This is a genomic window from Streptomyces sp. JLBJ103 (assembly GCF_058215575.1).
The window spans coordinates 4,922,544-5,033,245 of the sequence record NZ_CM177089.1 but is presented as its reverse complement, the minus strand read 5'-3'; the positions used below and the strand labels follow the sequence as shown (position 1 = coordinate 5,033,245).

Here is a 110,702-nt window from a genome sequence, read left to right as displayed (position 1 = left end):
AGGGCGGCCCGATACGCAATGCCCCAAGTGGCCCCCCTGAGGCCCCGTGGTCCCCTCCCGTACACCGTGCGGCCGCTCCGCAGTGACCTGGGGGCGGGGGCGGCGTTGTAGTAGCCGCGACCGGACGCCACCGGGCCCCGACGGCCCGGCCGGACGCCCGGGTCCGACCCCGTCGGTGCCCGTCAACGGCCTGAGAGGAGCCCCCGCCCGTGTCCGTGCCCCGCGTCCACGACGCCTTCGGCAGCAGCCCGGGCGCGACCCCCGCGACCACCTCCCGCGCCGCCGCGCGCGGCCGGTCCCGGGGCCGCGCCCGGACCGCCGCGCGGGCCTCCGCCGCACGCCCCGTTCCGGCCCCCGCGGCGGTCCCCTCGCCCGTCCCCACCCCGGTCCTGGCGGGCGATGCGGTGAACGAGGTGATCCGCTGGGCGTCCTTCAGTTGTGTGGTGGTTCCCCTCGTCCTCCTGATGTGCGGACTGCCGTTCGGCGCGGCCCTGGCCGCCGCCGCGGGTCTGGCGGTGGTGACCGCCGCCAGCCGCGCCCTGCTGCGCCATTCCGAGCGGGTCGCGGCCCGGCTCGACACGGACGCGGTGAGCCCCCACCGGGGCCGTCACGGGCGCACCGGGATCGGCGCCCACCGGGGCGGCCGGCACGGCGGAGGGAGCGCTGTGTAGCGCTCCGCACACCCTGCGGTGACGGCGTACGAGGGGGTCGTACGCCGGGCGCATGGCGCTTTTCCACATCTACACCCGGCTGTTTTCGGCCAACTTCGCGTCACAGTTCTTCCCTTGGCAAACACGGTGCTCAACCGCGTTCAGGCAAGCGTAGAAAGGGGCGTGAGGCGATCTGACCCCCTACGCGAAGTGGATGTCCGCACTAGGCGCACTTCACAGCGAGGGCTACGAGTGCAACGCTTCGTGATCGAATGCTTCGCGCCAAGTTGTCATGTCGACATAGTGGCGGGTGGTGAACTGGTCACGGCGACCACACGCGACACAGTAGATTCGATCTTGGCCATGACCGGCGGGGGAACCGTTCAGGACCGAGGGGAAACGTGCAGGACCGAGAGGACGCGACCACCGAGGGGGGCTTAGAGCCATGAGCCAGGACTCCACGACCGTACCGGAGACCTCGCGCAAGCTCTCCGGACGCCGGCGACGAGAAATCGTCGCGGTGCTGCTGTTCAGCGGCGGCCCCATTTTCGAAAGCTCCATCCCGCTCTCCGTCTTCGGTATCGACCGGCAGGACGCCGGGGTCCCTCGCTACCGACTTCTGGTGTGCGCGGGCGAAGATGTGCCACTGCGAACGACTGGCGGACTGGAACTGACCGCACCATACGGCCTGGAGGCGCTGTCCCGGGCCGGAACCGTCGTCGTACCGGCCTGGCGGTCGATCACCCAGCCGCCACCGGCCGCCGCGCTCGACGCGCTCCGCCGTGCACACGAGGAGGGCGCACGGATCGTGGGCCTGTGCACCGGGGCCTTCGTACTGGCGGCCGCCGGGCTGCTCGACGGCCGCCCGGCGACCACACACTGGATGTACGCGCCGACACTCGCCAAGCGCTATCCGTCCGTCCATGTGGATCCGCGCGAGCTGTTCGTGGACGACGGCGACGTACTGACCTCGGCGGGCACCGCCGCCGGGATCGACCTGTGCCTGCACATCGTGCGCACCGACCACGGCGCCGACGCCGCGGGGGCCCTGGCCCGCCGCCTCGTCGTACCGCCGCGCCGCGGTGGAGGACAGGAGCGCTATCTCGACAGGTCCTTACCAGAGGAGATCGGCGCGGATCCGCTCGCCGAGGTGGTGGCGTGGGCGCTGGAGCATCTGCATGAGCAGTTCGATGTCGAGGCCCTGGCCGCGCGCGCCTATATGAGCCGTCGCACCTTCGACCGGCGTTTCCGGTCCCTCACTGGGAGCGCTCCACTTCAGTGGCTGATCACCCAGCGGGTGCTTCAGGCGCAGCGGCTCCTGGAGACCTCCGACTACTCGGTCGACGAGGTCGCCGGGCGCTGCGGCTTCCGTTCACCGGTGGCTCTGCGCGGCCACTTCCGGCGTCAGCTGGGGTCCTCCCCGGCTGCCTACCGGGCCGCGTACCGCGCCCGCAGACCGCAGGGCGGGACCGCGGAGCGGCCGGACCGACTGGAGCGGTTGGAGCGGCTGGAGCGCGGCGAGCGGGTGGACCGGCCGGAACGGGCCGAGGTGATCGAGCAGCGTCCGGGCGAGCACGCCCTGCCGCTGCGGCGCCCCGGCACACCTCTCGGTCACTCCGCGGCCCATCACCATCACCCTCCGCATCCGCACGGTGGCACGGACCCGGGCAAACCGGAGTCGGACGCGTACGCCCCACGCCTTCCCGAGCAGGCGGCGGGACGGGCTCCGGGCCGTCCGACCCTGCCCGGCCAGCGGGAACGCCCCGTAGGGTGAGACGTATGAACGATCGCATGGTGTGGATCGACTGCGAGATGACCGGGCTCTCGCTGTCGGACGACGCGCTCATCGAGGTGGCCGCGCTGGTCACGGACTCCGAGCTGAACATCCTGGGCGACGGAGTGGACATCGTTGTCCGGCCGCCGGCCGAGTCGCTGACCACCATGCCCGAGGTGGTGCGTGAGATGCACACGGCCTCCGGTCTGCTCGCCGAGCTCGATGGCGGCACCACGCTGGAGGACGCCCAGGAGCAGGTCCTGGCGTACATCCGCGAGCATGTCCCGGAGCCGGGCAAGGCCCCGCTGTGCGGAAACTCGGTCAGTACCGACCGCGGCTTCCTGCTCCGTGACATGCCCGTCCTCGAGAGCTATCTGCACTATCGGATCGTCGACGTCTCCTCGATCAAGGAGCTGGCCCGCCGCTGGTACCCGCGGGCCTACTTCAACAGCCCCAAAAAGAACGGCAACCACCGCGCGCTCGCCGACATCCATGAGTCGATCGCGGAGTTGCGCTACTACCGGGAGGCGGTCTTCGTGCCCCAGCCCGGCCCGGACACGGACACCGCGAAGTCGATCGCGGCCAGGCACGTCCTGCCCGCCCGGCACGCATGATCCACCGCTCGCGCCCGGCTCCCCGAAAGCCGGGCGCGAGCACCCCCGCCGACCCTGTACACTTTTTCTCGGCCGGTGCGAGAAGCGCCGGTCATGGTGGGTATAGCTCAGCTGGTAGAGCACCTGGTTGTGGTCCAGGATGTCGCGGGTTCGAGTCCCGTTACTCACCCTGAACGAGGAAGGCCCCCGGCCGCGGAAGCGGACGGGGGCCTCTCTCATTCCTGGCCGTGGGCAGCGGCGATCTCGGCGACGGCGCGGGCGATGTGCTCCGAGGCGGCGGCCTTGTCGGCGCCGAGGGCGGCGAGCGGGCCCGAGCCGTCCTCGAACTCCAGGAGGGCGAGCAGGATGTGCTCGGTGCCGATGTAGTTGTGCCCCAGCCGCAGCGCCTCCCGGTACGTCAACTCCAGCACCTTGCGCGCGTCCTGGTCGTACATGATGAGGTCGGGGATCCGCTCGGCGGCCGGCGGCAGGGAGGCGGTGACCGCCTCGCGGACCGCGTCCGCCGACAGATCCTGGGCGGTGAGCGCCTTCACGGCGAGGGAGTCGGGATCGACGAACAGTCCCAGGATCAGGTGGGCGGGGCGGATCTCGTCGTTGGACGCGGCGCGGGCCTCGTTCTGGGCCGCTATCACCACGTTCCGGGCGGGCTCGGTGAACCGGCTGAAGCCCTGGGCGGGGTCGAGGGCCGACTGATCGCCGGCGCCCTTGGGGACGAAGCGCTTCTGGGCCGCCTGCCGGGTGACCCCCATGCTCTTGCCGATATCCGTCCAGGAGGCGCCCGAGCGCCGCGCCTGGTCCACGAAGTGGCCGATCAGGTGGTCGGCCACCTCGTCGAGGTGTTCGGCGGCGATCACCGCGTCGGTGAGCTGGTCGAGGGCGTCGGTGTGGACCTTCTTGATGGCCCCGATGAGGTCATCGAGGCGCACGGGATGCGTCATGCGGATGGGTTCCGTCATATGTCAACCTTAGGTTGACACCCCGAGGAGTGTCAACGCCTGGTTGACAGTCGTGAGACGTCAGTCGTGCGTCTCGTCGGGTTCGCGTTCCTCGGGGCCCTCGGGGCGCTCCTGCCGTCCGCGTCTGCCCTGTCGCCTCCCGCGTCGCTCACCCTCCTCGTACGGCGGCGGGTGATAGGGCCACCACGATGTCCAGGTGAACTTGTCGCCGCCCACCCAGCGGACGACATCGGGGTCGTCGAGATCGATGTCGTCGAGCCCCACCGAGCGGGCGATCTCGATCACGTCCAGGACCGAGTGCGCCTTGCCGACCAGCTCACCGGCCACCTCCACCAGCCGGTAGGGGGGTTCCCCCGGCTGGACACCGAGCACCACGATCGGCGGCCGGGTGATACGCGGGAGCTCACTCTCGGTCATGCGTCCAACGTGCGGCTGACGGCCCGCCACCGCACCCCGGGCGCCCCAGACGGGCGATCCGCACGCGATCGGACCCCCTCCGCTCGCCCGGCCCCGGGCACCCGCCCAGGATGGCCGCAGGAGCACGGCTGCCGGGACGGATGCGATGGACGACGAGGCGATACGCGGCGACGGACGCAATCTGGGGCGCAGGAGCTTCCTGGGCGCGGTGGGGGCCGCCGGGGTAGCGGTGGCCGGGTGCGAGTCGTCGGGCGGCGGGGAGCGCGGCAGGGCGGCCCGCCCCTCCAAGACCCCGCAGCGGGCCATGGACACGGAGCGGACCAAGCCGGGCAGCGCCGACTGGCGGCTCCGCTCGATGGGGCCTCAGAACGCCGTGGAGGGCTATTCGGACAAGGTGAGCGTGGTGCCCGGCGAGGGGTTCGGGCTGTACGTGTCGACCACCGCGCCCGGCTTCCGCGTGTCGGCGTACCGGATGGGCTGGTACGGCGGGGCGCAGGCGCGGCTGATCTGGCGCTCGGGCCGGCTGCCCGGCCACCGGCAGAACCCGCCCGTGCTGATCGACGCCACGCGGACGGTCCAGGCGGACTGGAAGCGCACCGTCCGCGTCCACACCGAGGGCTGGCCGGAGGGCGCGTATCTGCTCCGGCTGGACGCGGACGACGGCCACCAGCGCTATGTGCCCCTGATCGTCCGCTCCGAGAAGGCCGCGGGCCGCACCCTGCTGATGCACGCGGTGGCCACCTGGCAGGCGTACAACACCTGGGGCGGCTTCAGCCTCTACCAGGGCCAGGACGGGGCGTACGGGACGCGCTCGCTGGCCGTCGGCTTCGACCGGCCGTACGACGGCGACGGCGCGGTGAAGTTCCTGGTCTACGAGCGGGCGCTGGTGGCGCTCGCGGAACGGCTCGGCATACCGCTGGCCTACACCACGGGCGTGGACGTGCACCGCGATCCCAGCGTGCTGCACGACGCCGCGGCGGTGATATCGCTGGGCCACGACGAGTACTGGACCCCGCAGCAGCGCCAGTACGTCACCCGCGCCCGCGACAGCGGGACCAATGTGGCGTTCCTCGGCGCCAACACCTGCTTCCGCCGGATCAGACTGGAGCGCGGTCCTGGCGGCGCGGACCGCACGGTGGTCTGCTACAAGACCTCGTACCGCGACGATCCGTATCTCGCGAGCCGCCGCGACCTGGTCACCACCGACTTCCGCCAGCCGCCCGCCGCCACCCCCGAGTCCTTCCTGACCGGTGTCTTCTACGAGGGCTACCCGACCGACGCCCCGTACGTCGTGCACACCCCCGACCACTGGGTCTTCGCCGGCACCGGGGTCCGGCGGGGCGACTCCTTCGCCCATCTCGTCGGGGTGGAGTACGACCGGGTGACCCCGGGCGAACCCACCCCGGAGCCGCTGGAGATCGTCGCCCACTCCCCCCTGGTCTGCAACGGCCGGCACAGTCACGCCGATTCCGCGTACTACACCGTCCCGAGCGGGGCGGGCGTGTTCGCCACCGGGACGATGCGGTGGGTCGAGGGTCTGATGGCGGGGACCCGCGAGAATGGGCGCGACCACCTCCTGGACGCGCGGACCGGCGCCTTCGTCCGGCGCACCACCGAGAACCTGCTGCGCGCCTTCGCGGCGGGCCCGTGTGCGGAACACCGGCCGAAGCCGACGGACAACGTGGCCGCCGTGTATCCCGGGGTGTCGCGCGTGCGCGTATGAGGCGTGTTCATACTCCTCCCATCTCCCCGAAAGCCCTCGGCCTCGTTCCCCAACACCCCTATGGTGCCCGGGACTTGGCAACGGGAGACTCCCACGCGGACAACCCCGGCGGCCGCCGACGGGACAGCCGTCGATGCGAGGGCGGGCTCCTCGTGGAGGCCGCTCGGCGCGCCGTTGAGGTGGCGGGCGCGAAACGCGAACATACTGCGCGGATGTCAAAGAACCACGGCATTCCGCGCCTTATTCATCAGACCTGGAAGGACGAGGACGTACCGCCCCGATGGCAAGCCTGGGCCGCTTCCTGGCGGCGCCACCATCCCGAGTGGGAGTACCGGCTGTGGACGGACGCGGACAACCGCGCCTTCCTGGAGCAGCACTACCCCTGGTTCCTGCCGGTCTACGACGGCTATCCCGAACCGATCATGCGCGCCGACGCGATCCGGTACTTCCTGCTCGACCACTACGGCGGGGTCTACGCCGATCTGGACTTCGAGTGCCTGCGCCCGGTGACCGACCTCCTCGCCGACCGTGAGCTGGTGCTCGGCCTCGAACCCGAGGAGCACACCCAGCTGTTGTGGGCGCGTCGGCGCGGACTGCGGCGCGTGGTCGGCAACGCGTTCCTCGCCTCGCGCCCCGGCCACCCCTTCTGGGCGCATGCGCACCGGGAGTTGGTCGGCGCCCACACCGCATCAGGCCCCCTGGACGCGACCGGCCCGTACTTCCTCACCCGCGCGGTCGACAGCGCCCCGCCCGGCTGCTCGATCAGCCTCCTCGGGCCGCAGACCCTCTACCCCGTGCCCAGCCCGCATGCCACGGAGGCATACGGGCGGCACGAGGTGGATCTGAGCCAGGCGTACGCCGTGCACCACTGGTCGGGCAGCTGGGCGACCGACGCCTCGTTCCGGCCGCGGACCTCGGCCGGGCGGAAGATCCCGTTCTGGACCAGTGAGGGGCTGCGGCCGTGCGCCACGGGGGAGTTCGACCTGGACGCACAGCGCGCCCGGTGGGCCTCGGGCGCTCCCGCGCCAATGGTGTCCTGCCTGATGGTGACCAAGGACCGGCCGACGGCGGCCGCGCGCGCGATCCGGTGCTTCCTCGCCCAGACCTACGCCCCTGCCGAACTCGTCGTCGTGGACGACAGCGCCGATGACGCCCTGGAACGGCACATCGGCACGCTCGACGAACCCCGGATCCGGCTGCACCGGCTGCCGCCGGAGGGGCGCACGCTGGGTGAACTCCGCAATGTGGCGGTGGACTTGGCCGCCGGGCCGTATGTGTGCCAGTGGGACGACGACGATCTGTACGACCCGGAGCGGCTGGAGGTGCAGATGGCGGCGATCGCCGGGCTCGGCGCGCACTCTTGCTTCCTCGCCCGGGAACGGCTGTGGTGGCCCGCCCGCCGCACCCTGGGGATCTCGGGGCCGCGGGTGTGGGAGGGCTCCATGGTCTGCGCGAAGGAGGGGCTGCCCCGCTATCCGGCGCTGCGGCGCGGCGAGGACTCCCCGGTCGCGGCGCAGGTGGTCGGCGCGGGCCGGGTGGTGTCCGTGGACGTGCCCGCGCTGTACACCTACGTCTGCCATGGGGCCAACACCTTCGACGAGTCCCACTTCGCGAGCATCTTCGAGGCGGCGACCCAGGTGTGGACCGGGGGAGGTTACGGCGATCTGGTGCGGGAGATGGCGGTCCGGCTGCCGCTGGACCCCGCGGACGTCCTCCAGGCGCAGCCGGAGACCCCGACACCGACCCCGGCGGAATGCGGAACGGAGGCGGAAGCGGAGGCCGGTGCGGAACGCGGGCCCGCGGCCGGGAACAGCGCGCCGTCGCCCTCGCCCTCCGTCCGTGTCCCCGCCGCCCGGCGCCCCGCCCCGCTCCCCGCCGCGTCCGCCGAGCGGCCGCCCGTCCTGGTGCTCACCCCGGTCAAGGACGCGGCCGCCTTCCTCCCCCGCCATCTGGAGAATCTGCGAGCCCTGGACTACCCCCGGGAGGCGCTCTCGGTCGGTCTGCTGGAAGGCGACAGCCAGGACGGCACCTGGGAGCTGCTGCGGGACGCCCTGCCCGCGCTCAGGGCCGAGTTCCGCCGGGTCACCCTCGTACGGCGGCACTTCGGCCTCCGGCTGTCCGGACCCCGCTGGGAGCCCGCCGTCCAGCGGCGGCGGCGGTCGGTGCTGGCCAGGGCCCGCAACCAGCTGCTCGCCCGGGCGCTCGCCGATGAGCCGTGGGTGCTGTGGCTGGACGCGGATGTGACCGGCTGCCCGCCCGACCTCGTCCAACGGCTGCTCGGCGCGGGCGAGGACATCGTGGTCCCGCACTGCGTCACCGAGCCCGGCGGCCCCACCTTCGACCTCAACACCTTCGTACTGCGGCCCGGCGCCGACGCGCTGGACTGGAACGGCTGGCTGCGCGACGGGATCCTGCAACCGCCCAGGGGATACGGCCGGATGTACCTCGACGAGCTGCGCGGGCGGGAGCGGGTCCGCGTCGACTCGGTGGGCGGCGCGGGGCTCCTGGTACGCGCCGATCTGCACCGCGACGGCCTGGTGTTCCCGGCCGTTCCGTACCGGCATCTGATCGAGACCGAGGGACTCGCCGCGATGGCCCGCGACATGGGCATGGACTGCTGGGGGCTGCCCGCGCTGGAGGTGGTCCATCCGCCCCACCGCGGACCGGAATCCGGACCGGAATCCACGGCGGAACCCGAGCATGCTGCGCCGGACAGGTGAAGCGGTCCGCATGATCGATCCCGGCCCGCCCGCTCGTCGTTGGACACAAGTCCGCGGGGACCCACGCGGAGCGTGCACAAGGAGGTTTTATGAACATCGGCAAAACGGCCGCCCTGGTGACGGCGACGGCGGGTGCGGTGATGTTCGGCGGCGGCCAGGCCCTCGCCGACCCCGTCAAGCACAGCAACGGGTGTGAGACCGCTACCCGTTCTGTGGGCACCGGCGGACCGGAAGTCGGGGCCGACTGCCTGAACTTCGCGCATATCTTCGGCGACCCGAAGAGTGTGACCCAGCAGAACCGCTGTGACTCCTCCGGCCCGTCCAACAACGCCAATGTGGTCATCGTGCCGTTCGGGGAGCAACAGTGCTCCAACATCGCCATCAGCCACCACTCCTCGACCGCCAAAGCCCGGTACGGCAGCTCGTCCACCACAGCCACCGGAGCCCGATGAGCGCGGCACCCGCCGCGGCCGAGCGCGGCCCCCTGGAGACACACCTCCCGGGGGCCGCGTCCGGCTCGTGCGCCGACCCCGCCCCGCGTCCGGCCGTCTCCGTGGTGATCCCCTGCTACGGCTACGACCGCTATCTGCCGCAGGCGGTGGCCAGTGTGCTGGCCCAGACCTATCGGGACTGGGAGCTGATCGTTGTCGACGACGGCAGCCCCGACGACACCGCGGCGGTGGCCGAGTCCCTGATCGCCCGCCACCCCGGCCGCCGGATCCGGCTGCTGCGCCAGGCCAACGCGGGGGTGTCCGCCGCCCGCAACGCCGGGATCGCCGCCGCCACGGGCCGCTATGTGCTGCCGCTGGACGCGGACGACGTGATCGCCCCGACCATGCTGGAGAAGACCGTCGCGGTGCTGGAGGGCGACCCGGACATCGCCATCGCCTCCACCGATGTCTCCGCCTTCACCGACGATCAGGACCTCCCCGCCCAGGTGCTGGCGCTCCCCGCGTACAACCCGCGGCTGCTGCTGCGTCGTCTGATCATGTTCTACTGCTCGCTCTACCGTCGTGAGGTGTGGGAGGCGGTGGGCGGCTACAACGAGGAGATGCGCGCCGGAGAGGACTGGGACTTCTGGATCTCCTGCGCCGAGCGCGGCTTCACCGCCCGCCATCTCCACGAACCGCTCTTCGGGGCGCGCAACAAGGACGACGGGCTGCATGTGGAGGCCGCCGAGAACGATCTCGCGGTACGGGCCCGGATCGTGGCCAACCACCCGCGGATGTTCAAGCCGGTCACCCGGGCGTGGGCGCACGCGGTGCTCGGCCAGGACTCGCCGGACTGTCCGGACGACGCGCGGGTGCCGGACGACATCCTCACCCGGGCCGCCGATATGGACCAGTTCCTGCGGGCGGTGCTGTCGCTCCAGCGCACCGCCCGGCTCCAGCACCGCCATATCCAGCGGCTGGAAGCGGCGCTGGCACAAGCCGGCGGCGGGGCGGCGGAAGACGGGCCGGCGGAGGCGGGGACGGTGGAAGCAGGGCCGGTGGAGGCGGGGACGAGCCCCGGGCCGCCGGTCTGAACCGGCGTCAGGACGACGCGCGCGTCACCAGCCGCGTCGGCAGCACCAGCTGCGGCCGAGCGGCCGTACGCTCCGCCGCGCCCTCGATCTCGTCCAGCAGCACCCGCACCATCGCCCGCCCCATCTCCTCGGTGGCCTGCCGGACGCTGGTGAGCGGAGGATCCATATGGCGGGCGACGGCGGAGTCCTCGAATCCGACGAGCGCGACATCGTCCGGCACCCCGCGGCCCGCCTCGCGCAGCACCTGCCGGGCGCCCGCGGCCATCACGTCCGAGGCGGCGAAGACCGCGTCCAGGCCGGGTCTGCGGTTCAGCAGTTCGCGCATCGCCCGGCGGCCGCCCTCCTCGGTGAAGTCCGCGGCCACGGCCAGGGCCGGATCCGCCTCCCGGCCCGCCGCCCTGAGCCCGGCGCGATAGCCGTCCAGTCGGCACCGGGCGGCGTACATGTCCAGCGGGCCGGTGATGGTGGCGACCGTGGACCGGCCGCGCTCCACGAGGTGCTCCACGGCGGCCCGCGCACCGCCGGTGTTGTCCGAGTCCACGTACGGGACCGACTCGTGCGCCGAACGGCGGCCGCTGAGCACCGCGGGAATCTCTATCCGCTCCAGCAGATCCGGAAGCGGATCGTCCGCGTGCACGGAGACCAGCAGCACACCGTCGACCCGGTGCGCGGAGAGATAGTCCGCGAAGCGCTGGCGCTCCTTGGGGGTGCGGATGAGGGTCAGCAGCAACTGGAGGTCGGTGTCGGCCAGTTCGGCTCCGACGCCGCGGATGATGTCGGAGAAGTAGGGCTCGGCGAAGAGCCGGGTTTCGGGCTCGGGTATCACCAGGGCCACCGCGTCGGCCCGGTTGGCGGCCAGGGCGCGGGCCACCCGGTTGGGGACGTAGCCCAGTTCGGCGACGGCCCGCTGCACGGCGACCCGGGTACGGTCGCTGACCCGCGGCGAGCCGTTGATCACCCGCGAGACGGTACCCCGGCCGACTCCGGCACGGGCCGCGACCTCTTCCAGCGTGGGCCGTCCGCGCCCCGCCCCGCGCCGCCGCGTTCCTGCCATCTCGCGCCTCCAGCCGTACGTGCCCGGCAGCCCCTCCTCCCTCGGCGGCTGCGAAGGGACATTCAACAGCAGTGTGGTTTCGGGGCGTTGTTTCGCGCGCTCCCTTGACACCCCCGCGGGCAGCCGGAACCCTTCAACACATAAACTTGGGAGCGCTCCCACACTACCTGAGCCATACACAAGCCGCACGTTCCCCGCCCGAGCCGATGGTGCCCAAAGCGCCCTGTACGCCCATCTCTTGGCCGGAAGCGGTACGTCGGGGTGCGAGGAGGACGGAATGCGCACAAGTTCAGGAAGACGAGGAAGACCAGGCAAACCAGGCAGACCAGGAAGACGGGGACGGCGGATGGTGGCCCTCACGGCCGCCGCCGCCCTCGGCGCCGGGCTGCTGACCGGCTGTGCCGACGACGGCGAGGACCCGGCCGGAGCCTCCCCCGGAGGCGGTGACGCAAGTGGCAGAACCACCCTGACCATGGGCGTCTTCGGTGTCTTCGGTTACCGGCAGGCCGGGCTCTACGACGCGTACATGCGGCTGCACCCGGACATCCGGATCAAGGAAACCTCGATCGAGCGGAACGAGAACTACTACCCCCAGCTGCTCACCCATCTCGGCTCGGGCAGCGGGCTCGCCGACATCCAGGCCGTCGAGGTGTCCAATGTCAACGAGGTCACCACCACCCAGGCGGACAAGTTCATTGATCTTTCGAAGGCAAAGGGGGTGGAGAAGGACACCTTCTTGCCCTGGAAATGGGCGCAATCCACCACCAAGGACGGCCGGACGATCGGACTCGGAACCGACATCGGCCCGATGGCGATCTGCTACCGCAAGGACCTCTTCCGCCGGGCCGGACTGCCCACCGACCGGAAGAAGGTCGCCCGGCTGTGGGCGGGCGACTGGCGCGCGTACCTCGCCACCGGGAAGCGCTATATGAGGAACGCCCCGCGCGGCACCGCCTTCGTCGACTCGGCGGCCGGGGTGTACAACGCGGCGGTCGCCGGGAACGCCCGGCGCTACTACAACCCCGGCGGCGAGCCCGTCTACCAGGACAGCCCGGCGGTCAAGGAAGCATGGCGCATCGCCACAGCCGCGGCGAAGGGCAAGCTGACCGCCCGGCTCCAGCAGTTCCAGAAGACCTGGGACCAGGCGTACGCCAACGGCCGGTTCGCCACCGTGTCCTGTCCGCCGTGGATGCTCGGCTACATCAAGGAGAAGTCCGGGCCCAAGACCGAGGACCAGTGGGACGTGGCCGCCGCGCCCCGCCCCGGCAACTGGGGCGGCTCCTTCCTCACCGTGCCCAAAGCGGGGCGGCACACCGACGAGGCGGTGAAGCTCGCCGCCTGGCTGACCGCGCCCGAGCAGCAGGCCGCACTCTTCCGGAAGCAGGGCAGTTTCCCCAGCTCCCGGGCCGCGTACAAGCTGCCGCAGGTGGCCAAGGCCAGGCATCCGTACTTCGGCGACGCACCGATCGGCGCCCTCTTCAGCGCGGCGGCCGAGCGCATCCCCACCCAGGTGCTCGGCCCGAAGGACTCCCTCATCCACCAGAACATCACCGATGTCGGGCTGCTCCAGGTCGACCAGCAGGGCAAAACCGCGGACGAGGGCTGGAAGGCCGCCGTCCGGTCCATCGACAACGCCCTGGACCGGTGACCGCGCTCACCGCGCCGCGCGCTACCGCCGAGGAGCGGAGCCGCGCCCGGCGCAGCCGCCGCTACCGCCGGGACCTGCGCTGGAGTCCGTACGCCTGCGTCGCCCCGTTCTTCCTCCTCTTCACCGCCTTCGGGCTGTTCCCGCTGCTGTACACGGGCTGGGCCTCACTGCACCGGGTGGAGCTGACCGACCCGACCCATATGGAGTGGGCGGGACTGCACAACTACTCCCGGCTGTGGGAGGACGATTTCTTCTGGAACGCGCTGCGGAACACCTTCACCATCGGGGTGATCTCCACCGTGCCGCAGCTGCTGATGGCTCTCGGCCTCGCCCATCTGCTCAACTACCGGCTGCGCGGCTCGATGTTCTTCCGAGTCGCGCTCCTCACCCCGTACGCCACCTCGGTCGCGGCGGCGACGCTGGTGTTCGTGCTGCTCTTCGGGCGGGACTACGGGATGGTCAACTGGGCGCTGGGTCTTGTCGGACTGGACGGGATCGACTGGCAGAACGGCACCTGGACCTCGCAGTTGGCGGTCTCCACGATCGTGATCTGGCGCTGGACCGGCTACAACACGCTGATCTATCTGGCCGCGATGCAGGCGGTGCCCCGCGATCTGTACGAGTCGGCGGCCCTGGACGGAGCCTCGCGATGGCAGCAGTTCCGCCATATCACCATCCCCTCGCTGCGGCCGACGATCCTGTTCACGGTGGTCGTCTCGACGATCGGGGCCACTCAGCTCTTCGGTGAGCCGCTGCTGTTCAACGGGGCCGCGGGGGCCACCGGTGGCGCCGACCACCAGTACCAGACGCTCGGGCTCTATCTGTACGAGCAGGGCTGGGTGAATCTGCACCTCGGCCGGGCCTCCGCCATCGCCTGGGCGATGTTCCTGATCCTGCTGCTGATCGCCGCCGCGCACTGGTTGATCGGGCGACGGCTACCGAAGAGCCGGTGAGGGCCGTGGGCCGGATACGCCTGCTGACGAAGGCGAAGAGGAAGGCGAGGGAGAGCCATGACCGCCACCGTGCCGTCCCGTCCGACGGCTGATACCGCGGCGGCGTCCGCACCGCCTCCCGCGCCCCCGGCCGCACGGGGCCGCCAACGGGCCGGACGCCCGCTGCGCGGCGGGCCGTTGACCTACGCCGTACTCATCCTCTTCACCGTGGGCTCGCTGTTCCCGCTGGTGTGGACCGCCGTCGCCGCGTCCCGTACCAATACCCGGCTGGCCGGGACCCCGCCGCCGTTCTGGTTCGGCAGAAACCTCGCCGGAAACCTGACGATCGCATGGCGCGACGCCAACATGGGCACGGCGTTGCTCAATACGACCGTGGTGGCGGGGACGGTCGCGGCGGGGACCGTGCTGTTCTCGACGATCGCCGGATTCGCCTTCGCCAAGCTGCGGTTCCGATTCAAGAACGCACTGCTGCTGCTCACCATCGGGACGATGATGGTGCCACCGCAGCTGAGCGTGGTGCCGTTGTACATGACCATCGCCGAGCTGAAGTGGACCGATCAGCTTCAGGCGGTCATCCTGCCGACCCTGGTCAGCGCCTTCGGGGTCTTCTTCATGCGGCAGTACCTGCTCCAGGCGCTGCCGTCCGAACTGGTCGAGGCGGCGCGGATGGACGGGGCGAGCAGTCCGCGGATCATCTGGCATGTGGTGTTCCCGGCGGCGCGGCCGGCCATGGCCGTCCTGGGCATGCTCACCTTCGTCCAGGCGTGGAACGACTTCTTCTGGCCGGTGATCGCGCTCACCCAGAGCGGCAACCCGACCGTGCAGGTGGCCCTGACCGGCCTCGGCCGCGGCTATATCCCCGATCAATCGGTGATCATGGCGGGCGCGCTGCTCGGCACCCTTCCGCTGCTGTTCGTCTTTGTGCTCTTCGGCAAGCAGATGGTGGGCGGCATCATGCAGGGCGCCGTCAAGGGCTAGGCCCCGTCTTCAAAGGCCCTGTCTTCAAAGGGGCCGCTCCGACCCGTTCCTTCGACCCGTCCGGACCACCACCTTCGTACGCATGGGAGCGCTTCCATGACACTCGCCTTTCCGCCCGGATTCCTGTGGGGCGCGGCCACGGCCGCCTACCAGGTCGAGGGGGCCGCGCAGGAGGACGGCCGTACCCCGTCCATCTGGGACACCTTCAGCCGCACCCCCGGAAAGGTGCTCGGCGGTGACACCGGTGATATCGCCGCCGACCACTACCACCGCTACCGCGAGGACGTCCGGCTGATGAGCGGGCTGCGGCTGGGCGCGTACCGCTTCTCGGTCTCCTGGCCTCGGGTCCAGCCCACCGGCCGCGGCCCGGCCGTCCAGCGCGGTCTCGACTTCTACCGCGCGCTGGTGGACGAGCTGCTGACGGCGGGCATCCAGCCGGTGCTGACGCTCTACCACTGGGATCTGCCGCAGGAGCTGGAGTCCCCGTTCCGCGGTGGCTCGGCCGCGGGTGGCGGCTGGCCGGAGCGGGAGACCGCCGAGCGGTTCGCGGAGTACGCCGGGATCGTGGCCGGGGCGCTCGGCGACCGCGTGGACTTCTGGACCACCCTCAACGAGCCCTGGTGCAGCGCCTTCCTGGGCTACGCCTCGGGGGTGCACGCCCCGGGGCGCACCGAGCGGCCGGCCGCGCTGCGCGCCGCCCATCACCTCAATCTCGCCCATGGTCTGGGCGCCCAGGCGCTGCGCGCCGCACTGCCCGCCCGCGCCCGCATCGCCATCAGCCTCAACCCGGCGGTCGTCAGACCGCTGACCGGGAGCCCCGAGGACCTGGACGCACAGCGACGGATCGACGCGCTCGCCAACCGCGTCTTCACCGGGCCGCTGCTGCACGGCGCGTATCCGGGGGACCTGATCGAGGACACCCGGTCCATCACCGACTGGGACTTCGTCCACGACGGCGACCTCGCCGCCATCAAGCAGCCCCTGGACGCGCTGGGCATCAACTACTACACCCCGTCCCTGGTGTCCGCCCCGGCCGGTGACGCGCCCGCGGTGCGCCAGGACAGCCATGGCACGGTCGCCCACTCCCCCTTCCCCGGCGCCGAGCGGGTGGCGTTCCACCAGCCCCCCGGCGAGCGCACCGAGATGGGCTGGACGGTGGACCCGACCGGGCTGCACGACCTGCTGATGCGCTACACCCGGGAGGCACCGGGGGTGCCGCTGTACATCACGGAGAACGGCGCCGCGTACGACGACAAGCCGGACGCGGACGGCCGGGTCCATGACCCGGAGCGGATCGACTACCTCCGGAGCCATCTGGCGGCGGCGCACCGGGCGCTCGCGGACGGCGCCGATCTGCGGGGGTATTTCCTGTGGTCCCTGATGGACAATTTCGAATGGGCATACGGCTACAGCAAGCGTTTCGGCGCGGTCTATGTGGACTATCCGTCCCAGGCCCGTATCCCGAAGTCAAGCGCCCGCTGGTACGCACGGGTGGCGGAGACCGGTGAGCTGCCGGAGGCGTAGGGCTCGTCGCCACAGCCATACCGGCGGCCTGCCGGGGCGCTCTCCGGGGCACCCTCCGGGGCGAGCAGATGTTCGACCAGCCCCGGATTTTCCCGCCCATGCGTATGCCGCGTTTTCTTCCCACGTTTCCTCCAACATTTCCGCCAAAGGGGCTAGCCGCGCACGGCCGACGCGGGCGGGGTGGTGGAGGGACTGGTAAATCCGAAACATGAGAGCATTCCCGGGGCGCCGGCAGAGGGTCCACGACGACGAATCCGCCCGGACCGCACCGGTCGGCAAGGGCGAGGCCCTGGCCGACTGGGCGGACGGGCGAGTGGGCCTCTTCAAGATGGCCAAGGCCAATCTGCGGAAGGTCTTCCCGGACCACTGGTCCTTTCTGATCGGTGAGATCGCGCTCTACACCTTCATCATCATCATTCTCACCGGGGTCTATCTGACCCTGTTCTTCGAGCCCTCGATGAGCGAGGTCGTCTACCACGGCCGTTACGTCCCGCTCCAGGGCATCCGAATGTCCGAGGCGTACGAGTCCACCTTGGACATCAGCTTCGACCTCCGCGGCGGACTGCTGCTGCGGCAGATCCACCACTGGGCGGCGATCCTCTTCATCGCGAGCATGCTCGTCCATATGATGCGCACGTTCTTCAACGGCGTGTTCCGCAAACCGCGTGAGATCAACTGGATGTCCGGCGCCGGACTGCTGATCCTCGGTATGTTCGACGGCTTCCTGGGTTATTCACTGCCCGACGATCTGCTCTCGGGCACCGGTCTGCGCTTCATGGAGGGCGCGATCCTGTCGGTGCCGATCGTGGGGACCTACCTGTCGTTCTTCCTCTTCGGCGGGCAATTCCCCGGCGACATCATCATTCCGCGACTGTTCACCGTGCACATCCTGCTGATCCCGGGCATCATGCTGGGGCTGCTGGCGCTCCATATGATGCTGCTCGTCTACCACAAGCACACCCATCACCCGGGGCCCGGCCGGAAGAACATGAACATCGTCGGGCCGCCCCTGTGGCCGGTCTATGTGGCCAAGTCCGGCGGTTTCTTCTTCCTGGTCTTCGCCATCACCGCCCTGATGTCGGGCATCGCCACCGTCAACCCGATCTGGGCCTACGGCCCGTACCGGCCCGACATGGTGTCCACCGACGCCCAGCCCGACTGGTACATGGGCTTCTCCGAGGGGCTGATCCGGCTGATGCCCGGCTGGGAGATCAACCTCTGGGGCCATACGCTCGTCCTCGGCATCTTCATCCCGCTGATGATCTTCCCGATGGTGCTGCTCGTCATCTGGCTCTATCCGTTCCTCGAGGCGTGGATCACCGGGGACAGACGCGAGCACCACCTCAATGAACGCCCGCGCAACGCCCCGACCCGTACCGCCTTCGGCGCCGCCTGGATCGCCCTGTACATCGTGCTGCTGATCGGCGGCGGCAACGACCTCGTCGCCACCCACTTCCATCTGTCGATCAACGCCATCACCTGGGCCGGCCGGATCGCCTTCTTCGTGGCGCCGGTCGTGGTGTTCGCCATCACCAAGCGGATCTGCCTGGGACTCCAGCGACGCGACCGGGACAAGGTGCTGCACGGCCGGGAGACCGGGGTCATCCAGCGGTTGCCGCACGGCGAGTACATGGAGGTGCACGAGCCGCTGACGCAGGGCGAGCGGTTCACCCTGACCTCCTACGACCAGTACCAGCCGCTGGAGCTGCCGCCCGCGGTCGACGAAGCCGGGGTCGAACGCAAGCTGACGTTCACGGAGCGGCTGCGGGTCCGGCTCTCCCGCGCCTACTTCGGTGAGAACGGACAGATCGCCAAGCCCACGCGCGAGGAGTTCGAGCGGCAGCACCATCCGTAGCGGCCCGCATCACACGACCGGCCCCCGGGAACGTTCCCGGGGGCCGGTCGTGTGGTCGGGTGCCTTCCGGCGTCAGCCCTTGTACGCGCCGAACTCCTTGGAGAACGCGAACTCCTTCTGCTCGACCGAACTGCACGTGGGCGACGCGGAGTTCTGGGCACCGCCTGGGCACTGCTTGTCACGGGTCGCGGACCACATGGAGAGCCCGCCGAGCTTCTTGGAGTTGGCGAAGTCCACCAGCTGCTTGGCGTCGTCCACGGTGAAGATCTCGGTGGCCACGTCATTGACGCCGATCATCGGGGTGACCGCGACGGTCCGCCAGGCGTCCTTGTCGCTCAGCCCGAGGGCGTCCTTGATCTGGCCCTGGGTCGCGGTGGCCGCGTCGATCGCGTACTGGCCCATGTCACCGTCGAACGAGGCGCCGTAGTCCATCGCCATGATGTTGACGGCGGAGACCTTCACCCCGTTCTCCTTGGCGTCGGCGACCAGCTTGACGCCGTCCTGGGTGAGCCCGGTCGGCATCACCGGCAGGGTGAAGGAGACGTCCAGGCCGGGGTGGCTCTTCTGGAGGGCGGCGATGGCCTTCGCGCGGCGGGTGTTGGCGGCCGTGTCCGGCAGCGCGGCGCCCTCGATGTCGAAGTCGACCTTGGTGAGCTTGAAGGTGTCCACGGCCTTGGCGTACGCCGCGGTGAGCTGGTCGACCGAGGTGCAGGCCAGGCCCAGTTCGGAGCCGGAAGCACCGCCGAAGGAGACCCGGACATCGCCCCCTGCCGCGCGCAGCTCGTCCATCTGCTGGGCCACGGCGTCGCTGCCGAGGTCGGTGACCCCGCCCCACTTGGGCGTACAGCCGCCGCCGGAGGTGATGAAGGCGAGGTTGAACTCCTTGACGCCGGTCTTCTTGGCCGCGCCCACCAGGTCGAAGGCGGGCGAGAGCGAGGTGTCGACGTACGGGGCGAAGCCCGCGGCCGCCCGGGGCGCCTTCGTGGTCTTCGCCATGGTGCGCTTGGTGGCCGAGTGCTTCTTCTGAGCGACGGTTCCGGCGTTCGCCGCACCGCTGAGCGCGAACGCCGCGCCGCCGGCCACCGCGGCGGCGGCCACCGCGCCGATCACCATGTTGGTCCGGCTCACCGTGCGACGGTGCGTGGTGCTCATCAGATGCCTGCCTCTGTGAACGTGTGCGTGGGGGGTGGTGGTGCGGACAGCACGCTAGCGAGGCCGAAACAGGCAAAAACCCCTTCCCGGGCCCGGAGCACGCTTCTTATGGCTCCCTTAAGGAGCCCATCGGAAGCGATTAAGCCGGACCCCGCCCACCGTCCGGGCCCCCGGGCAATCGTGAGGTCAGCCGTGAGGTCAGCCGCTCGGTGAGGCAGCGCGCCTTCAGTCGGCCCCTGCGGCGACTGCCGCGCCGCCCGCGCTCCGCCGCCCCGTCGCCGTGCAGCGACAGCCAGACCCGCACCTCGGTGCCGCCCAGCACCGAGCGCCCGATACGCACATCACCACCCGTGGACTCGGCGACCCGGCGCACGATGTCCAGCCCGAGCCCGGTCGAGCCGGGGCCGCCGTCGCCGTGGCCGCGGCGCAGCGCCGCCTCCGGATCCTCGATACCGGGGCCCGCGTCGGAGACCAGCACGATCACGCTGTCCTCGCCGTTGTGGACATCGACGGCGAACGCGGTGCCCTCGGGGGTGTGCCGGAAGACATTGCCGAGCAGCGCGTCGAGGGCGGCGGCGAGTTCGGGGCGGGCGACCGGGACTCGTACGGTGAGGTCGACCCCGGCCAGCCGTACGGTGCGGTCCTCGTCCTCGGCCAGCGCGGACCAGAAGTCCATCCGCTCCCGGATCACCTCGGAGACATCGCAGCCGGAGCGGGCGTGGGTCTTCTGCTGCCGCGCGGTGCGGATGATCTGGTCGACCTCGCGCTCCAACTGGGCGACGGCGGCCCGGGTCTGGTCGGCCGCCGGTCCGTCGCCGAGCGAGGCGGCGTTGAGGCGCAGCACGGTGAGCGGGGTGCGCAGCCGGTGGGAGAGGTCGGCGGCCAGCTCACGCTCCCCGGCCAGCAGCTGGACCACCTGGTCGGCCATGGAGTTGAACGCCACGGCGGCGGACCGGAGTTCGGCCGGGCCCTCCTCGGGAACGCGCACCCCCAGCTCGCCCTGGCCCAGGTCGTGGGCGGCCCCGGCGAGCCGTTTCGCCGGGCGTACCAGCCGGGTGCCGAGCCGGTCCGCGGTCGCCACGGCGCCCACGATCAGGGCGAGGCCGACCCCGGCCAGCACCAGCCAGGAGGTGGCCACCCCGCTGGTGACCGTGGCACGCGGTACATACACCTCCACCACCGCGACCTGAGCGGTGCTCAGCGCGGTGGGCTGGAGCAGGGTGTAGCCGCCGGGGGCCTCGGAGACCGAGGACCGGCCCAGCTTGCGGGCAGTGGCCACCGCACCGCGGTGCGCCCGGCTCTTGCCGAGGTCGTAGCCGCTGCCCTCGCGGCCCGGCGCATCGGGGACATGGACGGCCATCCGGCCGTCCCCGCCCGCCTGGGTGCTGGCCACGGCGCGCTGGAGCCGGGCACGTTCGGTGGTGATGGCGAGCGCCGGGCCGATCTGGGCGGCCTGCCGCTCGGCGTCCGCGAACGCCCGGTCACGGGCCAGCTCCTTGACGACAAGTCCGAGCGGTACGGCGAAGGCGACCACGACCATGGCGGTGACGGCCAGGCAGACCTTGACCAGGGCCCATCTCACCGGCGCTCCCGGACGCCCGCGCCCTCGCCGTCCTGCATGGGGGGCTCGAGTTTCACCCCGACCCCGCGCAGGGTGTGCAGATAGCGGGGGCGTGCGGCGGTTTCGCCCAGTTTGCGGCGCAACCAGGACAGATGGACGTCAATGGTCTGGTCGTCACCGTAGGACTGCTGCCAGACCTCGGCCAGCAGTTCCTTGCGGGGCACCACCACGCCGGGACGTCCGGCGAGGAAGGCCAGCAGGTCGAACTCGCGCCGGGTCAGGTCGAGTCCGACCCCGTCCAGGGCGGCCTGGCGGCGCAGCGGATCGACGGTGAGGCCGCCGACCCGCAGCACCCCCGAGGGCGGGGTCTCACCGGCGGCGGGGGTGCGGGAGCGGCGCAGCACGGCGGCCATCCGGGCCGAAAGGTGCGCCACCGAGAAGGGTTTGACGAGGTAGTCGTCGGCGCCGTCGTTGAGCAGCCGGACGATCTCCGCCTCGTCGTCCCGCGCGGTCGCCACGATGACCGGGACATCGGTGATCCCGCGCAGCATCTTCAGCGCCTCGGCCCCGTCCAGATCGGGCAGCCCGAGATCGAGGATGACTACGTCGAATCCGATCTGCGCCACCTCGCGGAGCGCCTCCAGAGCGGTGCCCACACTGCGGACGGTGTGGGACGCCTCGGTCAGCTGCCGTATGAGGGCCGAACGAACGAACTGGTCGTCCTCGACGACGAGCACACTTGCCATGGGCGGCACCGTACGCCATCCGGGTGAGGCAGCATGGGGGGCATGCAACGAGCTCTGGTCCAATGCCTGGCGTGGGTACTGGCCACGGCAGCCGCGGTCGCGCTGTCCTGGTACGGCGTGCGTACGGTGCTGACCGGCACGGCGTACGACCCGCCGCGCGCGCTGACGATCGCGGGCGAGGGCCGGTCGACGACGCAGGAACGCTCCTCCTCGACCCACCAGCCCGATCCGCCCTCGCGGCCCTCGGACGCGCGGTCCGCGTCCCCGTCTCCCGCCCGCTCCTCGGCCCCGCCGTCGCGCGGTACGAAGCCGGATCCCGCACCGCGTCCGACAAAGGAGTCGAAGCCGGAGGAGAGCGGAAACATCCGCAGTTATCCGGTGCGGGGCGGCCGCGTCGTCTTCGACATCCGCGACTCCGGGGCGGATCTGGTCTCGGCCACCCCGGACAGCGGCTGGCAGATGCAGGTGTGGAAGCAGACCCAGTGGATCCGGGTGGACTTCACCTCGGGATCGGAGACCACCTCGGTCTACTGCACCTGGCACGACGGTCCGCCGACGGTCCAGGTGGACCATCCCTGACACAACCGGCCCTGGTGCACGTTCAGTCGAAGACGTCCGGCGGCGGGGCCGGGGAGGGCGCGGCGGCGGCGTCGGTCACGGGGGCCGCGCCACCGGTGAAGTCCTTGAGGGCTCGGCCGTGTTCGACCCGAGCGGGCTGCGGATCGCTCGCGGCGCGGCGGGTCAGCTCGGCCAGCGGCAGTTCCCGGTCGGAGGCCAGCAGCACCGCGTTTCCGAAGCGGCGGCCGCGCAGCACGGCGGGGTCGGCGGTCAGACACACTTCGGTGAACACCGCGCGGGCGGTGGCGATCTGGGCTCGCAGATGGGCCAGCGGCGGGCCGTCGGCGACATTGGCGGCGTAGGCCCCGCCGGGGCGCAGCGCCCGCCGCACCTCGCCGAGAAACTCCACGCTGGTGAGATGGGCGGGGGTACGGCCGCCGCCGAAGACATCCGCGATGATCAGGTCGGCCCAGCCGTCGGGGACCTTGGCGAGCCCGGCGCGGGCATCGGTGGAACGCACCCGTATCCGGTCGCCGGGGTCGAGCGGCAGCTCACGCCGGACGAACTGGACGAGCGGGGCGTCGATCTCGACGACCTGCTGGGTGGAGCGGGGGCGGGTGGCCGCGATGTAGCGGGCGAGGGTGAAGGCGCCACCGCCGAGGTGGACGGCGTGGAGCGGACGTCCGGGCGGGGCGGCGAGATCGGCGATATGACCGAATCGGCGCTGGTACTCGAAGTCGAGGCGGGCCGGGTCGTCCAGATCCACATGGGACTGCGGCTTGCCGTCCAGCAGCAGGGTGAAGGCGCGCTGATGGTCGCGGTCCGGCACCAGCTCGGCGAGCCCCCCGTCCACGGGTGCCACGGCCGGCTCGGGGGTGCGCCCCCGGCCCCTGCCGCGCCCGTGCGCCGCTCGCTTGTGTGTGCCTTTCGTCATGAGCCCCAGTATGCGTCCGGCCACCGACAACGGCCGTCACGGAGATCACCGGGGTTCAACGGAGATCACCGGGGGTCAGGACATCAGCAGTGGATCACCGGGCGATCACTGGCAGCGGTCGACGGCCTCGATGGTGCGGGCCGCCTCGCCGAGCGCCGCCCGCAGTTCCGCGGGGTCGGTGGCCACGCTGTACGCGTCGCCCGGCGGCACCAGCCAGCCGGTGCCGGTCCCCGGGGGCTCGCCCGGGGCGCGGGGCGCGGGCACGGGGTCGGGGTCGGTGCCGGGTACGGGGTCGGCGCCGGGACTGATCCGCATACCGCGCCCGGAGGTCCGGGTGCAGTCACTGCCCGGCAGATCCCAGCCGTCCGCGGTGCCGGGCGGCACCAGGAAGCCGAGGGTGTCGCAGGCGGTGTCGTGCACGACGGGCCCGAGGCCGTCGCACGCACGGCGCAGGATGTCCACCGCCTCCAGCCCCTGACGGGCGGGCACGGTGACCAGATCACAGTCCTGGCGCGGGGGATGGTGAGCCGTGCGCGGGGGATGCTGGGCAGTCGTCCGTGAGCGGCTGATATCCACTCCGGCCTCCCTCTTCATCAGGTTGCGAGGGGTTCAACGCCCGGACGGCGTCAACGGCTACGGCCGAATGCCGCCGTAAAGGATGGCAGTTCATGGCAGATCGTGGGCGACATATCCCAATTGCTGGAATTCTCCGAGTGTCGGGTATCTCACAGCCGGTACGGTTCTCCCCCGCCCACCTGGCAGTACCCAAGGGAGAGGCTGCATATGACGCCGCTTCCAGATCCTCCGGCCCCCCGGCCGAACACCGCGTTCCGGCGACTGCGAGGACCGCACTCCCCCGCCGAGTTCGCGGCCTCCGTACGCCGCGCCGCCCGTGAGATCGGCGAACAGGTCTCCTGCGACGCCCGCTACATCGGCCGTGTCGAGTCCGGGGCGATCCGCTGCCCCAACTACGCCTACGAACGCGTCTTCCGCCATATGTTCCCCGGCCGCTCCCTGGCCGATCTGGGCTTCGCCCCCCGGGAGTCGGTCCGCGGCCACCGCGCCCGCCACGGCGCGGGCACCGTCCCCGCGCCCGCGCCCGGGGCGGGGGCGGGGGCGGGGGCGTCCGTCGATGTCTTCGAGGAGAGCGAACTGCTACGCCGTGCCTTCATGACCAGTGGGGCGGCGGCCGCCGCCGTGGCCGCGACCCCCCTCGTCCCCCCGCCCCGGCGGTCCGGGCGCCGGGTGGGCGAGGCGGAGGCCGCCGCCGTGGAGGAGGCTGTGCGCCGGATCCGGGTGCTGGACGACCGGCACGGCGCGGACACCCTCTACAGCCACACCGCCAAACCGCTGAGCGCCGCCTACGCCCTGCTGGACGCGGGCGGCTACAGCCGCTCGGTCGCCGCCCGGCTCTACGCGGGCGCCGGTGAACTGGCCATCTCGGTGGGCTGGTTGGCCCATGACTCCGGCCGACTCTCCGACGCCCGTTCGCACTACGCCGAGGCGCTGGCCACCGCGCGGGTCAGCGGTGACCCCGCCCTGGAGGCCCACGCCTTCTGCAACACCGCCTTCCTGGCACGCGACGCGGGGCGCCCCCGCGAGGCGGTCCGGGCCGCCCAGGCGGCCCAGCGGGTCGCCGAACGGCTCTCCTCCCCGCGGCTGTTGTCCCTGCTGGCACTGCGCGAGGCGGGCGGCTGGGCCTGGCTCGGCGACCGCGGCGGCTGCGAGACCGCCCTGCTGCGCGCCCAGACCCTGTTCGGCCGCGGCCCCTCGGACGCCGATCCCGAGTGGATGAGCTTCTACGGCGAAGCGGAGCTGGAGGGTCTGGAGGCCCAGTGCTGGTCGGCGCTGGGCGACTGGGCGCGCGCCGTCGACCACGCGCGCCGCGCGGTCGCACTCCAGGACCCCCACTTCACCCGCAACATCGCGCTGTTCACCACCGAGTTGGCGGGCGACCTCGCACAGCACGGCGCACCGGACGAGGCCGCCGCGGCGGCGGCGCGCGCCCTGCGGCTGATGGACCAGGTCACCTCGTCCCGGATCCGCCGCATGCTCGACGACACCGCCCGGCGGCTGCGTCCGCACGACGACGAGGCCCCGGTCGCGGACTTCCTGGACCGCTACGAGACGGCCACGCGCCGCCGCGTCTGACCCGCCGTCGCCCGACGGCCCGCGGAACCCCCGCGCCACGCACGGCCGGAGGGCACGCCAGGCAACGCCTCGCGCCAGGGCCGGGCCGGACCGCCGGGGCCGGGACCGGCGGCCGGAGGCCGTCAGCCCAGATGGCCCGTGTCGTTCCAGCGCTCGATGGCCGGTTCGCCGTACGCCCAGCCCAGGATCGACAGCGACGTCGGGTCCAGCCGGATCCGGGACGCGAAGGAGATGTCGTAGCCGAGCCAGCGCGCGCCCAGGGTCCGCAGGATGTGGCCGTGCGCGAAGACCAGCACATCGCGGTCGGCCGAGCGCGCCCACTCCACCACCGCGTCCGCGCGGGCGGCGACCGCCTCCCGCGCCTCGCCCTCCGGAACGCCGTCGCGCCAGATCAGCCAGCCCGGCCGGGACGCCTTGATCTCGCCCGGGGTCAGCCCCTCGTAGGCGCCGTAGTCCCACTCCAGCAGGGCGTCCCACTCCCGCGCCCGGTCTCCGAAGCCCGCCAGCTCACAGCTCTCCTTCGCGCGGGACAGCGGGCTGGTGCGTACCTCGGCCTCCGGCAGCCCGGCCCAGGGCGCGCGGTGCAGCCGCTCACCGAGCAGCTTGGCGCCCCGCCGTCCTTCGTCGAGCAGCGGGATGTCGGTGCGGCCGGTGTGCTTCCCGCACAGCGACCACTCCGTCTGTCCGTGCCGGGCCAGGAGGATGCGGGGTGCCATGGGTGTGCCTTTCAGCGGATGGACCACCACGGCGCGCCGCCGTGCCCCGTCGCACACCGCCGCCCGCGGCCTGATGCGAACGCGGGGTGCGGACCTCAACCGGTCCGCCGTCCCCATCATCGCTCACCCGTTCCCGAGGCAACCCGCGGGGCGATCCTTGCGTCTATTCCTTCGCGCACCACGTCGACCGGGGGACAAAAACGGGGCACTCCTACCGCGACCGGGGCATTCCGGGGGCGGTTCACGCGTTGCCTCGCCTACACCGTACGGTTGACCGCGCGCCTTGTTGTGGATGCCTGACATTTGGGAGAACGTCCGGATGCCCCGTACCGCTGCCGCGCCCCGAACCGGGGCATCACAGGGCAGTCGGCCCCGTTGGTGGACCGAACTGCCCCTGATAGCCGTGGTGTACGCCGCCTACTCGGCCGGACGGCTGCTGGCTCGGGGTGATGTGTCCACGGCTGTGGACCACGGGCTGGCCATCCTCCACTTCGAACAACGTCTGAACATCGACTTCGAGTCGCCGCTGAACGACATCTTCACGGCGCATGCCGCGATAGGCATACCCGCCGACTTCGCCTATGCCTCGCTGCACTATGTGGTCACCCCGGCGATCCTGGTGTGGATGTGGAAGCGCCACAGGGCGTCCGACTACCGCTTTCTGCGCACCTGGCTGCTGATCTCCACGCTCATCGGCCTGATCGGCTTCACCCTGCTGCCCACCTGCCCGCCGCGGCTGCTGGACGGGGGCCACGGTTTCGTCGACACCATGGCCCAGTACCGCTCGTACGGCTGGTGGGGCGGCGACGCGAGCGCCCCGCGCGGGCTCGGCGGGCTGACCAACCAGTACGCGGCGATGCCCAGTCTCCATGTGGGCTGGGCGCTGTGGTGCGGGGTGGCACTGTGGCGGTACGGCCGCTCCGGGTGGGCCAAGGCGATCGCGGTCCTCTATCCGCTGTCCATCACGATCGTGGTGATGGGCACCGCCAACCACTACTTCCTCGACGCGGCCGCCGGCGCCACCGTGATGGGGATCGGGGCGCTGCTCGCGAAGCCCGCGCTGCGCCTCACCGACCGGCTGCGCGCCCGCTTCCGCCCGGCCGGCGAGACCGTTGGCGAGACCGTCCCGGAAACCGCTTCGCGGCCCCCCGTGGCCACCGGAAACACCGGTGCGGCCACGGATGTCGGTGACAAGTGCGAGACTGCGCCACGTGAACGGGAACGGATCCCCCGACAGCAGAGCAGGGGCGCGGACAGGGAACGCAACCACGGTGCCGCCGGTGACCGGCCCGGCGCGGCAGGAGCCGGTGCCGCGGCCGAGACCGGTGACAGCGCTGCGGCAGCGGCTCGCTGAGCTGCGCGGACCGGAGACCGTTCCGCATCCGATGGATGCCCGCGCCCTGGCGGCGCTGGCCGCCAACCCCGGCTGCCGCCGCCGTGCCCTGCTGGACGGGGCGGGGGTCGACAAGGGCGCGCTGGCACGGGCGTTGGGCGCCTCGGCCAACTTCGGGCAGTCCCAGTTCGCGCATCAGCGCGGCAATTCCTTCGAGGCGCGGGTCAAGGCCGACCGCGGTGAGGCGCTCACCCGGCTGCTGCACGAGCGGCTGCGGGACGGCTCGCCCGCGCCCGAGCCGGGCGGTGTCGACACCCCAGACCTGACCGCCGCGGGCCCGCAGGGCCGCACCGCCCGTACGGCGCTGGCGCTGCGCGAGGCCACCGCGGCGGGGCGGTGGGCGCTGCTGGACCATCCGATGGTGAGCCTGGATGTGGCGGGTTCCCCCGCCTTCCTCGAACCGGACGCGGTCGTGGTGCACCCCGACGGCTCCTGGTCGGTCATCGAGATCAAGTCCTTTCCGATGGTGGACGGCTCGGCCGACCCGGCCAAGGTGGGCGCGGCCGCCCGCCAGGCCGCGGTGTACGCGCTGGCGCTGGAGCGGGTGGCGGCGCGGGTCGGCGAGCTGAAGCCGGACAGCGTGGGCGAGGCGAGGGCGGTGCGGGTGCGCCATCAAGTGCTGCTGGTGTGCCCCAGGGACTTCTCCAACCTGCCGACGGCCGAACTGGTCGATGTGCGCAAGCAGTTGTCCGTGACCCGGCGGCAGCTCGCCCGGCTCACCCGGATCGAGGACATCGCCGCCGCCCTCCCCGAGGGCACCACCTTCGATCTGCGGCTGGCGGACGACGGCCGCACCGCGACCCGCCCGGTCGAAGAGCTGACGGCCGCCGTGGACGCGGTGGACGCCGCCTACGCGCCGGAGTGCCTGGCCGCCTGTGAGCTGGCGCTCCACTGCCGGGCGCGGTCCCGGGCGACGGGCGCCGTGGAGTCGCTGGGCCGCGGGGTGCGGGGCGAGCTGGGCGGGCTGACCACGGTCGAGGCCGTGCTGGCCGCCGCCCTCGAGAGGACCGACGGCGAGCCCACCGGCGATCCGGCGGTGGACGCACTGCGCCGTGCGGCGGCGCTGCGCGCCGAAGCGCTCGCCGCGGCCGGGGCGGTGGCATGTCGCTGATCACCACCCTGGCCCGGATGGAAGCCGTCCGGGACGGGCGGGCGCGGCCGGTCGCGACCGTGCTCCACCGCCATCTGTCCGACCGTCCGCTGGCGTTCGTACCCCTGACCACCGCCGGTGAGGCGGGAGCGCCACTGGGGGCGCTGGTGGGCACCGACCGGGACGCGCCGCGGCTGCTGGTCGTCCCACAGCCGCGCAACCGCGATCTGCGGTTTGCCTTCCTCGCCGATCTGGCCGAGGAGATGCTGCCCTACCTGGACTCCTACGCGGACGACGTGGAGCTGGAGGAGCGCAAGGAGACCGATCCGGAGACCGGGAAGAAGGTGCCGGTCCAGGTCGAGCTGTGCGCGGACGCCCCGCAGCTGCTGGTGCCGAGCGCCGCGGGCGTGGCGTTCGTCCGGCTGCTGGGCCGCTCGATGCGGTTCCGGCGGACGGCCGACCAGGACCCGGACACCCCCTTCCCCGCGCCCGCGCGGGTACCGCTGCTGGGCCGCTGGCTGACGCACTACGGCGAGCGGTCCCGGGTGCCGGGGTCGAGTCTGCTGCTGTCGCTGACCGAGCTGCTGGGCCGTCACTGGGCGACCGGTCAGAGCAATCTGGAGGACCAGCACCTGAGTTCGCTGCTGGCCTGGATCGACCCGCCGGAGGGGATCCCCGGCGCCGAGGCCGCGCTGCGGGCGGAGTCCGCGCGGGACGCCGACGGCCAGTTGGTGTGCCCGCCCGCGGGCCCGGCCACCGACCCGGCCTTCGACAACAAGCTGCTGGCCCCGGCCATCGCCCGCTACGACGCGGCGCGGGCCGAGGTCCTCGGCGGGGTGGCCGGGGGCGAGGCGCGGCTGCGGCTCGCCGAGAACGAGCTGCGCGAGCTGATCGCGTCCCAGCTGCGGCCCACCTGGGACGCGCTGTGGCGCGGTGTGGACCTGCTGCGCGGGCTGCCGCGGGGCGAGCGGGTGGCGGAGCGCTGGAAGCGGGACCGCTGGTCCTTCACCGGCCACCGGGACCGGGTCCGGGCGGGCGAGCCGCCGCAGCCCAAGCGGGACGACGCGGTGACGGCGGCGCAGAAGCTCTCCGCGCGGGAGACGGCGCAGGCGCAGCTGGAGGCCCAGGAGGCGCTGGACGACCCGCTGGTGATGGCGGGGCGGCGGCTGGCCGGGGAGGCGTTCGCGGGCGAGGTCACCGAGGTGGAGATGGCCTGGTCGGAGGCGAGGGTGCCACGGCCGCGGCCGCTGGTCACGGTGCGCACCGAGGACCGTCCGCATCTGGAGGGGCAGGTCAAGCTGTACCGGGTGATGGCCGACGGCAGGACGCAGACCGGGGAGTTCGCGGGCGCGCAGGCGGGCGCCCTGGTGGTGCGGCTGACCGGCGGTATGGGGCGCGGGAAGACCCCGGAGCCGGGCTCGGTGCCGGAGCCGGGCGACCGGATGTGCTGGACGCTGTTCGAGCACGCGCCGCGCGGCGGCCCGGAGCTGCCCGACGCGGAGAGCACGCCGTGGACCCACGGCGGCCCGCCCGACGCCGTGGCGCTCGGCCCCGATCCCGACCCGGTGACCGAGGAGGACTATCTGTGATCGGCATGGACCGTGTCGACGACGGGTCCCGTGCCGGGCACGGGGCCGAGCCGTTCGACCCGTCGGCCGCGGCGGCCCGCGCGACGGAGGCGATCCTGCGCGACACCCTGCACGGCGCCCACCGGGGTGTGGTGGTCGACTCCCCGCCCGGCGCGGGCAAGTCGACGCTGGTGGTGCGGGCGGCGCGGGAGCTGGCCGCCGCCGGGCGGCCGTTGATGGTGGTCGCGCAGACCAACGCCCAGGTGGACGATCTGGTGGACCGGCTGGCCACCGCGGATCCGGACCTTCCGGTGGGGCGGCTGCACAGCAGTGATCCGCATCCCTACGACCCGGTGCTCGACGAGCATCCGTCGGTGCGCACCTCGGCGAAGGTCGCGGATCTCACCGGTCTCGGCATCGTGGTGTCCACCGCGGCGAAGTGGGCGCACATCAAGAACGTGGAGCCGTGGCGGCACGCGATCGTCGACGAGGCGTACCAGATGCGCTCGGACGCGCTGCTGGCCGTAGCCGGGCTGTTCGAGCGGGCGCTGTTCGTCGGCGACCCGGGGCAGCTGGACCCGTTCAGCGTGGTCGGCGCGGACCAGTGGGCGGGGCTGTCGTACGACCCGTCGGCGAGCGCGGTGACCACGCTGCTCGCGCACAATCCGCAGCTTCCGCAGCACCGGCTGCCGGTGTCCTGGCGACTGCCCGCCTCGGCCGCGCCGCTGGTCTCGGACGCCTTCTATCCGTACACCCCGTTCCGCAGCGGCACCGGCCACGGTGAGCGGCGGCTGAGCTTCGGGGTGGCCTCCGACGGCTCGGGGCCGGACCGGGTGCTGGACGAGGCGGCCGTCTCCGGCTGGGGGCTGCTGGAGCTGCCCGCCCGCCGCACCCCGCGCACCGACCCGGAGGCGGTGGCGGCCGTCGCCCAGGTGGTGCGGCGGCTGCTGGACCGGGGCGGGGCCGCGGTCAGCGAGCGCTCCGAGGAGCCGGTGCCGCTCACGGCGGACCGGATCGCGGTGGGCACGGCGCACCGGGACCAGGCGGCGGCGGTGCGGGTGGCGCTCACCGGGCTCGGGGTGTCCGGCGTCACCGTGGACACCGCCAACCGCCTCCAAGGGCGTGAGTTCGATGTGACGGTGGTGCTGCACCCGCTGTCGGGGCGGCCGGACGCCACGGCCTTCCATCTGGAGACCGGGCGGCTGTGTGTGCTCGCCTCCCGGCACCGGCACGCCTGCGTGGTGGTCTGCCGCGCGGGAGTGGCCGAGCTGCTGGACGAGCATCCGTCCACCGAGCCGGTCCAGCTGGGCGTCACGGTGAAGTTCCCGGACGGCGGGAGGCCAACCACGCGGTGCTGGCCCATCTGTCCGAGCACCGGGTGGCCTGGCGGCCGTAAGGTGCTGTCCGGATCCTGACCCCGGGCCGCCCGGCCCCTTGACCCGCCTCGCGCGGGCGGGCGGTGCCCGCCGGATCGCGGCCCGGGGCGTGCCGATCCACGGGTTCTGCCCGCCGCAGGGTTCGCGGGGCGGCGGGGTGGGGAGAGAAACCCTGGTCGGCGCCGTGCGGCGGGGGTGCTCTTGCCCCGCGCGCGACAATGGAGGGCAGGAAGCACCGCGAACCGACCTAGTTTCACAACCCAGGAGGAGCGATCACATGCCAGAGCCGGATCCGGCTCAAGGCCCGCACAGCGCGGCGCCCCGGCGGCTGAAACCCGCACCGCTGCTCTTCGAGCCGGTGGCGGCCGTCAAGGATGAGGCGCACTTCTTCGACCTGGAGTCGATCGAGGACCCGCGGGAGCTGCTCGCTCGCTCCACAGAGCTGGTGCTGGCGTTCCGCGCGGCGACCGACCGCGCCATGGAGTTCCAGGCGATGGCCGCCGCCCAGCTCGCCGATCCGCGGCGGTTCGACCGGCTGACCCCGGCTGTGATCGCCGAGCGTGCGGAGTGGACAGAGGACTACGCCAAGAAGATGGTCGAGTTCGGCAGGGAGCTGATGCGGGGCGGCGACCCGTCGGACTGACGGTCGCGGCATCCGCGGTGAAGGAGGGGTGGCTGATGTGCGGGTTGTGCCCCGCGGTGCGGGTGGGGGATCGCTCCCGGTGCCGCGATCATGAGCCGGGGGCATATGCAGGCGGAAGGTACCCCATCCCGCGCCGCCGTGTCCCGGTTTTGCCTCATCCCCCTACGCCGTCCGTACCGACGGTAAAGGTAGAAACATGAGCAGATGGCCTCGGGAAATCCAGCACACCGCCGCGTTCGTCACCCCGGCGGGCGCGGACTGGCTCGCTTCGGCCAGCCACTCCCCCCGCGATGTGCACGCGCTGTGGGCCCAGCATCCGTCCGCGTCCGTGGCCCTGCCCTGCGGTACGGCGTTCGACGTGATCAGCATGGACGCGCTCTTCGGCCGCCGAGTGGTGAGCCGGTTATGGACGGACGGTCCGGGCACCGGGCCGGTGGCCGCCCAGGGCGGCCGGGTCATGCTCTTCACCACCCCGGGCGCGGCCCAGCGGCTGCCCGCCCTGCTCGGCTGGGAGGAGTGGGGCGCCGCCGCTCCCCCGCTGCTCTGCTACGGCTGGGGCGACGCGGTGACCGTGCCGCCGCTGTTCCCCCCGGATCCGCCCGCCGGGGAGCCCTCCGGGGACACCGCCGCGGCACCGGCCCCGCGCTGGCTGGTGGCCCCCGATGTGCGCAACCCCTGGCTGCCCGGTCCCGAGGTGCTGCTGTGGGCGTGCGTCCGAGCCGCCCGCACGGTCGGTTCCGATCTCGGCGCCACCCCTGTGACCAGCGCTCCCGCCGTTTTTCCGGGCTGAGGGATATCGATTTTCACGCAGCCCGATCCGGGTGCTAAGGTCTTCTACGTCAGCAGGCGCCGCTAGCTCAGTTGGTTAGAGCAGCTGACTCTTAATCAGCGGGTCCGGGGTTCGAGTCCCTGGCGGCGCACAGACATGTGTAAGGCCCCTCACTCCGGTGGGGGGCCTTTCGCATGCGCATGTTCATGCTCGTCCCCATGTCCATGTCCATGCCCATGCCGATGCCCATGCTGGGGGCATATACCGCGGCTAGCGGCCTCGCTGAGGTCCGGTGCGGTTCGGAGCGCTCAGTCGGTACGGCGGCGGCCGTCCCGTCCCCCCTCGGGACGGTCCACGGCGGGACGCGGGGGCGCCGGGGCCGTCAGCCGGGTCACCACCCCGACCGCGTCGTCCGGGCCGGGCATCGCCAGCGCCTCCTGCCGCAGGGTGCGCGCCGCCGCGGTGTACGAGGGCTGCTCCAGCAGCCCGAACAGATTCCGGGCCAGCCGGGCGCCCGCCGCCATCGCCGTTTGCGGCGCGTCGTCCAGGGCGTCGGCGGGCACCAGCACCCCGGCGCCCACCCGGGCCAACCGCGCCCCGTTGAGCTGCTGTTCGAGCCGGGGCGCGATCACCAGCTGTGGCACCCCGGCGAGCGCCGCGGCCAGCAGCGTCGTACCGCCCCCGGGGTGGAGCACCGCACCGCAGCCGGGCAGCACCCGGTGCAGCGGCCCCACGGGCGTCCGCCCCTTGGCGGCGCTGCCCACCCGCACCACCTCCACGCCCCGTGACTCGGCCACCCGCAGCGCGGCCCGCACCGCCTCGGGCGGGCCCGCCGCGTCGTCCCAGGCGGCGCAGACCCGCACCGGACCGGGCCGGACCGGGCGGTACGTACGGCGGCCGTACGGCGCGGGGGCCGCCGCCCGGGGCGACGGCGGGGCGGGCGACGGCGGGGGCAGTGCGCCGTATGGCGGCTCGGCCGGGACGTCGAGGGGGACGAAGCGCACTGGCAGCCGCCGGGACCGCGAGGGCAGCGCCAGGCTCGGCGGGCAGGGGTCCAGCCACAGATCGGGCTCCCGCTCCGGATCCGCCCCGTAACGGCGCATCAGACGGGCGTACCCGGGCAGCGGCGGGCCCTCCAGCCGGTGCCGCTCCAGCCGCACCACGGCGGCGCTGCCCCAGAGTTGGCCGACCGCGGGCACCCCCAGCGCCGCCGCGGCCACCGTGCCCGCGTACGCGCTCGCGTCATGCACCACCAGATCGGGCTGCCAGCAGCGGGCGAAAGCCACCAGGCCCTGGGCCATCCCCTCGGCGATCCGCACCTGCCGGTCGCCGAACGCCCGCAGTACACCGTGCTGTTCGGGGCTGAGCACGGCGGGCCGCACCGGCCAGTCCGCGGGCCAGGGGCCCGCCGGGCGGCGGGCGGCGGGCGGCACCCTGGTCGCGGCCGGAGGCAGCGAGCCGACCGGGACCGGGACAAGACCGGTACGGGCGACGGCCGCCGCACAGCCGGACGGCACCGCGAACCGCACCTGGTGGCCGGCCGCCAGCAGCGAGCGGGCGAGCGGCACCAGGGGGACGAGATGGGCGCCGGAGGCCCAGGTCGTGAAGAGGACGCGCACAGTCTCCTCCGGAATGTCGAGCGAGGCCGGACCGGTCGGTCCGGCCGCCGGGCAGCCGCCCGCAGGGTGGGTCCCCGGCCGGATCCGTCAGCGGGCGCCCGCGACCGTGAGCGTTTCGCCGGTGACGGCGGCATTGGCCGCCGAGCAGAGGAACAGCAGCACCCGGGCGATGTCCTCCGGGGCGCTCGCCTCCCCGGCCGGCGCCGGGGGAGCCGCGCAGACCGCGTTGACCAGCACCCCGTCGGCAGCCGCACCCTCAGTCAGACCGCGCGCCAGACCGTGCAGCCCGGCCTTCGCCACCGCGTGGAACTCCCGGCCGTGCGCGGCGACGAGCGCGGGGTGCGGGGACACCAGCGCGATCCGGCCCCAGCCCCGCTTGCGCATCCCCGCGACCGCGCACTGGACGGTACGGATCGCGGGGGTCAGGTTGTCCGCGACGACCGGCAGCCAGTCCTGCTCGCTCACCTCCTCGAAGCGGGCGCCCGTGCCCTGCCGCTCCCCCCACCGCCAGGCGTTCGCCACCAGCACGTCCAGCCCGCCCCAGCGCTCCTCGACGGCGGCCACCACCCAGCGGGGCGAGGCGGAGTCCTCCAGCGCGTACGGCACGGCGAAGGCACGGCCGCCGCCCGGTCCGGCCAGTTCGGCGGCCAGCTCCTCGGCGGCCTCGCGCCGGTGGCGGTAGGCGAGCGCCACCCGGGCCCCCTGCTCCGCGAAGCCACGGGCGGCGGCGCGGCCGACGGCACCCGTGGCCCCGGTGACCAGGACGGTGCGCCCCTCCAGACCGAGGTCCATCACGAGCCCTCCACCGCCACCCGTCCCGGGCCCCCGGCCCGCCCGGCGGGATCGGCCCACCCCGGGGCGGCTCGCCGGTCGGTGGTGTCCCGTCGTTCGCGGACGCTCTTGCGTTCACGGGCGCTCTTGCGTTCGGGAGCGCTCTTGCGGTCGGGAGCGGCCGTGCGGTCGGGAGCGGCCCCGCGTTCGTGGGCGGCCGCCCACGGAGGGCTGACCGCGCGGGCGAAGGCCCCGGCCCGCTCGGGCACGCCCGCCGCGGCGAGCTGGTCGCGCAGCGAGCGGGCGGTGCGCTGCCGGGGCCGCCAGCCCAGCAGCAGCCGGGCCCGGGAGAGGTCCACCCGCTGCCAGTCGGGGCCCGGTCCGAAGCCGGTGCCCGCGCCGGGGTCCTCCACCAGCGGCACCGGATGCCCGCTGAGCACGATCATCCGCTCGACCAGTCGGCGCACGCCCAGCGCCTGTCCACCGCCGATATTGACGACCTGTCCGACCGCCCGCGGTTCCGTGGCCGCCGCCAGGGCCGCGGCGGCCACATCACGGATGTCCACGAAGTCCCACCGCCCGTCCAGCGGGCCCAGCCGCAGCGCGGCCGGGCGGCGGACCGCCAGATGGTGGGCGACGGTGCCCAGCAGACTGCCGCGGGGCGCGCCGGGGCCGAAGACATGGGCGATCCGCAGCACCGTGCCGTCCACCGCCCCGGCCCGGGTGGCGCGCAGCACCGACTGCGCGCCGAGCAGCTTGGTCCGGCCGTACGGGCTGATCGGTGCGGGCGGCAGATCCTCGGTGATCCCCACACCCCGGCAGACCGGCCCGTACTCGTGGACGGTGCCCAGCTGGACCAGCCGCGGGCGGCGCTCCAGCGAGGCCACGGCCTCCACTAGGGCGTCCACCAGCCGGGAGTTGGCCGCGGCGAACTGCTCCTCGGTGCCGTCCCCGGCCAGCCCCGCGGCGTTGACCACCACATCGGCGGCGGCTCCGGTGAGCACCCCGGCCAGGGCTTCGCCAGGATCGCGGGCCGGGTCCAGCCGGATGTGGTCCGGGGACTCCACGGGGTCGGCCGGTCCGCCGCGGGAGACCGACAGCACCCGGGCGCCCGCGTCCTGGAAGGCCCGGCACACCTGGCGGCCCAGGGAGCCGGTGCCGCCGAGCACCACGACCGACAGTCCGGCTGCGTGTGACACCATCGGCGCTCCTCACGGTTGTTCTCGCTGGGAACGTCCATGGTCGCCGCCGTGACTCGAGCCCGCCTCGACCCGTACCCGGGGGCCCCTGCCGTCGGCCGGGACGAACACGGACCGTCAGCCGGGGGCGCGCTGGAAGGCGGCCCGGTAGCTGTGCGGGCTGGTGCCGACCACCCGCTTGAAGCGGTCGCGGAACGCGGTCGGCGAACCGAAGCCGACCTGCCCGGCGATCCGCTCCACCGGGTGGCTGGTGGACTCCAGCAGATACTGCGCCTGCCGGATCCGGGCCCGGTGCAGCCACTGGAGCGGGGTGGTACCGGTGTGCTGGCGGAAGCGGCGGTTGAGGGTGCGGGTGCTCATGCCCACATGCGTGGCGATGTCGGCGAGGGTGAGGTCCCGTCCGGCGTTCTCCTCCATCCACCGCAGCAGTGGCTCCAGTTGGGAGCCCTGTGGCACCGGTGGATGGTCATGGACGATGAACTGCGCCTGCCCGCCCTCGCGTTCCAGTGGCATCACGGCCTGCCGCGCGGCATCGGCGGCCACCGCCGAGCCGTGGTCCCGACGGATGATGTGCAGACACAGGTCGAGCCCGGCCGCCGCACCGGCGGAGGTGAGGAACTGGCCGTTGTCGACGTAGAGCACATCGGGGTCCACCTCCACCTCGGGATAGAGCTCGGCCAGCAGCGCCCCGCCCTGCCAGTGGGTGGTGGCGCGGTGGCCGTCCAGCAGCCCGGTGGCGGCGAAGACGAACGCCCCGACGCAGATGGAGGCGATCCGGGTGCCGTCGGCGGCCGCGCGCCGCAGCGCGTCGATCACCTCGTCCGGGACGGGGGCGCGGGGGTCGGTCACACCGGGCAGCACGATGGTGTCCGCGTCGGCCAGGGCCTCCAGGCCGTACGGCACCTGGAGGGCGAACAGCCCGGCGTCGACCGAGGGGGTGGGGCCGCAGACCCGGACGCGGTAGGGGGCGCGGCCGTCGGGCAGCCGGGTGCGGGCGAACGTCTCGATCGGGGTGGCCAGATCGAAGGGGATCACCTGGTCCAGCGCCAGAATGACAACGGTGTGCATGCCTCAACCCTAGGCTTTTCTCGGAATGTCTTGGCTGGAATCGGATGAGCAGCCTGATTCCAGCCGCCAGGGTCATTATTCAAGGGGGTCAGACCCATCCGCAGGCTCGGTCGTCGGTGATCCGGATCGTTGGATTGCCGTAGGCGATGCGCTGGAGCGCCCGGCGGTAGAGCGGCGTATGGCGCAGCGCCCGCGCAAGCCGGGGGCGTACGCGGGTGGCGTACGCGCCATGGGCGTGCATCACTCGGCTGTGGAGACTCTGGCGGCGCATGACCGCCGCGATATCGGGGCCCCGGCGCCGCTCGAAGGCGGCGAGCCGGGCGGCGCCGGTGTCATCGTCGGCCAGCGCGCCGGTCAGCACCGGATGCAGCACCACCGCGTCCTGCACCGCCAGATTGACGCCTTGGGCACCGATCAGGCTGTGGGTGTGGGCGGCGTCGCCGATGAGCACCAGCCCGTCGTCGACCCAGCGCTCGGCACGTGCGGAGAAGACGTCCACCACGGTGAGGTCGCCCGGTGCGCGGATCCGGTCGCGGATCAGTCCGCCGTACTCGGGTACGGCCCGCACCAGACGCTCGGTGATGTGCTCCAGTCCGGAAGCGGTCAGCTCATGGCCCTGGCGGTGCGGCAGCGTACAGCCGAGCTGGATCCGGTCGGGCCAGCAGCCGTGGACGAGCACCGGGCCGTCCGGGGTGCGCACCACCCGGACCTCGCGCGGCGGCGGCACCCCGGCCGCTCCCGTCCACAGCGAGCACCACAGCACGTCCTCGCCGCAGGGCTCGGTGCGGCCCGCTCCGATGCCCGCGAGCCGCCGGATCCGCGAGAAGCGGCCGTCCGCGCCGACGACAACCCGGGCGCGCACCGCGCAGCGGCCCGAGGGGCCGTCGGCGACCACCCCGGCGATCCGCCCCTCGCGCCGCAGCAGTCCACCGGCCCGCCGTCCGGGCAGATAGCGGAAGCGCGGCGATCGTCGGCAGTGGGTGAGAAGCTCATCGAGCAGATGCGGACGGGGAATGGTCAACAGGTGGTCATACGGAGGCGGAAGCAGTCGATAGTCGGCCTCCAGCAATACCCGGTCGCCGTCCAGGAAACGAAAGCGGTCCACCTCACAGGCACCGCGCGCCCGCGCACCGGTGAGCACCCCGAGCGCGTCCAGCAGCGCCAGTGCGCCGGGCTGGAGGATTTCGCTCCGGAACTCCCGCTGATGGGCACGGGCCCGCTCCAGTACGACCACGCCCAGGCCCGAGCGCAGCATCAGCAGGGCCAGCACCAGGCCGGCCGGACCGCCGCCGACCACACACACATCGGTGTCGATCTCGCGCACCTCAACGCCTCCTCCGCGTAGGCCAGAAGCCCCTGGCCAGGGCCCGTGGACAGGGCTCGGCGGCCCGGACCCGCCGGACCGGGCCCGTGGACCGGGCCCGTGGATCAGGACCTAGTCGTCGAGCAGCGCCACCGCGCGGGTCCGCTGCGCCCCCGGCCCGGCGGTCCGCTCGGGGAGGCAGGCGACCCGGAACCCGGTGGGCGGCAGGATGTCCAGCCGGGCCAGCCGCTCGATCCGGCGGCAGGCGTGGCGGCGGCCCGCGAACAGCGCGGGCCAGAGCACCGAGCGGTCGCCGGTGGCGTGATATCGACGGATCATGGCGCGGAAGGGGGCGTCCAGGCTGAACGCGTCGGTGCCGATGACCCGCACCCCGAGGCCGAGCAGATAGTCGGTGGCCGGTCCGTCCAGCCCGGTGAAGTCGGTGAAGTAGCGCGGTGTACCGGCCAGTCCGGAGGCACCGGTGCGCAACAGGACCACGTCCCGGGGGGCGGGGCAGCAGCCGAGGCGGGCCAGCGCCCGATCGATGTCCGTGACCCCGGCGGTGCGGGTCACCGGGGCCACGGTGCTGAGGTCCAGGACATGGGCCGGGCGGGGAGCCCACCGCGTGGCCGCCCCGGGGTCCGGCTCCGGTCTGCGGCCGTCCTCGGGTGTGGTCAGGTCGATGATGCGCAAGGCGCCCCCTCGGCTGGTGCGTTGGACGGCGGGAATGCACTACGGCTCCGCTTGCCCGCGCGGGGGGATCGGGCAGCGGAGCCGTAGCGGGCCCGGCTGAAGGGCGGCGCCGGGCGTTTCGGGGGGAGGGCTCTCCGGATTGGGGACGGATGGCGCGCGGGGAGATGGCTGACGGCGTACTGCGCAGTGGGTGACGCGGGGTATGCGGTGGTGCGGACTACGCAGTGGGCCAGGCGAGTTACGCGGTGCGGCGGGTGATGCAGGTGATGCGGGTTACGCGGCGAACAGATCGAGCACCGGACGCCGCCACTGGGCGTCCGCGTCCAGATCGAGGGCGGGGTCGGAGGCGAGCACCGCCTGCTGGAGCTTCTGCAACCGGGGTGACGGCTCCAGACCGAGGTCCTCCACCAGCCTGGCCCGCAGCCCCTGGTAGACCTCCAGCGCCTGCCAGGGACGGCCGGCCCGGTAGAGGGCAGCCATGCACTGGGCGTGCAGACCCTCGTGCAGGGGATGGCGGGCGGTCAATTCGGTGAGCTCGGTGAGCAGTTCGGCATGGCGGCCGAGCCGCAGATCGGCCTCGATCCGGCGCTCCAGGACGCCGAGACGGCTCTCCTCCAGCCGGGCCAGCTCGATCTCCAGGACCGGTCCAACCCGCACATCCACCAGCGCCGGACCGCGCCAGACGGCGAGGGCCTCGCGCAGCAGCAGGGACGCCTTCACATCGTCCCCCGCGTCCAGCGTGTCACGCCCTGCGGCCACCAGGCGGTCGTACTCGTGGATGTCCACCGCGCCCGGCTGGGCCTCCAGCACATAGCCGCCGTAACGGGTGGCCAGGATGTTCTTCGAGGCATCGGGGGCCTGCGGGCCGTAGGCGGCGGCCAGTCTCCGGCGGAGCTGGAGGATATAGGTCTGCAAGGTGGTCAGTGCGCTGCGCGGCATCTGAGCGCCCCAGATTTCCTCCATAAGAGTGGGCACCGGCAGCATCTGGTTGGCGTAGACGGAAAGCAGTGCGAGGATCTGCCGCGGTTTGCCCGCGCTGGGCACGATCGACTGACCGCACGCTTCGACGCTCAGTGGCCCCAACACCTTGATGTCCATGGTCCTGTACCTCCGTCAACGGTCCGTCAAGTGCCTCTTGGCCGCGCGGCCCTGCCACCGAGGCACCTAAGAGACTCGCGTGCGGAGGATGTCTCCGGCCAGTGTCGGAATACCGAACCGCATATGAGTTGCAGGGTGCAAAACCATGATAAATTCATACCTTGGCGACAAGATAGGTAGTGACCTGCATGTGGCCGCTCCGCGGCCTTCGCCAGGGAACCACCCCTCTCATCCGAGGAGAGCGCGATGATCGACGCGCCCGCTTTCACATCCCCCTCCAGCACCGCCGAGTTGGCACCCGTCGCGCCGGGCACCGCGGTCGCCGCACCGCTTCCGGCCCTCCAGGACGACCTGGTCATCGAGGAACTCACCGACGCCTCCCGGGGAGTTGTCGCACCGCGCTCCTGCATCTGCATCTGCACCGCCGGCGACTGACGGCCGGATGTCAGGGGAATTGGGCTTCACCCCGCATCTGCGGGTCGAGCCGGTTCCGGGCGAGGCCGTCTACCTCGTCTCCGAGCACGGCGTCACGGCGCTCCACGGGCGGACCATCGCCACCCTCGCCCCGCTGCTCGACGGTTCCCGGGATCTCGCGCGCATCCTCGCCGAGGCGGCCGCCGCGGCGGAGCGGGCGAGCGCCGTCCCCGCGGAACAGGCCGAGTTGGTCATCGCCCGGCTCCGGGAAGCGGGGCTGGTGTCCGAGCGCGGGCGCGCCGGTCTGCCGGGCCCGGAGGAGGCGTACTGGGAGCTGGCCGGACTGAGCACGGAGGGCAGCAGGGCCGCGTGCCCGGTGGCCCCCGCGACGGCCGTCGTGGCGCCGCTGAGCCTCGGCTCCACCGATCCGGAGGAGGTCCTGAGGGCGCTGTGGGCGGCCGGTCTGCGGACCCCGGACGGAACGGCGGCGGACGCCCCCCGGACCGGCGAGGGCCCCGAACTCCCCGGCACCACAGGCCCGATGGGTCCGCGTCAACATCACGATGCCGATCTCACCCTTGTGGTGTGCGACGACTATCTCGACCCCCGGCTCGCCGCCGTCGACCGTGAGCACCGCTTTTCCGGCCGTCGCTGGCTGCCCGTCAAACCCGTGGGCACCCAGGCGTGGCTGGGCCCGTTCCTCGGCTCCCCCGACGACCCCTGCTGGTCGTGTCTGGCCGACCGGCTGTGGCGCGGACGCCAGGCCGAGGCATACCTCCAGCGCCGGCTGGGCCGCTCCGGGCCGGTGCCCAGGCCCCCCGCCTCACTGCCCGCGAGCCGTGCCGCCGCGCTTCAGTTCGCCGCCCTGGAGGCGGCGAAGTGGCTGGCCGGGCAGCGGCATCCGGGCCAGCGCACGCTGTCGGTGCTGGACAGCCTCACCGCCACCGTGGACCGCCATCCGCTCGTCCGCCGTCCGCAGTGCCCCGGCTGCGGCGAACCGGGGCTGGTCGCATCGCGGGTGCGGGCCCCGCTGGACCTGGCGGCGCGGCGCGGTCCCGCTGCCGCGGACACCTCGCCCCGGCGTGTGCTGGAGACCTACGGACATCTGATGGACCCCGTCACCGGGCTGATCACCGAGATCCGCCGCGATCCGCGCGGTCCCGAGGGGCTCAACTGCTTCCATGCCCGCCACCCTTCGTTCACCGGGGCGGATCTCCTGTCCGGTCTGGACGCGCTGCGCGCCGGTCTGGGCGCCGCGGCCCACGGCAAGGGCCGTACCGCCGAACAGGCCCGCGCGGGCGCCCTGTGCGAGGCCCTGGAGCACTACAGCGGTCATTTCCAGGGGGACGAGCCGCGGCAGCGGGCCCGTTACCGCGATCTGGACCCCGGGGACGCGGTCCACCCCGACACCGTCCAGCTCTTCGCCGCCCGTCAGTTCCGGGACCGGACGGCACCCGCGCGGCACAGCGTCCACGATCCGTTCGACGAGGGCGCGGAGCTGGACTGGACCCCGGTGTGGTCGCTGACCGCCGAGCGCCACCGGCTGCTGCCCACCGCGCTGCTGTACTACGGCGCCCCGCAGGCCCCGGGCCGCCGCTTCTGCCGGGCCGACTCCAACGGGGCGGCGGCCGGGGCCACCCTGGAGGACGCGGTGGTCCGCGGCTTCCTGGAGCTGGTGGAGCGGGACGCGGTCGCCCTGTGGTGGTACAACCGCACCCGGCAGCCCGGCATCGCCCTGGACGCCCTCGACGATCCCTGGCCGGACGAGGTGCGCCGGCTCCACGCCGGGCTGCGGCGGGAGGTGTGGGCCCTGGACCTCACCACGGACTTCGGTATTCCGGTGGTCGCGGCGCTCTCCCGCCGGACCGACAAGCCCGCCGAGGACATCACCCTCGGCTTCGGCGCCCATCCCGACCGGCTCACCGCGCTGTGTCACGCCTTCGCCGAACTCAACCAGATGCTTCCGGCGGTGGTCGAAGCGCGTGCCGACGGCGGTGGCTACGGCGCCGCCGACCCCGGGGCGCTGCGCTGGTTCCGTACCGCGACCACCGCCAACCAGCCCTATCTGACGTCGGATCCGGCCGCTCCGACCCCGGATCCGGCCGCCGTACCGCGGGAGATATCCGTGCCACCGGATCAGTTCTCGTCGGCCTCCATAGGCGAGATGGTCCGCCGTCGCGGGATGGAACTGCTGGTCCTGGACCAGACCCGGCCCGATGTCGGACTGCCCGTGGCCAAGGTGCTCGTCCCCGGACTGCGCCCGCACTGGCCCCGGTTCGCGCCAGGCCGCCTCTTCGACGTTCCGGTGGCTCTCGGCCGTCTCCCCGGCCCCACTTCCTACCGAAGTCTCAATCCCATTCCCCTCTTCTTGTGATCCTCGGTGCTCCCTCGTCACTCTCTGCGTCATATCAACGCGCTACGCGACCTCTCCACCTGCGGCTTAGATCGGATACTCTCGGGCAAGCCGCCCAATCCGGCCCGACCATCCGGAGGACGAGTGCAGCGGAGCCTCTTTCCCGGCGACACCGGGGACAACCGGCCGCGCCCTTACGAGAACCTGGCGCCGCGCCTGGCTGTTGTCATCACCGTGGTGGTCCTCCTGGGCTACTTCTGCGTCGCGGTGACCTATGTGGTCGACGCCCGGCCCTCGGGCCGCGCGATGGGCTCGGCGCAGCTGATGCTGGCCCTGGTGCCGATGGCGATGCTGCTGGGTCTCCAACTGACCCATTCCTTCCCGGGCCTGGCACCACGGCTCGCCGAGGCGCGGCACTGGACGCTGGTGTTGCAGGCGCTGCTGACCTTTCTGCCGTTCGCGGTCTTCAAACAGGCGTGGCTGGGCATGCCGGGGTTCCTGGCGGGCTCCGCGCTGCTGATGCTCTCCCCGGCGCTGGGCTGGACGGCGTTCACCACCGTGCTGCTCTGCACCGATGTGCTGCTGTTCCAGGTCGGCTTCGGATGGAGCAAGGTCGGGTACACCACGGTCTCCACGGCGCTGACCGGGCTGGTGGTCTTCGGACTCTCCCGGCTGTCCGGTCTGGTCGCCGAGGTCTCCCGGTCGCGGGCCGAACTGGCCCGGCTGGCGGTCGCCCAGGAGCGGCTGCGGTTCTCCCGGGATGTGCACGATCTGCTCGGTTACAGCCTCTCCACCATCACCCTCAAGTGTGAGCTGGTGCACCGGCTGGTGCCGCGGCAGAACTCCCGTGCCCAGCGGGAGCTGTCGGAGATCCTCCAGACCTCCCGCCAGGCGCTGGCCGACGTCCGCGCGGTGGCCAGCGGCTATCGCACCATGTCGCTGTCGGCGGAGGCGGAGTCCGCGCGGTCGATGCTGGCCGCGGCCGGGATCAGCGCCACCTCGGACATCGGCTGCGGCAAGCTGCCCGAGCTGGTGGACACGGTGCTCGCGAGTGTGCTGCGCGAAGGGCTGACCAATGTGCTGCGCCACAGCAAGGCGGAGACGTGTGCGATCGAGGCGCGGCGCACCGGGCGCCGGGTCCGGCTGACCCTGGTCAACAACGGGGTGGGCAAGCCCTCCACGATCCTGCGCGCCGACAGTACGGACGGCGGCAGCGGGATCGGCAACCTCAAGGTGCGGCTGGAGAGCCTGGGCGGACAGCTGCGCGCGGGCGTGCGCCCGGACGGCTGGTTCGAGCTGCGGGCGGAGCTGGAGGTGTCCATGGAGCCGGAGCCGGAGCCACAGCGGCGGGCGCGGCGCGGGGCGGAGGAGGAGTACGGCCCGGGGCCGGCTGTGACGGCGTGAAGGGGCCTGCGGGGCCCGCCGGTTGATGACCGCGAGGAGCACGAGCCCGCCCCTTGAAGCCAGCCCGTGAAGAGCTTCGTTTCGAGAAGGCCAGGACTCAGAAGCGCCAGGGCTCAGATCCAGCCCGCCTCGCGGGCGATCCGGATGGCGTCGACCCGGTTCCGGGCGTTCAGCTTGGTCACCGCGGACGTCAGATAGTTGCGGACCGTCCCGACCGACAGAAAGAGCGTGGCCGCGATCTGGGCCGACTCCTCGCCCTCGGAGGCCAGCCGGAGCACCTCCAGCTCACGCGGGGTCAGCGGCTGTGGACCGTCGTCCAGGGCGGCCAGCGCCAGTTGGGGGTCGATCACCCGCTCGCCCTTGGCGACCGCGCGGATCGCGTCGGACAGCTTGTCCGGGCTGCTGTCCTTCAGCAGGAAACCCGAGACATGGGCCGCGAGGGCCCGGCGCAGATTCCCGGGGCGGCCGAGACTGGTGAGCATCATGGTCCGGCATTCGGGGACGGCGGTGTGCAACTCCGCGGCGGCGGTCAGACCGTCCATGCCCGGCAGATCGATGTCCAGGACGGCGACGTCCGGGCGGAGTTCCCGGGCACGCGGCAGAATATCGGTGCCACTGGAGAATTCCGCCACAACTTCGATATCGGGTTCGAATTCCAGCAAGGCGACCAGGGCCTTGCGCAGCATATGCATGTCTTCGGCTATGAGCACGCGAACCATGTGGCCCCCGGTTGTGTTCCGCCCCTTTATCGTCCCCGTGACAAGTATTCCCGCATCCTCGCAGCGGTTTCACCGAATCCGGCCGAATCCGCCCGTCGAACACCCGTCCCTTATTGCGCGCGGGCCGTGCGCGGGCGGTTAGGCCGCGCTGCCGCGCGCCGGTTCGGCGCGACCAGGCGCGAACTCGGCGTGCACGGCACGCAGTTCACCGCCGAGATAGCACTCGCGCAGCAGGGAGCGGCGTACCTTGACCGCGCCGACCCCGCGCACCGTGCCGTGGCGTACGAGCAGTAGTGCGCCCGTGGAGACCCCGAATCCCTCCGCCACCCCGGCCCTGATCCGCGCGGCCAGCAGCGGCAGCCGGGTCCGGGCACCGCCCGCCGCGCGGACCTCCTCGGCGCTCCGGAACGATCGTCCGGCCCGACGCCCGGGGCATGGCACGGCCATGGGGCCCCGGAAGGTGGTGGCCCACTGACCGCGCCCGTGCGCCGAAGCACGGGCGCGGAGCGCTAGGACAGGGCCTAGGAGCCCAGTTCACGGCGGGTGACCTTGATGCTCCAGGCGCCGCCCGTGGTGCGGCCGGTCACCGTGACGCGGACGCCCTCGTCCTTCGCGGTCAGGCTGTCCCCGATGCCCAGGGGGGCATCGGCGAGGGCGGGGTAGACCGATTCGTTCCAGCAGGCGGAGCTGGCGGGGTGGCCGTCGAGCACCTGGATGGGGCCGTCACCGGAGGCGGTGTCGTTGTGTACGCGGTAGACCAGCACACCCTCGGTGCACACATGGGCGTCGTTGCCGTAGCGACCGCGGGCCTCGATGGCCAGGGCGGTGGTGGGGCCGGTGCGGACCACCACCAGCCGGGTGCGGGTGTCGGCGGCGCGGCGGCGAGCGGCCATGGGGGCGGCGAGCGGTTGGAGGGTGTACCTCCGCGAACCGAGGGCGCGGTCGCAGGCGACCTGGCGGCCGCTGAGCCAGCCCAGCTTCCACTTGTGCCAGCCGAAGGGGTCGGGAGCCATTCCGAACTGACTGCCCATGAGGTCCCAGTCGCCGACATAGGTGTCCCATTCGCCGCTGTTGTCGGTGTCCTTGGGGCGGTGGTAGAGGTCGGGGAGGTCGAAGACATGGCCGGTCTCATGGGCGAGGACATTGCGGTCCGGCGGGTGGTGCTCAAAAACGGTAACCAGCCGACGCAGATCCGTACCGTCCGCATGCAGCGGTCGCTCGAAGTTGACCACCTTGGTCGCGTCGGCGTCCACGCCCGGGGCGTCGGGGTCTGCGACCAGATAGACGATGTCGTAGCGGCCGAAGTCCACCCGCGGATCGGCGGCGGCGACGGCGTCCCGTAGATAGGCCGCCCGCCGCTCGGAGTTCCAGTCGCGCTGTATGGCGTACGCGGTGGACGCCTGGGGCATGGTGATCCAGTTCTTGAGCGGATGCACCCGCAGCCCGAACTTCCCGTAGGAGGAGCGCTTGAAGAAGTCGGCGGTGGCGGGAGTGTGGTCGGCGGCCAGCCTGTCCGGGGTCACCTTGGGCTTCGCATCCGGGAAGCGGAGGAAGACCATCACCGCGTTCAGCGCATGGGCCGGGCGCGGATAGCCCGAGTTCCAGTTGTCCAGGCCCTCGGAATGATGCGCTCCGGTGCGCTCCAGATCGCAGGGGCCGCCCGCGCCCGCCGCGGCCGCGGGGCCCGCCAGCACGGATGTGGTGATCAGTGCGCTCAGGCAGGTCAGGACGGCTCCGGCAGGCCGTAGCCGGGAGGGTCGGTGCACCCCCTCGGGTACCTGAGGACGCACCATGTCGGCCTCCCGGGCGTAGTCGGAACACCCCCTCCACCCTGAGGTCGAAAGGGGCGGTACGCCCTGTTCGGCTGGACCGGTCGAGTGAACCGGCCGCGATGCGGGTACGTAACAGACGGTCACAATCGGTCAGGCGGGCCGTTGGCCCGCGCAGAGTCGAACAGTTACGACCAAACACACGGTCAAGGCGGCGGTGAGCGCGATGACGTCGATGGAATGCCCGGAGTGCGAGCCTCTATGATCGGCACATTTCCCACGGGGATTCCCTCGGTGAACGGGCGATCCCGGCCCGTCCGGCACCCGGTGTGAGACATGCGCAAGACGTGTACGACAGACCTGGCCACGACGAACGCCACGTGGGAGCGAGCGGTGAGCGGAACCCCCGACGGGCAGGGCCGCGCGCCCGGCGCGACACTGCCGAATATCACAGAGCGTAATGCGGCGCCCAGCGTTCCACCTTCAGGGGAAGGCTCCGGCGCACCCGGCCCCGGCAGCGGCGCTCCCCCGAGCGCCGTGCCCGCCGACTACCGCGCCGCCTTCAACGCGGCCCGGCTGGCGATGGCCGTTGTCGACCGCGAAGGCAGAGTGCTGGACGCCAACCCGGCGCTCGGCGCGTTATTGGGCACCGATCCGGCGCTGCTGGCCACCCGCAGCGCCGCCGAGCTGGCCGATCTGCGGGAGGATCCGCGGACCTGGAGCGAGTACCGCGAGGTGCTGTGCGGCCGCCGGGCGCGGCTGTGCTGCACCCGCCGTCTCCAGCACACCGACGGCCATGCGCTGTGGGCCGAGGTCACCGTCGAGCCCGCCGCGGACAGTTGCAGCATGCTGCTGTCGATGGCGGACATCAGCGACCGGCGGGACCTCCAGGGGCGGCTGCGCCATCTCCAACTGCACGATCCGGTGACCCGGCTGCCCAACCGCCATCTCTTCTTCGAGCGGCTGGCCTCGGCGCTGGAGTCGGCTGCCTACGATCAGGAGGGCACCGGCCGGATCGGGCTGTGCTATCTCGATCTGGACGGCTTCAAAGCGGTCAACGACACCCTCGGCCACCGGATCGGCGACCGGCTGCTGGGCGCGGTGGCCCAGCGGCTGACCGAATGCGCGGCGCCCGGCGGCCATCTGGTGGCACGGCTCGGCGGGGATGAGTTCGCCCTGCTGGTACAGAACTCCACCGGCACCGAACAGCTCTGTGAACTGGCCCGGTCGGTGCTGGCCGCGCTCCAGCGGCCGTTCGACGTGGTGGGCCAGCGGCTGTCGGTGTCGGCGAGCATCGGCGTGGTGGAGCGGCCCGCCGCGGGCACCCACACCACCTGGCTGATGCAGGCCGCGGACACCACGCTGTACTGGGCCAAAGAGGACGGCAAGGCGCGCTGGACCCTCTTCGACCCCGAGCGCAACGCCCACCGGATGACCCGTCAGGCGCTGTCCAGCACCCTGCGCCCGGCGGTCGATCGGGAGGAGTTCGTACTCGACTACCAGCCGCTGGTGGGGCTGGTCGACGGGATCGTGCACGGGGTGGAGGCGCTGGTGCGCTGGGACCATCCGCAGTTCGGGCGGCTGTCGCCGAACCGGTTCATCTCGCTGGCCGAGGAGAACGGCGCGATCGTGCCGCTCGGCCGGTGGGTGCTGCGGAGCGCCTGCCACCAGGCCCGCGCCTGGCAGCGGGCCCATCCGCTGCGTCCGCTGGTGGTCAGCGTCAATGTGGCGGTCCGCCAGGTCTGGGACTCGGACCTGGTCGCCGATGTGGGCGCGATCCTCCAGGAGACCGGGCTGCCCCCACATCTGCTGCAACTGGAGCTGACCGAGTCGGCGGTGATGGGCTCGGCCGGACGTCCGCTCCAGGCGCTCCAGCAGCTCAGCGACATGGGGGTGGCGATCGCCATCGACGACTTCGGGACCGGCTACTCCAACCTGGCCTATCTCAGCAGGCTGCCGGTCTCCACGCTCAAACTGGACGGATCATTCGTGCAGGGCTTCCGGACGGCGGAGCATCCGAACCCGGCGGACGAGACGATCGTGGAGGCGCTGGTGCAACTCGCCCACCGGCTGGGGCTGACGGTGACGGCCGAATGTGTGGAGAGCGCGGAGCAGGCGGAGCGGCTGGGGCGGATCGGCTGCGACACCGGGCAGGGGTGGTTCTACTCCCGCCCGGTGCCGCCGGACCGCATCCAAGCCATGATTTCCACGTCCACGCCGTCCTCGGCGGCGTCATAGCGCCGCGGTACACCGGTCCGCGGCCGTCCGGCCACAGCCGGACGTTTGCGATCGAGTATCCGGGGTCAGGCGTCAGCGGTCGGGCGCTTGCGATCGGGCGTCCACGCTCGGACGTGCGCGGCCGGGCGGCCGCGGTCAGGCGTCCTTGTCCGGCAGGCCGTAGGCGTCGGCGATCAGCTCGTAGGAGCTCAGTCGCGCCTCACGGCCGTGCGCCGTGGACGTGATCATGAGCTCATCGGCCGCGGTCCGCTTGACCAGCCCGTCGAGCCCGTCGCGGACCTCGTCCGGTGTCCCGTACACCACATTGGCCAGCCAGCTGTCCACGAAGTCGCGCTCGAGCTCGCTGAACGGATATGCCTCGGCCTCCTCGGGGGTGGGAACCAGACCGGGGCGGCCGGTGCGCAGCCGGATCATGGACAGCGCGCCGGTGAGCACCTGGCGATGGGCCTCCTTGCCGTCCTCGGCCGCGAGTGCGGAGACGCCGATCGAGGCATACGGCCGGTCCAGTACGGCGGAGGGGCGGAAGGTCTCGCGGTAGAGATCGAGCGCGGGGAGGGTGTTCGCGGCGGAGAAGTGGTGGGCGAAGGAGAACGGCAGCCCGAGGGTGCCCGCGAGCCGGGCGCTGAACCCGCTGGACCCCAGCAGCCACACCGAGGGCCGGTCGGCGGACTGCACCCCGCCGGGGACGGAGCCCTGCACGGGTCCGGGCACCGCGTGGATCCGGGCATAGCGGTGGCCGTCCGGGAAGTCGTCGTCGAGGAACCGGATCAGCTCGGCGAGCTGCTGCGGGAACTCGTCGGCGCCCTCGCGCAGCCGGTCGGTGCGGCGCAGTGCGGCGGCGGTGGCGCCGTCGGTGCCGGGCGCCCGGCCGAGCCCGAGGTCCACCCGGCCGGGGGCGAGCGCCTCCAGGGTGCCGAACTGCTCCGCGATAACGAGCGGGGCGTGGTTGGGCAGCATCACCCCGCCCGAGCCGAGCCGGATGCGCTCGGTGTGGGCGGCGAGATGAGCCAGGATCACGGCCGGGGAGGAGCTGGCCACACCGGGCATGGAGTGGTGCTCCGCCACCCAGAAGCGGTGGAACCCACGGCGCTCGGCGAGCCGGGCGAGCGAGACGGAGGTCTTCAGCGCCTGGGTGGCGGTCACCCCGCTGCCGACGGTCGCCAGATCGAGCACCGACAGGGGTACGGGCGCGCTGCCAAGGGGCTCGCCCCGGACGGTGTCGCGCTGTTCGTCTTGCCGGTCCCGCTCATCGGCCACGGTGGCCCGCCTCCCTGGTCGCTCTTGTCCGGTCGCTGTTGTCACGGGGCAGCCCACGGCACAGCAACTCGGACAACCGGAGAACGTCTCCGCTTTATTCCCGGCGGACGGACGAAACGACCTGGCCGCCCCCGCCACCACGGAAGCCACCATGCGCGGGGACCCTCGCGGACCCGAACTCCGCGGTGCGCCAAGCCCGTTCGGTATCCCCGCCGCTGTCAGCGCCCGGCTTTGGCGAACAGCGTGCCCAGCCGGTCATGAACCGGTTCACGGCCCAGCAGCCGCAGCCCCTCCCAGACCGTGACCTGGTTCGCGGTGAGCACCGGCTTGCCCAACTCCTCCTCCAGATCGGGCAGCCAGGCGGCGGTGTGCAGCGCGGTGTCCGGAAGCAGCACCGCCTGCGCCTCGGGGTGGTCTCCGGCACGGGCCAGATGCAGCACCTCATCACGGCCCCAGGTGCCGACCTCCGCGGCCGTGATGATGCCGCTGCCCCGGGTGGAGACCACTTCCGCGCCCGCCGCCTTGAGGAAGGCCCGGAAGAGCTCGGCGACATCCTCCGGATAGGTGGCGGCGATGGCGACCCGCTCGGCGCCGAGCACCTGCACCGCATGGGCGAAGGCGAAGGAGGTGCTGGAGGTGGGCAGCCCAGTCGTCTCCCCCAACTCGCGCACCTGCTCATGCGCGCCCTCCCAGCCGAAGACGAAGCTGGCGCTGGTGCAGGCCCAGACCACGGCCCGGGCGCCGCGCTCCTTCAGCTCGCCGACCCCGGCCGCCAGCCGCCGGGCCGATCCCATCTCCAGCAGCGCGTCCACCCGGTGGGCGTCCTCACCGATATCGGTATGGACCAGAGGGAGCCGGACGCCGTCGCCCAGGATGCCCTCCAGGCGCGGATAGTCGTCCTCGGCGGAATATCCCGGGTAGAGAAAGCCCACCGTGTCCGGGACCGGATGCGTCATGTCCGCTACCACTAGCACTGCCTCCTAACCGGCGACCCCCGTGAGCGCCGCCCCTGCTCTGTCACTTCTTGTACACCGCGGACGCCCGCCGGGTTCCCTCTCACTCGGCGAACCACCCAGCGAACCACCCGGCGAACCACTCGGCGAACCACCCGACAGACGACCCGCGGACCACCCGGCGGACCCACCCCGCGGAACCGTCCCGGTCACCAAACGATCCGGGCACCGACCAAGAGGCCGAACGAGTGACCGTCCAGCCCCTCACCCCGTTCCACGGGTTCGCCCGGACACCTCACACCGGCGGCGGGTCACACCGGCGGCGGGCCGCCCGCGTCGTCGAGGTACGGGCCCTCCCCGATCCCGGGGCCGAACCCGGGATCCAGCTCCCCGGGCTCCATGTCCGGCCCCGGTGACGTCGCCCCCGCCAGCGCCGCCTCGGGCTCCGGCTCGGCATCGGCCACCTGCTCGGCGACCGGCGCGCTCAGCGACGACGCGGACATCCCCGCCGGACCGGACCGGGCAGCCGGGTCCAGCAGCGCCTGGTACGGCCCGACGGCCCGGGCGCCTATCGCCCGCAGCGCCGCCCACATCGTCACCTGGTTGGCCGACAGCACCGGCATCCGCAGCTCCGCCTCGAGCTGCGGAATCACGTCGTACGTCGGCAGATTGGTGCAGCTGATGAACAGCGCGTCGGTGGACCCGACCACCGCCTCCCGCGCCATGTCGACCACGTCGCGGTAGGGCACCTTCCAGATGTGCCGGGTCAGTCCGAGATAGGCACGCCCGGTGACGGTGATACCGCCCTCACCGAGGTACTCCTCCAGCGAATCGGTCACCGACCGGGTGTACGGCGTAACCACCGCTACCCGTCGCGCGCCGATCTCGTGCAGCGCCTCCAGCAAGGCACCCGAGGTGGTCAGCGAGGGAAGTTCCCCCGCTTGGGTCATGGCCGCGCACATCGCGCGCTCGCCGGCCACACCGCCGACGAAGCTGCCGGAGGTGCAGGCGTAGGCCACCACCTCCGGTGCGACCGCGCTCAGCGCCCGCACCGCCTCGTGCAAAGTCTCGTGCTCACTGACAAGGCGTGCCAGGTCAAGGCTGACCTCGACCGGCACAAAAGGGGTCCGGGTGAGGTGCAGGGAGACCTCATCCGGAACCCAGCGCCATAGCTCTCGGTCGAGAGCGAAGTCGAACGGTGCTACGACACCCACGCCGAGCTGCGGGTGTGGGCCACCGAGGAAGGAGACGTCCATATCGAGCCCCAAATCAGAACGGAGGGCTGGACCATTGGCCAGAGATACAGAGTTGCCGGCCTGATGCCGGGACGCCGGAACAGATGCCGTTGTTGACGACGGTAGTTTCCGCTGCCTAGCGTGGTCAATCCTGCAAACTGAGGCGCCTGCCCAGGCTAGGTTCAGCCAAACCCATCCACATTTCGAAACGGTTTCCCGCCTATGTCCGAAACCACTGTTGTCGTCTTCGGCGATCAGCCTCCGATCCGGCTGGACCGGCTGGCCGGCCGGGCCCGGGTCGTGGTCTGCGACGAGAGTTCCCTGCCCGAACGGCTCCCCACCGCGGATGTGCTCCTGGTGTGGGACTTCACCTCCGACGCGGTCCGCGACGCCTGGCCCGGTGAGGGGCCCCGGCCGCGCTGGGTGCACACCGCGAGCGCGGGCGTCGACCGGCTGCTGTCCCCGGAACTGACCGCTTCCGACACCGTGCTGACCAACGCCCGCGGTGTCTTCGAGCAGCCGATCGCCGAGTATGTCGCGGGCCTGGTCATCGCCATGGCCAAGGATTTCCACGGGAGTTGGGAGCTCCAGCGGCAGCGCCGCTGGCAGCACCGCGAGACGATGCGGCTGGCAGGGAGCCGCGCGGTCGTCGTCGGCGCGGGCCCCATCGGCCGGGCCATCGGCTCCACCCTGGCCGCGCTCGGCGTGGTCGTCGATCTGGTCGGGCGCACCGCGCGGGAGGGGGTGCACGGCGGCGACGAGCTGCCCGAGCTGCTCTCCCGGGCCGACTGGGTGGTGTGCGCGGCGCCGCTCACCGAGTCCAACCGCGGGATGTTCGACCGGACCGCGTTCGCCCGGATGAAGTCCACCGCGCGGTTCATCAATGTCGGCCGCGGCCCCCTGGTGGTCGAGAAGGACCTCTCGGCGGCCCTGACCGCCCGGCAGATCGCCGGCGCGGCGCTGGATGTCTTCGAGCAGGAGCCGCTGGCCGCCGACGATCCGCTGTGGGATGTGCCGGAGCTGTTCGTCTCGCCCCATATGAGCGGCGACACGGTCGGCTGGCGTGATCATCTGGCCGAGCAGTTCCAGGACAACTACGACCGCTGGGCCGCGGGTGAGCCGCTGCTCAACGTCGTCGACAAGCGACTCGGATACGTACCGGTGGACTGAACGCACGACCCCGAACGGAGAGTTGGATGACCGATATCCACGCCCTGACAGCTGTTCAGCTCCTGGAGCGGTACGCCTCCGGTGAGCTGTCCCCCGTCGAGGCCACCCGGGCCGCCCTCCAGCGGATCGAGCAGATCCAGCCCGAGGTCAACGCGTTCTGCCGGATGAACGCCGAGGAGGCGCTGCGGCAGGCGGAGGAGTCCGCCGAGCGGTGGCGGCGCGGCGCCCCCATGGGGCTGCTGGACGGGGTGCCGGTGTCGGTGAAGGACATCCTGTTGCAGCGTGGTGCGCCCACGCTGCGCGGTTCGCGGACCGTGCGCGCGGAGGGTCGGGCGTGGGACGAGGACGCGCCCTCGGTGGCCCGGCTGCGGGAGCACGGCGCGGTGTTCGTGGGCAAGACGACCACCCCGGAGTTCGGCTGGAAGGGCGTCACGGACAGCCCGGTCCACGGCGTGACCGGCAATCCGTACGACCCGGGGCGGACCGCGGGCGGCTCCAGCGGCGGCAGCGCGGCGGCGGTGGCGCTGGGCGCGGGTCCGCTGAGCCTGGGGACGGACGGCGGTGGCTCGGTCCGCATCCCGGCGTCCTTCTGCGGCATCTTCGCGCTCAAACCCACCTATGGGAGGGTTCCGCTCTATCCGGCGAGCGCCTTCGGGACCCTGGCCCATGTGGGACCGATGACCCGGGACGCGGCCGACGCGGCGCTCCTGATGGATGTCATCTCCGGTGCGGACTGGCGTGACTGGTCCCAGCTGGCGCCCCCGCCGGAGGGCGGTGCGGGCTTCCGTGACGCGATCGCGGCGGGCGGCGGCGGAGTGGACGGGCTGCGGGTGGCCTACAGCCCCGCGCTCGGCGGTACGGCGGCGGTGGACCCGGAGGTGGCCACGGCGGTCCGGCGGGCGGTGGACCTGCTGGAGCGGCTGGGCGCGGTGGTCGAGGAGATCGACCCGGGGTTCGAGGATCCGGTGGAGGCGTTCCACACGCTGTGGTTCAGCGGCGCCGCCCGGGTGGTGCAGCCGCTGGAGCAGGAGCAGTGGGAGCTGCTGGACCCGGGGCTGCGTGAGATCTGTGCCCAGGGCGCGGCGTACAGCGCGCTGGACTATCTGGCGGCGGTGGATGTGCGGATGGCTCTCGGCCACGCCATGGGCCGGTTCCACTCCGCGTACGACCTGCTGGTCACCCCGACCATGCCGATCACCGCCTTCGAGGCGGGAGTCGAGGTGCCGCCGGGCTCGGAGCACACCCGGTGGACCGGCTGGACGCCGTTCACCTATCCGTTCAACCTCACCCAGCAGCCCGCGGCGTCGATGCCGTGCGGGCTGTCCTCGGAGGGGCTGCCGATCGGGGTGCAACTGGTGGGCGCGCGCCATGCGGACGCGCTGGTGCTGCGGGCCGCGCACGCGCTGTACGAAGCGGGCCTGGCGGACGGCGTACGTCCACCCGCCGCCTGAGCCCCGCGGCGTCCGGGACGACGCCGACCACCTCAGCCCGCGGTGTTCGGAACCACGCCGGCCCCCTCAGCCCCGCGGCGTCCGGGACCACGCCGACCATCTGAGCTCCGAAGCGTCATCGTGCGCCGGACGGACCGACCGGGTCCGTCCGGCGATACGTCATGCCCGGCGGAAGTTCAGGGTCTCCCCCAGCGCACCGGCCCGCCACAGGTCCTGGCAGGCGTCGGCCATACGGTCCAGGCCGTCCACGACGGTCCCCCACACGATGCCGGGCACCCATCCCGCGTCACCGTTGATGAGCAGGTTGTTCCGCTCGTAGAAGAGCGCGAGGTCGATGACCTGCCTACGCCCCTGGTGCTTGGCTTCCGTCTCGTAACCGTAGGACTTGGTGCCGAGCTGGGTGTCCGTGAAGGTGAAGTAGCACAGATCGCCCGGGATGGGGGTGATCGTCGGGTTCTCGAGCGGGGGCTCTTCGGGGGCGAACGGCGGCAGCAACGTGTAGATCTCGTTCCGCGCGTACTTGGCGTGATACACATCACCCCCCAGGGGGAGCGCGTTCCAGACCGCCTCACAGGTGATCGGCGCACGATCGTCAAGGAGTTTCGCCGTGCAGGTCACCCCGCGCTTGTCGAGCGAGACCTCGATGAACCGGTCAGCTCGGTCAACCATGGACATTCCTCCAGGTCAGTTCGGAGCCAATACTGTCGTAGGGGTATACCCAGCATCGACTACATCAAGGGCTGGAAACAGCCTGCATACATTTCGCCGAGTCGGGTAGTCGCGCGCCCATGGCTCCACCACGTGGGAACGACATCGAAAGCAGAGGAAAAGGGCTTGCGCGCCGCTCACTTCTGGCCGGCGGCGCGGCCCTGGGTCTGCTGGGCGCGGCCGGCTGTAGCCGGGTGTCCAGCTCTGGTGCCAAGGACGGGGGCAATCTGCTGGAGCGGCTGCGGTCGCAGGGCACGGTACGGCTGGGAATCGCGGGGGAGATCCCATTCGGCTATATCGACAAAAACGGCGATTTCACCGGTGAAGCACCGGAAATCGCGAAAGTCATCTTCAAACGGCTGGGCGTGGACAGGGTCCAGCCGGTGCCGACCGAGTTCGGGTCACTGATCCCGGGTCTGCGATCGCAGCAGTTCGATGTGGTCTCGGCGGGGATGTACATCAATCCGGAACGCTGCGCTCAGGTGATCTTCTCCGACCCCGACTACCGCATGCGTGACGCGTTCATCGTGCGCAAGGGGAATCCGAAGAATCTCCACAATTACGACGACATCGCGAAATCGAAGGCCAAGATGGCCTCCGGTACCGCCTATGCCCAGATCGGCTACGCGGAGGCCGCCGGGGTGAAGCAGAGCGACATGCTGATCCTTCCTGATCAGCTGGCCGGTCTGCTGGCCGTGGAGCAGGGCCGGGCCGATGTCTTCGCGGGCACGACCGTGACCGTCCACAACGTGGTGAAGCAGCGGAACAGCCGGCGGGCGGAGGCGACCGAGCCGTTCCAGGCCTATGTGGACGGCAAGCCGGACATCGGGGCGGGCGGCTTCGCCTTCCGACCGGAGGAGACGAAGCTGCGCGACGCCTTCAACAAAGAGCTGCACAAGCTGAAGAAGAGCGGCGAACTGCTCCGGATCGTGCGGCCGTTCGGCTTCACCAAGGAAGAGATGACCGATCTGACCGCAGAGGAGCTGTGCAAATGACAGCCGGACTGTGGGAACACTGGCTCCTCCCGGGCGTCTGGATCACGATCCAGCTGACCCTGTACAGCGCCGCCTTCGCCACCGTCGTGGCCTTCGGCATAGGGCTGGCGCGCACCTCACCGCTGTGGATCGTCCGCTTTCTGTCGGGCTTCTACGTGGAGATCTTCCGCGGCACCTCGGCCCTGGTGCTGATGTTCTGGCTGGCGTTCGTGATGCCGCTGGCCTTCCACTGGCAGCTGTTCCCGATGTGGGCGGCGGTGCTGGCACTGGGCCTCACCTACGGCGCCTACGGCTCGGAGATCGTGCGCGGTGCCATCGCCTCCGTGGCCCCGGCCCAGCGCGAGGCGGCCATAGCGCTCAGCTTCACCCCCGCGCAGCGGATGCGCCGGGTGATCCTGCCGCAGGCGATACCCGAGATGATCCCGCCCTTCAACAACCTGCTCATCGAGCTGTTGAAGGGGACGGCCCTGGTCTCCGCGGTGAACGTCGCCGACATCACCTTCGCCGGTCAGCTCTCCCGGCTGGCGACCGGTGAGAGCGCCCAGATCTACACGATCATCCTGGTCATGTACTTCGTGCTGGCCTTCGTGCTGACCCGGCTGATGCGGATGCTGGAGCGGCGCGCCAAGGCGGGCATCGGGCAGATCCCGGAGAAGCGCGGCGCGCTGGTGACCCAGAAGCTCTCCCCCCGCCAGGAGGCCGAGCAGTCGTCCAACCTGATCACGGGAGGTGGGGTCCAGTGAACTGGAACTGGGACGTAGCCAAGGACTTTCTCCCGGAGCTGGGCGATGGACTGCTGATCACGCTGGAGGCCACCGCCCTCGGCTCGGTGCTGGCGTTCGCACTGGGCCTGGTGTGGGCGCTGGCCTTCCGCTCCCCCAGCCGCTTCGTACGCTGGCCGGTGGCGGCGGTCGTGGAGTTCACCCGCAACACCCCGCTGCTGGTCCAGCTGTTCTTCTTCTTCTATGTGCTGCCCACCTGGGACATCAAGTTCTCGGCGCTCACCACCGGTGTGATCGCGCTGGGGCTGCACTACTCCACGTACACCGCCGAGGTCTACCGGGCCGGTATCGACGGTGTGCCGGTGGGCCAGTGGGAGGCGGCCACCGCGCTCAGCCTCTCCCGCAGCCGCACCTGGACGGCGGTGATCCTGCCGCAGGCGATCCGCCGCGTGGTGCCCGCCCTGGGCAACTACGTCATCGCGATGCTCAAGGACTCCCCGATGCTCGCGCTGATCGGCGTTGTCGACATGTTGCAGAAGGCGCGGGCCGAGGGCTCCGCGTCCTTCAACTACATCGAGCCGTTCACGATGGTCGGCATCGCCTTCATCCTCATCGCCTATCCGGCATCCCTTCTCATGCGAGCCCTGGAGCGTCGTCTTGGCCACTGAAACCGACCACACGAATCCTGCCGTGGACGGCAGTGAACTGATCCGCTTCGACCAGGTGACCAAGCGCTTCGGCGACAACGTCGTCCTGGACAACCTGGACTTCTCGGTCTCCTCGGGCAAGCACGTCACCCTGATCGGCCCGTCCGGCTCCGGCAAGACCACGATCCTGCGGCTGCTGATGACGCTGCTCAAGCCCGACGAGGGCACGATCAAGGTGGACGGGGCGTACCTCACCCACGAGGACAAGGCCGGCAAGCTCGTCCCCGCGGGCGAGAAGCACACCCGCGAGGTGCGCAAGAAGATCGGCATGGTCTTCCAGCAGTTCAACCTGTTCCCCAATATGCGGGTGCTGCGCAACATCACCGAGGCCCCGGTGCACGTCCTGGGGCTGAGCAAGGACGAGGCCGAGGCGCGGGCGCGGGAGCTGCTCGACCTGGTCGGCCTCGGCGACAAGTGCGACTCCTATCCGACGCAGCTGTCCGGCGGACAGCAGCAGCGGGTGGCGATCGCACGGGCGCTGGCCATGCGCCCGCAGGTGATGCTGCTGGACGAGGTGACCTCGGCGCTGGACCCGGAGCTGGTGGCCGGGGTGCTGGACGTACTGCGCGACATCGCCCACACCACCGACATCACCATGCTCTGTGTCACCCACGAGATGAACTTCGCCCGGGACATCTCGGACGACGTCCTGATGTTCGACTCGGGCCGGGTCATCGAGTCCGGCCCGCCGGAGAAGATCTTCACCGAGCCGGAGCACGAGCGGACCCGTGAGTTCCTGAGCGCGGTTCTCTAGCCCGAGAGACACCATGCCCCCGCCGATCACGGTGGGGGCATGCTCATGGCATATGCCGGGGAAATGCCCCGCTGCTGACGGGGTGCGCAGACCCCGCCAAAATGCTCAACACCCGCTCCCCGCACAGCCCTTGGCGGCTATCGTGGTAAGCGGTCACAACCTGCGAGGGGGGACACCGTGGCGCTCAAGCCCGAGCCGACCGCGCCATTCCACTCGGTGCAGCATGCCCTCCGCATCCTGGAGGTCGTCGCCAAGCACTCCGGCGGCGTGGACGACACGGTCATCGCGCGCGAGACCCGGCTACCCGCCCACCAGCTCACCGAGCTGCTGCGGATGCTGCGCCGCGAGGGCTATGTGGAGCAGGTCGGCGACGGGGCGTACATCGGCGGCGAATCCCTGATGCTGCTCGGCTCCGCCGCCGTCGGCCGCGTCCACGCCGTCGACGACAAGCTCCAGCGGTCGCTGGCCACGCTGCGCGACTCGGTGGGGGCCGCCGTCTACCTCAGCCGCTATGTCGACGGCGAAGTCAAGATCACGCAGTACGCCGACGGCCCGCGGATGCCCAGGGTCAACGAGTGGGTGGACTTCCGGTCCGCGGCCCATGCCATGGCGGCCGGCAAATGCCTGCTCACCCAGCTCGACCACGACGGCCGCCGGGACCATCTGTCCCGCCACAGGACGGTGCGGCTCACCTCCCGCACGACGACCAACGAGAAGGTGCTGTTCCGCAAGCTGGACAGCCAGCCCGCCACCGTGCCCGTGCTCGACCTCCAGGAATACGCGGTCGGCACCGTCTGCGCGGCCGTGCCGATCACCGCGGGCCAGTCGGTCGGCTGCCTCGCCCTCTCGCTCCCGCTGGAGCATGCCCACCGGCTGCACCAGGCCGCCTACACCCTCAACCGGGAAGCGGCCCCGATGCTGCTCTCCCTGACCATCTAGGACAGGGCCCAGCCCGGCCGGTCCGGTCCCGCGCCCGGTGGTCAGAAGCACCCTCCGGCACCGGGTAGTATTTACGTCGTCAGCAGGCGCCGCTAGCTCAGTTGGTTAGAGCAGCTGACTCTTAATCAGCGGGTCCGGGGTTCGAGTCCCTGGCGGCGCACCAATGATCAAGCAGCTGACCTGGGCGTTCTCGGTTTTCCGAGGACGCCCGGACGCGTTGTGGGGCCATGATGTGGCTCATGACATGGCCGCCGCTCAGCGCGCCCCGCCACGCACCTCCAGCGAGCCCAGCAGCTCCCCGGTGGCGGCGGTGACCGCCTCGACCGCGCGGTCGAACGCCTCCGCGTTGTGCGCGGCGGGCTGCCGGAAGCCGGAGATCTTGCGCACGTACTGGAGCGCGGCGGCGCGCATGTCCTCCTCGGTGACGGTCTCGGCGTAGGGCGGGCGGAGTGTCTTGATGGATCTGCACATACCCCCGACGGTACGCCGCCGCACCGACAGCCCCCCGGGCCCGCGGCCCGGAGGCACCCCTCGGCCCTCAGCCCAGCAGCAGCCCGCCCACCGTGACGACCGGGGCCCGGTCGCCGCGCACCGCGACCGCCGCGTGGTAGCCGGGGGGCGCGTCGACGTCGGCAAGCGTCCAGCCGTCCGGGCCGGGCGGCGCGTCCGCGGGCGCCAGCCCCTCGGCGAGGCCGACGTAATGGCTGCGCAAGCCCCCGGGCAGTCCGGTGCCGATGCCTTTGAGATACGCCTCCTTGCGCACCCAGCAGCTGAGGAACGCCTCCTCCCGCAGCTCCTCGGGGAGCGCGTCGATCGCCGCCCGCTCCCCGGGGTGCAGCTGGCCGATCAGCCCGGTCAGCCGGGTGCCCGCACGCCGGGGTTCGCGCCCCTCGATATCGGCGCCGACGGTCACCCCGGCGACCGCGTAGAGCGCGGCGTCCCCGGCGTGGGAGAGGGAGAAAGCCAAGGTGGGGTCGCCGGCCAGGGCGGGGCGGCCGTGGGGCTTGTCGCAGTCCGGCATTCCGCAGGTCTCCCGGGTGAACTCCACCTCCGCCGGGTCGGTCCCGAGATAGCCGCCGAGCAGAGTGCGCAGCCCCACGTGCGAGGCGACATAGCGCTCCCGCAGGGTGGCGTGGCGGAAGCGCGCGGCACGCTCGCGCTCCCGCTCGTCCAGAACTCCGGCGGCCTCCTCGGCGGCGGCGACGGCGGGTGGTATCCGCAGCAGCCAGACGGCCACCTCACCGGGGGCGGGCCGGTCCTCCGGGCGGGGCAGGGCACGGGCCGGCCCCCAGGACCCGGGATTCCGGGTGGGGTCGGCCGGGCTGGTGAACGGCACTGTTCGGCTCCTCCGCGCAACTCGTCGCCATCCGGCGTCCCGTCGGGACGACGGTACAGGGGCGGACCCGGCTCACCCGTCCGGCGGCACGGCAGGAAGCTGTCGCCGCGACCCTCCCGCCCTGGTCCAACGCCCTTACGGCGACGCGGTGTTGCCGCACCGCAGCACACGGTGAGTTAGGACACGTTCACCTCGCGACCGCCCCGACCAGGGGGCCGCGGCACTACGATCGCGCACGTCCGTGCACAACCGGTGATGGGGGTTTGCGACATGGCGACGGGATTCCTGAAGAAGGCGGCTTCCGCGGTCACCCTCCCGGTGGCACCGCTGTACGGGGCGTTCCTCTCGTACTTCATCTATCACCCGCCACGCAAACGCCATCACAAGACCCCCGCAGACCTGGGCATCGACAGCACCGATGTCACGGTGGAGCTGGACGGCTTCAAGGGGCGCGGGCTGCATGTCTGGCTCTGCCCCGGCGATCCCCAGCGGGTGGTGGTGCTCGGCCACGGGCTGGGGCTGAGCAAGTCCGCGAGCCTGGCCCAGGCCAAGCTGCTGCACCAGGCGGGCTACACGATCGCCCTCTTCGACCACCGCAACCACGGCAAGAGCGTGACCGACCGGGCCTGCTGGGGCATGAGCGACCGTCATACCGACGATGTGGTGGCCGTGGTCCGGTACCTGCGCGCACAGGAGGAGTACGCCGCGGCTCGGATCGCCATCTACGGCTTCTCCATCTCCGCCTTCCCCTCCTTCTACATGCTCCGCAGGGGGCAGGACTGCCCGGTGGACGCGGTGGTCTGCGACAGCGGCCCGGCCCTTGAACTGGCCCCGCTGTTCCGGAACTTCGTCGCCTCCGACGGGCTGCCGGTCCCGGGCCCGCTGCGGTCCGGGCCCTCACGCGCCGTGCTGGAGAAGGTCGCCTCGTCGTCGGCGGTGGCGATGCTGCGAGTGCAGTGGCCCCCGGCGGCCGAGGGCGCGTACGAGCGGACCCCCATGCTCTTCCTGGCCGGTGAGCACGACACCATGATCCCCGCTTCCGGGGTACGGGCGCTGGGCGAGCGCTATCCGCTGGCCGAGGTGCACACACTGCCGGACACCGGGCACCTCCAGGGCATCAAGACCCAGCCGGACGTCTACGCCGACACGGTCCTGGGCTTCCTGGACCGAACCCTCAAGGACTGAGCGCTCCAGTCTCAGTCGGGCGCCCCAGAAGCCGAATCGGTCATCGCCGGGCGAACGGGCCTTACGGTCTCCCCCGCCCCCGTGACGGGGGAGAACCGATGCACCTGCATTTCCATAGTCCGTCACCCGCGCCCTCTGGCACAGCATCTGGCAGAAAGATGACATAAGAAAACGGGCAGGCTCCCACCCGATACGGGCAGGAGCCTGCACACTCCGGTCAAAGGTGGATGGCTCAGTCCTTGATCTCGCAGACGACCGCGCCCGAGCCGACCGAGGCACCGACATTCGCGTTCAGGTTCTTGACGATTCCCGCGCGGTGGGCGTTGAGGGGCTGTTCCATCTTCATGGCCTCCAGGACCACGACGAGGTCGCCCTCGGCCACCGTGTCGCCCTCGGCGACGGCGACCTTGACGATCGTGCCCTGCATCGGGGACGCCAGCGCGTCACCCGAGGCCGCCGAACCCGATTTCTTGACCGCCTTGCGCTTCGGCTTCTTGGCCGCCGCGTCCGTCGGTGCCACGGCCAGACCGAGGACGGCCGGGAGGGAGATCTCAAGACGCTTGCCGCCGACCTCGACGACCACGGTCTCGCGGGCGCCGGTCTCCTCGGCCTCGTCGGTGCCGGTCGGGGCGTACGGGGCGATGGTGTTGTTGAACTCGGTCTCGATCCAGCGGGTGTGGATGGTGAACGGGTCACTGGTGAACGCCGGGTCCGTCACCACGGCCCGGTGGAACGGGATGGCGGTGGCCATGCCGTCGACCTGGAACTCCGCCAGCGCACGGGCAGCCCGCTGGAGGGCCTGGGTACGGGTGGCGCCGGTGACGATCAGCTTCGCCAGCAGCGAGTCCCACGCCGGACCGATCACACTCCCCGACTCCACCCCCGCGTCCAGCCGCACCCCCGGACCCATCGGCGGGACGAAGGTGGTCACCGCCCCCGGCGCGGGCAGGAAGTTGCGGCCCGGGTCCTCGCCGTTGATGCGGAACTCGAAGGAGTGGCCCCGGTGCGGGGGATCGTCGTAGCCGATGGCTTCGCCGTCGGCGATGCGGAACATCTCGCGGACCAGGTCGATGCCGGTGACCTCTTCGGTGACCGGGTGTTCGACCTGGAGGCGGGTGTTGACCTCCAGGAAGGAGATGGTGCCGTCGTTGCCGACGAGGAACTCCACCGTTCCGGCGCCGACGTATCCGGCTTCCTTCAGGATGGCCTTGGAGGCGCGGTAGAGCTCGGCGTTCTGCTCCTCGCTCAGGAACGGCGCCGGGGCCTCTTCGACGAGTTTTTGGTGGCGGCGCTGGAGGGAGCAGTCGCGGGTGGAGACGACCACGACATTGCCGTGGGTGTCGGCCAGGCACTGGGTCTCCACGTGGCGGGGCTTGTCGAGGTAGCGCTCGACGAAGCACTCGCCGCGGCCGAAGGCGGCGACGGCCTCGCGGACGGCGGAGTCGTAGAGTTCGGGGACTTCTTCCAGGGTGCGGGCGACCTTCAGGCCGCGTCCGCCGCCGCCGAAGGCGGCTTTGATGGCGATGGGCAGGCCGTGTTCGCGGGCGAAGTCCAGGACCTCGTCGGCGCCGGAGACGGGGTCGGGGGTGCCCGCAACGAGGGGGGCGCCGGCGCGCTGGGCGATGTGGCGGGCGGCGACCTTGTCGCCGAGGTCGCGGATGGCCTGCGGGGGCGGGCCGATCCAGGTCAGCCCGGCGTCGAGGACGGCCTGGGCGAAGTCGGCGTTCTCGGAGAGGAATCCGTAGCCGGGGTGGATGGCGTCGGCGCCGGACTCGGCGGCGGCGGTCAGGACTTTGGCCTGGTCGAGATAGCTGGCCGCCGGGGTGTCACCGCCCAGCGCATAGGCTTCGTCGGCCGCGCGCACATGCATAGCGTCCCGGTCCGGATCGGCGTAGACGGCCACACTGGCGATCCCGGCATCCCGACAGGCACGGGCAACACGGACAGCGATCTCGCCACGATTGGCGATGAGCACCTTCTGCATGCTCTCTCTTCCCTCTTCAGAAGTACCGTCCCGGCGAGGACGGTCAGGTTGCTACCCCAGGGCCCGCTCGAGGAAATCCAGTACCACGCTCGCGTAGCCTTCGGGATCGGTCTCCAGCCCGAGCAGATGCTCGGCACCCGGCAGGACGTGGGTCTCGGCCTGGTCGTAGCGCTCGGCCAGGGCGTCCACCGAGGACGGCGGCACGATCGCGTCGTACTCGCCGGACATGAACAGCAGGGGGATCTTGGCGAACGTGCCGGACACCGGAGGCGGCCACTGCGCCCGCACCATCGCCGGGCCCACGGTGCACAGGGTCCGGGTCACCACCGAACGGGACGGCTCCGCGCTCAGCGGGGCGGATATCGGCAGCGCCTCCGCCTCCAGGAACTTGCGCAGCAGCGGCGCCACATCGTGTCCCGGCCCGCTGTCGCACACCAGCGCGTCGACTTCGAACCCGTCGTGCGTCAGCGCCCACATGGACGAGAAGCACGAGAAGGCGAAGCCGTAGACGGCTATCCGCGCGGTGGCGTAGCCGTGCCCTCCGCGCAGCCACTCCACCACGGCGATGACATCGGCGGCGAACCGGTCGGCCAGGCCCAGCAGCGCGCGGTCGTCGCCGCTGGCGCCGTGGTTGCGGTGGTCGAAGAGGCAGACGGTGTATCCGGCGTCGTGCAGGAACCGCGCATGGGCGAGGCTGCGGTCCTTGCTCGTCCCCAGGCTGTGCCCGAGCACCACCACCCGGTCCGTGGACCCGGGGCACAGCCAGGCGTGGACGTACTTCCGGGCGGTGAAGGGGATCTTCAGCTCGGTGTACGGCAGTCCGCGGTCGCCCGGGTCCGCCGGCTGTACGCGGTTGCGCGGATGGAAGGCCCGATACGCCAGGCAGGCCCCGTACAGCGGGGCCACCGGAAGCGCCACGGCCGAGAGGGCGCGGGCCACTGGCGAGGGACGCCGCACCGGCTTCTGGCGTGGCTCGGGCATCTGCGTCCTCCGGGAGGGGATGGAGTGTCCGTGGGCGGTCAGGGCGGTCTCGTCTCAGGTCGGGTCGGGTGGGGGGTCGCTCGCCCGTGGGCGGCGCGGCACCGAGCGGCCCCAGGAGTCGGCGTGGGGACGCGGCGGGATACGGGGTCAGCCGCACCCTCCGGCGTGGCCCTGGTCGCCGGAGCGGACCGCGGCGAAGTCCGCGCCGCTCGGCGGTACCTCCCCGGGCGGCGGCCCGGACCCGGTACCGGAGGCGCCCCGGGAGCGGACCGCGTCGGCGAAGACGGACAGCCGGTCCACGCCCCAGTATTTGTCGTAGCCCAGGGTGAAGAACGGCACCCCGAACGCCCCGTCCTCGCTCAGCGCGAGCAGTGCCGCGAGCCCCCGTCCGCCGCGCAGCTCGGCGTCGTCGGCCGCGTCCGCCAGCGGACCGGCCGGGAGCCCCAGCTCTTCGGCGATCTCCGCGACGGTCGACCGGTCGCAGATGTTCCGGCCCTCTTCCCAGCGCGCCCGGTAGACGCGTTCGATGTACGCCGGGCCGAGGTCCGCGTCGACGGCGAGGAAGTACGGCAGATGCGGCACCTCCCAGACCGGGTCCATGTCCACCGGCCAGGTGACCGTGAGTCCGCGGTCGGCGGTGAGCCTGCGCACGTCCTGGAGGACGTACAGATGCTTGTCCCGCGACATCGCCGTGTACGGGAAGCGGCGGCGCCGCTCGGCCATCCGGCGCTCACCATCCGCGTCCGGCTCCCACCAGGGGTGCCATTCCACCGCCTGTGCGACATCCGGATAGCGGCCCATCAGGTCACGGTAGGCGATCCAGCTGTACGGGCTGCGGAAATTGAAATAGAAGCGCGGCACTTTGCTGCGCTTGGCTGCCACGTCCGTCCCCCTCGTCGGTCCGTCCGGTCCCATCGTGCTCCGCTCAGATCACCACGCCGCCGTCGACCTGGAACACCGCGCCGGTCACATACTCCGCGGCGGTCAGGTAGGCGACCATGTCGGCGACCTCCTCGGGGCGGCCGAAGCGGCGGAGCGGAATGCTCTGCTCCGCCTCCTTCCGCACACTGTCCGACAGTGAGGCCGTCATGTCCGTCTCGACAAAGCCGGGGGCGACCACATTGGCCCGGATGCCGTACCGTCCGACCTCTTTGGCGAGCGACTTGGTGAAGCCGATGATCCCGGCCTTGGAGGCGGCGTAGTTGCTCTGGGTGGCATGGCCGTACACCCCTGCCACCGAGGATATGGTCACCACACACCCGGACTTGCGCTTCATCATTCCGAACACCACGGAACGGCAGACGTGGTAAGTGCCGTCCAGATTGACGTCCATGACGCCCCGCCACTCCTCGTCCTTCATCAGCAGCAGCGGATTGTCGCGGGTGACGCCCGCCGAGGTCACCGCGACATCGATGGGACCGAGCTCGTCCTCGGTGAAGGACACCAGGTCCCGGACGGCCGCCAGGTCCCGGACATCCGTCTGCCGGCCGAGCACCCGACCGCCGTCGAGACCGGCCGCCTCCTCCTCCAGGGCGCGGGCCGCCTCGGGGCTGGAGCCGTGGCAGAACGCCACGTCGTACCCCTCCCGGGCCAGGCGCAGCACGGTGGCGCGGCCGATTCCGCGGGAGCCGCCGGAGACCAGTGCGACCCGTCGCTCGTTGTCGGACATGCGGTGTGGTTCCTCCCTAGGCGCCGGCGGGGGCATCGGTGAGCTCGGACGCCGGACGCATCGTCATGGTCAGCCGCCCGACGGTCAGGGCGGTCGCGTCCCCGACCAGGCTCTCGCCCTCGAAGACATAGGTGTCGCCGACCCGGCGGGCCAGCCGTACGTGGTGCTCCACCACATCGCCGGGGACGACGGGGTGGTGGAACCCGGCGTCGGTGACCCCGCCGAGCAGCATGGCCATCCCGGTACGGACGTCCGGGTTGGGCCGCTCCCGTGCCACCAGCACCCCGGCCACATGGCACCAGGACTCCAGCAGGACGGTCCACGGGTAGTGGTAGTCCTCCTCGGGCGCGTCGTCCGGCACCTGCGCGTACCAGGGCTCGTTGCAGGTGATCGCTTTCAGTCCGCGGGCCCGCTCGCCGGGGACGACCTCGGTGACCCGGTCGACCAGCAGCATCGGATAGCGGTGCGGCAGGATCCGCTTGATCTCACCGACCCCGATCATCCGGCGGCTCCCGCTTCCGTCAGCGTGGCCCGCTCGGTGAAGCGCAGCCGGATCTGCGCCGCCGGGCCGCGGCCGGTGGCGGCCCGAGCCCGGCAGCGCCAGTCCTCGCCCTCCCGGGTCCAGCTCAGTTCGCAGCTGAGGGTGTCGCCGGGGTAGACCGGGCTGAGGAAACGGGAGGACTCCAGGGCCGCGAGCCGCCAGCGCCGGTCCGGCGCGGGCAGGGTGGCGAGTGCGCCGCGCTGGACGTACTCCACGACGCACACCCCGGGGAGGATGGGGAAGCCGGGGAAGTGCCCGGCGAGCACCCGTTCCGTCTCCGGGATCCGGACCTCGCACCGGGCGGGGCGCTCACCGGGATCGCCGGGTTCGACGACGTCCACGGTGCCGTCGACCGGTCCGCACGCGGACGCCGTCGTCATCACTTCTCCAGCTTCGAGACAAGCAGGTCGTAGACCTTTCGCAGACAGGTGATGTCCTTCATCTCCTGCTCTTCCAGCTTCACCGCGTACTTCTTCTCCAGGACGACCATGACCTCCAGGGCCATGAGCGAGTCGACGCCGAGGGTTTTGACGAAGTCGGCGTCGTCGGTGACGTCCTCCTCCTCCACATCGAGCACATCCGCGACGAACGTGCGCAGCTCTTCCTTGTCCAGGGTGGTGGTGTCAGCCATGGGGGGTGTCTCCATTCGCATCGGCGAGGACGGTGGTGGCTTTGGCGAGCGCCGTGGGCGAGTCGACCGGTACGGTCACGGCCCCCGCGGCGGTCCGCCGGATCATCCCGGTGAGCTGGCGGCCGGGGCCGAGCTCCACGAACCGGGTACAGCCGAGCTCCCCGGCCAGGGTGCGGACGCTCTCCTCCCAGCGCACCGGGCTGGTGAGCTGGTCGAGTTCGAGCTCCCGCCAACGCTCGCCGGTGCGGTACGCGCGGGCGTCCACATTGGCGACGACGGGCAGGTGCTCCGGGGCGAAGTGCACGGCGGCCAGGGCCTCGCGCAACTCGTCGGCGGCGGCGGCCATCAGCGGGCTGTGGAAGGCGCCGCCGACGGCGAGCCGGATCACCTTGCCCTCGGCCTCGACGGCCAGCTCGGCGAGCCGGTCCACGCCCTCGGCGGTGCCCGAGACCACGATCGCGCCGGGCGCGTTCACATTGGCGACCCAGATCTCCGGACCCTCCTGCCGGACCCGCGCGACCAGGGCCTCCACGGTCTCCGCGCCGAGCCGGACCACGGCGGCCATCGTGCCCGGCGAGCGGTCGGCGCAGGCGCGCATCGCCCGGCCGCGGGCGGCGACCAGCCGGGCGGCGTCGGCGAGCGGTACGGCCCCGGCGGCGTAGAGCGCGGTGTACTCGCCCAGGCTGTGCCCGGCGCAGGCCACCACCTCACCCAGCACCCCAGCCTCGCTGGCCTCGCGGTGCACCAGCACCTCGGTGGTGAACACCGCGATCTGGGCGAGGTCGGTCCGGCGCAGCGTCTCCTCGTCCGCCTTGAGCAGTAGCTCCTCGACGTCGATCCCGGTGTACTCGGAGATCCCGGCGACCAGCGGCCAGGACGGGGCATCCCGCCAGAACGCGCCCACGCCGGCCTTCTGCGCGCCCTGGCCGGGGAAGACCAGCGCGGTGCGCGGTGGGGTGTCCGCCGGCTCTTTGGCCGTCAGGTCTCGCACCGTCATATCAACCAACTCCTTGTGCGCTCGGGGCGGCCGGCCGTCACCGGATCCGCAGCAGGGCCGCCCCGACAACGCCGTCCCGGTCGGCCGAGGTGACCAGGGCGTGCCCGCCGGGGGCGAGGTCCTTGCGCTCGGCGAGCGCGAGGACGGCGGCGATCTGGAAGGCCGCCGAAGCGGCGCAGGTGTCGCCGATGAGGTCGGCGGCGGAGATCACGGGCGGCTGCTGTCCGTCGAAGACCTCGGCGAGGGCGGCGCGTTCGGCCTCGCCCTCGGCGCCGGGGGCCCGTGAGTCGGCGAGCATCCGCACCTCGCCGGGGGTCACCCCGGTACGGTCCAGCAGCCGTCGGATCACCGTGGCGAGCACGGTGCGGACGGCGTCCGTGCCGGGGGCGCAGCCGAACTCCAGCCCCGCGACCTCGGCGAGGGCCCGGCGGCCGTGCTCGGCCGCGGTGGCCTCCGGCTCCAGCAGCCAGACGGCCGCGCCCTCGCCGAGGACGGCGGCGGCGTCCTGGTCGGCACGGGCGTGCCACTCCAGCCAGGCGCGGGCGGAGGAGAACTCCTCCACCGCGCCGCACAGCACCGGGCCCGCGCGTCCGGCGCGCTGGAGCCGCAGCGCGTACTGGAGCGCGAGCAGTCCGGTGGCGCGGCCCCCGGCGATGGTGGTGTTGGGGCCCTTGAGCCCGTGCCAGATGGCGGACTGTCCGGCGGCGCAGTTCATCACCGTGTTGGGGAAGCGGGCCGGATCGACGAAGAACGGCCGCTCGCTGACCAGCGAGTCACGGGTGAAGTCCATGATGCTCTGGGCGCTGCCGGTGCTGGTGCCCAGGGCGAGTCCGGTGTGTTCGCCCACGCCCGGCAGCCGTTCGCCCGCGCCGCCGTTCCGCCCCTTGTCGGCATGCTCGCCGTGCTCGCCGTTCTCACCGTGCAGCAGCGCGCGGAGCGCGGTCACGGCCAGACCGGTGGCCCGGTCCATCGAGCGGGTGCCCTTGCGGCCCAGGATCTCCCGGATGCGGAAACCGGGGACCAGGCACGCCTCCTGGAACGGCACGGACCACTCCTCGGGGTCCAGCGCGGTCCCGGCCTTCCGGCCGGCCCGCAGCCCCGTGGTGAAGTCCGCCCCGCTCAGTCCCAGGGGCGAGACGGCGGTCCAGGCCGAGATGACCGGGACGGCCGCGGCGGCAGCGTTCATGGATCCGTGGACTCCTTCGGGGATGGCGGGGGTGGCGGGGTCAGCGGGCGCGGTCACAGGAACCACACCTGTTCATAGGCGGGCCAGCGGGACGCCAGGGCGCCGCCCTCGATGACCCGTACGCCCGGCAGCAGCCGTTCGCGGGCGGTGCGCCCCAGCGCGGTCAGCCCGTCCTCCTCGACCATGACGGTCACCCCGGCCGCCATCACCCGGGTCACCGAGGCGCCCGGGTCGGGCAGCGAGGCCAGGGTCCGGCCGCCGATCCGCAACTCCGGGGTGAGGTCGGTGGCGAGGGCGTATCCGGCCGCGGGGCCGCGCAGCACCAGATCGCAGCCACCGCTCTGCCGGTGGAGTTCGGGGACGACGTAGAGGGCGTCGGCGAACTGGGTCTCGACCGAGCCCCGGTACGCCTTCTCCACGATCAGCAGCCAGCGCGCCTGGTCCGCCATGGCTCAGCACACCCCCATGAACAGGGCCTTGTCGGCGGCGCGGACATGCTCGGCGAAGACGAACAACGCCCGCTTGCGCACCTCGGGGATCTGCTCGGCCGCCCCGCGCTGATCGGCGCAGAAGCGGCAGACGTACCAGTACAGCCGGTCCGGGTGATCGGCGATCAGATCCCGGACGACCCGGGCCACTGAGGGGTGTTCGCGCCCCGGTTCTGACAGGTCCCGCGGCGCGGTGTCGCCGAGCGCGGCACTGGTCAGCCGGGTGGCGTCGCCGCACACCCAGATCTGCACCCGGGCGCCGCGGTCGAGCAGCGCGGTCGCCAGCCGCAGCGCGGAGGTGACCAGATCGGTCTGGTGCGGCGCGCCGAGCAGGTTGAGCAGCACATCGGTACGGGGCACGGGCCGGGGCATCAGTGCCACACCGCCCGCACCCCGGGCGCCAGCAGCCTGGCGGCCACGTCGTCCATCTCCACCATCCGGGAGGCGGGCAGCAGATCGTCGGCGGGCAGGGCGCGCTGGGCGGCCGAGAAGGCGTCCACCCACAGCTCGCCGCCGTCCCGCAGCAGGGCGGCGACGGCCGGTGAGGCTCCGGGCAGGGCGGCGGTCACCCCGTTCTCGACGAGGAACAGCACCACCCGGTGGCCGTCCCCGGCCAGCCGTACCGCGTCGCCGACGAACCGCTCGCAGGCGGGCCCGGTCTGCGGTCCGCCGCTCTCGATGAGCAGATGGTCAGTCATGTGCGTGTCCTCGTCAGGTCAGGATCTCGCCGCCGTCGACCCCGATCACATTGCCGGTGATCCACGAGGAGTCGGTGCGGGACAGCAGGGAGACGGCCTCGGCCACGTCCTCTGGCCGGGTCAGCCGCCGGTGCGGGTTGAGGCCGGTGGCGTAGGCGGCGACCCGCTCGCTGTCGGGGATCCGCCGCATGGACGGGGTCAGGGTGACCCCGGCGCGCAGCGCGTTGACGGCGATTCCGGAGGGGGCCAGCTCCAGGGCAAGTTGGCGCACATGGGACTCCAGGGCGGCCTTGGCGGCGGACACGGCACCGTAGCTGGGCATCACCCGGGTCCCTCCGGCGCTGGTCATGGCGTACACCTTGGCGCCCTGGCGGAGCAGTCCGGCGGTGAACAGATCCTGGGTCCAGTAGACGAGGGAGTGGGCCATCACATCGAGCGTCATGTTCATCTGACGTGAGGTCATCTCCTCCTCGCCGTCCTGAGCGATGTACGGCAGCAGGGTGCCGAACGCCAGCGAGTGGACGACCACGCGGATACCGGTGTCCCCGGTCAGCTCCGTGAACCGCGGCAGCAGCTCCTCACGGGTCCGCGCGGAGGCGGCGTTGGCGTTGAAGAAGTGTGCCTGGACGCCGTGGCCGCGCATCTCCTCGCGGGCGACGGCCGCCTTCTCCTGTCCGTCGGCGGTGTCGAAGTGCACGCCCAGGATGTTGACGCCCGCGCGGGCCAGCTCATGGCCGATGGCCAGGCCCATCCCGCTGGAGGCGCCGAGGACCAGGCACCAGGACCCTTCGAGTGAGGTGATCATCGGTCGTCCGCCCTCCGTGGTGTGCTCATCGGCTGTCCGTCCGCACCGGCCCGGCACCGCCGGGGGTGACCAGGCAGACGGCGAGATGTCCTTCGGCGGCCGCGGTGACGACCGCGTGGGCCCGGTCCGGGTCGCCGTCGAGCGCGGCGGCGGCCTGTGCCACCGGCTCCAGGGCGCCCGCGCCCGCCGGGATCCGCGCGGGATTCTCGCCCCCCGTGATGTCCTCCAGCGCCGCCGCGACCGCCTCCCCCACCGGGGAGTTGTCGAGCACGGCGGTGGTGGTCAGGGGGGCGTCCGGCCGGTGGCCGAGGGCGTCGAGCGCGTCCCGGACCAGCGCCGCCGCCCGGTCGGCGCCCTCACCGGCGGTGGGCGGCGGCAGGAAGAACGTGCGGATACCCAGCCGCCCCAGCGCCCGCCCGCCCCGGGCCGCCACCGAGGCCGCGGGCTCCAGCAGCAGCGCGACCGCCCCGGCCTCCGAGCGGTCCGCGCCCGGTTCGCCCTCCGGCAGCGCCTCCTCGGTGGCCCCGGCGATCAGCAGCCGCGCCCGGCCCGCGGCCAGCGCGCGCTGACCGGTGCGGAGCGCCTCGAACCCGGCCACCCTGGGGGTGGTGAGGGTGAGGTTGAAGCCCTTGAGGTCGTGTTCGGTGGCCAGTCGGCTGCCGAAGAGGTTGATGGAGAAGTAGGGCGCGGTGATCGGGCTCAGATCCCGGGCACCGGTTCCGGTGACCGTACGGTCCATGGCGTGGTGCAGGGCGACGGCCGCGCTGTTGGTGCCCACCGCGGCGCCCCGCCGCTCGGGCTCCGTCGCCTCCAGGGCGTCCGGACCGGCGTCGGCCAGCGCGCGTTTGGCCGCGGCCAGGAAGTACTGGGCGGCGGTGGGCAGGTACTTGTAGCCGCGGCGGCCGAGCGCGGAACGGAAGTCGAAGCCGTCGGCGCTCACCGTGCCCACGCCCGCCACCACCAGATCGGTGCCGCTCATGAACCGGCCTCCCCGAAGACGAGCGAGATGTTGTTGCCGCCGAACGCGTAGGCGTTGACCAGACCGTAGGGGGCGGTGATCGGGGACGGCTCGGACGGCAGCCGCACCGGGCACTCGGGATCGAGCGCCCCGATCGGCACATTGGGCGGCAGGGTCCTGTGGTGCAGCATCAGAACGGCGGCCAGCGCCGAGAACGCGCCCGCCGCGCCGCCGGTGTGGCCGATCAGCGCCTTCAGGCTGTACAGCGGCGCCCGCGTCTCGGGGCCGCCCGCCAGCGCGGCCAGGATCCGGCTCTCCACCACGTCGTTCAGATCGGTGCCGGTGCCGTGCGGCACCACGACCCCCAGGCCCCGCTCCCCCGGCGCGGCGCTCACCCCCGCCTCCCGCAGCGCGTCCCGCATCGCCCGCTCGATCTGGGCGCCGTCGGGCTCGGGCGCGGTCGGGTGGTGCGCGTCGCAGCTCCATCCGGTGCCCGCCAGCCGGGCGTAGACGGTTCGGACACCGCGGGCGCGGGCGTGCGCCGCGGACTCCAGGACCAGCACGGCGGCGCCCTCGCCGAACACGGTGCCGCCGCGGTCGGCGGCGAACGGGCGGCAGCTCTCGGGGTCGATCGCGCCCAGCCGGTTGAAACAGGCCAGCGCCACCCGGGAGTACGCCTCGGCGCCGCCCGCGATGACCACGTCCGCCTCGCCGGAGCGGATCAGATCGGCGCCCTCGGACAGGGCGTAGCCGCTCGCCGAACAGGCGTTGCTGACACAGGTGGTGGGCCCGTGCGCGCCGAACCACGCGGCGACCGCCCCGGCCACCGGGTAGACCGGGGCCCAGCGGCCGGAGCCCGGGTCGGTCCCGGTCCACCAGCGTTCATGGAGGTCGGTGTCGCCCATTCCGCTGCCGAGGACCACGGCCACCCGGCGTGGATCGGGCGCGGCGTCCGCGCGGTCGAGTCCGGCGTCCTCGACGGCCTGGCGCGCCGCCTCCAGGGCGAACTGCGAACCGCGCCCCAGCGGCAGCCCGTCCCGCTCGGCGGGCCCGTCCGGCAGATCGGCCTCGGGCACCAGGTACATCAGCGGGTGGTCCATGCGGGCGAGCGGATCGGGCACCGTGACCGGGGCGGTGTCCGGGGTCCGCATCCCGTGCCAGAACGTGTCGACGCCCGAGCCCAAGGGGGACAGCGCCCCGAGTCCGGTGATCAGTACGTCGTCCATCAGGGGGCGCCCGTCTTCCCGCCGATGGCGTCCAGCACCCGCTGGTCGAAGGGGACCAGCCGCCAGTCGCTGCGGTTCTCGATCAGCGCGTAGCCGTGCACGATCCGGCCGGTGGCGGTGCGGGCGAGGGCGCCGTCGCGGAGTACGTAGCAGTCCATCCGGGCGGTGTAGGTGAGGTCCTTGAAGATCTCCTCCACGGTGTAGACCGTGTAGAGGTCCTCCTCCATCAGCGCCTCACCGGTGATCCGCAGGGTGGACCGCGGGACGACGGGTATCCATTTGCGGTCGTCCAGCAGGGTTTTGATGGAGATGCCGCGGGCGGCCACGAAGCGGTCCTTGGCCTCCTCCATCAGCCGCAGATAGCCGGACATCTGGAGCCGCTCGGTGAAGTGGCAGTAGGGGTAGGGGATGGTCCACTTCCAGGCGTGGGCGTTGCGGCCCTCGGTCAGCGCGGTGAGCACGGCCCGCTCATCGGCGTCCGCGGGCAGTTCGGCCACCGCCAGGTCGGCTGCCGGGGCGTCCGTGCCCAGCCGCTCGGTGGCGAAGCGGGCCAGCTCGCCGGGCGGCTGTGCGGGGGCGTCCAGGTAGGTGTCGGTGCGCAGCGCGACGCGCACGGTGGCGGTGACGGCCTTGAGGGAGGAGCCGCCGCGAGTGACGCGGAGGGTGACCTTGAAGCCGAGGGTGGGGTCGGCGTCGGAGGTGTCCGGGACCACCTCGGCCTCGGCCTCGTCGTCCAGGTGGAAGGCGTGCAGGACGCGGGTGTCCAGCCGGACGATGTCCAGCCCGAGGCCGTGCTCCTCGTAGAGCAGCCGGGCGGGCGCCCCGCAGCGTGCGAAGTGGATCAGCACGGCTTCCTCGACGAGGTAGTTGACGTGCTTGAAACCGATCCAGGTGCAGATGTTGGAGCCCTCGTAGCGCGGGCGCAGCGTCACGCTGGTGGTGTCGGCCAGCAGGGCCTTGGTCCGCATCGGCGGGGCGGCGGTCATCAGGGGCTCTCCATCGCTGAACTCGCTGGACTCACTGAACTCTCTGGACTGGCTGGATTCGCTGGACTGGCTGGATTCGCTGGACTGGCTGAACTCGCTGAGAACGCTGAAAACGGGCCGTCCCGGCCGGGGTGTGGGGCGGCCGTGGGGCGCAGCAGCAGTCCGGCCACCGCGTCGGCGGTGTCGTCGCCGCTGGTGAGCAGGGCGTCCCCGGAGCCGTCGGCGGCCAGCCAGCCGACCGCGGCGGCGCACTGGAGGACGCCGAGGGCGCCGGACGCGCGGCCGAACGCGACGGAGATGTCGTGCCGGGGCACGGTTCCGGGCACCGGCACGGCCGCGCCCGCGGGTTCCTCGTAGCGCTCAGGGGTGAACCAGACGCCGGGGGGCGGGCCTTCGGGCAGCAGTGCCGCCAGGCACGGGCCGAGCCCCGGCCGCCGCGCATACGGCCCGAGGACGGCGCTCGCCCGAGCTCCGCGCTCGCGGGCCCACCGGGCGCCTTCGACCACCACGGCCGCGGCGCCGTCGAGCAGGTCCCCGGCCGGGGCTCCGGCCAGCTCCTCCACGACGGGGTTGTGGGTCTCGACGCCGACCACCAGGGCCCGGCGGACCCGTCCGGCGGCGACCAGTGTGGCACCCCAGTGGACGGCGTCCAGTCCGGAGGTGGGCCCGTTGCACAACATCAGATTGGGGCCGCGCAGCCCGTGCCGGATCGCCACCCAGGAGGCGATCACATTGCTGGAGGCGTTGGGCAGGCTCATGGGGCTCAAGCCACAGGCGGAGTCCTCGGCGATGGCGGCGGCGGTCAGACACGCGGTGTCGAGGTTGCCCAGGTTGGAGCTGCCGACCACGCCCACGGTGGCGCCCGGCACGGTCAGTTGGGCGTCCTCGCCGCGGACCAGGGCGGCGTCCCGCAGCGCGTCGAGGGCGGCGCACAGCGCCAGCCGGGTGGCCCGGTCCTTGTAGCGGTGGCCGCGGCGGCCGATCCCGGTGGTGGTGTCGAAACGGTCCGAAGGACCGGGAACGGGACGGGCGTTGCGCAGCAGCGCGCCCGGGGTGCCCGCGCCGGGCAGGGCCAGGCCGACTCCGGAGACGACGACCGCGTCGGGGCTCGCGGTCATCGGCCGGTCCTCTCCACGACGGCCACCGCGTTGACCCCGCCGAAGCCGAACGCGTCGACCTGGGCGAGGCGGAGCCCCGCGCCGCTGACCGGCTCCCGGACGAAGCGGAACTCCGCGGCCTCCGGCAGCGGATCGGTGAGGTGCAGGGTGGGCGGCACCTGGCCGGTGGCCAGCGACCGGAGCGCGACGATCAGGCTGAGCAGCCCCGAGCCGCCGGAGGTGTGCCCGGTCATGGACTTGATGGCGGTCATCAGCGGCCCGCCGACGTCGGAGCCGTAGACCTCGGCGAGGGCGGTGGCCTCGGCGGTGTCATTGAGCTGGGTGCCGGTGCCGTGCAGCAGCACCAGGTCGATGTCGCGCGGTTTGACGCCCGCGCGCCACTGCGCCTCGTGCACCGCCTCGGCGATCCCCTGGGCGTCGGGGGCGGTGACATGGCGTGCGTCGCAGTTCATGCTGACGGCCAGCAGCCGGCCGAGCGCGGCGGACGCCGCGCCGGGCTCCTCGCGGCGCAGCACCACCGCGGCGGCGCCGTCGCCCATCAGGACACCGCGGCGGGATCGGTCGAAGGGCCGTACGCAGTCGGGGGGTTCGCTGTTCACCCGGTCCAGCAGCCCGTACATGCTCTCGGTCAGGGTGTCGACACCGGCGACGACCACGGTGTCCGCGGCACCGCTCGCCAGCAGGTCGCTGCCGAGTGCGAGCGCGTAGAGCGAGGCCGAACAGGCCCCGGCGAAGGTGTGGGTGTCCACCGCGCCGAACCGCTTCCGCAGGGCGGGGCCGAAGTACAGCCGTCCGAGGTCGAATCCGGTGCGGTCGCGCCAGGCCAGTTCGGCCGAGCGCAGTTCCCGCAGCCCGGTGCCGACCAGGACGGGGATCTCGCTCAGGTCCTCGTCCAGACCGGCCTGGCCGATGGCCTCCTCGATCGCGCGCAGCAGCCAGGCGGTGGCGCGGCCGGGGACGTCCGAACCGCAGGCCGGGCGGTCGTCGATCTCGTAGGCGTGGCGGCCCCGGTACCGGTCCTTGTCGAAGCCGCGCAGTTCATGGAGTCCGCTGGTGCCGGCGCACAGGGCCCGGAAGATCCCGTCGACGCCCTCGCCCACGCTCGCCACGGCGCCCGCGCCGGTCACCAGCGGGCTCATGATCCGGCCGAACTGTGCTTGCCGAAAATCACCACGGCGTTGTTGCCGCCGAAGGCCAGGCCGTTGTTCTGGACAACCCGCAGCTCGGCCTCGACGGCCTGGTTGGGCACACAGTCGAGCGCGCACTCGGGGTCGGTTTCGGCATGGTTGATGGTCGGCGGAATGAACCCCTCGGTGATCGCGAGCGCGCAGGCGATGGAGGCCAGCGCTCCGGCCGCGCCCATGGAGTGGCCGATCATCGACTTGACGGAGACGGTGCGCGGTGCCGTGCGCTCGCCGAAGACCTGGTGGATGGCGCGAGCCTCGGTGATGTCGTTGGCGCGGGTGCCGGTGCCGTGCGCGGAGATGAAGTCGACCTCGTCGGGTGCGACGCGGGCGTTGTCCAGGGCCAGTTGCATACAGCGGGCCACGCTGTCCTGGTTGGGGGCCACCGGGTGGTCGGCGTCGCAGTTGAGGCCGTAGCCGAGGACTTCGGCGTAGATCCGGGCGCCCCGGGTGAGCGCCGATTCCAGGCTCTCCAGCACCAGGACGCCCGCGCCCTCGCCGGTGAGAATGCCCTTGCGGTCCCTGTCGAAGGGCTGGCAGCGCTCGGGGGCGATGGTGCCCAGGCGGTAGAAGCCGGTGAAGGTCTTGCGGCACAGGGCGTCGGCGCCGCCGCACAGGGCGATGTCCACGTCCCCGCCGCGGATGGCGTCGAAGCCGTAGCCGATCGCGTAGTTGCCCGCGGCGCAGGCGGTGGGCAGGGTGACCGCCTCGGCACGAGTGAGGCCGAACTCATGGGCGATGGTGGACGACAGCCGTCCGGCCGGGACCCGGCGTGCGGTGACCGGGTCCATCCGCTCCGGGCCGAGGTCCACCTCCACCTCGACCAGCTGGTCCAGGTCCCTGGACTCGCCGTCGGTGGTACCGACGGATACCAGACAGGGCACCTCGCGCAGTTCGCTCTCCGGGAGCCCGGCGTCCGCCACGGCCATGCGCGCGGCGGACACGGCGAACTGGCTCGCCCGGCCCAGGGTGCGGGGCGGCAAATTGCGGATCCACTCACCGGGGTCGAAATCCGTGACCTCGCACGCCATGGAATGCTCGAAGCCCTCGGTGTCGAAGGCGGTGATGGGCTTGGCGGCGCTCTTCCCCGCGCGCAGCCCGGCAAGGAATTCGGCGGCGCCGATGCCTATGCCCGACACCGCTCCGAGGCCGGTGACGACCACCCTGCGACCCGGTTCACCACGCATATCGCTCTGCCTTCCGAGGAATCCGCCGAGGGTCCGTCACCAGCCGGCCGCGTCGGAAACCACCTCGTAGACGCCGCGCAGATTGACCATCCGGCTGAGTTCGGACTGATCGATGACGACGTTGAATTTCTTCTCCAGCGCCGACAGAATTTCAATGGCCCGCAGCGAATCCGCGTCGTGCTCTTCCTTGAAGAGACTGGCCTCGGTGACCTCGTCGGGATCGATCTCAAGGATATCGACAACGATTTCCCTGATGGTTTCCCGGCGCTCTTCGACGATGGCGGACATTACCGCGCACCTCCATTTTCGGGCATGGGCAAAGCGGCGAAGCTGTCCGATGACGCTATGCGCCGCCCCCGAAGCGGACAAGCCCCGAGTCCACTACCTGTCATGTGCCCGGTAAACCTGAGTGATTGCCGTCAGCGGTTGTCATATAGCTGCCGAGGGCGGCCGGTTACCAGGGCGTACGATCGCGGAATCCGCAAGATCGTGTCAGGAAGCTGACACGCGGACCACGCAAATCACCCCGAATCCGACCGCCCTCGACAGTGGATCTCAGCCGCCGTCGGGCTCCATGAGTCCGGCGCGCACGGCGCGCACTCCGGCCTGGAACCGTGACTCGACCTTCAAGTCACGCATGATGTCGGCCACATAGCGCCGGTAGGTACGCACCGAAAGACCCAGCTTGCGGGCCGCCGCGTCGTCCTTGTATCCCTCCGCCATCAGCGTCAGCACCTCGCGCAGCACCCGGCCGCGCGCACCGCCCTCGAAGGACAGCGGTCGCATCGGGCGCTGCGCCGTGTCCCACATCCCGCACAGCAGTTGGTGCAGCATGTCGGCCACGGTCGAGTTCTGGATCATCGAGGCCCGGGATCCGCCGGGTTCGCCCGGGGAGGCGTCGGGCGCGATGACCGCACTCCCGTCCACCACCACCAGCTCCTGCCGCACCCCGTCACAGACCCGGATGTCCAGCCGTTCCACCGTGCCGACGGAGCGCTGCCACGCGGCCTCCCGAATCACCCGCGGCGGGCACAGCATCCGCGTTCTGACACCCTTGCCCGCGAGTTGGGTGAGCGTCTGCGCGATCAGCCGGGCATGCTCCTCGCATGTCACCTCCGGCAGACTCCAGATCACATCGCGCTCGGCGCGCAGCACCAGCCGTGCGACCCATCCGGCCACCGCTTCCCCGGCCACCGGGAGTTCGGCGGCCGCGGACGCCATGACACTGCGCCGATGATGATGGACAGCCGACTCCAGCAGGCGTAACGCCTCTCCCAGCGCCTGCTCCAGGTTGTCCGACCTCGCTTCCGGTTCCCTGCGAACCGTCCCCCGGGCGCCGGCCCCCTTGTCATTGTGGTCAATAGGCGTAGGGTCATTTAGTTGAATTCCGAAATGGCTCAAAGGACACCCCCGTTCCCTTTGCCGCACAGTAACCAGCCACCCTCCGCACGGCAAGGAAGATCGTTACTTATAGGACAGTTCTCGCCGCGAAATGCCCGCGTGTTCCCGCCGCTGAACAGGCCGGTGCCGCCAAGGGGCTGCACCTCGGCTCGGCCGATTGGTAGCTTCCTCATACGCCAGCGCATAAGCCAGTAAGCCGTCCCTTGACGTACGACGCGGACCCCCTCACCCTTCCGTGGTCCCGAAAGGCGCCGCCCCCATGGCTGCACAGAACACCGCGACGACCGACACGGCTCCGACCGAACCGCCGCCCTCACCGACCGGCCGCCAATGGCTCGCACTCTCGGTGCTCGTCCTGTCCCAGCTGGCCGTCTGGCTCGACAACACCGTGCTGAACGTCGCGCTGAAGACACTGGCCGACCCCGACGAGGGCCTCGGCGCGAGCCCCAACGAGCTCCAGTGGAGCATCAGTTCCTACACCCTGGTCTTCGCGGTGCTGCTGTTCACCGGCGGGGTGCTCGCCGACCGCTACGGACACCGCAGACTGCTGCTCACCGGCATGCTCGTCTTCGGCGCCGCCTCCGCCTGGGCCGCCTACGCGGGCTCGGCCACCGAACTCATCGTCGCCCGGGGGGCCATGGGCATCGGCAGCGCCCTGATCATGCCCGCCACTCTCGCGCTCATCGCCCAGGTCTTCGACGAGCGGCACCGCGCCACCGCCATCGCCATCTGGTCCGGCTCCAGCGGTATCGCCATCGCCACCGGACCGATGCTCAGCGGGGCCCTGCTGGACCACTTCTGGTGGGGTTCGGTCTTCCTGGTGAATGTCCCGATCGTGCTGCTGTGCGTGGCCGGATCGCTGGTCTTCCTGCCCGGGGTGGCCAAGCGGGTGCGGCAGAAGTTCGACCCGCTGGGCGTGGTGCTCTCCACCGCCGGGCTGTTCGCCATCGTCTGGGGCGTCATCGAGGGCGGCCACCGCAACGACTGGACCGATCCGGCCATCCTCGCCGCGCTCGCCGGGGGCGCGCTGCTGGTCGTGTTGTTCGTCCTGGTCGAACTGCGGGTGGCCAACCCCAGCTTCGACGTACGGCTGTTCCGCGACATCCGGTTCACCGGCGCCAGCGTGGCGGTGATGCTCACCTTTTTCGGCCTGAACGGCTCGATGTACTACACCAGCTTCTATCTGCAAGGGGTGCACCGCCAGACCCCGCTGGAGTGCGGGCTGTCCATCGCCCCCGTCGCCCTCGGCGTCTTACTCGGTGCCCCGTTCTCGGCCAAGCTGGTCCGGGCGTTCGGGGTCCGCGCGGTGGTCACCTCCGCCATGCTGATCGCCACCGTCGGCTTCTTCTCCTACGTCTTCCTCGACGAGAACAGCGGACTGGCGCTGTTCTGGGTCTTCCTCATCCTCCAGGGGCTGGGCATGGGCGCCGCGGTGGCCCCCACCACCGAGGCCATCATGTCCGTACTGCCCGCCGACCGCACCGGCGCCGGATCGGCCGTCAACAACGCGATGCGGCAGATCGGCGGTGTCCTCGGGGTCGCCGTCCTCGGCTCCGTCCTGGTCAGCGTCTACCGCGACCGGATCACCCCGGATCTGGACCGGCTGCCCCCAGGAGCTGCCGACTCCGCGCAGGAGTCCCCCGAGGCCACCCGGATGATCGGCGACCGGCTGCGGATCCCCCATCTGTCCGACCTCGCCGACCGAGGCTTTGTGCACGCCATGCATGTCGCCTCCGTCGTCGGCGCCATCGCCGCCGCGGTCGGGGCGGCGATCATCTGGTGGACCTTCCGGCGGGCGTCCTCATCGGCCGGTTCCGACCGTTGATCCTTTCTTGCCACGGCTGACAGCGCGGCATAGCCTCCCGGCACAACGTCCGTATTCCGGAAGGCAGTTCACATGCGCAGCGCTGTCATCACCGCGCCAGGCCAGGTGGAGATCAGAGAGATACCTGTGCCCGACGTGGGCGACTCCGAGGTGCTCGTACGCATCGCGGCGTGCGGCATCTGCACCATGGAGGCCAATCTGTACGCCGGGCGCATGAACGTTTACCCGGCCGCCGCCGGACATGAGATATCCGGCTGGGTGGAGAAGGTCGGCACCAAGGCCGCCGACCTGGAGGACATGCCCGCCGTCGGCTCCCTGGTCACCCTCGACGGACTGCCCCGCTGCGGCACCTGCCGGGCCTGCCGCCGCGGCCAGTCCGCCATCTGCGTGGCCCTCCAGGGCCAGGTCCGGGAGGACGGCGCCATCGCCATGGGCGCGGGCCTGGGCGAGTACATCGTCCTCCCCGCCTCCCGGGTGTGGTCGGTGGGCGACGCCGACCCCGCCGTGGCCGCCATGGGCGAACCGCTGGCCTGTGTGGTCCACTCGCTGCGCCGCGGCGGATTCCGCGCCGGTGACCGTGTCACCGTGATCGGCGCGGGCTACATGGGCCGGCTGCACCTCGCCGTCGCCCGGCACCTCCAGGCCCGCGGCGTATGTGTGGTCGAACGCGACGAGCAGCGGCTCGCCGCCATCGCCGACGCCGGGGCCGACGCGGCCGTCACCCCCGAGGACGTCGGTCAACTCCCGCCCGCCGACGTGGTGTTCGTGACCATCGCGTCCAGGGAGTCCATCGCCACCGCCCTGGCCGCCGTCGCCGACGGCGGCACCATCGTGCTCTTCGGCGGCGGCCCCGACGGCCCGCCGGCCGAGCTGCCCGGCTACGAGGTGCACCGCCGCCAGCTCACCGTCACCGGCTCCTTCAGCCATGAGCCCGACGACTGGCGCGCCGCCGCCGAACTGCTCCGCGGCGGCGGTCTCGCCGAGCGGCTCCGGACGCTGGTCACCGCGCGCTATGCGCTCGACGAGGTGGAGAAAGCTCTCGAGCAGACCGCCGGGACCCCCGTCTACCGGGTCCTCGTCACCCCGTAACGCCCGGGTTCCGCGCCGATCCCGCGCCGGATCCGAGCCACCTGAGCACTCCGAGCACAGCCGAGAAAGGACCGCCGTGTCCCTGCGCGTAGGCGTACAGCTCCACCCCCAGCACACCGGTGTCGCGGAACTGCGCACCGCCTGGCGCGAGGCCGACGCGCTCGGCGTCGACTCCCTGTGGACCTGGGACCACTTCCTCCCGCACACCGGCGATCCGGCCGGACGCCACTACGAGTGCTGGTCGCTGCTGTCCGCGATGGCGGTCGAGACCCAGCGGGCCGCCATCGGCCCGCTGGTGAGCTGCACCGCCTTCCGCAATCCGCAGGTGCTCGCCGATATGGCCCGCACCGTGGACCAGCTCAGCGGCGGACGGCTGGTGCTGGGCCTGGGCGCGGGCTGGTTCGAGGCCGAGCACCGCGCGTACGGCATCCCGTTCCCCGGTCCGGCCGAGCGCATGGACGCGTTCGCCGCCGCCGTCACGGCCGTCAAGGAGCGGCTGGCCCGGCTCAACCCCGGGCCCGCCGGACGGCTTCCGGTGCTGATCGGCGGGGGCGGCCGGCGCCGCACCCTGGAGCTGGTGGCCCGGGAGGCCGACTGGTGGAACTGGTACGGCTGGGCCTCCGAGGACCCGGTCGCCGAGTTCCGCGAGCTGAACGGTGTGCTGGACCAGTGGTGCGAACGGGTCGGCCGGGACCCCGGCGAGGTCGCCCGTACGGTCATGGTCAACCCGGACCAGCTGCCGCTGGTGGAGGGGTTCGCCGAGGCCGGAGCGGTGCATGTGGTGCTGTCCCTGCCCGCCCCATACGATCTGCGCACGGTCGAGGAGCTGCTCACGGTGCGCACCGCGCTCACCACGTGACCGGGCTCCCTCCCGAGGCGGCCGAGACCCGGCCCGCCGCCCGCACCCCCCTCGGGCGGCGGTTCACCCTGCTGATGGGCGTGCTGCTGCTCTCCAGCCTGGGCAACGGCCTGTGCTTCCCGTTCACCTCGATCTACATCAGCCAACTGCTGGGGCTCGGCTCCCGGGCGGCGGGCGGCTACTTCATCGCGATGGCCGCGGCCAGCTTCGCCGCGGCCCTCCTCGGCGGTCCGCTGGCCGACCGCCGGGGCCCGCACCGGGTGGGGGCGATCGGCGGCGCGGCGCTGGCCGTGGGGTACGGGCTGCTGGCCCCGGCCGACGGGGTGGTGCTGGTGCTGGTCTCCGGCGCCTGTGTCGGGGTCGGCTTCGGGCTCTTCTACGCCTCGATCGTCGGCGTGGTGGACCTCGCCGTGCCGGAGAGCGGCCGCCGGACGGCGTTCACCGTCCGGCACATCGTCAACAACGCCGGGATCGGCTTCGGTTCGGTGGTGGCGGGCCTCGCGCTGCACGGGGCCGCGACCCCCACCGGGACGCTGCGCTGGCTGTATCTGGCCAACGCGGCCGCGGCCGTTCCGCTGGTCGTGGTGATCCAGGCACTACGGCCGAAGGCGGCGGAACCCCAGGCGTCGCAGAAGGGGCCGGAGACGGATGGTGGAACGTCCGGTCCGACCTACCGCACGCTGCTGCGGATCCGGCCCATGGCGCTGCTGGTGGTCGCCCAGGCTCTGTTCGCGATCGTCGGCTTCACCCAGATCGAGGCGACCGTCCCGCTGCTGATGCATGACCACATGGGCATCACGCTGGGCTGGGTCAGCGCCGTGGTGGCGGCCAACTCCTTTGCCCTGGTGACCCTTCAGCCGCTGCTGAGCCGTCGGCTGGAGCGGCTGCCGGAGACCGTCAGCCTGGCGGCCGGACCGGTGCTGTGGGCCGGGGCGTTCGGCTGCGGCCTCGGCGCGGCGCTGGCCGGTCCCTCGGCCCCGGCCGCGGTACGCCATGGGCTGCTGCTGGCCTTCGCGGTGGTGTTCGCGGCGGGGGAGCTGATGTACTCCTCGGCGTTCTATCCGCTGCTGCTGCGCTGGTCGGGCGAGGAGGCGGTGGGCCGGGCGAGCGCGCTGGCCTCGCTGGCGTGGAACCTGGGCACCGCCTCGGGCCCGGCCATCGGGCTGTTCATGATCTCCCAGACCTCGGCGACGGGCAGCTGGGTGGCGCTGGCGGCCGGGGCCGGAGCGGCCTTCGCGGTGTCGGCGGCCCTGCGGCGTTCTTCAGGGCTCGGTTCGCCTCCGGGGCGCTGAAGCCCCTGTCGACGGTCGACCGTGCTCGGCCCTTCCGCGCGGCGGTAGCCGCATATCGATTGCAGCCTCAGGGCCTCCGCGCGCTCTCCCTTTCGACAGCGGCGCGCCCCTTCGGCTCACTCGCCGGGGCGGCGAGCGCCTGTCCGCCCGCCGCCCCGTCACGGCCCAACCGACCGCCCATCGCTACGACTTGGGCAGATAGTCGTTGTCGTAGGCGTCCTCGGGGGTCACCGTCTCCCCCAACAGCCCCTGGTCGTACATGAAGTCCGCCATCCGGGCCCAGGTCTGCGGGTCGTTGACGCCCACCTCGCCCTGTTTGTTCTTCAGCAGCGGGATGGTGGCCTTCAGCACCGCGCGCGCGTTCTTCCGCTGCTTGTCACCGCGCAGGCTCGGTACGTACTTCTGGCTCAGCTCGATGGCCTCGTCCGGGTGATCCATCACGTACTGCATACCGCGCAGCGAGGCATCGACGAACTTCTTCATCTCGTGGCCGCGCTTGTCCAGTGTGCTCTTCTTGGCACCAAGGCCCACACCGACCAGCGGATCTCCCTCGTCACCCGAGTCGAGCGTAATCGCCCGTACCGAGGTCCCCGCCCCCTTGAAGGCGACGGCGTCGTTATTCAGGTAGCCCATCACGCCCTCGACCTTCTTTCCGGTCAGGGCGGCCTGCTGGGTGAAGCCGATGTTCTGGACCTTGGCGTCCTTGGTGGAAAGCCCGCCTTCCTTCAGGAGCGCCAGCAATCCGAAATAGGTTTCGCCATAGGGGCCGGGGGTGCCGATCTTGCGGCCCTTGAGGTCCGCCGGCTTCCGGATATTGGAGTCCTTGGGGACGATCAGGCCCACCGGGTATTTCTGGTAAAAGGTGGCGATGTTCACGACCGGCACATTTTTGGACCGGGCCTGGAGCATCTCGTCGCCGCCCGCGTAGACCACATCTTCCTTGCCCGACTTCAGGGCCCCGAAGAGGTCTTCGGCCGCGCCGTGGTGACGCAGGGTCACATTTAGTCCGGCGTCCTTGTAGTAACCCTTTTCAGCGGCCGCGTAAAACGGTGCGAACTGGATGTTGGGCGTGTACGTCAGCCCGACCGTGATGCCCTTGCCGCCCTTGTCCCCCGCGCTCTTCGGCTCCTCGGCGCACGAGGTCAGCATGGCCAGCGCCACGGCCGACGCAAGAGCCGCCCCCATGACCCGGTGTCTGCGGGCACGGCTCATCGACGTCCTCACAAAACGCACTACGTCTCCTCTTGGGTGAACGATGTCAGTCGCGCTGGACGAGCTTCTCGGTCAGCCGGACCACCGTGTACTGGCAGGCGGCGAGCAGACAGAGCATGACAAGCGTAGTGAACAGGCCCTCGGTGTCGGCCTCCTGGCGCTGGATGGTCAGCAGCTGCCCCAGACCCTCACCGCCCATCACGAACTCACCGACGACCGCGCCGGTGATGGAGAGCGTGAGGCCGTTGCGCACCCCGGCGAGAATGCTGGGCAGGGCGAGCGGCAGCTCGATGTACCAGAGCATCCCCCACCACCCCACCCCGTCCACCCGCGCGGCCCCCATCACATCCGGGTCCAGCGAGCGCAGCCCCAGCACGGTGTTGACCAGAATGGGGAAGAACACCAGCAGGGCGCAGAGCACCGCGATGGGCAGCAGTCCGTAGCCCAGCCACAGAGCGAAGAGCGGGGCCAGGGCCACCGCGGGCACCGCCTGCGAGGCGGCCACATACGGCTGGAGCGCCGCCGCCGCCAGCTCACTGCGGGCGATGAGATAGCCCAGCGGCAGCGCCACCGCGATCCCCAGACCGCCGCCCGCCAGCGCCTCCCACACCGTCTCCTTGGTGTAGTCCAGGAGCTGGCCGTGTTGTACCTCGTCGAGGAATCGGCTCGCCAGCGCGCCCGGGGCGGGCAGATAGAACTCCGCGACCATTCCGGTACGGGTGACGATGTCCCATACGAGAAGCAGCAGCAGCCCGAATACCAGCGGCGGAAGCACTCCGTGGAAGACGGCCCGGCCGCGCTTCACGGGAACAGGGCGGCCATGTGAACCCCTGTTGTTTTGCCGCCCGCTACCCCCGTGCCGCGCCTTTTCCGTGGTGTGGCCGCTCTTTCGCGCACGTCCCGGTCGAGGCGAATGCGGCGCCGTGGTCCTCGGTCCGCCGCCAGCGGCCGCCGTGGCGGTCGCACCCCTTCCGTCCCCTTCGGTCATCCCCAAATCCCCTTGCAATACCGGCTGTTCCCTTCTCGGGCACGCCCGCATGCAAACCTATCGCCCGTACGCAGCGGATTACAATGTGGATGAGGAAAACGAAATAGTCACGTCGGCGGATTTCCATGTTTTCGCGCAGGCAGCGGGGCACGTTTGGCGCGCAGCATCTCCGGCGCCGCGATGAGGGTCTGCCGGGTCAGCGCCGGTGCCAGGCGTCGCGGGCCCGATGAGATCCGCCGGACAGGGCCTACGGACGTCAGCGGCCCGCGGTGTCGGGCGGCGGCTTCGAGGAGTCGCCGAGGATGCCGAGTTCACCGGCGCGCACGCCCGCCTGGAAGCGGGAGCCGGCCTCCAGCAGCTCCAGGATCCCGGTGACATAGCGGCGGTAGGTGCGCACCGAGATCGCCAGATCGCGGGCCGCGGCCTCGTCGGTGACCCCGTCCCGCAGCCGGGCCAGCACCCGCCGCACCATCTCGGTGCGGGCGCGGTTGCCGAAGTCGAGGGGGCGGGCGGCGGGTACCGCGCTCGCCCAGATGGTGCGGAACATCCCGTGCAGCGTGCCGACCACCAGCGGGTCCTGGACCACCGAGGTCAGACGTCCCTCGTCGGTCCCGGTGCACACCAACGCGGTCCGGCCGTCAGCGATCACCGCCGTGGGCAGGACGGCGACGGTGGCGGTACGCACCTGAGGGAGGGACGGGCGGGGGGCCTGGCCCCCGGCGCTCCGGCTGCCGCCGGGCCTTCCGGAGAGCGGCTGACCGGAGAAGGCCGGTCCGGAGGCGGTCGGTCCGGAGGCGCCGTCCCCCGAACGGGCAGCTCCGGAAGCGGTTGTTCCGGAAGCGGTCGTCCCGGCAGCGGTCGTTCCGGAAGCAGATGGTCCGGAAGCTGGTGGTCCGGAAGCTGGTGGTCCGGAAGCTGGTGGTCCGGATGCCCCGGAGGCCGGTCCCCCCGCCATCCGCTCCGCCCCCGGCACCGGTACGGACACCGGTGCGGGCCCCGATGGCGGGCCGCCGCTGGGGCCGGACCTGCCGCGCAGCACCCGTATCCGCACCGCGTCGTCGAGGTCGGTCAGCAGGGTGCCCAGCGCCGCATGCGCGGGTGCCATCTGCGCCGTGATCTCCGGGAACACCGCGTCCACCCCCCGCCGAGCCTGCGTGATCACTTGCTCGGCTGCGGCCAGAAAGGCGGAATCCTCCATTCCCACCTCGGTGAACTGTGCGCTCCGGGAGCGCCGGGCGCGGTGTTCCACCACGGTGGACTCGATCAGCGCCCGCACCTCCCGCAGCGTCCGGTCCAGCACATCCCCCGCATGCGTGGCCTCCGGCCCCGGATCGCGTCCGCGGTCGTCCATCTCCCCATTTCCTGCCCAAGATTGCCGCTCGATGACCTGGTCAGGGTCGCGAGCGTGGTCAGTGACGGCTGGGCAGCAGCCCCCTTTCCACCGCCCGTACCCCAGCCTGGAAGCGGGAGTTGGCTCCCAGCTCCCGCATGATCTCCGCGACATGGCGGCGATAAGTGCGCAGGGACACCTGCATCTCGCGCGCCGCCACCTCATCGGTGTGGCCGGTGCGCAGACATTCCAGAATCCGCCGGGCCGAATCCCGGCACAGCCGCCCGTCCAGCCGCGGATATTCCGCGAGCGCCATGGCGTTCCCCCAGGTCCCCGTGAACATCAGCTCCAGGGCCCGTACCGTGGCGGGGTCCTCGACCAGCGTCGCCTGCCGTGCGCCGCCCCGCGCCGGATCCGTACGGCCGCCGCCGCGTAGGTAGGCCAGCTGGCCGTCGACGAGCAGCACCTCGGACAATCCGCCGTCGCCGACCCGGACTTCGCACCGCGGATCGGCGCGCGTCAGCGCGCGTATCGCGTTCGCGGACGCGGTCCGCTCCCCGCAGAGCAAGCGGACTTCCAGGCTCCGGCGGACTTCCCCGGCGGACCGGGCGAGCGCCGCGCAGACGGCATCCGTCTGCTCCTCGCCTCCCGGCATAACCACCCACACGGTCCGTTCGGCGCCGCCGACGAGCGTGTCGACGACCTCCGCGAGCGGCACCTTCTCCAGAGCCGTCCCCGCCCAGGAGTCCTGGGCCAGCTCCCGGCGGTGCCGGATGACGGTCGACGCGATCAGATCGCGCGCCTCGAGAAGGGCGCGCTCCACATAGTCCGGGGCCGTGGCCGGAGCAGCTGCCGCACTCTCAGAAGAAGGCTCGGGTACTCGGACAAGACCAACCATGACTTCCCCTGAGGGCTTCAGAAACTTACTTTTCCAAATACCGGCCTGGTTCTTGTATTTCGTTGCCCCAAAAGCGATGCGCGAGGCAGCATTGCGCGAAATCAGCATCGACACTAATTCGCACACAGCGACGACGTCAACGCGGGGCGTAAGGCAAAAGGTTGACCAAACGGCGATGGCGGACCACCGTGTACCACTCTGCCCCCGCCCCGGAGTGTCCAACTGTCAACAAGTTACGGGAACCGGACAGGTGCACCCAGGTCGTTCGTACGCAGCGCAGCTGCCCCACCACACCCCGCGACCACCCGAACCACCTGCTGTCCGGTTGCTGTCAGGGGCGTGACGGATCGCGGAGCACCCTCGTCCGGGGGTGACATCGGCCACCCGGGGACCACCCGGGGGTAGCCATCCGGCGGCAGGGTCAGCCATCGAGGGGGTCAGGAACCACCGAGGCTGATCGACCCATGGAAGTCCCGGCCCTGGATGACCGGGCCGGTGATCCGGGCGTCCCCGGAGACCGTGTTGTGCACCGCGCCCGCCTCGCTCTCGCCGGTGGCCGCCGCGTGCTCGCGCAGCCATGCCGCGAGGTCACGCCCGAAGTCCGGCTCCTGACGGGCCCGTTCGGCCAGCAGCTCGGCCAGTGCGCGCAGCCGCTCGGCGTCGTCATGGGGAATGACCACCGGTGCGGGATCACCCGACGGGTCGGCCTCCTCGCGCCGCAGCACCCTGCGGGCCAGTGCGCCCAGTGAGTCCAGAGCCCGCCGTCCGGCCTCGCCCCCGGCCCCTGACACGGCCGCGTTGACCGCCGTGACCAGCGCGCCCGCCGTCACCGGATCCATGGTCCACCCCCTTGCCCCTAGGTCGCGGACTCCACGCTACCGGCGCCGCAGGTCAGGGATCCACCGCTTCGGCATGGAGGGTGAACCAGACCGTCTTGCCGGTGGGTGTGAGGTCGGTGCCCCACTCATGGGCCGTCTTGCTCAGCAGAAACATCCCGCGTCCGCTCTCGGAGAGGAAGTCGGGCTCCTTGACCACCGGCAGCGCGGACTCGGTGTCGCTGACCGCGGCGCAGATGCCGTGCCGGCGGTCCTCCAGGGTCAGCACGCACTCCGGCGAGGCGGCGTGCTTGTGCACATTGGACAGCAGCTCGGTAACGCACATCGCCGTGGCGGTGATCAGCTCTTCACGGCCCCACAGCCGCAGCCGGGCCCCCACCGCGCGGCGCACCTCGGCGAGGGTCTGCGGATGAACGCGGAGGCGCAGTTCGTATCGCTGCGGAATGTTTTCAGCCATATGGTCCGGGGCCCCTCCAAAGCGCGGCGCGTGCCGCCTCACCTGAGCGATCCTGTCCCATGCGCGTGCTACTCGCAATGTTTCGAGCCACCGGGGCAAAGACTGGCATATGCCGCCAGACTGCTGCTAGTTGGCCATACGTCAGACTGGCGACATGTCCTACCAGCCAGTGCCCACGGTCCGGCGCAGGCGCCTGGGGTCCGCACTGCGCAGACTGCGCACCGAGGCGGGAATGACGCTGGACGCGGCCGCCGACGCCCTGAACGCCGCGGAGTACGCCTCCGCTCACGCCCGCCACTGGACCGCGCCGAAGCTCTCCCGGATCGAGAACGCCAACGCCACGATCCGCACCACGGAGGTCGGCACCCTGCTGCGGGCGTACGCGATCGACGACGCCGACACCTGGGCCGCGCTCGAGGTCATGGCCGCCCAGGCGGCCAAGGACGCGACCAGACGCGGCTGGTGGCAGTCCTACCGCGGGGTCGTCGCACCCGCCTACGCCGACTACATCGCCCTGGAGTCGGACGCGGAGTCCGTCCGCGACTACGCCCCGCTGGTCCTCCCCGGACTGCTACAGACGCCCGACTACGCGCGCGAGACCATCGCGGGCCACGCGGTGACCCGTACCGAGTCCGAGATCGACGCCCTCGCCGAAGTGCGCCTGGCCCGCCAGGCCGTACTGACCCGCCCCGGCGCCCCGCTGAAACTGTGGGCGGTCATCCACGAGGCCACCCTGCGCCGCCGCTTCACCGGCCGCCCCGCCCTCATGACCGCCCAGCTGCGGCGGCTGCTGGAGGTGGCCGAGTGGCCGACGGTGACGCTCCAGGTGATGCCGATCGACGCCGCCCCCAACCCCGGTGACTCCGGCGCGTTCACCCTGGTGGGCTTCCGCGGTCCGCTGCCGGATGTGGTCACCCAGGAGAACGTGTGCGGTCCGACGTATGTCGAAGGCGCCGATGACGTCCATGTGTTCGCCGATGCCTTCGGCCGGATCGTGGACAGCGCGCTGTCGGCGGAGGCGACCATGGCGCTGATCGACAGCCTGATCCACGACGGTGCGGTGCCGCCCGGACGGCACCGCACCCGAGGCTCCGGCCTCGCTCCGAACGGTCGGAACGGTCGGCACGGTCGGCACGGTCGGAACGGTCAGAACGACACGTCCGAGCAGGCGTAGAAGGCGTTCCCGGTGTCCGCGATCGTCCACACGGCGAGAATCAGATGCTTGCCGCTCTTCCCGCTCGGCAGCGTGCCCGTGTGCGAGAGCGAGGACGGCGGCCGCTGACCGTGGTACGGCACGGTCAGGAACGGCTGCGGCTCCAGGCTCGCGCGGGTCAGCCGCTGGCCGGGATTCCATCCGTTCCTGGTGATGTAGTACCGGAAGTCGGTGGTCGCGTGCGAGGCGGTGAAGCGCCAGTTGAACGTGTAGCTCTGCCCCGCGCTGACCTTGGTCGCGGGCCAGTTGCCACCCCGCGGATCGTCGAGCTCCGCGAACCGGCTGTTACCGCCCGCGCAGATCAGCCCGTCCGCCGGCCCGCCCGCCGGGAACCCCTTCGGCCCCTCGACGCTCTGCGGCTCGTACTGGATGGCACCGCACCCGGTGACGGTGCCGTTGGCACACAGCTTCTGGCGGCTGATGGGCGAGTCGGTGTACCCGTGGCTGGAAGCGCTGCCGCCGGTCGCGAGGACGGAGACCGCCGTGAGACCGATGCCGATGACAGCAGCGCGGATCTTGTTGCGCATGCTTCGCTCCTGAAGACGTGGGGAGTCCATGAGCCGTGCACTGCGGTCTAGACCAAGTCAAGCGTAGCGAGCAGTTTTAGACATGTCCATACCAATAGCCAGGCCACGGCACCGCTGGTCCGGAGCACTGTCCGAGGTCCGGTAGGATTCCTTCGTCAGCAGGCGCCGCTAGCTCAGTTGGTTAGAGCAGCTGACTCTTAATCAGCGGGTCCGGGGTTCGAGTCCCTGGCGGCGCACCTTGGCTTACGCCACTGACCTGGGGTTTCTCGGTTCACCGAGAAACCCCAGTCGCTTTTTCGGGCCCCGCGCGGGCGGCCCTACGCCCCTGCGGGCACGGGATACCCGGGCAGCGTGAGCGCCGTATAGGCGCTCCGGCCCTTCCGCCCGACCGGCCCGATGCGAGCGAGCAGGGGCGCCATCCGCAGCATCCGGTTCCGCAGCCACAGCCCGGCGCGAGTACGGGGCATGAGCGTGGCACCCCCGCCGTCGGCGAGCGCCTGGTTCAGCTCGACGAACGTCCGCATCACCCGCTCGTACGCCTCGAGGGCCTCCGCGAAACCACCCCGGCCGGAACCCGCGGCCACCTCCCCGGCCAGCACATACGCACCGGCCAGCGCGATGCTCGTGCCCTGCCCGGAGAGAAACGAGGGGGCGTACGCGGCGTCGCCGACGAGGGCCACCCGGCCGCGCGACCACCGGGGCATCCGGATCTGGCTGACGACGTCGAAGAAAAGGTCCTCGGACGTGCGCATGGCGTCCACCATCCGCGGGATCTCCCAACGGCCATCGGCGAAGGCCGAAGCGACCAGATCCCGCTGGGCACCGGGGTCGGCGAACGCGCCGTACGGCGGATCGGGACGGGCGAAGATCAAGAAGGCATGCAGCTGATCGCCCTCGCCGGGTGCGTACAGGGTCGCGGCCCTCCCCGGCGCGTTGCACACCAGCGCCTCATGCGAGAGCCCGAGGCGGTTGGGCATCGTGAACCCGGCGAAGCAGTAGCCGAGATACCGGTGGAACCGCGCCTCGGGCCCGAACGCCAGCCCCCTGGTGCGCGAATGGAGCCCATCGGCCCCGATGACGAGGTCGAAGACACGCTCCCGTCCACTGTCGAAGACCACCTCCACAGCCTTGCCGCCGCCGTCGCCGTCGCCGTGCAGCGCGGCGATCGAGTCGCCGAACAGGAACTCGGCATCGTCCCGCACGGCGTCGTACAGCACCTCGGCCAGATCCCCCCGGGGCAGTTCGATGTCCCGCCCCTCCGTCCCACCGACGAGGGTTTCGGGCTTCACGGAACTCAGCAACTTCCCGTCGGCACCCACGAAGCCGATGCGCCGGGTGCGTATATGAGCCTCCCGCAACCGGGGCAGCACCCCCATCCGCCGCACCACCTCCAGCGCGGTGCCCCGGACATCGATCGGATAGCCGCTCCCGCGCATCGCCGGCGCCTTCTCCACGACGGTGACGGCGAAGCCGTATCGGTGGAGCCAGTAGGCCAGCGCGGGCCCCGCGACACCGGCTCCGGAGATCAGGACCTCGCCCTTCGGTAACTTCCTCATTGACGTACCTCCCTGGAACAAAAATATACCTAACTTAGGTAAGCAAGAGGATGTGTGATGGCCCCGAACGACGATGACCCGCTCGCGGCGGTGCTCCCCCATCTGACGCAGCTCAGCAACGCGTTGCACCGCGGCACCCTTTTCGAGCGCACCGTCACGGCCGCCGGAATCACGCTGGAGCGGCCCGCGTTGGCGGTTCTCGGCGTCCTGCGCATGGCCGACCAGCCGCTGCGCATCGGCGAGATCGCCACCCGGATGCAGGTCGCGGGCCCTCATGCGACGCGCCAGGTGCAGGGGCTCGAACAGCGCGGCCTCGTCCACCGGGTCGCCGATCCCCACGACCAGCGAGCCCGGCTGATCGCCCTGACCCCGGAGGGGCAGACGACCTCCGACCGCTATATGCGCACATTGCTCTCCTGGTTCACCGCCGCCATGGCCGACTGGCCGCAGCAGGACCGCAAGGAACTGGGGCGCCTCCTCGGCCGCATGGTCGAGGACGTCACCGCCCACCTGGCGTCCGCCGAGGCCCTCGACGGGCCTGACCGCCCTTGACGCTGATCCGCCCCGGATAGGCGGTGTGCTCCGGCGCACCCGGGGCTCGGGCGCCTGCACCAGGAAGGGCCCCCGGCCACCGCGCACCGCCTTGTTGTGCGTTGCCACGCAAGTACACTCTGTAACGGCGACTACGCACCGAGTGGAGGCAGAGATGGCTCGCAGCTGGGAGGCCGACCCGTCCGCGTTATTCGACCGACGGCTCGGCAAGTCGGCAGCAGAACTGGGGAATTCCGACGGCCGTGACGAGTGCCCGGACATCTGGCGGCTCGCCAACGGCGACATCGCGGTGATCGGCACGGACCTCACCGACACCTACCGATCCCGTCTGCCGGACAGCGTGACCCTGGGCCCCGGCGAGCGGCTGGTCGTCATCCCCGGCAACATGCTCACCGCCGCGAAGGCAGACATCCCCGATGTCTGACCACCGTCCCCCGCCACTCGCCCCCGACCAGGGCGAACGGTTCACCCGCGACGCCTACAAGAGCGACTTCCGGCAGCGCGAGGCAGGTATCCGGGATGCCGCCTCCTGGAAGCTGGAGCGCCGTCAGCACTTCGAGGAGCAGGGCAGCCCCAGCCGGGACGCCCTGCGCCGGGGCGAGTGGCTGGAGGCGCTCAGACTCCTCGAAGACCGCCGTGACACCCTGCGCGCGGCCGCCGAGGAGGACGCGCGGCACGGCCACGCCTTCCACCGGGTGCGCGTCGTGGGCAAACCACTGACGCCCTATGTGCAGTGGGAGCTCCACTCCCACCGTCAGCTCGCCGAGCACGGCGAGCGCATCCGCATCGTCACCACCGAGCAGGTGGCGTCCGCCGAAACCGCGGATCAGCTGCCGGAAATCGTGGTGCTCGGCGGCAGCACGCTCTACCAAGTGCTCTACGACGACGCCGGCGCGACCATCGGCGCGATCCGCTGGACCGAACCCGACGCCGTCAAGCAATGGGCTCGGTACATCAAGGAGCTCTACGGCATGGGCGAGGACATCGCGTCGTACTTCGACCGCGAGGTGGCGCCCCTGCCGCCTCCCTCGATCGGAAAGGATTAGGCGATCACGGAGTCCAACGGGGGCGGCGGGCACCATGACAGCAGCCGTTCCGAACTCTCCGGATCCTCCCGCGATGTGGTGCAGGCCAGGAACATCAGCGGAGGGATCCACTTCCACGGGCAGGACCGGCCAGATCGCACCCCCACCGCCGGTCCGACCCCCCGGCAGCTCCCGGCCGATGTGCACGGATTCGTCAACCGCTCCGATGAACTAGGGCAGTTGAACGCGATCCTGGTCAACGCCGAGGGAGATCCGCTCGTCGTCTCGGTGTGCGTCATAGCCGGAACCGCGGGCGCGGGAAAGACCTCCCTCGCGCTGCGCTGGGCCCATCAGGTACGGGACCGCTTTCCGGACGGGCAGCTCTATGTGAATCTGCGCGGCTACGACCCCGGGGAGCCGGTCACGGCCCAGGAAGCCCTGCACCGCTTCCTGACCGCCCTCGGCGTCGGCGCCGCCGCCATCCCCCAGGACCTCGACGCCGCCGGGGCGCTCTACCGCTCCCTGCTGGCCGACCGCCGCGTACTGATCGTGCTGGACAACGCGGCCACCGTGAGCCAGGTCCGTCCCCTGCTGCCCGGCAGCGCCAGCAGTCTGGTCGTCGTCACCAGCCGCAGCCGTCTGTCCGGCCTCGCCGTCCGGGACGGCGCACGGCGGCTGACCCTCGGTGTGCTGCCCGAGCCGGAGGCGGTCGCCCTCCTGCGCGCGGTCACCGCCGGATACCGGCCGGACGACGACCCCGGGAAGCTCACCGAGTTGGCTCGGCTGTGCGCCCGGCTGCCGCTGGCCCTGCGCATCGCGGCCGAACGCGCCGTGAGCCACCCCCATATGCGGCTGGACGACCTGATCGCCGACCTGCGGGACGAGTCCGCGCTGTGGGACGCCCTCAGCACGGGCGATGACGAGGAAGCCGAAGCTGTACGCACGGTGTTCGCGTGGTCCTACCGAGCCCTGCCCGAACCGGCCGCCCGGCTCTTCCGCCTCCTCGGCCTCCATCCGGGACCGGAGTTCGGGCTGCACGCCGCCGCCGGCCTCGCCGGACTCCCCCTCAACCGGACCCGGCAGCTGCTGGACTCGCTCGTCAGCGCCCATCTGCTGGAGCAGACCGCCCCGGACCGCTACCAGTTCCACGATCTGCTGCGCGCCTACTCCCTCGCCCAGGCCCAGCACGAGGCGCCGCCCCAGGAACGGGACGCCGCCCTGCGCCGTGTCCTGGTGTGGTATCTGCACACCGCCGACGCCGCGCAGAGCCGGCTCAGTCCGGCCGAGGACCACGTGGAGCTGCCGCCCCTGCCCGACGGGATCCAGCCCCTCACCTTCCCCGACTACAACGCGGCCGTGGACTGGTCCGAGCGCGAACACACCAACCTCCTCCGGAGCGTCCGCACCGCGGCCGATGCCGGACACGACCGGCTCGCCTGGCAGTTGTGCGCCGTGCTGTGGTGGGCACAGTTCCCCTCCGCGCCCGGAGCCGACTGGCTGCGCGTGGGCCATCTCGGTCTGGACGCGGCGGCCCGCTGCGGGGACCGCGCCGCCGGTGGGCTGCTGTCCACCTGCCTCGGCATGGCGTACGCACAGGTCAATCGCATCGCCGAGAGTCTGGGCCACCACCGGGACGCGCTGACGGTCTGGCGTGAGCTCGGAGACCGCGTCAACGAGGCCCATGCGCTCAACCTGATCGGACTCAGCGCACTCCGGCAGCGCCAACTCGACACCGCAGTCGACCACTTCGAACAGGCCGTCGCGCTCTTCCGGCAGGAGAACTCCGCCCACTGGGCGGCCACCGCCCTGTCCAACCTGGTGACCGCCCATTTCCGCGCCGGGCGCCTGACGGAGGCGGCATCCCTGGGCGAAGAGGCGCTGGCGGCCCACCGCGAGCTGGACAACCGACGCGGCGAGGGCAACATCCTGCGGATGCTGAGCGAGCTGCGGCGGGAGCGGGGCGACACCGGGGAAGCCCTGGTCATGGCCCATGCGGCGCTCGACATCGCGATCGACCTCCGCAACCTCCGGCTGGAGGGCTACTGGCTGCTCACCCTGGGCGACGCCCAGCAGGCCGACGGCCGGTTCACCGACGCCCTCACCTCGTACCACCGCTCCGCCACCCTCCACCAGCGCCTCGGTGACCGCGACCGACAGGCCCTCGCCTGGCACGGCGCGGGCGAGGCGTACCAGCGGCTCGGCCGCCGCGCCGAAGCGGCCGACTTCCACCGTCAGTCCGCGGCCGTCCACCACGACCTGGGCGACCCCTGGCACGAAGCCCTCGCCCTCGACGGGCTGGCCACGGCCCTGGCCGACGACGCCCCGGAGTCGGCCCGCGGGCACTGGACCGAGGCGCTGCGACTCCTCGCCGACTACGACGATCCGCGGGCGATGGCCGTACGGGACGCCGTGGCACGGCGGCTGGGCGAGGCGGACAACTGAGGCCCCGGCGCCGATGCGCCGGGGCCACTCCGAGTGTGATGGTGGTCAGCAGCTAGGGCACGGTGCGCACTCGCGCACCTGCACGTCGTCGAGGACCGGTCCGGCGGCCGTATTGGTGGTGCTGGCGAACGCCAGGGTCGTGGAGGTGCCGGTGGCCACGAAGGTCACCTCACGGGTCACATAGCCCATGTTCGTCATGGACTTGCCCGTGGTGTCGAAGGTGAAGTCCTGGAAGTTCTGCCCGTCCACCAGGACCTTCCCGGTCTTCACGGCCGGGCCGCTCGCGGGGTTCCCCGCGAGGGAGTACGTCACCGAGTACCGCTTCCCCGGGACCGTCGTGAACGTCTGCGCCACGGTTCCGCCGCTCTGGCCGCTGAGGTCGACGGACTGATCGCCTTCTGCCGCCTGCCAGAACCCGGCACCGATGTGGTCGACGCTTCCGGCGGTAACCTGCCACGGGCCGATGGAACCCCCCGCCGTCACCAGCTGGAACGAGTTGGCCGGCGCCACGGGTGTCTCGAAGCTGCCGTCGTCGAAGCGGCTGACGGCCGTGGCCGCCATGGCTCCGGTACCGGTACCGGCCAGAACACCGGCAGCGACGGCAGCGACGACTAAGGCGCGAATGGACGACATATCCCCTCCTGAGGGAAAGATTCGCGTGGGTCCCGATTGACCCGGCCGCTGAAATCTCCCGCACCGCGGGGCGGACCACCAGGGCCGGACCCCGGCGCACCGGGGTGTGGCCATGAGTCAGGCGATAGCAGCACGCCGGAGGCCCGCGTCAACCGCCCCTCGCCCTCGACCAGGGCTCAAGTCGCCTGCGAGCGGCTGTTGTTGAGCACCGTCGCCCACACCGTCTTCCCCGGGCCGCGGCGGTCCCGTACGCCCCAGCGGTCGGCCAGCGCCTCGACCAGGAGCAGGCCGCGGCTCTGTTCGTCGTCGGACGTGGGGGCCTTGGGGATGGGGTCCGCGTGATGGGTGTCCGAGACCTCGATCTCCAGACGGCCCGCGTGGTCGTCGTACCGCAGCAGCAGTGCGAAGTCCCGCCCGGGAACGCGGCCGTGCAGCACGGCGTTGGCGGACAGTTCGGCGACGACGAGCACGGCGGCGTCGTAGCCGCCGACCCCGGGGGCGAACCCCCAGTCGGTGAGCTGGTGCACGGCCAGCAGCCGGGCGAGACGCGCACCGCGCCGGGTGGCGGAGAAGCGCTGCGCGAACGAACGTACGGTGAGGGGGGCTTGGGTTCGTGGAGCGGTCATGGCGGAAGCGTTCCGGGGACGACCGGCTGTCAGCCAGGTCCGACACCCACCCAGTTTGCGTTGTATTAGTTCACGCCCTGAACGGGGTCGGTCACCGTGCGTGACGATGCGGAGTTTAACTTCTGACTTGGACGCCATTCTGGTCGGCACTGGATGGCACCGTCCCCCGGCCCGGCTTAGCTACGACAGCAGGATGAGGCAGTCCCAGGTGTCGGTCGGTCTGGCTGACGACAGACCGCTGAGGTCCGCGAGAGCCAGTGCGGTGCCTGCCCGGCCGGTGAGGAAGCCGTGCGGGCGCGAGGTCGTGGCGTCGGCCAGGGTGGTGTAAGCGGCAATGTCCGCCAAGGGGCGGCAGAAGAGGCGGAGGGCGCTTTGAAGGATGCCTGCGCTGCCATGGCAGAGGGCTGTGCCTTCGGTGTCCCAGTTCTCCGGCGGCCTGGCGGCGAGGCTGTTCATGGCTGCGGCGGCGGTGCGGTTGAGTGCCGGAAGGCCAAGAGCCTGGCTGGCACTGGTGAGAGCGGCGGCAATGCCCGGGGTCCCGTAGCACCAGGCGGTGGTGCGCCCTGTGATGGGGGTGGTGGTTCCACTTGGGCTGTTGTCCAAGGTGTTTCCGCTGACGTGGGGTGGCCACGTGCGCTGGGGAGTTTGCCAGGTCAGAAGCCACTGAGCTGCGGTGTGGATCGCGTCGTTCTGGCCTGGAACGGTGTGCCCGGCCTGATGGGCTGTGGCCAGGAGGGCGAGCGGACCGGCGATGCCGTGAGCGATACCGGTGGTGGCTGCGCCGGAGGGAGGGATGCGGACGGTGGGTGGGTGGAGGGTGGCGGGAAGCCACCAGCCCGGTCGGGTTCCGACGGTGGTGAGGATCATGTGGGTGAGGGCTGTCAGAGCGGCGTTCAGTCCCGGCTCGGCTTCGGCGCCGTGGCCGCGAGTATGGGCGGCGAGAAGGACACGCCCGATGCCGGTGAGCCCCTTGATGGCGTCGTAGACCGCCCAAGGGGTTGCTTCTGCACGGGCGGCGCGTTGGTAGTGGTGGCGAGCGAGCGCGGCGGCACGGGCGGAGAGCCAGGCTGTGGCGCGGGGCAGCAGGGCCTGGTGCTGGTCGTGAGATGCCAGGTAGCCGGTACCGATGATCAGGGAAGCAGCAAGGGCTCCAGGGCCGGTGTGGATGCCGTCCGGAGGTGCAGTGCCCAGCAGGCGGGCAGCAGCGTCCCAGTGGGCCGCAGCCGTTTTGGCCGAGCCAGGTTCCGCCTCGGCAAGGCAGGCGTGCAGGATCGCGGTGCCTGCGAGCCCATAGCACAGGGTGTGGGCGGCACGGTCCGACAGGGAAGCGGTGACGTCGCTGGGGATGCGTAGGTCGCGGGCGATGTCCAGGGCGCATGCGGCAGCCTGGGCGTGGACGTCGGCTTTCATGAGTGGTACAGGAGGTCGGCGGCCAGGGTCCGCATGATCCGTTCGACTCCTGGGTCGATGGAGAGCATGCGGTTGGCATGCATGTGGATGACATCGCTGGCGCACCGGGCGGTGGACCGCTCAGGAACGGCGTCGCGGTAGGCGATCAGCGCGGCGCGGCGCTCTGCGCGAGCTGCGGCCAGATCGGCGGGGATGAGCGCATTGGGCTCGTCGGCGAGGTGGGGGCGTAGGGCGTCACGGTGACGGCGCTCGTCCCGGTTGAGGCGGCCAGGATTCAGGGCTGAGCGGGGCTGGTCGGGAGCGAGAGTGCAGGCGGTCTCGGTGGCGCCGGCGGCGGCGGCGAGGAAGCGCACGTCCTCGGTATGGGTGAGGGCGGCCAGGGCGAGACGGCTGTCGGCGCAAAAGAGGTGTTCGGCGGCGGTGATGGCCTGCGGCCCGCCGTAGCGTTCGATCTCCTGCTCGTACGGCTCCAGGCGTAGCAAGCCGGGTCCGAGTAGGCCGCGGCGGTGCAATTGGTCCGCAAGACGGGCCAGTTGTGGCTGGACGCGGGTGGCAAGGGTGTGGGGGTTGGCGTGGAACCGCAGACGCAGGTGAGGTCCGAGGGCTGGGGTGGTGTAGCGCAGCCAGAACCAACGGTCGACGTCGTCGGGAAGGTTGGCCAGCAGCGGGGCGAGCTCGGTGAGGACTGTGTCGTGGAGGTGGCCGGGTGTGCAGAGTGCGGCGGACAGCCAACTGCTGCCAGGCAGGTGAGTGCCGGTGCCGGAGGCGCGCAGTGCGTACCGCGGGTCGGAGGCGGCATGGTGGGGAGTGTGGCGCCGGGTGAGAGGGACGACGAGGTCGATCAGATGGCGGGTTCCGTTCGGCCCGTCGACCACGGCCAGTTCCTCGGGGGCGGCAAAGGGTTCTCCCAGAGTGCGGGTGCCACGACGGATGCTGCGGCGCAGCAACTCGCGCTGATCGGGCTGGCGCAAGTCGAGGGGGAGGCGGCGGTCGGCCTCCTCGGCGACCAGCACGGGCGGTGGCGTCGGCCGAGTGTTGATACGCCAAGCCATGAGGCGCGTTTCGAAAGTGGCGCGGTGGTCCGCGGATGCGGCGAGGGCGTCGGGCAAGCGCCAGCGGGCGGGGGCCAGAAGGACGTCGCGGTAGCGCACGCGTGGGGTGTAGGGCCAGCAGGACAGCGAGCCCCAGTTCCAGGGGTGCCACGGCCGGGTTCCGGAGTGCCCGAGGAGGTGGAGGAAGTACACAGCCGGGGGCAGAAGCCGGGGCGCGATGCGGTTGTGGAGCACGGGTATGACCGGCCTCTGGTGGTGGGTGGACCACAGTTGCAGGTGAATTCCGGTGGTAGTGACGGCGAGGCCGTGGGGGACGAGGTCGCCGGGGCGGGCGGGGACATCGATCGGGATGCGCCAGGGGGCGGAGCCGGTCTCGGCGGCCAGTGCGCCGGCTGTGGTACGGGGTCGGCAGACGATTTCCGCGATCATGGGGCCGCTGCCGGTGTCGGCTTTCTCCCGGGGGGCGAGGTCTGGGAGCCACCTTGTCCAGCGGCCGGGTGCGGCTCCGGCGTTATGGGAGCCGGTGCCAGGGCAGACCGCGATGCGCAGTCCGTTCGCGTCGCGCAGCAGTTGGATGTGGATCTCGGCGGTGCGCGGCGGCGGCAGGGGCGAGGGGTTGGTGAGCTGGTCGATGTGCTGCTGAGTGAGGACGAGTTCGTCCTTGCCTTCCGACAAGGCGTCGGCGAGCAGCCCGGCCAGTGCGGCAGTGCGGCGTGCGTCGGGGACCTCGTCGGTGCCGATCGCGTCGTGAGGTCCGGGTAAACCGAGGCCGGTGACGGGGTCGAGGACATCCAGCAGCGGCACGAGCCGGTGGTGGCCGTAGGCGGCGCAGAAGCGCCGGTGATAGTCGGTCAACGGACCGGTTCGGTGACCAATCCGCCAGAGCAGCGAGGCGGCTTCGGCGGCTTGCTCGCCCACCGCAGGAGGCAAGGCGATCTCGGCATCGGCAAGGGTGTCAACGACCAGCGGCCGACTCGTGTGATGCAGCGTGTCGGCCAGGTCACGGGCCTCCTCCAGCAGCTTCCGTCTGTGCCGGTTGCCGGGCGGGTGCGCATCGCACTGGTTCAGCAGCTGGTCCAAGCGGGTCAGGGAAGTCCGTGCTGTCGCTGTGGCCGGGAGCTTGTCCAGCAGGTGCCTCAGCGGGTCCGCGCGCAAGTCGGTTGGGAGCAGGTCGGTAAGCAGCAAGCCGGTGTCGATCATGTCGACCAGGGCCCGCGTGGCCTGGTGGAGGGCGGCGCCGGGATGGCGGCGGAGAAGGTCGGCGAGAAGGTCAGCGGCCGACGCTCCGGCGCGGCTGGCTTCCAGCAGCCAGCGCGAGACCTCGGTGGCGCGCACGCTGGCGAACCGTGGCCCTGTGGAGGCGGGATGCTCGATCTCCAGTCGGTCCCCTCTGGTGGCGGCTGAGGACGCGGCAGTCAGGGTGAGCGCGGGCAGCAGATCAGGCTCGTCGTGGAGAAGCCGGTCTGTTATCGCGGTCAGCCAGGCGGGGCTGAGGGTGGTGACGGTCCGGTGGGCATCCCCCAGCCGCATGGTGGGGGCAGGCGCGGTGAGCTCAGCGGGGGCGACCCCGGCGAACACCCCCTGCGGGGTGGTACGCGTACGGGAGCGCAGATCGTAGGCACAGCGTGTCACTCGTCCGCGCTCTGTGCCATCGGCAACCGCCTGCGCAGCGCTCCGGCCTGCCAGGAACACGCCTTCGCATAACACACCGTCGCAGTCGCTACCGATGGGATCGAGGAAGGGGCGCAGCGGGATCCGGGCCATCGCCATGGAGGAAGGGTCGAAGAGCCTGCGCATCACACCATCCCGTCGATAGGCCCGACCAGGGACGGGCCGGGCGCGCGCTGCGCGCGCCCGGCCCCTGAGTACCGTCAGCAACCGGTCGTCGGGCCCTGCGGTGGCGATTCCCCGCAGCCGTCCCCGGTGGTGTCGCCCTCGTCGTCGTCGCCGTCGCCGCCGAGCCAGAACCCCAGCCTCCCGATCTCCTCCTCGACAGGGTCCAGGTCGAAGGCGTCGGCCAGCCCCTCGGGCAGCTCGGCCAGTTCCTCGGTCGGCGGTGCTTGGGGTGTCGGTGGTGTCATCTTCACTCCCTCCACTCGGGCCTCCCGGGCTCGGCGCCGGGAGGCGTGGATCCGGACCGCCCCAGCGGGGCCGTCCGAGTCTTCAGGTGATCACCAAACGCACGCTGGGCTTGTCGACCGTCACTTCACCGGGACCGGGTTCCTGGCCGTCGCGGCGGTAGGCGCGCACGACGGGTTCCCCCGCGTACCTGACCTCCTGGTCGAAGCGGTCGAGAGCGTCGGTCAGGTGAACTGCGAGGCGCTCGCGGTCCGGGCCGTGGGCGATGACCCCCAGTTCGTAACGCTCCCCCGCGGCCTGACGGGCTTGGCGCAGCGTGACGTAGGCCAGCGAGTCGCGGTCCCACACCGCGGGCGCGCCCTTGCCCAGCACCCAGCCGACCAAGCCACGCTCGGCCGCTGCCTGCGTGGCGCGCAGCCTGCCGTAGGGGGCGACCGCGCCCGCGAGCCACACGTCCAACCGCGGCAGCAGTCCTTCCGAGCCGCCCAGCTCCACCCCCGTCCACCGCTCATGCCGGGGACCGGTGAACGCTGCGGTCAGTGCGTCCGCGTCGGCGGGCTGGTGCTCGTCGACCACCAACCGCACCTCGCGCCCGGCCAGGCGTACGACACGTGGCGCGTGCGCGCTGTCGCCCTGCATGGCAACGAAGCCGGAGACGATGAGCGTGTCGCTGCGCAGATGATCCCGTTCGCGGGCGAAGGCGATGGTGCGGGAGAGGCCGCGGAACCGAAGCGGTACCACGAGCCGCCCCGCTGGGGCGAGTTGATCCAGCCATGCCGACGACAGATCGGAGGCGCCGACGGTGACAACAATCCGATCAAACCCCTGAGCCGGAGCGTCCTGAATCGGCCGGGCACCGTCCGCCTCCATAACCCGCACCTGCCCATAACCGGCTTCGGCAAGCAGCCTGTGCGCCCGCGCGGTGATGTCGGGATCGATGTCGATGGTGGTCACCGTCCCCTGTTCGCCGACTAACTCCGCCAACAGCGCCGCGTTGCACCCCCCGGAGCCGATCTCCAGCACCCTCATGCCGGGAATCACCTGGGCCGCCTCCAGCATCCGGGCATGTAACCACGGAGCCGAGACCGAGCTGATCGGCTTCCCCTGCGCGTTGCGCTTGGTAAAGACCGCCTCCGGTGCCCCGTACACCTCTTCGGCAGACACCTCGGGGACAAAGAGGTGCCGCGGCACCTTACGGAAGGCGGTCTCCACAGCAGAAGAGGTGAGTGCCCTTCGCTCCCGCAGACCCTCCACCATCCGCTCACGCAGAGCGTCAGACGCCTCCACATCCATACCGGCCTCGGTCACGCGGAACTTCCTTTCCGGCCGTCCTCGCATGCTCTCGTCACCGTACTGACGAGAACTTCGACGGGAAAGCCACCATGGAACCACGCGGCGGGGTCCGTAGCACCACTTACCGGACATCCCGCCGACCACCCGGCGTTGGCGGACAGTTCGGCGACGACGAGCACGGCGGCGTCGTAGCCGCCGACCCCGGGGGCGAACCCCCAGTCGGTGAGCTGGTGCACGGCCAGCAGCCGGGCGAGACGCGCACCGCGCCGGGTGGCGGAGAAGCGCTGCGCGAACGAACGTACGGTGAGGGGGGCTTGGGGTCGTGGAGCGGTCATGGCGGAAGCGTTCCGGGGACGACCGGCTGTCAGCCAGGTCCGACACCCACCCAGTTTGCGTTGTATTAGTTCACGCCCTGGACGGGGTCGGTCACCGTGCGTGACGATGAACAGATGGCAGCAGACAACGGCGGCAGCCCGAACAGCGAACCCGAGATGTCGGACACTCTCAAGACCTTTGGCGCGGTCTTAAAGGCTCTACGAGACGAAGCGGGCCTGACGCAGGAGCAGTTCGCTCCACGCGTGCAGTACTCGGTGCCGTACATCGCCAAGATCGAGCAGGGCAAACGGTTCCCACCGAGGGAGCTGATCGAGCGGGCGGAGGAGGTGTTGGGCGCCCCGGCCGCGCGTGTACTGGGCGCGGCATACCGCAGTCTGACACGGAAGGTCGGACTGGCGTCATGGTTTCGGCACTGGGCGGGGATCGAGGAGGAGGCGGTCTCACTCCTCACGTATGAGTGTGCGGTCATTCCGGGGTTGCTTCAGCCCGAGCCGTACATCCGCGCGGTCTTCGACCGCTACATCCCCCTCCTCCCAGCAGAGAAGGCCGAACAGCAGGTCATCGCCCGGCTCGCCAGGCAGCGGCTGTTCACGGAGCTGCCGAGCACAGCCTTCTGCTTCGTGATTGAACAGGCTCTGCTGGAACGGGGATTCGGCGGTGCCGAGGTCACTCGGGCGCTCGTGGATCACCTCCTTGAGCAGCAGGGCCGACTGAACGTCGAGATCCAGGTCATGCCCCTACGGCAGGAGGACCACTTCGGATTCGAGGGACCCATGTGTCTCGCCGAGACATTCGACCACCGATGGGTCGGCTACATCGAAGCGCACGATACGAGCGTCCTGATCACTGACCCAAAAGCCGTCAGTGCCATGCATCAGCGCTATGGCAAACTGCGCTCACAGGCTCTGAGCCCTCAGGCCACTACGAGCCTGCTGGAGCAGATGCGAGGAGCGCTATGAACACCGCAGAACGCGACTGGTTCAAGAGCAGCTACAGCGGCGGCGGAGGCGGCAACTGCGTCGAGGTCGCCATACGCCCGGCCACCATCCACATCCGCGACTCCAAGGACACCACCACCGGCTCTCTGGTCGTCTCCCACGACGCCTGGGCCGCGTTCACCGCCTTCGCGACGGAGCCCCGGTGAGCACCACCGAACGCGACTGGTTCAAGAGCAGCTACAGCGGCGGCGGAGGCGGCGACTGCGTCGAGGTCGCCATACGCCCCGACACCGTCCACATCCGCGACTCCAAAGACACCACCACCACCCAACCCACCGTCTCCCACACCGCCTGGGCCGCCTTCCTCGCACTCGCACGCCTCTGATCACCGCGCGCCGCCCCCGGTAAGCTGTTCGGATCGGAGGTGGCGGTGGCGGTGGCGGCGCATACGCGGGGGATGGCGAGTGACCTCCAGGAACGCATCAAGCGGCTGATCGTCGACCGGCGGCTGACGTCGGGGGCTCCGCTGCCCACCGAGACCGAGCTGATGGAGTTGCTCGGGGTCAGCCGCAACTCCGTGCGCGAAGCGCTCAAGGCGCTCCAGGCCATGGGGATCGTGGAGATCCGGCACGGCTTCGGGACCTACGTGGGGCCGATGTCGATGGCGCCGATGATCGAGGGGCTGATCTTCCGGACCGTCGCCGGGCACTACCGCGGCGAGGAGAGCCTGCTCCAACTGCTGGAGCTGCGCGAGGCCGTGGAGACCGGACTGATCGCGCGCCTCGCCGGGCGAATACCCGCGGCCGACCTCGCCGAGCTGGACGCGATCGTCCAACGCATGGAGGCGGAGGCCGAGGCCGGGGCCGTGCGGGCGGAGACGGACCGGGCGTTCCACGCCGCGCTGTACGGGAGTCTGGACAACACGCTGCTGAGCGAGGTGCTGGAGGCGTTCTGGGACGCCTTCCACCGGGTGCGCACCGATCTCGTCGACGTCCCGACCGACCCCAAGATGACCTGCGCTCAGCACCGGCGGATCCTGGAGTCGGTGCGCTCGGGCGACGCGCTGCGCGCGGAAGAGGCTATCCGCGAGCACTTCGGCAACATCCGTACCCGACTGCGTTCTCCGCTCCCCGACCCCGAGTAGTCGATTTTCGGCCGCCGCACGGCCATCCCCCCCGTGTCGATTTGCCCCGCCCGCCCTGGTTCGCCCGTGTGACCGGATGAACGCGGCCAGCCCTGGAACGGGCGGCTCCGCGCCGCAACAGCGCCTCGCGGCAGCAAAGTTGCTGATCCAGCTGAGCCCAAGACGCAGCAAGATCGATTTGCCCAAGATTTACTTAGCAAATATGCGCAAGATATTCACTCCGTATCCGCACACCTGTCCACATCCACTACTGTGCCGCCTACGGCCGAGGGGGGGCGGTTCCGGCCGACAGCACTGACGGCACGCACCAGACCATGCGTGCGGGGGGAATGACTCATGACGTCGTCGCCTACCGGCGCCCGGCAGCCTTCGTACGAACCGACCGGGAGGTACGCACCGACCGGGAGGTACGAGTCGGCCGAGCGACCTGCGCCGGCCGCGCGACCTGCGCCGGCCGAACGGCACGAGCCGTACGACCCGTCCGCCACCACCCGCCTGCGCCTACCGCGCCAGCTCCGGAACGGACCGGTCCGGCACCGGCGGCGACGCCCCCTGCCCAAGTACGACTACGAGCACTACAGCAGGCTGGCCGGACCGCTCACCCAGCCCGATCCGACCCAGCCCTACCGGGTGCGCTACCGCAGCCTGCTCGCGCAGGAGCCGCATCGCATCCGGGCGGCGCTGCTGCTGGGGGCCGCGCCCCTGCTGTCGCTGGGGTTGCTGATCTGGCTGATGCAGCCCTCGCACTGGACCGAGCGCGAGGGCGCCAGCTCGACGCTGGTCGTGATGGACGCGGTCATGCTGGTCTCCATCGGGCTGATCGAGCTGTTCCGCACGATGAACGTGCTGTCCAACGCCCATGCGACGCTCGTGGCCCGCGACCCGGTGCCGGTGATACCCGAGACCGGGACCAAGGTCGCCTTCATCACCACCTTCGTGCCCGGTAAAGAGCCGCTGGAGATGGTGACGAAGACCCTCGAAGCCGCCATCCGGCTGCGCCACCGCGGGGTGCTGCACGTCTGGCTGCTGGACGAGGGCGACGACCCGGAGGTCAAGGAGGTCTGCCTGAGACTGGGCGTGCACCACTTCTCCCGCAAGGGCGTGGCGAAGTGGAACCAGCCCAAGGGCCCGCACCGCGCCAAGACCAAGCACGGCAACTACAACGCCTGGCTGGACGCCCACGGCGACGCCTACGACTTCTTCGCCTCGGTGGACACCGACCATGTGCCGCTGCCCAACTACCTGGAGCGGATGCTCGGCTACTTCCGCGACCCGGACGTGGCCTTCGTCGTCGGCCCGCAGGTCTACGGCAACTACGACGCGGCCGTCACCAAGGCGGCCGAGAGCCAGCAGTTCCTGTTCCACGCGCTGATCCAGCGGGCGGGCAACGCCTACCGCGGCCCGATGTTCGTGGGCACCAACAACGCGGTGCGGATCAGCGCCATCAAGGGCATCGGCGGGCTGTACGACTCGATCACCGAGGACATGGCCACCGGGTTCGAACTGCACCGCCACCGCAACCCGGCCACCAACCGCCACTGGACCTCCGTCTACACCCCGGACGTACTGGCGGTGGGTGAGGGACCGACCGCCTGGACCGACTTCTTCACCCAGCAGCTGCGCTGGTCCCGGGGTACCTACGAGACGATCCTCAAGCAGTTCTGGAAGGCGCCGTTCAGCCTGCCGCCGGGCAAGCTCTTCAACTACACCCTGCTGGTGATCTTCTATCCGATGTCGGCGCTGAACTGGATCCTGGCCGCGCTGAGCTGTGCGCTGTTCCTGGGGTTCGGCGCCTCCGGTATCGAGATCGACCCCGCCATCTGGATGATGCTCTACGGCAATGCCTCCGCCCTCCAGATCGGCCTGTACATCTGGAACCGGAGGCACAACGTCTCTCCGCATGAGCCGGAAGGCTCCGGCGGCGTCGCCGGAATGGTGATGT

Annotated in this window: 106 protein-coding genes, 4 tRNA genes and 1 pseudogene (1 of these 111 only partly in view); 50 read left to right on the top strand and 61 right to left on the bottom strand. The window is 71.5% G+C overall.

Features of this window, described 5'->3' with window-relative positions:
• Positions 1-209: 209 nt before the first annotated feature.
• From AC4BEG_RS22220 to AC4BEG_RS22205, 4 genes are all read left to right on the top strand, one after another.
• Positions 210-671, top strand: coding sequence for a hypothetical protein (locus AC4BEG_RS22220; RefSeq protein WP_490701503.1), 462 nt, complete (start codon positions 210-212; stop codon positions 669-671).
• Between the two features lie 424 nt (positions 672-1,095).
• Positions 1,096-2,424: a helix-turn-helix domain-containing protein gene (locus AC4BEG_RS22215; protein ID WP_490701502.1), complete on the top strand. Its 1,329-nt coding sequence runs from the start codon at positions 1,096-1,098 to the stop codon at positions 2,422-2,424.
• A 5-nt stretch (positions 2,425-2,429) separates the two neighbouring features.
• Positions 2,430-3,038 (top strand): oligoribonuclease, encoded by a 609-nt coding sequence (gene orn, locus AC4BEG_RS22210; RefSeq protein ID WP_490701501.1) that lies wholly within the window; start codon positions 2,430-2,432, stop codon positions 3,036-3,038.
• 96 nt (positions 3,039-3,134) lie between these two features.
• Positions 3,135-3,207: transfer RNA gene (locus AC4BEG_RS22205), tRNA-His, on the top strand.
• A gap of 46 nt (positions 3,208-3,253) precedes the next feature.
• Here the strand turns inward: AC4BEG_RS22205 and AC4BEG_RS22200 are convergent.
• Together AC4BEG_RS22200 and AC4BEG_RS22195 are read right to left on the bottom strand one after the other, a co-directional pair.
• Complete coding sequence (locus AC4BEG_RS22200; RefSeq protein ID WP_490701500.1) at positions 3,254-3,994, bottom strand: Clp protease N-terminal domain-containing protein; 741 nt, start codon at positions 3,992-3,994, stop codon at positions 3,254-3,256.
• Positions 3,995-4,054: 60 nt separating this feature from the next.
• Positions 4,055-4,411, bottom strand: a complete 357-nt coding sequence (locus AC4BEG_RS22195; RefSeq protein WP_490701499.1) for a hypothetical protein — start codon at positions 4,409-4,411, stop codon at positions 4,055-4,057.
• A gap of 145 nt (positions 4,412-4,556) precedes the next feature.
• Between AC4BEG_RS22195 and AC4BEG_RS22190 the strand changes: the two genes are divergently transcribed.
• From AC4BEG_RS22190 to AC4BEG_RS22175, 4 genes are all read left to right on the top strand, one after another.
• A complete protein-coding gene (locus tag AC4BEG_RS22190) occupies positions 4,557-6,134 on the top strand; it encodes a N,N-dimethylformamidase beta subunit family domain-containing protein (protein WP_490701498.1) in 1,578 nt (525 codons plus the stop codon).
• A gap of 212 nt (positions 6,135-6,346) precedes the next feature.
• Positions 6,347-8,854 carry a glycosyltransferase gene (locus tag AC4BEG_RS22185; protein WP_490701497.1) on the top strand — a complete coding sequence of 836 codons (2,508 nt, stop codon included), beginning with the start codon at positions 6,347-6,349 and terminating at the stop codon, positions 8,852-8,854.
• A gap of 89 nt (positions 8,855-8,943) precedes the next feature.
• A complete protein-coding gene (locus AC4BEG_RS22180; protein ID WP_490701496.1) occupies positions 8,944-9,306 on the top strand; it encodes a hypothetical protein in 363 nt (120 codons plus the stop codon).
• The gene (locus AC4BEG_RS22175; RefSeq protein WP_490701495.1) at positions 9,303-10,379 is read left to right on the top strand and encodes a glycosyltransferase family 2 protein; all 1,077 of its coding nucleotides are present in this window, start codon (positions 9,303-9,305) and stop codon (positions 10,377-10,379) included. The genes AC4BEG_RS22180 and AC4BEG_RS22175 overlap by 4 nt, the downstream gene beginning before the upstream one ends.
• 7 nt (positions 10,380-10,386) lie before the next feature.
• Here AC4BEG_RS22175 and AC4BEG_RS22170 read toward each other — a convergent pair whose 3' ends face one another.
• Entirely contained in the window at positions 10,387-11,433 is a 1,047-nt protein-coding gene (locus AC4BEG_RS22170; RefSeq protein WP_490701494.1) for a LacI family DNA-binding transcriptional regulator, read from the bottom strand.
• Between the two features lie 346 nt (positions 11,434-11,779).
• Between AC4BEG_RS22170 and AC4BEG_RS22165 the strand changes: the two genes are divergently transcribed.
• From AC4BEG_RS22165 to qcrB, 5 genes are all read left to right on the top strand, one after another.
• Entirely contained in the window at positions 11,780-13,081 is a 1,302-nt protein-coding gene (locus AC4BEG_RS22165; protein WP_490701493.1) for an ABC transporter substrate-binding protein, read from the top strand.
• Entirely contained in the window at positions 13,078-14,034 is a 957-nt protein-coding gene (locus tag AC4BEG_RS22160; protein ID WP_490701492.1) for a carbohydrate ABC transporter permease, read from the top strand. The genes AC4BEG_RS22165 and AC4BEG_RS22160 overlap by 4 nt, the downstream gene beginning before the upstream one ends.
• A gap of 57 nt (positions 14,035-14,091) precedes the next feature.
• A complete protein-coding gene (locus AC4BEG_RS22155; RefSeq protein WP_490701491.1) occupies positions 14,092-15,012 on the top strand; it encodes a carbohydrate ABC transporter permease in 921 nt (306 codons plus the stop codon).
• 96 nt (positions 15,013-15,108) lie between these two features.
• Positions 15,109-16,536 carry a GH1 family beta-glucosidase gene (locus AC4BEG_RS22150; protein ID WP_490701490.1) on the top strand — a complete coding sequence of 476 codons (1,428 nt, stop codon included), beginning with the start codon at positions 15,109-15,111 and terminating at the stop codon, positions 16,534-16,536.
• Positions 16,537-16,744: 208 nt separating this feature from the next.
• Positions 16,745-18,391, top strand: coding sequence for a cytochrome bc1 complex cytochrome b subunit (gene qcrB / locus AC4BEG_RS22145; RefSeq protein ID WP_490701489.1), 1,647 nt, complete (start codon positions 16,745-16,747; stop codon positions 18,389-18,391).
• 72 nt (positions 18,392-18,463) lie between these two features.
• On the opposite strand, the gene AC4BEG_RS22140 is transcribed toward qcrB, so the two are convergent.
• From AC4BEG_RS22140 to AC4BEG_RS22130, 3 genes are all read right to left on the bottom strand, one after another.
• Positions 18,464-19,543: a chitinase gene (locus tag AC4BEG_RS22140; protein WP_490701488.1), complete on the bottom strand. Its 1,080-nt coding sequence runs from the start codon at positions 19,541-19,543 to the stop codon at positions 18,464-18,466.
• Positions 19,544-19,682: 139 nt separating this feature from the next.
• Positions 19,683-21,125: a sensor histidine kinase gene (locus AC4BEG_RS22135; RefSeq protein WP_490701487.1), complete on the bottom strand. Its 1,443-nt coding sequence runs from the start codon at positions 21,123-21,125 to the stop codon at positions 19,683-19,685.
• Positions 21,122-21,850 carry a response regulator transcription factor gene (locus AC4BEG_RS22130; protein ID WP_490701486.1) on the bottom strand — a complete coding sequence of 243 codons (729 nt, stop codon included), beginning with the start codon at positions 21,848-21,850 and terminating at the stop codon, positions 21,122-21,124. The genes AC4BEG_RS22135 and AC4BEG_RS22130 overlap by 4 nt, the downstream gene beginning before the upstream one ends.
• A 42-nt stretch (positions 21,851-21,892) precedes the next feature.
• Here AC4BEG_RS22130 and AC4BEG_RS22125 point away from each other — a divergent pair, with 42 nt between their 5' ends.
• A complete protein-coding gene (locus AC4BEG_RS22125) occupies positions 21,893-22,429 on the top strand; it encodes a hypothetical protein (protein WP_490701485.1) in 537 nt (178 codons plus the stop codon).
• A gap of 22 nt (positions 22,430-22,451) precedes the next feature.
• Here the strand turns inward: AC4BEG_RS22125 and AC4BEG_RS22120 are convergent, their stop codons facing one another.
• Both AC4BEG_RS22120 and AC4BEG_RS22115 read right to left on the bottom strand, forming a co-directional pair.
• The gene (locus AC4BEG_RS22120) at positions 22,452-23,342 is read right to left on the bottom strand and encodes a spermidine synthase (RefSeq protein WP_490701484.1); all 891 of its coding nucleotides are present in this window, start codon (positions 23,340-23,342) and stop codon (positions 22,452-22,454) included.
• 105 nt (positions 23,343-23,447) lie between these two features.
• Entirely contained in the window at positions 23,448-23,936 is a 489-nt protein-coding gene (locus tag AC4BEG_RS22115; protein ID WP_490701483.1) for a hypothetical protein, read from the bottom strand.
• A 189-nt stretch (positions 23,937-24,125) separates the two neighbouring features.
• Between AC4BEG_RS22115 and AC4BEG_RS22110 the strand changes: the two genes are divergently transcribed.
• Positions 24,126-25,493: an NsdA family TPR-like regulatory protein gene (locus AC4BEG_RS22110; RefSeq protein ID WP_490701482.1), complete on the top strand. Its 1,368-nt coding sequence runs from the start codon at positions 24,126-24,128 to the stop codon at positions 25,491-25,493.
• Positions 25,494-25,615: 122 nt separating this feature from the next.
• Here the strand turns inward: AC4BEG_RS22110 and AC4BEG_RS22105 are convergent, their stop codons facing one another.
• Entirely contained in the window at positions 25,616-26,209 is a 594-nt protein-coding gene (locus AC4BEG_RS22105) for a histidine phosphatase family protein (protein ID WP_490701481.1), read from the bottom strand.
• 319 nt (positions 26,210-26,528) lie between these two features.
• Here AC4BEG_RS22105 and AC4BEG_RS22100 point away from each other — a divergent pair, with 319 nt between their 5' ends.
• The 7 genes and pseudogenes from AC4BEG_RS22100 (at position 26,529) to AC4BEG_RS22070 (ending at position 33,199) form a co-directional block, all read left to right on the top strand.
• Entirely contained in the window at positions 26,529-27,563 is a 1,035-nt protein-coding gene (locus AC4BEG_RS22100) for a phosphatase PAP2 family protein (protein ID WP_490707159.1), read from the top strand.
• Positions 27,564-27,594: 31 nt separating this feature from the next.
• Entirely contained in the window at positions 27,595-28,713 is a 1,119-nt protein-coding gene (locus AC4BEG_RS22095; RefSeq protein ID WP_490707158.1) for a hypothetical protein, read from the top strand.
• A complete protein-coding gene (locus AC4BEG_RS22090; RefSeq protein WP_490701480.1) occupies positions 28,704-30,281 on the top strand; it encodes a hypothetical protein in 1,578 nt (525 codons plus the stop codon). Before AC4BEG_RS22095 ends, AC4BEG_RS22090 begins: the two co-directional genes overlap by 10 nt.
• 5 nt (positions 30,282-30,286) lie before the next feature.
• A pseudogene (locus tag AC4BEG_RS22085) lies at positions 30,287-31,656 on the top strand (AAA domain-containing protein).
• Between the two features lie 257 nt (positions 31,657-31,913).
• Positions 31,914-32,279, top strand: coding sequence for a DUF8844 domain-containing protein (locus AC4BEG_RS22080; protein ID WP_490701479.1), 366 nt, complete (start codon positions 31,914-31,916; stop codon positions 32,277-32,279).
• Positions 32,280-32,475: 196 nt separating this feature from the next.
• A complete protein-coding gene (locus tag AC4BEG_RS22075; RefSeq protein ID WP_490701478.1) occupies positions 32,476-33,069 on the top strand; it encodes a bifunctional DNA primase/polymerase in 594 nt (197 codons plus the stop codon).
• Positions 33,070-33,125: 56 nt separating this feature from the next.
• Positions 33,126-33,199 (top strand) — tRNA-Lys (locus tag AC4BEG_RS22070).
• 157 nt (positions 33,200-33,356) lie between these two features.
• Here AC4BEG_RS22070 and AC4BEG_RS22065 read toward each other — a convergent pair.
• From AC4BEG_RS22065 to AC4BEG_RS22035, 7 genes are all read right to left on the bottom strand, one after another.
• On the bottom strand, positions 33,357-34,667 hold the full coding sequence (locus tag AC4BEG_RS22065; protein ID WP_490701477.1) for a nucleotide disphospho-sugar-binding domain-containing protein: 1,311 nt from the start codon (positions 34,665-34,667) through the stop codon (positions 33,357-33,359).
• A gap of 87 nt (positions 34,668-34,754) precedes the next feature.
• The gene (locus AC4BEG_RS22060; RefSeq protein WP_490701476.1) at positions 34,755-35,459 is read right to left on the bottom strand and encodes an SDR family NAD(P)-dependent oxidoreductase; all 705 of its coding nucleotides are present in this window, start codon (positions 35,457-35,459) and stop codon (positions 34,755-34,757) included.
• Positions 35,459-36,640 (bottom strand): NAD-dependent epimerase/dehydratase family protein, encoded by a 1,182-nt coding sequence (locus AC4BEG_RS22055; protein ID WP_490701475.1) that lies wholly within the window; start codon positions 36,638-36,640, stop codon positions 35,459-35,461. The genes AC4BEG_RS22060 and AC4BEG_RS22055 overlap by 1 nt, the downstream gene beginning before the upstream one ends.
• A 114-nt stretch (positions 36,641-36,754) precedes the next feature.
• Entirely contained in the window at positions 36,755-37,705 is a 951-nt protein-coding gene (locus AC4BEG_RS22050) for a GlxA family transcriptional regulator (protein ID WP_490701474.1), read from the bottom strand.
• 88 nt (positions 37,706-37,793) lie between these two features.
• On the bottom strand, positions 37,794-39,029 hold the full coding sequence (locus AC4BEG_RS22045; protein WP_490701473.1) for an FAD-dependent monooxygenase: 1,236 nt from the start codon (positions 39,027-39,029) through the stop codon (positions 37,794-37,796).
• 111 nt (positions 39,030-39,140) lie between these two features.
• On the bottom strand, positions 39,141-39,701 hold the full coding sequence (locus AC4BEG_RS22040) for a cyclase family protein (RefSeq protein WP_490701472.1): 561 nt from the start codon (positions 39,699-39,701) through the stop codon (positions 39,141-39,143).
• 273 nt (positions 39,702-39,974) lie between these two features.
• Positions 39,975-40,799, bottom strand: coding sequence for an AfsR/SARP family transcriptional regulator (locus AC4BEG_RS22035; RefSeq protein WP_490701471.1), 825 nt, complete (start codon positions 40,797-40,799; stop codon positions 39,975-39,977).
• A gap of 246 nt (positions 40,800-41,045) precedes the next feature.
• On the opposite strand from AC4BEG_RS22035, the gene AC4BEG_RS22030 reads away from it, so the two are divergent.
• The 3 genes from AC4BEG_RS22030 (at position 41,046) to AC4BEG_RS22020 (ending at position 44,970) form a co-directional block, all read left to right on the top strand.
• The gene (locus tag AC4BEG_RS22030; RefSeq protein WP_490701470.1) at positions 41,046-41,234 is read left to right on the top strand and encodes a hypothetical protein; all 189 of its coding nucleotides are present in this window, start codon (positions 41,046-41,048) and stop codon (positions 41,232-41,234) included.
• Positions 41,235-41,241: 7 nt separating this feature from the next.
• Complete coding sequence (locus AC4BEG_RS22025) at positions 41,242-43,587, top strand: TOMM precursor leader peptide-binding protein (protein WP_490701469.1); 2,346 nt, start codon at positions 41,242-41,244, stop codon at positions 43,585-43,587.
• A 123-nt stretch (positions 43,588-43,710) separates the two neighbouring features.
• On the top strand, positions 43,711-44,970 hold the full coding sequence (locus tag AC4BEG_RS22020) for a sensor histidine kinase (protein ID WP_490701468.1): 1,260 nt from the start codon (positions 43,711-43,713) through the stop codon (positions 44,968-44,970).
• Positions 44,971-45,083: 113 nt separating this feature from the next.
• On the opposite strand, the gene AC4BEG_RS22015 is transcribed toward AC4BEG_RS22020, so the two are convergent.
• From AC4BEG_RS22015 to AC4BEG_RS22005, 3 genes are all read right to left on the bottom strand, one after another.
• On the bottom strand, positions 45,084-45,689 hold the full coding sequence (locus AC4BEG_RS22015) for a response regulator transcription factor (RefSeq protein ID WP_201875408.1): 606 nt from the start codon (positions 45,687-45,689) through the stop codon (positions 45,084-45,086).
• Positions 45,690-45,827: 138 nt separating this feature from the next.
• Complete coding sequence (locus tag AC4BEG_RS22010) at positions 45,828-46,136, bottom strand: hypothetical protein (protein WP_490701467.1); 309 nt, start codon at positions 46,134-46,136, stop codon at positions 45,828-45,830.
• A gap of 74 nt (positions 46,137-46,210) precedes the next feature.
• Positions 46,211-47,482, bottom strand: coding sequence for a M6 family metalloprotease domain-containing protein (locus AC4BEG_RS22005; RefSeq protein ID WP_490701466.1), 1,272 nt, complete (start codon positions 47,480-47,482; stop codon positions 46,211-46,213).
• A 312-nt stretch (positions 47,483-47,794) separates the two neighbouring features.
• Between AC4BEG_RS22005 and AC4BEG_RS22000 the strand changes: the two genes are divergently transcribed.
• On the top strand, positions 47,795-49,696 hold the full coding sequence (locus AC4BEG_RS22000; protein ID WP_490701465.1) for a putative bifunctional diguanylate cyclase/phosphodiesterase: 1,902 nt from the start codon (positions 47,795-47,797) through the stop codon (positions 49,694-49,696).
• Between the two features lie 135 nt (positions 49,697-49,831).
• Here AC4BEG_RS22000 and AC4BEG_RS21995 read toward each other — a convergent pair whose 3' ends face one another.
• The 3 genes from AC4BEG_RS21995 to AC4BEG_RS21985 form a co-directional block, all read right to left on the bottom strand.
• Entirely contained in the window at positions 49,832-50,953 is a 1,122-nt protein-coding gene (locus tag AC4BEG_RS21995; RefSeq protein ID WP_490701464.1) for an LLM class flavin-dependent oxidoreductase, read from the bottom strand.
• 218 nt (positions 50,954-51,171) lie between these two features.
• Positions 51,172-51,909, bottom strand: a complete 738-nt coding sequence (locus AC4BEG_RS21990) for a maleate cis-trans isomerase family protein (protein WP_490701463.1) — start codon at positions 51,907-51,909, stop codon at positions 51,172-51,174.
• 308 nt (positions 51,910-52,217) lie between these two features.
• Positions 52,218-53,162, bottom strand: a complete 945-nt coding sequence (locus tag AC4BEG_RS21985; RefSeq protein ID WP_490701462.1) for a maleate cis-trans isomerase family protein — start codon at positions 53,160-53,162, stop codon at positions 52,218-52,220.
• A 201-nt stretch (positions 53,163-53,363) separates the two neighbouring features.
• Here AC4BEG_RS21985 and AC4BEG_RS21980 point away from each other — a divergent pair, with 201 nt between their 5' ends.
• A complete protein-coding gene (locus AC4BEG_RS21980; RefSeq protein ID WP_490701461.1) occupies positions 53,364-54,311 on the top strand; it encodes a D-2-hydroxyacid dehydrogenase in 948 nt (315 codons plus the stop codon).
• Between the two features lie 26 nt (positions 54,312-54,337).
• Positions 54,338-55,762 carry an amidase gene (locus AC4BEG_RS21975; protein WP_490701460.1) on the top strand — a complete coding sequence of 475 codons (1,425 nt, stop codon included), beginning with the start codon at positions 54,338-54,340 and terminating at the stop codon, positions 55,760-55,762.
• 159 nt (positions 55,763-55,921) lie between these two features.
• Here the strand turns inward: AC4BEG_RS21975 and AC4BEG_RS21970 are convergent, their stop codons facing one another.
• Positions 55,922-56,431 (bottom strand): DUF3830 family protein, encoded by a 510-nt coding sequence (locus AC4BEG_RS21970; RefSeq protein ID WP_490701459.1) that lies wholly within the window; start codon positions 56,429-56,431, stop codon positions 55,922-55,924.
• Between the two features lie 119 nt (positions 56,432-56,550).
• Between AC4BEG_RS21970 and ehuB the strand changes: the two genes are divergently transcribed.
• The 6 genes from ehuB to AC4BEG_RS21940 all read left to right on the top strand — a co-directional run bounded on the left by ehuB (position 56,551) and on the right by AC4BEG_RS21940 (position 60,750).
• A complete protein-coding gene (ehuB, locus tag AC4BEG_RS21965; RefSeq protein ID WP_490701458.1) occupies positions 56,551-57,465 on the top strand; it encodes an ectoine/hydroxyectoine ABC transporter substrate-binding protein EhuB in 915 nt (304 codons plus the stop codon).
• Complete coding sequence (ehuC, locus tag AC4BEG_RS21960) at positions 57,462-58,208, top strand: ectoine/hydroxyectoine ABC transporter permease subunit EhuC (RefSeq protein WP_490701457.1); 747 nt, start codon at positions 57,462-57,464, stop codon at positions 58,206-58,208. Before ehuB ends, ehuC begins: the two co-directional genes overlap by 4 nt.
• Positions 58,205-58,855: an ectoine/hydroxyectoine ABC transporter permease subunit EhuD gene (ehuD, locus tag AC4BEG_RS21955; protein ID WP_490701456.1), complete on the top strand. Its 651-nt coding sequence runs from the start codon at positions 58,205-58,207 to the stop codon at positions 58,853-58,855. Before ehuC ends, ehuD begins: the two co-directional genes overlap by 4 nt.
• A gap of 22 nt (positions 58,856-58,877) precedes the next feature.
• Entirely contained in the window at positions 58,878-59,648 is a 771-nt protein-coding gene (ehuA, locus tag AC4BEG_RS21950) for an ectoine/hydroxyectoine ABC transporter ATP-binding protein EhuA (RefSeq protein WP_490701455.1), read from the top strand.
• Positions 59,649-59,825: 177 nt separating this feature from the next.
• Positions 59,826-60,587, top strand: a complete 762-nt coding sequence (locus tag AC4BEG_RS21945) for an IclR family transcriptional regulator (RefSeq protein ID WP_490701454.1) — start codon at positions 59,826-59,828, stop codon at positions 60,585-60,587.
• An 86-nt stretch (positions 60,588-60,673) separates the two neighbouring features.
• Positions 60,674-60,750, top strand: a tRNA-Lys gene (locus AC4BEG_RS21940).
• A gap of 92 nt (positions 60,751-60,842) precedes the next feature.
• Here AC4BEG_RS21940 and AC4BEG_RS21935 read toward each other — a convergent pair.
• Both AC4BEG_RS21935 and AC4BEG_RS21930 read right to left on the bottom strand, forming a co-directional pair.
• A complete protein-coding gene (locus AC4BEG_RS21935) occupies positions 60,843-61,058 on the bottom strand; it encodes a DUF2277 domain-containing protein (RefSeq protein WP_490701453.1) in 216 nt (71 codons plus the stop codon).
• Between the two features lie 67 nt (positions 61,059-61,125).
• On the bottom strand, positions 61,126-61,923 hold the full coding sequence (locus AC4BEG_RS21930; RefSeq protein ID WP_490701452.1) for a 4'-phosphopantetheinyl transferase family protein: 798 nt from the start codon (positions 61,921-61,923) through the stop codon (positions 61,126-61,128).
• Between the two features lie 270 nt (positions 61,924-62,193).
• Here AC4BEG_RS21930 and AC4BEG_RS21925 point away from each other — a divergent pair, with 270 nt between their 5' ends.
• Complete coding sequence (locus AC4BEG_RS21925) at positions 62,194-63,108, top strand: alpha/beta hydrolase (RefSeq protein ID WP_490701451.1); 915 nt, start codon at positions 62,194-62,196, stop codon at positions 63,106-63,108.
• Between the two features lie 232 nt (positions 63,109-63,340).
• Here the strand turns inward: AC4BEG_RS21925 and AC4BEG_RS21920 are convergent, their stop codons facing one another.
• The 21 genes from AC4BEG_RS21920 to AC4BEG_RS21820 form a co-directional block, all read right to left on the bottom strand.
• Positions 63,341-65,092, bottom strand: a complete 1,752-nt coding sequence (locus AC4BEG_RS21920; protein ID WP_490701450.1) for an acetyl/propionyl/methylcrotonyl-CoA carboxylase subunit alpha — start codon at positions 65,090-65,092, stop codon at positions 63,341-63,343.
• Positions 65,093-65,143: 51 nt separating this feature from the next.
• Positions 65,144-66,073 (bottom strand): alpha/beta hydrolase, encoded by a 930-nt coding sequence (locus AC4BEG_RS21915; protein WP_490701449.1) that lies wholly within the window; start codon positions 66,071-66,073, stop codon positions 65,144-65,146.
• Positions 66,074-66,220: 147 nt separating this feature from the next.
• The gene (locus AC4BEG_RS21910; protein ID WP_490701448.1) at positions 66,221-66,955 is read right to left on the bottom strand and encodes a 2-hydroxychromene-2-carboxylate isomerase; all 735 of its coding nucleotides are present in this window, start codon (positions 66,953-66,955) and stop codon (positions 66,221-66,223) included.
• Positions 66,956-66,998: 43 nt separating this feature from the next.
• A complete protein-coding gene (gene fabG / locus AC4BEG_RS21905) occupies positions 66,999-67,742 on the bottom strand; it encodes a 3-oxoacyl-ACP reductase FabG (protein WP_490701447.1) in 744 nt (247 codons plus the stop codon).
• A 16-nt stretch (positions 67,743-67,758) separates the two neighbouring features.
• Complete coding sequence (locus tag AC4BEG_RS21900) at positions 67,759-68,244, bottom strand: 3-hydroxyacyl-ACP dehydratase FabZ family protein (RefSeq protein WP_490701446.1); 486 nt, start codon at positions 68,242-68,244, stop codon at positions 67,759-67,761.
• Entirely contained in the window at positions 68,241-68,663 is a 423-nt protein-coding gene (locus AC4BEG_RS21895) for a 3-hydroxyacyl-ACP dehydratase FabZ family protein (protein ID WP_490701445.1), read from the bottom strand. Before AC4BEG_RS21895 ends, AC4BEG_RS21900 begins: the two co-directional genes overlap by 4 nt.
• A complete protein-coding gene (locus tag AC4BEG_RS21890) occupies positions 68,663-68,914 on the bottom strand; it encodes an acyl carrier protein (RefSeq protein ID WP_490701444.1) in 252 nt (83 codons plus the stop codon). The genes AC4BEG_RS21895 and AC4BEG_RS21890 overlap by 1 nt, the downstream gene beginning before the upstream one ends.
• The gene (locus tag AC4BEG_RS21885; RefSeq protein ID WP_490701443.1) at positions 68,907-69,911 is read right to left on the bottom strand and encodes an ACP S-malonyltransferase; all 1,005 of its coding nucleotides are present in this window, start codon (positions 69,909-69,911) and stop codon (positions 68,907-68,909) included. The genes AC4BEG_RS21890 and AC4BEG_RS21885 overlap by 8 nt, the downstream gene beginning before the upstream one ends.
• A gap of 37 nt (positions 69,912-69,948) precedes the next feature.
• The gene (locus AC4BEG_RS21880; protein WP_490701442.1) at positions 69,949-71,097 is read right to left on the bottom strand and encodes a beta-ketoacyl synthase N-terminal-like domain-containing protein; all 1,149 of its coding nucleotides are present in this window, start codon (positions 71,095-71,097) and stop codon (positions 69,949-69,951) included.
• 53 nt (positions 71,098-71,150) lie between these two features.
• Positions 71,151-71,546, bottom strand: a complete 396-nt coding sequence (locus AC4BEG_RS21875; RefSeq protein WP_490701441.1) for a hypothetical protein — start codon at positions 71,544-71,546, stop codon at positions 71,151-71,153.
• Between the two features lie 3 nt (positions 71,547-71,549).
• Positions 71,550-71,957, bottom strand: coding sequence for a DsrE family protein (locus AC4BEG_RS21870; RefSeq protein ID WP_490707157.1), 408 nt, complete (start codon positions 71,955-71,957; stop codon positions 71,550-71,552).
• Positions 71,957-72,283, bottom strand: a complete 327-nt coding sequence (locus tag AC4BEG_RS21865) for a hypothetical protein (RefSeq protein WP_490701440.1) — start codon at positions 72,281-72,283, stop codon at positions 71,957-71,959. Before AC4BEG_RS21865 ends, AC4BEG_RS21870 begins: the two co-directional genes overlap by 1 nt.
• Positions 72,284-72,296: 13 nt before the next feature.
• Complete coding sequence (locus tag AC4BEG_RS21860) at positions 72,297-73,088, bottom strand: SDR family oxidoreductase (protein WP_490701439.1); 792 nt, start codon at positions 73,086-73,088, stop codon at positions 72,297-72,299.
• Between the two features lie 25 nt (positions 73,089-73,113).
• Positions 73,114-74,067, bottom strand: coding sequence for a beta-ketoacyl synthase N-terminal-like domain-containing protein (locus AC4BEG_RS21855; protein WP_490701438.1), 954 nt, complete (start codon positions 74,065-74,067; stop codon positions 73,114-73,116).
• Positions 74,064-75,272 carry a beta-ketoacyl-[acyl-carrier-protein] synthase family protein gene (locus AC4BEG_RS21850; RefSeq protein WP_490701437.1) on the bottom strand — a complete coding sequence of 403 codons (1,209 nt, stop codon included), beginning with the start codon at positions 75,270-75,272 and terminating at the stop codon, positions 74,064-74,066. Before AC4BEG_RS21850 ends, AC4BEG_RS21855 begins: the two co-directional genes overlap by 4 nt.
• On the bottom strand, positions 75,272-76,258 hold the full coding sequence (locus AC4BEG_RS21845; RefSeq protein WP_490701436.1) for an acyl-CoA thioesterase family protein: 987 nt from the start codon (positions 76,256-76,258) through the stop codon (positions 75,272-75,274). Before AC4BEG_RS21845 ends, AC4BEG_RS21850 begins: the two co-directional genes overlap by 1 nt.
• Positions 76,258-77,376, bottom strand: coding sequence for a beta-ketoacyl synthase N-terminal-like domain-containing protein (locus AC4BEG_RS21840; RefSeq protein WP_490701435.1), 1,119 nt, complete (start codon positions 77,374-77,376; stop codon positions 76,258-76,260). Before AC4BEG_RS21840 ends, AC4BEG_RS21845 begins: the two co-directional genes overlap by 1 nt.
• On the bottom strand, positions 77,373-78,515 hold the full coding sequence (locus AC4BEG_RS21835) for a beta-ketoacyl-[acyl-carrier-protein] synthase family protein (RefSeq protein WP_490701434.1): 1,143 nt from the start codon (positions 78,513-78,515) through the stop codon (positions 77,373-77,375). Before AC4BEG_RS21835 ends, AC4BEG_RS21840 begins: the two co-directional genes overlap by 4 nt.
• Complete coding sequence (locus AC4BEG_RS21830) at positions 78,512-79,747, bottom strand: beta-ketoacyl-[acyl-carrier-protein] synthase family protein (protein ID WP_490701433.1); 1,236 nt, start codon at positions 79,745-79,747, stop codon at positions 78,512-78,514. The genes AC4BEG_RS21835 and AC4BEG_RS21830 overlap by 4 nt, the downstream gene beginning before the upstream one ends.
• Positions 79,748-79,783: 36 nt before the next feature.
• The gene (locus tag AC4BEG_RS21825; protein ID WP_490701432.1) at positions 79,784-80,035 is read right to left on the bottom strand and encodes an acyl carrier protein; all 252 of its coding nucleotides are present in this window, start codon (positions 80,033-80,035) and stop codon (positions 79,784-79,786) included.
• 267 nt (positions 80,036-80,302) lie between these two features.
• On the bottom strand, positions 80,303-80,968 hold the full coding sequence (locus AC4BEG_RS21820; RefSeq protein WP_490701431.1) for a helix-turn-helix transcriptional regulator: 666 nt from the start codon (positions 80,966-80,968) through the stop codon (positions 80,303-80,305).
• A gap of 439 nt (positions 80,969-81,407) precedes the next feature.
• Here AC4BEG_RS21820 and AC4BEG_RS21815 point away from each other — a divergent pair, with 439 nt between their 5' ends.
• From AC4BEG_RS21815 to AC4BEG_RS21800, 4 genes are all read left to right on the top strand, one after another.
• A complete protein-coding gene (locus tag AC4BEG_RS21815; protein WP_490701430.1) occupies positions 81,408-82,973 on the top strand; it encodes an MFS transporter in 1,566 nt (521 codons plus the stop codon).
• A 72-nt stretch (positions 82,974-83,045) separates the two neighbouring features.
• Complete coding sequence (locus AC4BEG_RS21810; RefSeq protein ID WP_490701429.1) at positions 83,046-84,062, top strand: zinc-dependent alcohol dehydrogenase; 1,017 nt, start codon at positions 83,046-83,048, stop codon at positions 84,060-84,062.
• A 76-nt stretch (positions 84,063-84,138) separates the two neighbouring features.
• Entirely contained in the window at positions 84,139-84,921 is a 783-nt protein-coding gene (locus tag AC4BEG_RS21805) for an LLM class F420-dependent oxidoreductase (RefSeq protein ID WP_490701428.1), read from the top strand.
• Positions 84,918-86,213, top strand: a complete 1,296-nt coding sequence (locus tag AC4BEG_RS21800; RefSeq protein WP_490701427.1) for an MFS transporter — start codon at positions 84,918-84,920, stop codon at positions 86,211-86,213. The genes AC4BEG_RS21805 and AC4BEG_RS21800 overlap by 4 nt, the downstream gene beginning before the upstream one ends.
• Before the next feature lie 183 nt (positions 86,214-86,396).
• Here AC4BEG_RS21800 and AC4BEG_RS21795 read toward each other — a convergent pair whose 3' ends face one another.
• The 6 genes from AC4BEG_RS21795 to AC4BEG_RS21770 all read right to left on the bottom strand — a co-directional run bounded on the left by AC4BEG_RS21795 (position 86,397) and on the right by AC4BEG_RS21770 (position 91,934).
• On the bottom strand, positions 86,397-87,398 hold the full coding sequence (locus tag AC4BEG_RS21795) for an ABC transporter substrate-binding protein (protein ID WP_490701426.1): 1,002 nt from the start codon (positions 87,396-87,398) through the stop codon (positions 86,397-86,399).
• 73 nt (positions 87,399-87,471) lie between these two features.
• Positions 87,472-88,035 carry an ABC transporter permease gene (locus AC4BEG_RS21790; protein WP_490707156.1) on the bottom strand — a complete coding sequence of 188 codons (564 nt, stop codon included), beginning with the start codon at positions 88,033-88,035 and terminating at the stop codon, positions 87,472-87,474.
• Positions 88,036-88,669: 634 nt separating this feature from the next.
• Positions 88,670-89,764, bottom strand: a complete 1,095-nt coding sequence (locus tag AC4BEG_RS21785) for a helix-turn-helix transcriptional regulator (RefSeq protein ID WP_490701425.1) — start codon at positions 89,762-89,764, stop codon at positions 88,670-88,672.
• Between the two features lie 58 nt (positions 89,765-89,822).
• Positions 89,823-90,641 (bottom strand): helix-turn-helix transcriptional regulator, encoded by an 819-nt coding sequence (locus AC4BEG_RS21780; protein ID WP_490701424.1) that lies wholly within the window; start codon positions 90,639-90,641, stop codon positions 89,823-89,825.
• 437 nt (positions 90,642-91,078) lie between these two features.
• Positions 91,079-91,480: a hypothetical protein gene (locus AC4BEG_RS21775; protein WP_490701423.1), complete on the bottom strand. Its 402-nt coding sequence runs from the start codon at positions 91,478-91,480 to the stop codon at positions 91,079-91,081.
• A gap of 52 nt (positions 91,481-91,532) precedes the next feature.
• Complete coding sequence (locus AC4BEG_RS21770) at positions 91,533-91,934, bottom strand: ATP-binding protein (protein WP_490701422.1); 402 nt, start codon at positions 91,932-91,934, stop codon at positions 91,533-91,535.
• 154 nt (positions 91,935-92,088) lie between these two features.
• On the opposite strand from AC4BEG_RS21770, the gene AC4BEG_RS21765 reads away from it, so the two are divergent.
• Positions 92,089-93,108, top strand: coding sequence for a DUF5753 domain-containing protein (locus AC4BEG_RS21765; protein WP_490701421.1), 1,020 nt, complete (start codon positions 92,089-92,091; stop codon positions 93,106-93,108).
• Here AC4BEG_RS21765 and AC4BEG_RS21760 read toward each other — a convergent pair.
• Positions 93,081-93,674, bottom strand: coding sequence for a lytic polysaccharide monooxygenase auxiliary activity family 9 protein (locus AC4BEG_RS21760; RefSeq protein WP_490701420.1), 594 nt, complete (start codon positions 93,672-93,674; stop codon positions 93,081-93,083). The genes AC4BEG_RS21765 and AC4BEG_RS21760 overlap by 28 nt on opposite strands.
• A 162-nt stretch (positions 93,675-93,836) precedes the next feature.
• On the opposite strand from AC4BEG_RS21760, the gene AC4BEG_RS21755 reads away from it, so the two are divergent.
• Positions 93,837-93,910: transfer RNA gene (locus AC4BEG_RS21755), tRNA-Lys, on the top strand.
• Positions 93,911-93,991: 81 nt separating this feature from the next.
• Here AC4BEG_RS21755 and AC4BEG_RS21750 read toward each other — a convergent pair.
• On the bottom strand, positions 93,992-95,230 hold the full coding sequence (locus AC4BEG_RS21750; protein ID WP_490701419.1) for an FAD-dependent monooxygenase: 1,239 nt from the start codon (positions 95,228-95,230) through the stop codon (positions 93,992-93,994).
• Between the two features lie 57 nt (positions 95,231-95,287).
• Here AC4BEG_RS21750 and AC4BEG_RS21745 point away from each other — a divergent pair, with 57 nt between their 5' ends.
• The 4 genes from AC4BEG_RS21745 (at position 95,288) to AC4BEG_RS21730 (ending at position 99,249) form a co-directional block, all read left to right on the top strand.
• Entirely contained in the window at positions 95,288-95,782 is a 495-nt protein-coding gene (locus AC4BEG_RS21745; RefSeq protein ID WP_490701418.1) for a MarR family winged helix-turn-helix transcriptional regulator, read from the top strand.
• A gap of 154 nt (positions 95,783-95,936) precedes the next feature.
• Positions 95,937-96,206: a hypothetical protein gene (locus tag AC4BEG_RS21740; protein WP_490701417.1), complete on the top strand. Its 270-nt coding sequence runs from the start codon at positions 95,937-95,939 to the stop codon at positions 96,204-96,206.
• Entirely contained in the window at positions 96,199-96,828 is a 630-nt protein-coding gene (locus AC4BEG_RS21735) for a DUF6879 family protein (RefSeq protein ID WP_490701416.1), read from the top strand. The genes AC4BEG_RS21740 and AC4BEG_RS21735 overlap by 8 nt, the downstream gene beginning before the upstream one ends.
• A 75-nt stretch (positions 96,829-96,903) precedes the next feature.
• The gene (locus AC4BEG_RS21730) at positions 96,904-99,249 is read left to right on the top strand and encodes an ATP-binding protein (RefSeq protein WP_490701415.1); all 2,346 of its coding nucleotides are present in this window, start codon (positions 96,904-96,906) and stop codon (positions 99,247-99,249) included.
• A gap of 45 nt (positions 99,250-99,294) precedes the next feature.
• Here AC4BEG_RS21730 and AC4BEG_RS21725 read toward each other — a convergent pair whose 3' ends face one another.
• From AC4BEG_RS21725 to AC4BEG_RS21695, 7 genes are all read right to left on the bottom strand, one after another.
• Complete coding sequence (locus AC4BEG_RS21725) at positions 99,295-99,882, bottom strand: choice-of-anchor C family protein (RefSeq protein WP_490701414.1); 588 nt, start codon at positions 99,880-99,882, stop codon at positions 99,295-99,297.
• A 176-nt stretch (positions 99,883-100,058) separates the two neighbouring features.
• A complete protein-coding gene (locus tag AC4BEG_RS21720; RefSeq protein WP_490701413.1) occupies positions 100,059-100,508 on the bottom strand; it encodes an ATP-binding protein in 450 nt (149 codons plus the stop codon).
• 180 nt (positions 100,509-100,688) lie between these two features.
• Positions 100,689-101,918, bottom strand: coding sequence for a lanthionine synthetase LanC family protein (locus AC4BEG_RS21715; RefSeq protein WP_490701412.1), 1,230 nt, complete (start codon positions 101,916-101,918; stop codon positions 100,689-100,691).
• Entirely contained in the window at positions 101,915-104,602 is a 2,688-nt protein-coding gene (locus AC4BEG_RS21710) for a lantibiotic dehydratase (protein WP_490701411.1), read from the bottom strand. Before AC4BEG_RS21710 ends, AC4BEG_RS21715 begins: the two co-directional genes overlap by 4 nt.
• A gap of 239 nt (positions 104,603-104,841) precedes the next feature.
• Positions 104,842-105,051, bottom strand: a complete 210-nt coding sequence (locus tag AC4BEG_RS21705) for a hypothetical protein (protein ID WP_490701410.1) — start codon at positions 105,049-105,051, stop codon at positions 104,842-104,844.
• An 82-nt stretch (positions 105,052-105,133) separates the two neighbouring features.
• Positions 105,134-106,357 carry a methyltransferase, FxLD system gene (fxlM, locus tag AC4BEG_RS21700; RefSeq protein WP_490701409.1) on the bottom strand — a complete coding sequence of 408 codons (1,224 nt, stop codon included), beginning with the start codon at positions 106,355-106,357 and terminating at the stop codon, positions 105,134-105,136.
• Entirely contained in the window at positions 106,354-106,677 is a 324-nt protein-coding gene (locus tag AC4BEG_RS21695) for a hypothetical protein (RefSeq protein ID WP_490701408.1), read from the bottom strand. Before AC4BEG_RS21695 ends, fxlM begins: the two co-directional genes overlap by 4 nt.
• Before the next feature lie 114 nt (positions 106,678-106,791).
• Here AC4BEG_RS21695 and AC4BEG_RS21690 point away from each other — a divergent pair, with 114 nt between their 5' ends.
• The 5 genes from AC4BEG_RS21690 to AC4BEG_RS21670 all read left to right on the top strand — a co-directional run.
• A complete protein-coding gene (locus tag AC4BEG_RS21690; RefSeq protein ID WP_490701407.1) occupies positions 106,792-107,637 on the top strand; it encodes a helix-turn-helix domain-containing protein in 846 nt (281 codons plus the stop codon).
• Positions 107,634-107,822 (top strand): DUF397 domain-containing protein, encoded by a 189-nt coding sequence (locus AC4BEG_RS21685; RefSeq protein ID WP_490701406.1) that lies wholly within the window; start codon positions 107,634-107,636, stop codon positions 107,820-107,822. The genes AC4BEG_RS21690 and AC4BEG_RS21685 overlap by 4 nt, the downstream gene beginning before the upstream one ends.
• The gene (locus tag AC4BEG_RS21680; protein WP_490701405.1) at positions 107,819-108,001 is read left to right on the top strand and encodes a DUF397 domain-containing protein; all 183 of its coding nucleotides are present in this window, start codon (positions 107,819-107,821) and stop codon (positions 107,999-108,001) included. Before AC4BEG_RS21685 ends, AC4BEG_RS21680 begins: the two co-directional genes overlap by 4 nt.
• Positions 108,002-108,073: 72 nt before the next feature.
• A complete protein-coding gene (locus tag AC4BEG_RS21675; RefSeq protein WP_490707155.1) occupies positions 108,074-108,760 on the top strand; it encodes a FadR/GntR family transcriptional regulator in 687 nt (228 codons plus the stop codon).
• Between the two features lie 336 nt (positions 108,761-109,096).
• Positions 109,097-110,702, top strand: the 5' portion of a protein-coding gene (locus tag AC4BEG_RS21670) for a glycosyltransferase family 2 protein (RefSeq protein WP_490701404.1). 314 nt of this gene lie beyond the right edge of the window; the window shows 1,606 of its 1,920 coding nt (coding positions 1-1,606); the start codon lies at positions 109,097-109,099; the stop codon falls past the right edge of the window.

What these genes read in the sequence shown, in the direction of transcription:
- AC4BEG_RS22215 (WP_490701502.1), top strand. Translation starts at nt 1,096, where the DNA reads ATGAGCCAGGACTCCACGACCGTACCGGAGACCTCGCGCAAGCTCTCC.
- orn (WP_490701501.1), top strand. Translation starts at nt 2,430, where the DNA reads ATGAACGATCGCATGGTGTGGATCGACTGCGAGATGACCGGGCTCTCG.
- AC4BEG_RS22200 (WP_490701500.1), bottom strand. Translation starts at nt 3,994, where the DNA reads ATGACGGAACCCATCCGCATGACGCATCCCGTGCGCCTCGATGACCTC.
- AC4BEG_RS22195 (WP_490701499.1), bottom strand. Translation starts at nt 4,411, where the DNA reads ATGACCGAGAGTGAGCTCCCGCGTATCACCCGGCCGCCGATCGTGGTG.
- AC4BEG_RS22190 (WP_490701498.1), top strand. Translation starts at nt 4,557, where the DNA reads ATGGACGACGAGGCGATACGCGGCGACGGACGCAATCTGGGGCGCAGG.
- AC4BEG_RS22185 (WP_490701497.1), top strand. Translation starts at nt 6,347, where the DNA reads ATGTCAAAGAACCACGGCATTCCGCGCCTTATTCATCAGACCTGGAAG.
- AC4BEG_RS22180 (WP_490701496.1), top strand. Translation starts at nt 8,944, where the DNA reads ATGAACATCGGCAAAACGGCCGCCCTGGTGACGGCGACGGCGGGTGCG.
- AC4BEG_RS22175 (WP_490701495.1), top strand. Translation starts at nt 9,303, where the DNA reads ATGAGCGCGGCACCCGCCGCGGCCGAGCGCGGCCCCCTGGAGACACAC.
- AC4BEG_RS22170 (WP_490701494.1), bottom strand. Translation starts at nt 11,433, where the DNA reads ATGGCAGGAACGCGGCGGCGCGGGGCGGGGCGCGGACGGCCCACGCTG.
- AC4BEG_RS22165 (WP_490701493.1), top strand. Translation starts at nt 11,780, where the DNA reads ATGGTGGCCCTCACGGCCGCCGCCGCCCTCGGCGCCGGGCTGCTGACC.
- AC4BEG_RS22155 (WP_490701491.1), top strand. Translation starts at nt 14,092, where the DNA reads ATGACCGCCACCGTGCCGTCCCGTCCGACGGCTGATACCGCGGCGGCG.
- AC4BEG_RS22150 (WP_490701490.1), top strand. Translation starts at nt 15,109, where the DNA reads ATGACACTCGCCTTTCCGCCCGGATTCCTGTGGGGCGCGGCCACGGCC.
- qcrB (WP_490701489.1), top strand. Translation starts at nt 16,745, where the DNA reads ATGAGAGCATTCCCGGGGCGCCGGCAGAGGGTCCACGACGACGAATCC.
- AC4BEG_RS22140 (WP_490701488.1), bottom strand. Translation starts at nt 19,543, where the DNA reads ATGAGCACCACGCACCGTCGCACGGTGAGCCGGACCAACATGGTGATC.
- AC4BEG_RS22130 (WP_490701486.1), bottom strand. Translation starts at nt 21,850, where the DNA reads ATGGCAAGTGTGCTCGTCGTCGAGGACGACCAGTTCGTTCGTTCGGCC.
- AC4BEG_RS22125 (WP_490701485.1), top strand. Translation starts at nt 21,893, where the DNA reads ATGCAACGAGCTCTGGTCCAATGCCTGGCGTGGGTACTGGCCACGGCA.
- AC4BEG_RS22120 (WP_490701484.1), bottom strand. Translation starts at nt 23,342, where the DNA reads ATGACGAAAGGCACACACAAGCGAGCGGCGCACGGGCGCGGCAGGGGC.
- AC4BEG_RS22115 (WP_490701483.1), bottom strand. Translation starts at nt 23,936, where the DNA reads ATGAAGAGGGAGGCCGGAGTGGATATCAGCCGCTCACGGACGACTGCC.
- AC4BEG_RS22110 (WP_490701482.1), top strand. Translation starts at nt 24,126, where the DNA reads ATGACGCCGCTTCCAGATCCTCCGGCCCCCCGGCCGAACACCGCGTTC.
- AC4BEG_RS22105 (WP_490701481.1), bottom strand. Translation starts at nt 26,209, where the DNA reads ATGGCACCCCGCATCCTCCTGGCCCGGCACGGACAGACGGAGTGGTCG.
- AC4BEG_RS22100 (WP_490707159.1), top strand. Translation starts at nt 26,529, where the DNA reads ATGCCCCGTACCGCTGCCGCGCCCCGAACCGGGGCATCACAGGGCAGT.
- AC4BEG_RS22095 (WP_490707158.1), top strand. Translation starts at nt 27,595, where the DNA reads ATGGATGCCCGCGCCCTGGCGGCGCTGGCCGCCAACCCCGGCTGCCGC.
- AC4BEG_RS22090 (WP_490701480.1), top strand. Translation starts at nt 28,704, where the DNA reads ATGTCGCTGATCACCACCCTGGCCCGGATGGAAGCCGTCCGGGACGGG.
- AC4BEG_RS22080 (WP_490701479.1), top strand. Translation starts at nt 31,914, where the DNA reads ATGCCAGAGCCGGATCCGGCTCAAGGCCCGCACAGCGCGGCGCCCCGG.
- AC4BEG_RS22075 (WP_490701478.1), top strand. Translation starts at nt 32,476, where the DNA reads ATGAGCAGATGGCCTCGGGAAATCCAGCACACCGCCGCGTTCGTCACC.
- AC4BEG_RS22060 (WP_490701476.1), bottom strand. Translation starts at nt 35,459, where the DNA reads ATGGACCTCGGTCTGGAGGGGCGCACCGTCCTGGTCACCGGGGCCACG.
- AC4BEG_RS22055 (WP_490701475.1), bottom strand. Translation starts at nt 36,640, where the DNA reads ATGGTGTCACACGCAGCCGGACTGTCGGTCGTGGTGCTCGGCGGCACC.
- AC4BEG_RS22050 (WP_490701474.1), bottom strand. Translation starts at nt 37,705, where the DNA reads ATGCACACCGTTGTCATTCTGGCGCTGGACCAGGTGATCCCCTTCGAT.
- AC4BEG_RS22035 (WP_490701471.1), bottom strand. Translation starts at nt 40,799, where the DNA reads ATGGACATCAAGGTGTTGGGGCCACTGAGCGTCGAAGCGTGCGGTCAG.
- AC4BEG_RS22030 (WP_490701470.1), top strand. Translation starts at nt 41,046, where the DNA reads ATGATCGACGCGCCCGCTTTCACATCCCCCTCCAGCACCGCCGAGTTG.
- AC4BEG_RS22025 (WP_490701469.1), top strand. Translation starts at nt 41,242, where the DNA reads ATGTCAGGGGAATTGGGCTTCACCCCGCATCTGCGGGTCGAGCCGGTT.
- AC4BEG_RS22015 (WP_201875408.1), bottom strand. Translation starts at nt 45,689, where the DNA reads ATGGTTCGCGTGCTCATAGCCGAAGACATGCATATGCTGCGCAAGGCC.
- AC4BEG_RS22010 (WP_490701467.1), bottom strand. Translation starts at nt 46,136, where the DNA reads ATGGCCGTGCCATGCCCCGGGCGTCGGGCCGGACGATCGTTCCGGAGC.
- AC4BEG_RS22005 (WP_490701466.1), bottom strand. Translation starts at nt 47,482, where the DNA reads ATGGTGCGTCCTCAGGTACCCGAGGGGGTGCACCGACCCTCCCGGCTA.
- AC4BEG_RS22000 (WP_490701465.1), top strand. Translation starts at nt 47,795, where the DNA reads ATGCGCAAGACGTGTACGACAGACCTGGCCACGACGAACGCCACGTGG.
- AC4BEG_RS21990 (WP_490701463.1), bottom strand. Translation starts at nt 51,909, where the DNA reads ATGACGCATCCGGTCCCGGACACGGTGGGCTTTCTCTACCCGGGATAT.
- AC4BEG_RS21985 (WP_490701462.1), bottom strand. Translation starts at nt 53,162, where the DNA reads ATGGACGTCTCCTTCCTCGGTGGCCCACACCCGCAGCTCGGCGTGGGT.
- AC4BEG_RS21980 (WP_490701461.1), top strand. Translation starts at nt 53,364, where the DNA reads ATGTCCGAAACCACTGTTGTCGTCTTCGGCGATCAGCCTCCGATCCGG.
- AC4BEG_RS21975 (WP_490701460.1), top strand. Translation starts at nt 54,338, where the DNA reads ATGACCGATATCCACGCCCTGACAGCTGTTCAGCTCCTGGAGCGGTAC.
- AC4BEG_RS21970 (WP_490701459.1), bottom strand. Translation starts at nt 56,431, where the DNA reads ATGGTTGACCGAGCTGACCGGTTCATCGAGGTCTCGCTCGACAAGCGC.
- ehuB (WP_490701458.1), top strand. Translation starts at nt 56,551, where the DNA reads ATGGCTCCACCACGTGGGAACGACATCGAAAGCAGAGGAAAAGGGCTT.
- ehuC (WP_490701457.1), top strand. Translation starts at nt 57,462, where the DNA reads ATGACAGCCGGACTGTGGGAACACTGGCTCCTCCCGGGCGTCTGGATC.
- AC4BEG_RS21935 (WP_490701453.1), bottom strand. Translation starts at nt 61,058, where the DNA reads ATGTGCAGATCCATCAAGACACTCCGCCCGCCCTACGCCGAGACCGTC.
- AC4BEG_RS21925 (WP_490701451.1), top strand. Translation starts at nt 62,194, where the DNA reads ATGGCGACGGGATTCCTGAAGAAGGCGGCTTCCGCGGTCACCCTCCCG.
- AC4BEG_RS21920 (WP_490701450.1), bottom strand. Translation starts at nt 65,092, where the DNA reads ATGCAGAAGGTGCTCATCGCCAATCGTGGCGAGATCGCTGTCCGTGTT.
- AC4BEG_RS21915 (WP_490701449.1), bottom strand. Translation starts at nt 66,073, where the DNA reads ATGCCCGAGCCACGCCAGAAGCCGGTGCGGCGTCCCTCGCCAGTGGCC.
- fabG (WP_490701447.1), bottom strand. Translation starts at nt 67,742, where the DNA reads ATGTCCGACAACGAGCGACGGGTCGCACTGGTCTCCGGCGGCTCCCGC.
- AC4BEG_RS21900 (WP_490701446.1), bottom strand. Translation starts at nt 68,244, where the DNA reads ATGATCGGGGTCGGTGAGATCAAGCGGATCCTGCCGCACCGCTATCCG.
- AC4BEG_RS21895 (WP_490701445.1), bottom strand. Translation starts at nt 68,663, where the DNA reads ATGACGACGGCGTCCGCGTGCGGACCGGTCGACGGCACCGTGGACGTC.
- AC4BEG_RS21890 (WP_490701444.1), bottom strand. Translation starts at nt 68,914, where the DNA reads ATGGCTGACACCACCACCCTGGACAAGGAAGAGCTGCGCACGTTCGTC.
- AC4BEG_RS21885 (WP_490701443.1), bottom strand. Translation starts at nt 69,911, where the DNA reads ATGACGGTGCGAGACCTGACGGCCAAAGAGCCGGCGGACACCCCACCG.
- AC4BEG_RS21880 (WP_490701442.1), bottom strand. Translation starts at nt 71,097, where the DNA reads ATGAACGCTGCCGCCGCGGCCGTCCCGGTCATCTCGGCCTGGACCGCC.
- AC4BEG_RS21875 (WP_490701441.1), bottom strand. Translation starts at nt 71,546, where the DNA reads ATGGCGGACCAGGCGCGCTGGCTGCTGATCGTGGAGAAGGCGTACCGG.
- AC4BEG_RS21870 (WP_490707157.1), bottom strand. Translation starts at nt 71,957, where the DNA reads ATGCCCCGGCCCGTGCCCCGTACCGATGTGCTGCTCAACCTGCTCGGC.
- AC4BEG_RS21865 (WP_490701440.1), bottom strand. Translation starts at nt 72,283, where the DNA reads ATGACTGACCATCTGCTCATCGAGAGCGGCGGACCGCAGACCGGGCCC.
- AC4BEG_RS21860 (WP_490701439.1), bottom strand. Translation starts at nt 73,088, where the DNA reads ATGATCACCTCACTCGAAGGGTCCTGGTGCCTGGTCCTCGGCGCCTCC.
- AC4BEG_RS21855 (WP_490701438.1), bottom strand. Translation starts at nt 74,067, where the DNA reads ATGAGCGGCACCGATCTGGTGGTGGCGGGCGTGGGCACGGTGAGCGCC.
- AC4BEG_RS21850 (WP_490701437.1), bottom strand. Translation starts at nt 75,272, where the DNA reads ATGGACGACGTACTGATCACCGGACTCGGGGCGCTGTCCCCCTTGGGC.
- AC4BEG_RS21845 (WP_490701436.1), bottom strand. Translation starts at nt 76,258, where the DNA reads ATGACCGCCGCCCCGCCGATGCGGACCAAGGCCCTGCTGGCCGACACC.
- AC4BEG_RS21840 (WP_490701435.1), bottom strand. Translation starts at nt 77,376, where the DNA reads ATGACCGCGAGCCCCGACGCGGTCGTCGTCTCCGGAGTCGGCCTGGCC.
- AC4BEG_RS21835 (WP_490701434.1), bottom strand. Translation starts at nt 78,515, where the DNA reads ATGAGCCCGCTGGTGACCGGCGCGGGCGCCGTGGCGAGCGTGGGCGAG.
- AC4BEG_RS21830 (WP_490701433.1), bottom strand. Translation starts at nt 79,747, where the DNA reads ATGCGTGGTGAACCGGGTCGCAGGGTGGTCGTCACCGGCCTCGGAGCG.
- AC4BEG_RS21825 (WP_490701432.1), bottom strand. Translation starts at nt 80,035, where the DNA reads ATGTCCGCCATCGTCGAAGAGCGCCGGGAAACCATCAGGGAAATCGTT.
- AC4BEG_RS21820 (WP_490701431.1), bottom strand. Translation starts at nt 80,968, where the DNA reads ATGGCGTCCGCGGCCGCCGAACTCCCGGTGGCCGGGGAAGCGGTGGCC.
- AC4BEG_RS21815 (WP_490701430.1), top strand. Translation starts at nt 81,408, where the DNA reads ATGGCTGCACAGAACACCGCGACGACCGACACGGCTCCGACCGAACCG.
- AC4BEG_RS21810 (WP_490701429.1), top strand. Translation starts at nt 83,046, where the DNA reads ATGCGCAGCGCTGTCATCACCGCGCCAGGCCAGGTGGAGATCAGAGAG.
- AC4BEG_RS21795 (WP_490701426.1), bottom strand. Translation starts at nt 87,398, where the DNA reads ATGGGGGCGGCTCTTGCGTCGGCCGTGGCGCTGGCCATGCTGACCTCG.
- AC4BEG_RS21785 (WP_490701425.1), bottom strand. Translation starts at nt 89,764, where the DNA reads ATGGACGACCGCGGACGCGATCCGGGGCCGGAGGCCACGCATGCGGGG.
- AC4BEG_RS21780 (WP_490701424.1), bottom strand. Translation starts at nt 90,641, where the DNA reads ATGGTTGGTCTTGTCCGAGTACCCGAGCCTTCTTCTGAGAGTGCGGCA.
- AC4BEG_RS21775 (WP_490701423.1), bottom strand. Translation starts at nt 91,480, where the DNA reads ATGGATCCGGTGACGGCGGGCGCGCTGGTCACGGCGGTCAACGCGGCC.
- AC4BEG_RS21770 (WP_490701422.1), bottom strand. Translation starts at nt 91,934, where the DNA reads ATGGCTGAAAACATTCCGCAGCGATACGAACTGCGCCTCCGCGTTCAT.
- AC4BEG_RS21765 (WP_490701421.1), top strand. Translation starts at nt 92,089, where the DNA reads ATGTCCTACCAGCCAGTGCCCACGGTCCGGCGCAGGCGCCTGGGGTCC.
- AC4BEG_RS21760 (WP_490701420.1), bottom strand. Translation starts at nt 93,674, where the DNA reads ATGCGCAACAAGATCCGCGCTGCTGTCATCGGCATCGGTCTCACGGCG.
- AC4BEG_RS21750 (WP_490701419.1), bottom strand. Translation starts at nt 95,230, where the DNA reads ATGAGGAAGTTACCGAAGGGCGAGGTCCTGATCTCCGGAGCCGGTGTC.
- AC4BEG_RS21745 (WP_490701418.1), top strand. Translation starts at nt 95,288, where the DNA reads ATGGCCCCGAACGACGATGACCCGCTCGCGGCGGTGCTCCCCCATCTG.
- AC4BEG_RS21740 (WP_490701417.1), top strand. Translation starts at nt 95,937, where the DNA reads ATGGCTCGCAGCTGGGAGGCCGACCCGTCCGCGTTATTCGACCGACGG.
- AC4BEG_RS21735 (WP_490701416.1), top strand. Translation starts at nt 96,199, where the DNA reads ATGTCTGACCACCGTCCCCCGCCACTCGCCCCCGACCAGGGCGAACGG.
- AC4BEG_RS21725 (WP_490701414.1), bottom strand. Translation starts at nt 99,882, where the DNA reads ATGTCGTCCATTCGCGCCTTAGTCGTCGCTGCCGTCGCTGCCGGTGTT.
- AC4BEG_RS21720 (WP_490701413.1), bottom strand. Translation starts at nt 100,508, where the DNA reads ATGACCGCTCCACGAACCCAAGCCCCCCTCACCGTACGTTCGTTCGCG.
- AC4BEG_RS21715 (WP_490701412.1), bottom strand. Translation starts at nt 101,918, where the DNA reads ATGAAAGCCGACGTCCACGCCCAGGCTGCCGCATGCGCCCTGGACATC.
- AC4BEG_RS21705 (WP_490701410.1), bottom strand. Translation starts at nt 105,051, where the DNA reads ATGACACCACCGACACCCCAAGCACCGCCGACCGAGGAACTGGCCGAG.
- AC4BEG_RS21695 (WP_490701408.1), bottom strand. Translation starts at nt 106,677, where the DNA reads ATGACCGCTCCACGACCCCAAGCCCCCCTCACCGTACGTTCGTTCGCG.
- AC4BEG_RS21690 (WP_490701407.1), top strand. Translation starts at nt 106,792, where the DNA reads ATGGCAGCAGACAACGGCGGCAGCCCGAACAGCGAACCCGAGATGTCG.
- AC4BEG_RS21685 (WP_490701406.1), top strand. Translation starts at nt 107,634, where the DNA reads ATGAACACCGCAGAACGCGACTGGTTCAAGAGCAGCTACAGCGGCGGC.
- AC4BEG_RS21675 (WP_490707155.1), top strand. Translation starts at nt 108,074, where the DNA reads ATGGCGAGTGACCTCCAGGAACGCATCAAGCGGCTGATCGTCGACCGG.